Genomic DNA, 113,503 nt, shown 5'->3' with positions numbered 1-113,503 from the left:
TTGCGCGTCTGCGCCGCCGAGCAGCCGCCGCTCTCGATGAAGGACGGCTCCGGCCTGGAGAACAAGATCGCCACCGCGGTGGCCGAGGCGATGGACCGCAAGGCCCAGTTCGTCTGGATCGGCAAGCCCGCGATCTACCTCGTGCGCGACGGCCTGGAGAAGAACATCTGCGACGTGGTGGTCGGGCTCGACGCCGACGACGAGCGCGTGCTGACCACCAAGCCGTATTACCGCTCCGGCTACGTCTTCATCACCCGCGCCGACCGCGACCTCGACATCAAGTCCTGGAGCGATCCGCGGCTGAAGGAGATCGACCACATGGTGGTCGGCTTCGGCACCCCCGGCGAGGCGATGCTCAAGGACATCGGCCGCTACGAGGAGGACATGGCCTACCTCTACTCGCTGGTGAATTTTCGCGCGCCGCGCAACCAATATACCCAGATCGATCCGGGCCGGATGGTCAGCGAAGTCGCGACCGGCAAGGCCGATGTCGCGGTGGCCTTCGGGCCCGACGTCGCCCGCTACGTGCGCGATTCCTCGACCAAGCTGCGCGTGACCCCGGTGCCGGACGACACCACCCGCAGCGACGGCCAGAAGATGCCGCAGAGCTTCGACCAGGCCATGGGCGTGCGCCGCGCCGACACCGCGCTGAAGGCCGAGCTCGACGCGGCCATCGCCAAGGCCAAGCCCCGCATCGAGGCGATCCTGAAGGAGGAGGGCGTGCCCGTCCTCCCGGTCTCGAACTGATCGCCGGAGCGCAGTCCGACGAAGCGGACACCGGTTCGTCGAAAGAATGCGCGGCAAAACAAAAATCGGAGGTGCCGGCCCCCACGGTCCGGCACCTCGGCCCAAGAAAAACTCCCAAAAAAATCTCAGGAAGCGACGAACAGCCCGATGACGCGAACCACAACGATCGGAACCGCCCTCGCGACGCTCGTCGTCCTCGGCGCGGCGAGCCTTCCCGCGCTCGCCCAGCCGCAATCGGCCCCGCAATCGGGCGTCGTGTTCCGCAACACGGTGACGGGCGAGAACCTCGACGTCAGCCAGGGCAAGGAAGGCGGCCGCGACACGGCGGCCGTCAAGAAATTCCTCGAGACCGGCGAGAACATCTACATCGACGACAAGTCGTGCCTGCGCAACGGCGAGAGCCTGTTCGCGACCTCGTGCTCGGGCTGCCACGGCCATTTGGCGGAAGGCAAGCTCGGCCCCGGCCTCAACGACAATTACTGGACCTATCCGTCGAACACGACCGATGTCGGCCTGTTCGCGACGATCTTCGGCGGCGCCAACGGCATGATGGGCCCGCACAACGAGAACCTGACGCCCGACGAGATGCTGCAGACCATCGCCTGGATCCGGCACCTCTACACGGGGCCGAAGCAGGACGCGCTCTGGCTCAACGACGAGCAGAAGAAAGCCTACACGCCCTACAAGCAGGGCGAAGTCATCCCGAAGGACGCCAAGGGCCAGTGCAAGCCGCTGGAGGAGTGATCCGTTCGGGGTTCGGGGCCGGGTGCTAACCGGCGCGATCGAGGGGGCGGCTCGCCGCTCGCGACAAACGCATCAAAAAACGGAGGAAACCATGAAGACCGTGCTCATCGCCGCCGTGTCGGTCATCGCCGCGGCCGGCTTCGCCGCGCCGGCCGCCGCCTATGACGGCACCAAGTGCAAGGCTCCGGGCAATTGCTGGGAGCCGAAGCCCGGCTTCCCGGAGAAGATCGCCGGCTCGAAGTACGATCCGAAGCACGACCCCAAGGAGCTGAACAAGCAAGCCGATTCCATCAAGCAGATGGAAGAGCGCAACAAGAAGCGCGTCGAGGCCTTCAAGAAGACCGGCAAGTGGGAATACGACGTCAGCAAGATTTCGTCGAACTGAGCTGCACGCTCACGCGCGTGAACCCTCCCCCCTCTGCGGGGGAGGGTGCCTCGCGGATGCGAGGCGGGAGAGGGGAGCGACACTTCCGGATCGTGCGGAGCCGGCCCCTCACCCGACCCCCTTCGGGGGCCACCCTCTCCCGCAGAGGGGAGAGGGATGCGCGCGGCGCTCGTAAAAACGAAAAAGGCCCATCCGGCGAATGAACACCCTGCGCCCCGGCGACGCGATGCTCACGGACTGGCGAGACGCCGCCACGCGCTTCGAGCGCGAGATCGCCAAGGCGGTGGTCGGCCAGGAGCGGGCGATCCGCCTCGTCACGATCGCGATCTTCGCCCGCGGCCACGTCATGCTCGAAGGCGATGTCGGCGTCGGCAAGACCACGCTGCTGCGCGCCGTCGCCCGCGGCTTGGGCGGCGCCTACGAGCGCGTCGAGGGGACGGTCGACATGATGCCGACCGACCTGATCTACCACACCTATCTCGGCGAGGACGGGCGCCCGCGGGTCGAGCCCGGCCCGGTGCTGCGGCAGGCCGAGGACCTGTCGGTGTTCTTCTTCAACGAGATCAACCGCGCCCGGCCCCAGGTCCACGCGCTGCTCCTGCGCATCATGGCCGAGCGCAGCGTCGCGGCCTTCAACCGCGAGTACCGCTTCCCCAACCTCCAGGTCTTCGCCGACCGCAACCGGGTCGAGCGCGAGGAGACCTTCGAGCTGCCGGCCGCCGCCCGCGACCGCTTCCTCATGGAGATCGGCATGGAGGCGCCGCGCGATGCGGAGGCCCGCCGGTCCCTGGTGTTCGATCCGCGCTTCCACGACACCGACCGCCTGATGGAGGCCGTCGGCGCGGGCGTGCTCGACCACGAGCGCATCGGCGCCATCGCCAGCGCGATCCAGCATTCGGTCCGCGCGGAAGGCCCGATCGAGGCCTACGTCGTCGGCCTGTGGGAGGCGCTGGTGCGCCCGGCCTCTGTCGGCATCCGCCTCTCCGGCATCGACATGGAGCGGCTGGTGCAGGGCGGCGCCTCGCCCCGCGGCGTCGCCTTTCTGGTCCGCGCCGCCCGCGTCCGGGCGTGGCTGGAAGGCCGCGACTGGCTGGTGCCGGAGGACATCCGCGCGGTCTTCCCCGAGGTGATGGCCCACCGCGTCTTCCTCGAACCGGTCTACGAGATGCGGCGCGCCGAGATCGTGCCGGAGCTGATCCGCGCCGTGTTCGACACGGTGCCGGCCCCGTGAGCGCCCCGGACGACGGGGCCGACATCGTCTACTGGCCGCGCTGGCGGCCCGGCGGCCACCGGGTCGGCGCCCATCGCGGTCGGCAGGCCGGGGGGCTCGGCACGTTCCGCGACACGGTGAGCTTCCTGCGCCTGCCGGACGCCCGGCGCATCGACATCCGGGCGTCGCTCCGCGATCCGTTCGAGGGCGTGGCGGTGCGCCGGTTCGAGGCGCGCAGCCCCGTCGAGACCTACGCACTGATCGACCTCTCGGCCTCCATGCGGTTTCGGGGTCGGGCCGACCGGCTCGGGCTCGCCGCCTCGTTCTGCACCGCGCTCGCCCGCTCGGCGACCCGCATCGGCGACGGCTTCGGCCTGATGGCCGCCGACGACGCCTTCCGCGACGACCTGTACCTGCCCGCCACCCGCCACCGCGCCGCGGCGACGCTCGCCGCCGCCCGGATCGGCGACGCGCACTGTGCGGGTGCCAGCGCCGAGGGGCTGATGGAAGCCGCGCGCCGGCTCGCGGGCCGGCCGAAACTCGTCTTCCTCGTTTCGGATTTCCGCTGGCCCGAGGCGACGGTCACCCGCATCCTCTCCGCGCTCGCGCTCCACGACGTGACGCCGGTGCTGCTCGCCGACACGGCGGAGGACGACGGCCTGCCGGCCTTCGGCCTCGTCGAACTCGACGATCTGGAGGGCGCCGGCCGCCGCCTCGTCTTCCTGCGCCCATCGCTCCGCCGCCGCTGGCGCCAGCGCGAGGCCGCCCGGATCGAGACCCTGCGCAGCCTCTGCGCCCCCTTCGCCCGCCCCCCCTTCCGGCTCGCCGACCGCTTCGACGCGGAAGCGCTGACCCGTCACCTGCTGACGACGTGACGATGCAGCTCTCTCCGACCACCAACCGACCCGAGGTTCGCGCTGACGCTGCCGCGTTCTTCCCCTCCCCACGGAACTCGGGCTTGCCCGAGTTCCGCACCTTGTTTGCCCAGATCGGGCAAGCCCGATCTGGGTGGGGAGGGGTAGGGGTGGGGGTCGCCCAGGATGAGACGGGACCGGTGCCTCCTGCACCACCCCCACCTCCCACCTCCTCCCCGCAAGGGGGAGGAGCGCGCGCGTGGAGAGCGCCGCGCTCGCTCGGCAGCCTCGTGCTGTTCGTCGCGCTGCTGCTCGCGACGCCGGCTCTCGCCCAGGTCCGCGGCGTCGAGCTGCGCGTGCCGCGCGCCTTCGGCTACTTCCTCGGCGACCTCGTGCAGGTGCAGGCCGACATCCGGGTCGATCCCGGCTTCACCGTGCAGCGCCCGTCGCTGCCCAAGCCCGGCCCGGTCACCTATTGGCTCGACCTGCGCGCGGTCACGGTCGAGGAGCGGCGCGAGGGCGACGCCCCCCTGATCCGCCTGCGCCTGACCTATCAGGACTTCTACGCGGCGCTGGATTCACGCACCCTCGACGTGCCGGGCTTTGCCGTGACGATCCAGAGCGACGGCAAGGAGGGGCTCACCACCGCCATCGCGCAGGTGCCGGCCTGGAAGATCGGCGTCTCGCCGTTGCGCGAGGTGCAACCCGAGCGCCGCGACGACCCCGCCGAATACCTGCTCCCGGACGGGCGCGCCCCGCGCCTCGATCCGCAGCCCGCCACCGCCACGGCGCTCACCCTGCTGGCGCTCACGGCGCTGGCCCTGGTGCCGCTCGCCCGCGACCGCGCCTGGGGCCCGTTCGCGCCGCGACGCGGGCGCCCCTTCGCCCTCGGGCTGAAGGCCCTGCGCCGGGCGAAGCGCAAGGCGCGAGGCGACGACCTCACCCGCGAGGCGTTTCTGGTCCTGCACCGCGCCCTCGACGCCACCGCCGGCCGCCGCGTGCTGGCCGACGACCTGCCCCTGTTCCTGGCAGACCACCCCACCTTCCGCGGGCAGGAAGAGGGTCTTAAAAAATTCTTCGCGGCGTCGCGCCGGGCGTTCTTCGGCCGGGAGACGGAGGCCGCCGCCCGCGACTGTCCGTTGCGCGACGTCGAGGCCCTGCTCGGGCGCCTCGCCGCCGCCGAACGGAGCGCCTGAATGGGCGCGCTGTTCGGTTCCTTCGGCGTCGCGACGCCCTGGCTGCTGTGGCTGTTGCCGCTGGCGCTGCTGCCGCTCCTGCGCTCGGCCTCCCGACGCTCCGCGATCTCCGCCGTCTCGGCCGCGCCTGCCGACCCGCTCTCGGCGGCCATCGGCGCTGTGCTGACGGCCGCCGGCATCCTGGCGCTCGCCGGGCTGATCGTGGCGCTCGCCGGCCCCTACCGGGCGGGCGAGAGCGTGACCCGCACCGGCATCGGCGCGCAGGTGTCGATGCTGATCGACCGGTCGGGGAGCATGAACGAGACCTTCGCCGGCCGTCAGCCCTCGGGCGAGGAGGAATCGAAGGCGGCGGCCTCGCGGCGCATCCTCGGCGCCTTCGTCGGCGAGCGGGCGCACGACCAGTTCGCCGTCACCGCCTTCTCGACCGCGCCGATGCTGGTGGTGCCGATGACCGACCGCCGCGACGCCGTGCGCGCGGCGATTGCGGCGATCGACCGGCCGGGCCTCGACTACACCAACGTCGCCCGCGGTTTGGGCATGGCGCTGTCGCAGTTCGGCCCGGCGGCGCCCGGCGTGTCGCGGGCGCTGCTGCTGGTCTCGGACGGGGCGGCGGTGATCGATCCGCGCATCCAGGCCCAGCTCCGGGCCGAGTTCGCCAAGGTGCGTCCCAACCTCTACTGGCTGTTTCTGCGCACCAAGGGTTCGCCCTCGATCCACGACAAGCCGGCCGGCGAGGACACGCCCCAGGCCGCGCCCGAGCGCCATCTCGACCTGTTCTTCAAGAGCCTCGGCGTGCCCTACCGCGCCTTCGAGGCGGAAGGTGCGGAAGCCGTGGCGGGCGCCGTGCGCCAGATCGAGGCGCTGGAGCGCGACCCCATCCCCTACACCGAGATCCGCCCGCGCCGGGACCTGACCGGCTACGCCTACGCCGTGGCCGCCTTCGGGCTGCTGGTGCTGGTTCTGGCCAAGCTGGCGGAAGCGGATTTTTTGAGGGAAGGGCCGCGCGCTTCAGGTGAACGCGCCGCGCCGGCTGTACAGGAACGGCCAGAGCGGAGGAAAGCGGCATGAGCCGGCTTCCAACCAGCCTCGCCGGCTGCCCGCGCATTCCCTCTCCCCGCACGCGGGGAGAGGGCTTCGGCGACCTCGTCGTCGCCGAAGCGAGGCGGCAGCCGAAGGTGAGGGGGCCTCGATGGAAGAGACTCCTCCGGCTTGGCCCCCTCACCGCCGCTCCGGCTTCGCCTCCGCTTCCCGCAGACACGACAAGGTGTCTGCGGGCCTCTCCCCGCGTGCGGGGAGAGGGGGGAACCGCACCCGGCCGCATCGATCAGCCGGAGGCCGCATGACCCCGCTCGTCCTCTCGCAACCCGCCTCGTCCTGGCGCACCCGTCTCGCGGCGGGTGCCGGCACCGCGTGGCGCGCGACCCGGCCGCATCTGCTCGTCCTGCTGCCGATCCTGCTGCTGGCCGGTGCCGTCGCGGCGGGCGTCTCGGCCTGGAACGCCTCGCGGACCAACGGATCAATCGCCGCGCTGGAGGCCGGACGCGACGTCGCGGTGGCGCCGGACGCCCCCGCCGCGCTGCTCGTCGCGCGCACGAAATTCCTCGCGGCGCGTGACCGGCTGGAGGAGGCCGAGCCGCTCTTGGAAAGCCTCGACCGGAGCGGCGCGGCGGACGGGGCGGCCCGCGCCCGCTACGTGCTCGCCAACGCCCGCGTGCGAAAAGCCTTCGACCTCATCGGCCGGGGCGAGCTCGACAAGGCCGGGCCGCAGGTGACGCTGGCGCGCCAGGATTATCGCCGGGCGCTCCAGGCCCGGCCCGAGTTCTGGGACGCGAAGTTCAACTTCGACGTCGCCTCGCGCCTGATCCGCGATTTTCCCGAGTTCGACCGCAAGTTCGGCGACGAGCTGAAGGCCGAGCCCAAGCAGATCTGGACCGACATCCCCGGCCAGCCCCGAGGCGGCCCATGAGCGCCCTTCGGCAACTCCCCCTCCAGAGGAACCTGCGCGACCGCCGCTTCCAGGCGCTCGCCGCAGCCTTCGTGCTGGCGCTCGGGGCCGTGTTCGCCGGGCCGCTGCCGCTGACCCGCTCCGGCGTCGCGGTGCTGGCGGCGGTGGACATCACCGGCAGCATGAACGTGCGCGACTACACCCTCGACGGAAAGCCTGCGAGCCGGCTCGACGTCGCCAAGGCGGCGCTCCGGCGGATGGTGGCGGAGCTGCCCTGCGGCTCGCGGCTGGCGCTGGCGCTGTTCACCGAGCGGCGCCCGTTCCTGCTGTTCGCGCCCATCGAGGTCTGCGCCGACTTCGCGCCGCTGGACGGCGCGCTCGCGGGGCTCGACTGGCGCATGGCCTGGGAGGGCGACAGCCGCATCACGGCGGGGCTGCACCGGGCGGTTCAGATGGCCAGTGAGCTCGACACCGATCTCCTGTTCCTCACCGACGGGCAGGAGACGCCGCCGCTCCCCTCGACCGGCCTGCCGCCCTTCGACGGCAAGCCCGGCGCGGTGCGCGGCCTGATCGTCGGGGCGGGCAGCCACGCGCTGTCGCCGATCCCGAAATACAACGACCGCGGCCGTGAGGCCGGGTTCTACGGCGAGACCGACGTCCAGCAGGAGAACCGTTTCGGCCCGCCGCCGGAGGATGCGGAGTCGCGCGAGGGCTACAACCCGCGCAACGCCCCCTTCGGCGCCTCGGCCGCCAAGGGCACCGAGCACCTCTCCTCGGTGCGCGAACCGCACCTCAAGGCGCTCGCGGCCCAGACCGGGCTTGCTTACGCCCATCTCGACGGGCCGGACGGGCTCGCCGGCATGCTGATCGCCGCCGCCACGCCGCGCCCGCTGCCCGGACGGATCGATCCGCGGCCGTTTCTCGGCGGCCTCGCGCTGGCGCTGGCGCTCGCCGCCTTCCTCGCGGGCCTGCTCCCGGCCCGCCTCCTTCCCCTCAGCAGGACATGATCCATGCGTCTCTCCCTCCTCGCCTTGCCCCTGGCGCTCGCCGCGACCGTGGCGCTCGCCCACGGCCCGACGCCGCAGAAGGTGAGCCAGTCGATCACCGTGAAGACGGCGCCGGACGCGGTCTGGAAGGTGGCCGGGGACTTCGCCGGCATCGGCAAGTGGCATCCCGCCATCGCCAAGGCCGAGGGCAGCGCCGGCGGCAAGGACGGCGGCACCCGCACCCTCACCCTCAAGAGCGGCGGCACGCTCACCGAGAGCCTCGACGAGTGGAAGCCCGAGGCGCGCTCCTACTCCTATCGCATGTCGGGCGAGCCGGATCTGAAGGCGCTGCCGGTCTCGTCCTACTCCGCCACGCTGACGATTTCCCCCGAGGGCGACGGCTCCAAGGTCGAGTGGATGGGCCGGTTCTACCGCGGCGACACCGGCAACGAGCCGCCGGACAACCTCAGCGACGACGCCGGCCGCGAGGCGATGAACCGCTTCTTCTCCGAAGGGCTCAAGGGCCTCAAGGCCGCCGCCGAGGGGGGCAAGGCGACGCAATGAGCCGGCCGGCGCCTCTCCTCGCCGCCCTTCTCCTCGCCCTGTCCGGCGCGCCCGCGCTCGCCGGCACGGTCTGGGTCGCGAGCCAGCAGGGCGCGCGGCTGTCGCGGATCGAGGCGAGCGCCGTCGCCGACGCCACGGCGGTGCCGGCGGCCCCCGCCACGGTGGCGGCGGGTGGCGGATGGCTGTTCCTCAGCCATCCCGACGGGCACGCGATCACCGTGGCCGAGGCGGCGACGGGCAAGGTGCTGCGGCGCCTGCCCTATGCCGGGCAGGTCTTCGGCCTCGCGGCCTCGGCGGACGGCCGCACCGTTTTCGCCACCGACTGGTCGGGCCACCGGGTCGATCGCATTTCGGCGCAGGACGGGCGCGTCGAGGGCTCGGCGGCCACGGGGCGCGATCCGGCCCATCTCGTCCTCGACCGGGCGGGGCGCCTCTTCGTCGCCGACCGGGAGAGCCGGCAGGTCAGCGTGATCGATGCCGCCGGGATGGAGCGGATCGCGACCATTCCGGTCGGCGAAGCGCCCTTCGCGCTCGCGCTCGACCCGGCGGAAACGCGCCTCTACGTCGGCAACGTGCGCAGCAACGACCTCACCGTGATCGACACCGCGAGCCTCAAGCCCGTCGCCACCGTGCCGGCGGGCGCGATGCCCTACGGCGTCGCGGTCAGCCCCGACGGGGCGCGGGTGCTGGTGACCAACCAGGGCGCCGGCACCGTCACGGTGCTCGACACGCAAACCCTCAAGATCACGGCGATGATCGGCGTCGGCCGCTACCCCGAGGGGATCGCGGTCGTGGGCGAGGGCGGGGCGGCCCGCGCCTACGTCGCCAACTGGTTCTCGGACGACGTCAGCGTGATCGATCTGCAAAACCTCGAGGTTGTGGCGCGCCTGCCGGTCGCCGAGGGGCCACGCAGCCTCGCGGTGGCGAGGGAGGGCGGCCGATGAGGCGCGCGCTCCTGCTCCTGCCGCTCCTGACGCTCGCCGCCTGCGGCAGCGAGGAGCCCCGCCAGGAGAGCCAGGACGAAGGCCAATCGGTCGTCGCCCGCACCTCCGAGGGCGACTTGCCCGGCTGGCTCACCCCGACCGACGGGACCGACCCGGCCCGCTGGCTCGCCGGCCGCGAGGCGGGGCGCCCGCTGCCGGACGACGCCCCCGAGGTCGCGGCGATGCGGGCCTCGCTCAAGACCGCCCGCACCGGCTTCGTCGAGGACCCGCGGATGATGGCCAACCGCACGGTCCAGCTCGGCCAGATGCTCGCCGAGATCGGCAAGCCCGAACCCTATCGCAGCCTGATCGACGGGCTGGGCCGCATCGCCGCGCCGCGGGGCCGCCACAAGAGCCTCTACGGCGAGATGGTGCAGCACTATTACAACGCCCGCGCCCAGGGCGCCGACCACGACGACGCCCTCGCCCGGCTCGCATCCCGGGCGACGCCGTGATCCCCGCTCCCGCCGCTACGCCCGTCAGGTCTCCCGCACGATCGTCCGCCATGCCTCTTGCCATGTCTCCTGCCACACCTCTCGCCCCACCTCCTGCCATGTCCCTTGATGCGTCCCCCGTCGAGGCCGGCACGCGATCGGCCGCCCAGGCCGCCGCGAAGCCCGTCCCCCATTCCGGCGTCGAGCCCGCCGCCGGCCGCGCCGTCGCGGCGGCGCGCGGGGGCGATGCGTTGCTGATCGTCGACGACCATCCGATCGTGCTGAGCGGCGTGCGCCGCCTCGCGGAAGGCGCTGGCTTCGCGACGGTGTTCGAGGCGGGCGACGTCGTCTCGGCCTACCGGCTGTTCCATCGCCATCGGCCGGACCTCGTCGTGGCCGATCTCAGCTTCGAGGGCAGCGGACTGTCCGGCCTGTCGCTGATCCGGCGCATCAAGGCGCTGGAGCCGGAAGCGCGCATCCTCGCCTTCAGCATGCATGCCGATCCCGTCGTCGTCGCGCGGGCGCTGGAGGGCGGGGCCCTCGGCTTCGTGCTGAAGGACGCGGGCAGCGCGGTCTTCCTGGAGGCGCTGGCGGCGGTGCGGGCCGGCCGCACTTCCCTGCCGCACGCCCTGGCGACCGAGGTGGCCATGCTCGACCGCAGCGCCCGGCCCGCGCCGCTGGCGACCCTGAGCGCGCGCGAGCTGCAGATCCTGTCGCTGATGAGCCAGGGCAAGTCCTACGACGCCATCGCCCGGGCCCTGTCGGTGAGCTACCGCACCATCGTCAACGCCAGCGCGACCATGCGGGCCAAGCTCGGCGTCGGCTCGCGGGCCGGCCTGATCCAGATCGCCGTCGGCCAGCGGGCCGGCGGCGCCTTCTTCGACTGAGCGGCACCCTTACGCCCCCGGCGCGGCGGGCGGGGTCCAGACGAGCTCGGTGTGCAGCTCGGTGGCCTGCCCCGGCACGAAGCCGAGCCGCTCGTAGAGGCGCCGCGCCCCCGGATTGTCGGCGGCGACCGTGAGGTGGAGCGGCAGGCCGGCGGCTCGGGCCTCGTCCATCGTCTCGGCGATCAGGCGGGCGCCGAGCCCCCGGCCGCGCCGCTCCGGAAGAAGGGCGATGTCGATCAGGGTGAGGCCGCGCGCCCCGCGGTCGGTGACGATCCGGCCGATCGGCGCGCCGTCCGCTTCGAGGATCTCCCACCGGGCGTCCGGATAGCGCACCCGGTAGGTGAGCCGCTTGCCGTCGAAGGTCTGTCGCAGCAGCAGATCACGCAGCGGCGGCGGAAGCATCGAGAAGGTCGCGCCGTGATCGGCGGCGTGGAGCGCGAAGAGGAACGGCGCGTCCTCCTCGCCCTCGGGGCGGCGATGCATCGCGCGCGTCCTTCCCGCGGTTCGGCTCAAGGGAAGTCCGGATAGAGGCCCTCGGTCGCGATGATGAAGTTCAGCGCGAGGAAGGGCTGCCGGTTCTCGTGCGGGGCGCCGGCCCCCGCATTGCCGACCGTCGCGGGCGCGAGCTGGACCGGCGTGGTGGGATTTCCACTCGTGAAGCTGCTGAACGGCGTGTCAGCGTTGGGGTTCTCGACCTGCGCGAGGTTGTTGCCCTGCGGCACGGCCGTCGTGCCGGCCTTCGCATCGACTTGCAGGGAATGGTTGTGGACCGGCATCTGCGTCGCCAGCAGGGTGACGTTCTCCACCCCGCCGTTCTGGGCGAAGGTGTAGGCCGAGGTCGAGGGGGTCTGTGCCCCGAAATGGAGCGGCACCCGCCCCCTCAGGTCCGGCACGGCGAACGTGTTGACCCCGTCGCCGCCGAACTTGGTGCCCAGCAGGGAGAACAGCGCCTGATAGGTCCGGATCTGCAGGAGCGATCCGTCGCAGACAGCCCATCCGTTGGGCACGCGCTGGAAGGCGACGAGAATGATCTGGCCGACATAGGATTCCATTATACGTCAATCCTGCTTTTGAATCGGAGTCGAATATTCGCCCGCCGCCGCACCCGGCGGTCGGAACGGGCCGGCTCCGGCGATGCCGGGCATCGCCGGGGGCATGACGGCAAGACTTCCGTCGCCGTCACGAAACGCCTGATCACCGCGGCGCGCGCAAAGACCTTTTGGGAAGGGTTTCCCGATGAGACCCGGCGAGGCCGCGGGCGTTGCGTGAGGTACGCTCAGTTCCGCGGCGGGAAGATGCCCTGGAGCGCGATGATGAAGTTCACCGCCTGGTAGGGCGGGCGGTTCTCGTGCGGCTGGTTCTGGCCCTGCATCCCGACCGTGGCGTTGTTCAACTGGGCCGGCACGGACGGATTTCCCGTCGTGAAGCTGCTCAACGGCGTATCCGCTGCCTGGTTCTCGACCTGGGCGATGTTGTTGCCTTGCGGCGCGCCCGTCGTACCGATGGACGCATCGGCCGTTACAGTATGGTTGTGCATGGGCATCTGCGATGTCACCAGCGTGACCGTCTCGGCGCCGCCCGACTGGCCCATCGCGTAGGGCTGAAGGCCGTTCCCCTGGCCGAAGGAGATCGGCGCCCGACCCCGCAGGTCCGGCAGCCCGAAGGTGCTCACCCCGTTACCGCCGAACTGCGTGCCGAGCAGGGCGAACAAGGCGCTGTATTGTTGGATCGAAATCAGTTGCCCGTTGCAGAAGGCCCAGCCCTGCGGGGCGTAGTTGAAGCCGACCATCCTGATTTCGCCGAGATACGGATCCATGGTTTCCTCCACTTCTCGTTTGAGACCGGCCGCTCGTATCGGCGGCAGCTTACCCGATCATTCAATTCTCGCGATGCGGCAACGCAAATAAAATTTACGGCAACACCGAAACATTACTAAAACAACACCACGCTCGCTCGTCTCGCAGGACCGATTCGCTCCCCGAGAAGGCGGTAGGTACTATGATCCGAGCTGATATACTTGCAATAAGCTGGGCGACTCTTTGCCGATTATTTTCAGGCGGCGCGAAACCTAAGCCCTCGTGCGCCCCCTCGCGCCCGCAGCGCCTTCGACCCTCATCAAGGCACATGTCGGCGCCGCTGTCACGAGGGGTTGCACTCGACGAGGTTGTACGCAAGCCGGCCACGACGGCGAAGCGACGCCGAGGCCGATCGACATCGAATCGACAGGCGCCTCTCATAAACAGATCAAATGAGAGTATTCTAATCTGATAGACTCAGTTGGCGCACTGGATCCGTCAAGAGGTAAAGTCGAGGGCGCCTCCGGTCCGCCCGCGCGACGCACCAACCTCAGAGCGCACCATCTCGAGTCCTGATTGTGTCCCGCCGGCAACATCCCGCAAAAACCGCACGGGCCTGTGCAGGACACACTTTTCGGTTGATACGTCTGCGTTCTAGGATAACGGCATCTTACTCGCACAGGTCCAACGGTGCGATGGTTCGCCCGAGGACTCGCTTCGACTGATTTCGAGCCAACGCGGCCAATCCGTTTGGTACGAGAAACATCGCCGCAAGCGGCGAGGTTCGAACAACAGACTATATGGAGAGGGGCGCCCTGATGGCTACTTATACCTATACGGCAACAGGCCCTAATGCTTCGATTGAGATCACGACCGAAGATACCCTGCGCACTTATAATTTCGGCGGCGCCGATCGGACGGGCTACCGGATCATCGGCATCAGCGGGTCGATCAACGGGGATACGATCACGGGACTGCTGTCCCAAGCGCCGACAAGCGGCAATCCGACCCGTGGCGACACCAATGGAACGGGCGGCAACACCGTTGGAAATTACAACAACATTTTCTGGAGTGCAGCCAACCAGGGGCAATCAGGATATAGCTATTTCGGCCTGGATTTTCAGGGCCTAGGCTTCACGACCACCGGCAACGACTACAAACTCAGAAGCTTTCAGAATTCCAATCAGCTGAGCTTCAACAACGGCGGCACCGGCGGCAACTTCACAACGATCAGCACTAACGCCCCCTGCTACGTCACCGGCACACGCATCCTGACGGCGCGGGGCGAGGTCGCGGTCGAGGACCTCACGGTCGGCGATCTCGCCGTGACCGCCTCCGGCGAGGCGCGCGCGATCCGCTGGATCGGCCACCGCACGCTCAAGTGCCGGAGCCGCGCCGACTTGTTGCCCGTGCGCATCGCCGCGGACGCCTTCGGCGAGGGCCGTCCGGCCCGCGACCTCCTGGTCTCGCCCGGCCACGCCGTCTGCGTCGACGTGCTCGGCGAAGTGCTGATCCCGGCCATCCGCCTCGTCAACGGCACCACGGTGGCGCAGGTCGAGGTCGCCGAGGTCACCTATTGGCACGTCGAGCTGGAGAGCCACGACATCCTGCTCGCCGAGGGCCTGCCCGCCGAGAGCTATCTCGACATGGGCAACCGCGCCTTCTTCGAGGGCGCCGGCTTCGGTCTCGGCCCGGACACGGCCGCGGGTCGCACCACCGCCGACTTCTGCCGCCCGTTCCACGAGGACGGCGCGCTGGTCGAGGCCGTGCGCGCCCGCCTTCAGGCCCGCGCCGAGGCGCTCGGCTGGAGCCTCGTCGAGGCGCCGCTGGCCGACCTGCACCTCGTCGTCGACGGGCAGACGGTCCGCCCCGACACCGACGGCCTCGTCGCCCGCTTCATCCTGCCGGCCGATGCCCGCGACGTGCGCCTCGTCAGCGAAGTCAGCGTCCCGGCCCATGTCCGTCCGGGCACGAGCGACGACCGGCGCCTCGGCGTCTGCCTCGCCTCTCTGAGCCTCGACGACGGCCTGACCGGCCTGCGCCCGATCGCCCTCGACGACGCCCGCCTGGAGAGCGGCCTGCACCTGCTCGACACCGACGGCGCGGCGCACTGGCGCTGGACCGACGGCGCCGCCCCGCTGCCGGCCTCCCTGTGGGAGGGCTGCCGCGGCACGGTGTTCCTGCGGGTGACGCTGGCCGCACCGGCCCTGCCGCGCTGGGTCGGCCCCCGCGAGACCGCCGGCATCGTCGATCTCGCCGAGCGCCGCCGCCGCGCCTGATCGCCCGTCGACCGGACGATCCGGGGCCCGGCCGCCGCCTCCTTCGGGGGGAGGCGGCCGGGCCCCTGGCGTTGGGGCATCGGCCCGGAACATGGCTTCCGGCGTGTCGGAAGAAGCCGATGCGGCACGAGACCCGGAGGCTTTCCAAGAGCCCCGCGGCGGGAGGATCGTGCAACACGCCCGGTTATCCGCCTTTCCCGACCTTCGAAGAATTGACGCGCGCGCCCCGCTATGACTGAGAAGGGCGGATCATATCAGGAGTTGAGTCCGCCGATGAGCGAAGGAGACATGCTGGCGTCCACGCTGACGGACATCCGTCGTCGCCTGGCCGACCTTCAGGGCGAATACGACCGGATCTCGGAAGAACTGGCCAAGCTGCGGCTCGCCGAGCGCTCGCTCGCCGCCATCGTCGAGGGCACGCCGCTCGCCGAGACCGTGGCCGCGATGGAGGACGGCGCTCCCCGCGCGGGCGGTCGCGGGCGCGGCAGCCGCGGGCCGCGGGCGAACTCCGCCAAGGGCCGGCTGCGGGCGCTGCTGGAGAGTGCGGGGCCGACCGGCCTGTCCCAGGCCGAGATCGCCCGGCGCCTGCCCGACGTCGCGCCCAATACCCTGGCCTCGTATCTCAGCGTGATGGTGTCGAGCGGCGAGGCCCTGCGCAAGGGCGACTTCGTCACCGCCGCCACCGGCCCGCGCCCCGCCGCCCCGGAGGCGCCGCAGGACGAGGACGACGACGAGGTGCAGCCCGACGACCGGGACGCGTGAGCCTCGCCCCATCGGAGACGGATGCCGCCACGGCCGCTCGCCGGAAGGCGGCGCGGCGGCTGCTGCCGTTCCTGATGCTCTGCTACTTCTGCGCCTATCTCGACCGGGTCAACGTGAGCTTCGCCGCGCTCACGATGAACCGCGACCTCGGCCTGTCGGCCGCCGCCTACGGCTTCGGCGCCGGGCTGTTCTTCCTCGGCTACGTCGCCTTCGAGGTGCCGAGCAACTTGATCCTGGAGCGGGTCGGCGCGCGGCGCTGGATCGCGCGGATCATGGTGACGTGGTCGCTCGTCTCCGGCGCCACCGCCTTCGTCACCGGCGAGACCTCGTTCTACCTCGTGCGCCTCGCCCTCGGACTGGCGGAAGCCGGGTTCTTTCCCGGCATCATCCTCTACCTCACCTACTGGTTTCCCGCGCGGGAGCGGGCGCGGATCGTCGGCACCTTCATGGTGGCGGTGCCGCTCTCGGCGGCCTTCGGCGGCCCGGTCTCGGGGCTGATCCTCACCGCCGCCGACGGCGCGCTGGGCTTGGCCGGCTGGCAATGGCTCTACCTGATCGAGGCGGCCCCGAGCCTCGTGCTCGGGGTCCTGGCTTTGCGCGTCCTGACCGACCGCCCCGCGAAGGCCGATTGGCTGACGGCGGACGAGCGGGCCGGACTCGCCGCCCGGCTCGCGCAGGACGAACGACCGGCAGAGGCGGAGCGCCCCCTGTCGGCGGCCCTGCTGCAGCCGCGCCTGCTCGGGCTGGCGCTGGTCTATTTCGGGCTCAGCACCGGGCTCTACGCCGTCGGGATGTGGCTGCCGCAGATCGTCTCGGGCTTCGGCCTCGGGCCGCTCGCCACCGGCTTCGTCAGCGCCGCGCCCTACGGCGCGGCGGCCGCCGTCATGGTGCCCTGGACCCGCCGTTCGGACGCGACCGGCGAGCGGGCGTGGCACACCGGCGGCCCGGCGATCGCGGCGGGGCTGGCGCTCGGCGTGGCGAGCCAAGCCTCCGGACCTCTGGTCTCGATCCTGGCGCTCGGCGCGGCGGCCATGGGCGTGTTCGCCGCGCTCCCGACCTTCTGGACGCTGCCGACCGCGCTCCTGAGCGGCCGGGCGGCGGCGGGGGGCATCGCGCTCGTCAACGCGGTGGGCGGGCTCGGCGGTTTCGTCGGTCCGTCGCTGATGGGCTGGATCAAGGACGCCACCGGCCGGTTCGATCACGCGCTGGCCGCGGTGGGGCTGCTGCTGGTCGCCGTGGGCCTGCTCGCCGCAAGGCTCGGCCGCGACATCGCCCGGCGCGGGGCCGCGGCGTGAGGCGGCGCCCGCCTGCGGCTGCGTCGTCCTGCATCGCGAAGGATTGTGCGCGAGCCGCTTGTGACAACCGGGAAAGTGCGCGAAGGACGGATCCTGCGGCCGGCCGCGCGACCCGCGCCCCTTCATCTTCCGCGAGCGCATGACACAGATCCCCGCCGGACAGCCGGAACCGACGGTCGACCTGTCCTCCTGCGACCGGGAGCCGATCCACGTTCTCGGCGCGGTCCAGCCCTTCGGCTTCCTCGTCGCGGTCTCGGCCGATTGGATCGTGCTGCGCGCCAGCGCCAACGCGCCGGACTGGCTCGGGCGCCCGGTCGAGGCGCTGCTCGGCGCGCCCGCGCTGTCAGTCCTCGACGGCGAGGCGGTCCACCTGCTGCGCGGCCATCTCCAGACCCTGCGCGGCCCGGACGCGGTCGACCGGGTGTTCGGCGTGCGGCTGCTGGCCGAGGGCCCGCTGTTCGACGTGGCGCTCCACATGTCGGGCGCATCGATCGTCATCGAGGCCGAGCCGAGCGCGCCCGAGCATCTGAGCGCGGGCAACCTCGTGCGCAACATGGTCTCGCGCCTGCGCCAGACAGTGGATTTCGAGCCGCTCTGCCGCGAGGCGACCCGGCAGATGCGCGCGCTCACCGGCTTCGACCGGGTGATGCTGTACCGCTTCGCCCCCGACGGCTCGGGCGAGGTCATCGCCGAATCGGTCCGCTCCGGGCTCGACCGCTATCTCGGCCTGCACTACCCGGCCTCCGACATCCCCAAACAGGCCCGCGCCCTCTACGAGCGGAGTTGGCTGCGCATCATCGCCGACATCGAGGCGCCGGGCGTGGCGATCGTCCCGGCGCGCGATCCCGACGGCGCCCCCCTCGACCTGTCGCTCTCGACCCTGCGCACCGTCTCGCCGATTCACATCGAATACCTGCGCAACATGGGGGTCGCGGCCTCGCTGTCGGTCTCGATCCTGCGCAACGGAAAGCTGTGGGGTCTGTTCGCTTGCCACCACATGGAGCCGCGCCACATCTCGCTGGAGCGCCGCACCGGCTCCGAGCTTTTCGGCCAGATGTTCTCGTGGATCCTGGAGAGCCGCGAGCGCGAGGTCGAGGTCGCGCAGGAGGCGCGCTCGCGCGAGATCCACAATCGGCTGATGAGCGCGCTCGCCTCCGGCGGCACCAGTCTGGAGGGCCTCTCCGAGTTTCTCGACGAGCTCGCCGCCATCATCCCCTGCGACGGGATCGGCCTGTGGGTGAACGGCGAGATCACGCTCCAGGGCGGGACGCCGACGCGGGAGGAGTTCACCGGCCTCGTGCGCTTCCTCAACCGCACGGCGGCGAGCCGCGCCTACGCCACGGACGAGATCGGCCGCGTGCACGAGCCGGGGCGCGACTTCACCGAGCGGGCCGCGGGCATGCTCGCGGTGCCGGTCTCGCGCACGCCGCGGGACTTCCTCGTGTTCTTCCGCCGCGAGGTCGCCCGCACGGTGACCTGGGCCGGCAACCCGGAAAAACCGGCCAATCCCGGCCCCAACGGCGTGCGCCTGACGCCGCGCAAGAGTTTCGAGGCGTGGCGCGAGGTCGTGCACGGGCGGGCGCTTCCCTTCACCGAAGTCGAGCTACGCACGGCGGAAGCCCTGCGGATCACGCTGCTCGAAGTGATCCTGCGGCTCACCGATTCCGCCGAGAAGGAGCGAAAGGGCGCGCAGGAGCGCCAGGAGCTCCTGATCGCCGAGCTCAACCATCGGGTGCGCAACATCCTCAACCTGATCCGGGGCGTCGTCACCCAGAGCCGCACGGCCGGGGGCTCGGCGGAGGAATTCGCCGAGGTGGTCGGCGCGCGCATCCAGGCGCTCGCGCGCGCTCACGACCAGATCACCACGACGAATTGGGGGCCGGGCTCCCTGCGGGACCTGATCCTGCTGGAGGCGGGCGCCTATCTCGGCGCGCGGGCCGACCGGGTCGTGCTCACGGGCGACGACGTTCTCCTGGAACCGCAGGCCTTCTCGACGCTGGCGCTGGTCGTCCACGAGTTGATGACGAACTCGGCCAAGTATGGGGCGCTGAGCAACGCCCACGGCCGCATCGACGTGGGATGGGAGCGCGATTCCCTCGAACACCTCGTGATCCGCTGGCGCGAGAGCGGCGGCCCGCCGGTGCGCGCGCCCAGCCGACGCGGCTTCGGGACGACGCTGATCGAACGCTCGATCCCCTACGAGTTGAAGGGCGAGGCGGAGATCCGCTACGCCGTGTCCGGCGTCGAGGCCCGCTTCACCATTCCGCCCGACCTCGTGCGCGCCGCCCCGCCCGCGCCGAAGCGCAAGGCCGTCCAGGCCGCCGCCGCCGCGCCGATCCGGCTCGACGGCACCGTGCTCGTCGTCGAGGACAACATGATCATCGCGCTGGAGGCCGAGGAGGTGCTGACCGCGCTCGGCGCCACCGCCGTCGATCTCGCCGGCACCGTGCGGGAGGCCCTGCGCCTGATCGAGGCCGCGCCTCCCGACCGGGCCATCCTCGACGTCAACCTCGGCGCCGAGACCAGCGTGAGCGTGGCCCGGCGGCTCGCCGAGCGCGGCATCCCCTTCGCCTTCGCCACCGGCTACGGCGAGAGCTTCCGCATTCCGCCCGACCTCGGCACCGTGCCGGTGATCCGCAAGCCCTACGATGCGGAGGCGTTGCGGGCGGCGTTCGCGTGACGTCGAGCGGTTTCCGGTCGGCTGACAGAGACCCGCCGGGTTCCCCTCTCCCCGCACCGCGGGGCGAGGGGATGCCTCGGTGATACCCTGAGCGCCGCCTCAGCCGCCGATCCAGCCCAACATCCCCTCCACCGTGCGAAAATCCTCCAGCGCGTGGACGCGCGCGTCCGGCAGCGCCTCGCGGGCCATGGTGGCGAGGGCGTGGCCAGGGCCGAGTTCGAGCACGCGGGTCGCCCCGAACTCGCGGGCCGCGTCGAGGCAGGCGGCCCAGTCGATCGGCTCGGCGATCTGGCGCGCGAGCTTGTCCAGGCCCCGGCGCGCATCGAAGACCGGCGCGCCGTCGAGTCCGCTCAGCAGGCGCGGGGCGCCGGGGGGCGGGCGCTGCAGGCTCTCGCGGGCGAGCGCTGCGGCGAAGGCCCCGGCGGCAGGCGCGAGGCGCGGCGTGTGCGAGGGCGTGTGGACCGGCAGCACCACGGCGCGGCGGGCGCCCGCGGCCAGCGCCTCGGCGCAGAGCGCGTCGAGGGCCGCGCGGGGCCCTCCGACCACGCCGCTGTCGGGCGCGTTGCGGATGGCGAGATCGCAGCCGTGGCGCTCGGCTCTCGTCCCGAGCGCGTCGAGGGACAGGCCGCGGATGCCGGCGAGCCCGAAACCCTCGCCGGAGGCCGCATCCATCGCCTCGGCCCGCAGGCCTGCGAGCCGCAGCACCGCCTCGGGGCTGAGCCGCCCGGCCACGCCCCAGGCGGCGAGATCGCCGATGCTGTAGCCGGCCACCACCGCGCGGCCGGGCCTGCCCGCCGCGATCACGGCCCAGGCGGCAAGCGCCGCGGTGCAGCACAGGATCTGCCCGGTGCGGTTCTCGTGCAGGCGCCCGCCGCCCGACGCGGCGAGATCGCGCGGGTCCTCGCCGAGGAGGGGACGAGCCGCGGCGAACACGGCTTGCGCCTCCGCCCGCTCCGCCGTGAGGGCGAACATGCCTGGATGCTGGCCGCCCTGGCCGGAGAGCAGCAGGGCGAGCGTCACGGCGCCCGCTCCAGGCGGTCCACGAACACGGTCATCGCCAGCAGGTCGGCGGCCCCGCCGGGGCTGAGGCGGCAGGCGACGAAGGCGCGGTGCAGCGCCTCGGCGCGGGCGTGCCAGTCCTCCTGCGCGACCCCGCCGGCCGCGACGAACCCGGCGGCCTCGGCTCGGGCGAAGCGGGCGCCGGCCTCGCCGCCGCGATGGAGCAGGTTGGTGTCGTCGAGCGCCGCGATCAGGGCGAGGCAGGCCTCGACCCGCGCGGCCTCCTCGCCGGCCCGCGCGCGGCGCCCGCGATGCAGCGCCGGCAGGCCGACCCGGTAGAGCGTCGGGAAGCCGGCGGACGCCTCCGCCGGTGCCCCGCCGACGCCGTAACGCCGCCGCGCCTGGGCGCCGGGGGCGTGCAGCAGCACCGGCCCGCCGAGGATGGCGCGGGCATGGCGCGCCCGCACATGGAAGCCGAGCGCACCGGGGGCGAGGCGACACCCCGGCGCCGCGAGGGCGCCCGCCGCCGCGACCAGCAGGCCGAGCCCGAAGATCGCGCCGCGATGGGTGTTCACGCCCCCCGTCGCCGCCCGCATCGCGGCCTCGGCGTCGAGACCGATGCGGCGGAGCGCGTCCATGGGCAGGCCCTGCGCTCCGGCCTGCGCGAGTTCGGCGAAGTGGGGTTCGAGCGCCGCCGCGCTGGCCTCGAAGGTCGCGGCGTCCATGTCGTCGTGGCTGCCGCTGTCGATCCGGCTGACGAGGCCGGGCTTGGGGTAGGTGTCGAGTTCGAGCCGCAGGCATTCGACCGCGAGCCGGGCGAGGGCCGGGGCGTCGCAGGGTGCGGCGGTGGAGAGAACGGGGAGGGCGCTCATGGTGAGAGCTCCTCGCCACGCGGGCCTGCCGCTTCGAGTGCCTCGAACGAGGACAAGCCGGGCGCCTCTCCTCCCCCTTGCGGGGAGGAGGGAGGCGGTTGGGGTGGTTCAGGATCGAGCGGAGCGGTGCCTTCTGCGCGACCCCCACCCCTAACCCCTCCCCGCAAGGGGGAGGGGACCTGCGCTTGCTTCCGCCTCGTCGCAATCCGCGAACCAAGGAGCGGCACGGACCGCATCTCCAGCCGCTCGCGGTGCTTCACCAGCACCTCCCCGTCCCCGGCCTCGTGCCACTCGCGCCACTGCACCCCGCCGCCATCCGGCAGGACGATTTCGCCGTCGAGGCGCATCGGCGCCGCCGCGGCGATGGCCGCGAGATCGTCGAGGAAGGTTTTGGGGAGCGGCCCGGCCAGCGGCCAGAGCAGGTCGAGGTCGGACGTGGCCGTGAGGTAGGGCAGGCCGGTCAGCGCCTGCCAGAGCAGGCCGCCGAACGGGCGCGGGACGAGGCCGTGGCGGGCACCGAGGGCGATCAGCGCGTCGAGGGTCGGATGCCACGCGGGCGGCGCGGCGGCGCGGGCCTCGGCCAGGGTCGGCGCCGGGCCGGGCGTGAGGACGGCGGGGGGCAAGCCGAAGCCGATGCGCCGCTTGCCGAGCGCGGGCGGCAGCGGCAGGCCGAGCGGCACCCGCGCCCGATCCTCACCCGGCGCGAGACGGCGCACGATCAGCGGCCAGCCGGACGCGGCCCAGCCGGGGAGGGGCGGCACGCCCGCGAGGTCCGGCCGGTCGGCGAGGAGGGCGGCCCAGGCGGTGGGATCGACCCGGACGAGGTCGTGACGACGGAGACGCGGATTCCCCTCCCCCTTGCGGGGAGGGGTAGGGGTGGGGGTCGCGCAGGATAAGGCGCCGGTGGTTCCTTCTGCGCGACCCCCACCTCCCACCTCCTCCCCGCAAGGGGGAGGAGAGGCCCGCGCTTCATCCGGCTGCCGGGCGGGGGGCCGTGCGGCGAAAAAATCAGCCACCGCGCGCCTGCGACACCACCCGCTCGGCGATCGCCTGCGCCATCGGGCGCCCGCCGCGTTCGCGGCCGAGGCGGTCGCGGGTGTCACCCGCGGGCAGGTCGGCGAGGAGGGCGGAGAGTTGCGCGTCGAGCGGCTGCTCCGGGTCCAGCACCGCGTGGACGGCGCCGGTGGCCACCATGTTGTCGAGGCCCGGTGCGAAGACCGGGGTCGAGGCCGCCATGGCCTCCAGCTTGTCCAGCGGCAGCTTGGTGACGCGGGCGACCGAGGGCAGATCCATCACGCTCGGGGAAGCCCCCGGCAGGGCGGCGAGCACGCGGGTCGCGAGCGCGGTGGCGATGAAGGCGCCCGCGGCCGAGTGGCCGTAGATCAGCCCCACCGTCGGATGGCCGAGGCGGTCGGCGAGCAGCAGCGACTTGGCCAGATGCGCGAGGCATTCGTAGAGCCCGAGCAGCTCGTCGCGGCGGCTCATGCGCTGGCTGTCGGAATCGACCGCCACGAGGATCGGCGCCTTGTCGCCCGTCTTCACCGCGTCGAGCACCGCGCGGGACAGCGCCAGCGCGCCCTCGACGCCGAGCGCGGTGTCGCCGTCGATGCCGACGACGACGAGGCGGGTGCCGTCGAGCGGGCCCTCGCCGGTGATCAGGCCGTCGGTCACCCTCACCGAATGGCCCGCGGGGAACAGCGAGGCGAGGATACGGTCCAAAGGCATCTTAGCGGGCATCGTGGCTGGCCTCCGGCACGCCGGCCGCTGTTTCGAGAAAGGCAGAGTCGGTCATGGCCGGCACCGCTTGCGCGTCGTTGACGCCGAGCCGCGCCCAGATCTCGGCGCCGTCGCGACAATCGCCGAAGCGACCGAGCCGCGCCTCCAGCCGGACCTGCTCGGCCTCCAGGGTCGCGAGGTCGAAGGCCGGGGCGCGGCCGATCAGGTCGAGGGCGGCCTCGCGAAAATCCGCGACGGTGTCGGGCACAAAGGCGTCGGCGCCGCCGGTGAGGCGGCGGTGCTTGCCGCCCATGGTGCGCCAGACCAGCGCCCGGTCGCGGGAATCGAACTCCTCGGCGCCCTTGTTGGTCTCGATCACCTCCGGCCCCGAGACCGAGATGCGCCCGCTCTCCGAGACGGCGAGCCGGGCGCAGGTGCCGGCGATGAGGCCGCCGCCGCCATAGGCCCCGGCCCGGCCGCCGATCAGGCCGACCACCGGGATGCCGGCGGCCCGCGCCTCACTGATGGCCCGCATCGCCTCGGCGATGGCGGTCTCGCCGGCATTGGCCTCCTGCAGCCGCACGCCGCCGGTATCGAACAGGATCAGCACGGCCGCCGGCTTCGCCGCCAACGCCGCGCGCAGCAGGCCGACGAGCTTGGCGCCGTGCACCTCGCCGAAGGCCCCGCCCATGAAGCGGCCCTCCTGAGCGGCCACCAGCACCGGCTTGCCGTCGAGGCGCCCGCGCCCGACGACGATGCCGTCGTCGAAGGCGCGCGGCAGTTCGAACAGCGGCAGGTGCGGGCTCATCGCCCGCTCGGAGGGGCCGAGGAATTCTTCGAAGCTGTCGGCGTCGAGGAAGGCGGCCAAGCGCTGGCGGGCGGAAGCTTCGTACCAGCTTAGAGCGCGGGGGTCGGCGGCTGCCATCTCAGGCCTCCATCAGGCGCACGCCCTGGAGCAGGCGCAGGGACACGGTGTCGGGGCGGGCGCCGCCGTCGTTGATGCTGATGCGCAGGCCCCCCGGCTGGGCGCGGGCGACGAAATCCGCCACCACCGCCTCCCAGACGTCGCCGTAGCCATTGATCGCGGTCTCGACCGCGACCTCGCAGGCATCGGGCGCCAGCACCCGCTCCAGCAGCACTTCGAGGTTGCCCGAGGCCACGACCCCGGTGATCGCCTCGCGCCGCGTGCCGGGGAGGGGGTTTTGGGTCGTGTGGCGGAAGGTCAGGGATTCCATCGGGGCCTCCGAGAGAAGGTCGCTCTATCGAAACAGATCACCTCATCCTGAGGTGCTGAGCGCAGCTCAGCCTCGAAGGAGGGCTCCAGAAGTCTCGCGATCCCTGGAGCCCTCCTTCGAGGCCGCTTCGCGGCACCTCAGGATGAGGGGGAGGGTGGGGGCAAGGGCGGCATGGGGGCTCACCAGTTCCGGAACTTCGCGGGCGGCTCGTAGAGACCGCCCGACCAGTGGACCAGGTCCTTGATCGAGCGCGCGGCGAGAAGGGAGCGGTCGGCGTCCAGCGCCGAGATGCCGAGGTCTTCCGGCCGGCGGATCACGCCGCGGGCCCGCAAGTCCTCGACCTTGGCGCGGTCGCGGCCCCGGCCGACCGGGGTGTAGCCGGCCACCCCGCGGATCGCCTGCTCGCGCTCGTCGGCGTCGCGGCAGAGCAGCAGGTTGGCGATGCCCTCTTCCGTGACGATGTGGGTCACGTCGTCGGCGTAGATCATGACGGGGGCCAGTTCGAGCCCGGTTTTTCTGGCGAGTTCCATCGCGTCGAGCCGCTCGACGAAGGTCGGCACCAGCCCGTCCCCGAAGGTCTCGACGAGTTGCACCACGAGTTTTCGCCCGCGCATCAGGGCGGGATCGCCCGACGTTTGCGCCTCGCGCCCGGCCTTCATCCACGTGTCGGAGGGGTGGCGGCGGCCGTGCGGGTCCGAGCCCATGTTCGGCGCGCCGCCGAACCCCGCCACCCGCGACTGCGTGACGGTGGAGGAATGGCCCATCAGGTCGATCTGCAGGGTCGCGCCGATGAACATGTCGCAGGCGTAGAGCCCGGCCGTCTGGCAGAAGGCGCGGTTCGAGCGGAGGCTCCCGTCGCTCCCTGTGAAAAAGACGTCCGGCCGCTCGCGGATGTAGCGGTCCATGCCGACTTCCGAGCCGAAGCAGTGGACCTGTTTCACCCAGCCCGACTCGATCGCCGGGATCAGGGTCGGATGCGGGTTGAGCGCCCAGTGGGTCGCAATCGTGCCCTTCAGGCCCAGCCGCTCGCCGTAGGTCGGCAGCAGCAGCTCGATCGCCGCGGTGCCGAAGCCGATGCCGTGGTTGAGGCGCTTCACGCCGTACTCGGCGTAGATTCCCTTGATCGCCATCATGGCGATGAGGATCTGCGTCTCGGTCATCGCCGCCGGATCGCGGGTGAACAGCGGCTCGACGTAGAACGGCCGGTCGGCCTCCACCACGAAGTCGATGCGGTCGCCGGGGATGTCGACGCGGGGCACGCGGTCGACGATCTCGTTGACCTGGGCGATGACGAGCCCGTTCTTGAAGTGGGTCGCCTCGACGACCGTCGGCGTGTCCTCGGTGTTGGGCCCCGTGTACAGGTTGCCGCCGCGGTCGGCCGAGACGCCCGCGATCAGCGCGACGTTCGGCGTCAGGTCGACGAAGTAGCGCGCGAACAATTCGAGATAGGTGTGCACCGCGCCGAGCGCGATCTTGCCGCCGTAGAGCATCTTGGCGATGCGCGCCCCCTGCGGGCCTGAATACGAGTAGTCGAGGCGCTTGGCCACGCCGGTCTCGAACACGTCGAGATGCTCGGGCAGCACGATGCCCGACTGGACCATGTGCAGGTCGTGAATCCGTGACGGATCGCAGGCCGCCAGCCCGCGGGCGAGGCAATCGGCCTGCTTCTGGTTGTCGCCCTCCAGGCAGACCCGGTCGCCGGGGCGCAGAACCGCCTCCAGCAGATCGGTGACGGCGTGCGCCGCCACCACCTTGCCCTCGGCGAAGGCCCGGCCCGCCTCGACGCGCGCATCCCGCGCCGCCCGCTCGCTCCGCCAATCCGTCATCCGCGCCACCTGCGTATACGGAGACGGCGAAAAATCCGCGCTCTTGGATTTACAATCCGCTCCTGGCGGCCAAAATGTATCTCTTGTCGCCGTCTGTCAACGATCTTGCATACTGAATGCGAGGATTCGGCGGGCTCGGCCGCACGGAACGTCAGGGAGGAAGGCATGGAGCTGGGAGAGGGGGCCGAGGCGCGCGGACTGATCTCGGACCGGATCCGCACGGCGCTCGCCGACGCCATCGCGGGCGGCAGCCTCACGGCGGGCACCGCGCTCGACGAGCAGGAGCTGGCCGACCGCTTCGGCGCCTCGCGCACCCCCGTGCGGGAGGCGTTGCGGCAACTCGCCTTCGCCGGGCTCGTGGAGCTGCGCCCGCGGCGCGGCGGGGTGGTGGCCCGCACCACGCCGGAGCGCATCGCCGAGATGTTCGAGACCACCGCCGAGATCGAGGCGATGTGCGCGCGGCTGGCCACCTACCGGATCACGCCGCTGGAGCGCAGCCGCCTGATCGACCTGCACGAGGGCTCCGCCGCGATGGTCGCGGCGGGGGACGTGGACGCCTATGACGGCTTCAACCGCGCCTTCCACGAGACGCTCTACGCCGCCACCCACAACGGCTTCCTGGCCGAGCAGGCGCTCGCCATCCGCGAGCGGCTCGCCGCCTTCCGCCGCACGCAGCTGCGCCAGCCCCGCCGCATCGACGCCTCGCGGGCCGAGCACGGCGCCATCCTCGCCGCCATGGCCGAGGGCGACGGCGAGGCCGCCGCGCGGCGCATGCGGGCGCACATGCTCAACGCGTCGAGCGCCCTCGGGCGCTACATCGGGGGGCAGGGGGAGCGGGAGGAGTAGGACGCCGTCCGGCAGAGCACGACGAAGGCCGCGGGCTCCCCCTCATCCCCGCACGCGGGGAGAGGGGATGCGCGCCTCACAGAAGCGACCCACCGGATACGCGCCAGCCCTCGGCCTCATCCCCGAAATCACCCTCACGCCGCAGGAAGCAACAACCGCCGGCAAAAAAGTCACACGCCGGCTCGGACGCCTGTGGACCGCAAGATCAAGCTTGTCTTTGTTGATCCGCCCCGCCACGCTTCGGCTATTGGACGGTATTCAAGTCCTGCATCCGCATCGAACACCTTGCCCGATCGATGGGCAGAGCGCGCCTCAGGACCGCCGCGCGAGACGGCGGGTGGGGCCGCGATGCGACGCGGACGTGTTCGAGGCGACGAGCGGGACGGGCTGAGGGCGGGCATGGGCCAACTCACAAAAAAACTTCTCTCGGGCACGGCCCTTCTCGTGGTCGCCGCCCCCGCCGCGCGTGCCGCCGACCTGCCGGTGAAGACGGCCGTGCCGATCGAGTATGTCCGGGTCTGCTCCGCCTACGGCGCGGGCTTCTTCTACATCCCCGGCACCGACACCTGCCTGCGCGTCTCGGGCCGTGCCCGGTTCGAGGCCGGCTACATCCCGGTGCAGAACCGCAGCAACTCGTCCGGCGACCTGTCGCAGTATCGCGGGCTGATGCGCATGAACTTCGATGCGCGCACCCAGACCGGCTACGGGACGCTCCGCGCCTTCCTGCGCCTGGAAGCCGCGAGCCGCACCGGCGTGTTCATGACCTCGGGCACCCAGCAGCGCATCGCCAACGCCTTCCCGGCCACCGGCCAGGACCAGTTCGGGCGCGTGCAGAACTTCCTCGTCACCGAGAAGGCCTTCGTGCAGTTCGCCGGGCTGACGGCGGGCCGCGCCTCCTCGTTCTTCGACTTCTACGCCCACGACTACGAGCTGATCGGCTCGACGGCGGGCTCCGACGTGCCCTCCACCAACCTGCTGGCCTACACCCATAAGTTCGGCGAGAACTGGTCCGCGACCCTGTCGATGGAAGACCCGAACTTCCGCAAGAACCCGTTCTACGCCTCCTCGATCGGCCTCACCGGCACCGTGCCGGGCCAGAGCGGCCTGAACAACGTCTTCATCACCGCGCCGACTCCGGTGATCCTCGGCACCAATGCCGACGGCACCGCCAACACGGTCGCCTTCGTCGATGCGGTGCAACGCTCGCGCATGCCCGACTTCGTCGGGGCGCTGCGCTACGACGCCCCCTGGGGCTCGGTGCAGCTCTCCGCGGCGGTCAAGGACGTGAACATCGGCGGCTTTATCGCCAATTCCGCCGTCTCCACCCTGACTCCGGCGCCGGGCGCCGCTGCCGGACCGGTCAGTGCCGGCACCGCCGCGGCCCTGCTCGCCGCCCGCGGCGTCGCCTCCGGCGCGCAGACCGAGTACGGCTGGGCGGTGCAGGGCGGCCTCAAGCTCAACATGCCCTGGATCGCCCCCGGCGACGGGCTGTACCTGCAGGGCGCCTACGGCGAGGGCGCGCTGATCTATACCGGCTTCTCCTACTTCACCGGCACCTATGCCAGCCAGCTCGGCCCCGTCCAGGGCGCGCCGTTCGTGCACGCGCTCGCCGACGCGGTGGTCAACCCGCTCTCGGGCCGGATCGACCTGTCGCGGAGCTTCACCGCCACCGCCTCCTTCCTGCATTACTGGGCGCCCGAATGGCGCTCGGCCTTCTTCGGCAGCTACGGCGAGGTCAGCTTCTCGCGCGGCACCCGCGAGGCGTTCAGCCTCGTCAGCGGCCTCGTCGGCGCCTCCGCCCCGCCGATCGGCGCGGCCTTCGCCGTGAGCCCGATCCTGCGGGACAACTACCAGATCATCGCCGGCACGAGCCTGATCTGGTCGCCGGTCAAGGACCTCGATATCGGCATTGAGGGCACCTACATCGGCACCGGCCCGCTCAGCGGACGCGTCACCGATTCGACCCGCCCCGTCACCGTGGGCGGGCTGCCGGCCTTCACCGAGAAGCGCTACGACACGACGCAGATCCGCATGCGGGTGCAGCGCGACTTCTGATTTTTTCGCGGAGGGTCGCTGCCGGATCGGCCATGTCGGCGAACGCGACGCGAGCAGAGCGGGGCCTTTTACTCCGCCTTGTGGATAGGGGACCCGCGCCGGAATCGGCCTCCGGGCTGCGCGCGAACCGCAGCGATCCAGCGGACGTGTCGCCACGGGATGACACGGCACAGGCCTTGCCAAGGGACCAAGGCAGTCGGTGGATGACAAGTGCAGCGCCCGGCTTCACTATGGCCTGATCCGGCCATCACCGGCCGCCCGCGAAAGAAGAAGGTCCGCCGCATGCGCCTGAGAGACGCCGTCCTCATCGCCGCCGTCGCAGCCCTGGCCTCGGGCGCGCCTGCGCAGGGGCAGGAGCTGTCCGGGACGCTCAAGAAGGTGAAGGATTCGGGCGCCATCACCATCGGCTACCGCGATTCGTCGGTGCCGTTCTCCTATCTCGACGGCGACCAGAAGCCGGTCGGCTACGCCTTCGAAATCTGCCAGAAGATCGCCGAGGCGGTCAAAACGCACCTGAAGCTCGACAAGATTGAGGTCAAGCTCAATCCGGTCACCTCGGCGACGCGCATCCCGCTGATCGCCAACGGCACGATCGACCTCGAATGCGGTTCAACCACCAACAACGTCGATCGCCAGAAGCAGGCCGGCTTCACCAACACCCACTTCCTCACCGCGACGCGGTTCGTCGCCAAGAAGGACAAGGGGCTCGACAAGACCGACGACCTCAAGGGCCGCACCGTGGTCTCGACCTCGGGCACGAAGAACATCCGCGAGATCAACGAGATCAACACCGCCCGTTCGCTGGGCATGAAGATCCTGCCGGCCAAGGACCATGCGGAGGCCTTCCTGATGGTCGAGACGGGACGCGCCGACGCTTTCGTGATGGACGACGTGCTGCTGGCCTCGCTGGTCGCCGGCTCGAAGACGCCCGACGCCTACGCGATCTCCTCGGAGGCCCAGTCGAAGCCGGAGCCCTACGGCATCATGCTGCGCAAGGACGACGCGCCCTTCAAGGCGGTGGCCGACGCCGCGACCGCCGCGCTCTACAAGAGCCCGGAGGGCAAGACGCTCTACGACAAGTGGTTCACGCAAGCCATCCCGCCGCGGGGCATCAACCTCAAGCTCCCGATGAGCGAGGCGATGCAGAAGGCCTTCGCCAACCCGAGCGACAGCGCGGACCCGGCCGCCTACTGACCGCGGAACCGCGGGGGGCGGCGGCGATGAACTACAACTGGAACTGGGGCATCTTCCTCGAGCCCTCGCCCGAGGGCGTCGGCACCTATGCCGACATGCTGCTCTCGGGGCTGTCGTGGACCATCGCCACCGCGCTCTGTTCCTGGGTGATCGCCTTCGGCCTCGGCTCGGTGATCGGGGTTTTCCGCACGCTCCCGTCGAGAACGGCCAACGCCGTCGGCACGGCCTATGTCGAGCTGTTCCGCAACGTGCCGCTGCTCGTGCAGATGTTCCTCTGGTACTTCGTGCTGCCGGAACTGCTGCCGGCGGATCTCGGATCGGCGGTCAAGCAATTGCCCGACGCGCCGTTCTACACGGCGGTTCTGTGTCTGGGCTTCTTCACCGCCTCGCGGGTGGCCGAGCAGGTGCGGGCGGGCATCCAGTCGCTGCCGCGGGGCCAGCGCATGGCCGGCACGGCGCTCGGCCTCACCACGGCGCAGACCTACCGCCACGTGCTCCTGCCCAACGCCTACCGGATCATCCTGCCGCCGCTCACCTCCGAGTTCCTGAACAACCTCAAGAACACCTCGGTGGCGCTGACCATCGGCCTGCTGGAGCTGACGGCGCGGGCCCGCTCGATGCAGGAATTCTCGTTCCAGGTGTTCGAGGCCTTCACCGCGGCGACCCTCCTCTACGTCCTGATCAACCTCGTGGTGATCGCCTGCGCCACCCTCTTGGAGCGGTACGTGGCCGTGCCGGGGGGGCGCTAGATGTTTTCGAACTTCGACTTCTCGGTCATCGCCTCCTCGCTGCCCTACCTGTTCGGGCAGGGCATGGTGTTCACGGTGACGCTGACGGCGCTGGCGGCCAGCGGCGGCATCGTCTTCGGCACCGCGCTCGCGATGATGCGGCTCTCGGGCATCCCCGGCGTGACGCACGCGGCCAAGCTCTACGTCGAGACCATGCGCGCGCTGCCGCTCGTGCTGGTGATCTTCTGGTTCTACTTCCTCGTCCCCTATATCGGCGCCTGGGCGACCGGCTCGGCGACCCCGATCCAGGTCGGCGCCTTCGCCTCGGCGCTCATCACCTTCACCCTGTTCGAGGCGGCCTATTTCGCCGAGATCATGCGGGCGGGCATCCAGTCGATCGCCAAGGGCCAGACCGCGGCGGCCTCGGCGCTCGGCATGAACTACTGGCAGACGATGCGGCTCGTGGTGCTGCCGCAGGCCCTGCGCAACATGCTGCCGCTGCTTCTGACCCAGACCATCGTGCTGTTCCAGGACACCTCGCTGGTCTACGTCCTGTCGCTGACCGACTTCATGGGCGCGGCCTCGAAAGTCGCCCAGCGCGACGGGCGCCTCGTCGAGATGTACCTGTTCGCCGCGCTCGTCTACTTCGCGGTCTGCTTCACCGCCTCGTGGCTGGTGCGTCGGCTGCAGACCCGCGTCGCCATCATCCGCTGAGGTTTCTTTAAACCATGACCTCGACCCCGATGCCGGCCCCCGCTGCCGCAACCCCGACCGCCGCCGCGCGCGAAGCCCCCGCCGACGAGGGCCTGCGCGCCGGCCCGCTCGTCACGCCCCCGCCCGCCGCCGCGACCGGCGGCTCGATGATCGGGATCGAGAAGGTCTCGAAGTGGTACGGCGAGTTCAAGGTGCTGACCGACTGCACCACCAGCGTGGCGCGGGGCGAGGTGGTCGTCGTGTGCGGTCCCTCGGGCTCGGGCAAGTCGACGCTGATCAAGTGCGTCAACGCGCTGGAGCCGTTCCAGGAGGGCCAGATCACCGTCGACGGCACGCGGGTGAAGGACCGCGGCACCAACCTGCCGAAGCTCCGCGCCCGCGTCGGCATGGTGTTCCAGCATTTCGAGCTGTTTCCGCACCTGTCGATCACCGATAACCTCACCATCGCCCAGCGCAAGGTGCTCGGCCGCTCGGGCGAGGATGCGAAGAAGCGCGGCCTCGACCTGCTGGAGCGCGTCGGTCTCTCCGCTCACGCGAAGAAGTTTCCGGGCCAGCTCTCGGGCGGGCAGCAGCAGCGGGTGGCGATCGCCCGCGCGCTCGCCATGAACCCGGTGGTGATGCTGTTCGACGAGCCGACCTCGGCGCTCGACCCCGAGATGGTCGGCGAGGTGCTCGACGTGATGGTGGAACTCGCCCGCGACGGCATGACCATGATGGTCGTGACCCACGAGATGGGCTTCGCCCGCAAGGTCGCCGACCGGGTGATCTTCATGGACCGCGGCGAGATCGTCGAGGACGCCGCCAAGGAGGATTTCTTCGGCCAGCCCCGCAGCGAGCGGGCTCAGCAATTTTTGTCGAAGATCCTCGCTCACTGATACGTGATTTCTGGGCGCCCCCCTCGCCAGGGCGCCCTAGACTGGATACGTCATTCAAGACGCAGCGTTCGAAACCGTACTAACTGTCGGGCGTTGTTATTGCGTTGCACCACTCGACGGCGGTCGTCGGCGCTTCGCCGAGATCGGGTTTTGTCAAGAAGTCATTCCCACCGATGCCGCGCTATTTCTTCGACATCCACGATGGTGTCGCCCTGAGCGATGAGGTCGGCCGCGAGATCGGCGACCCTCTCGCGCTGCGGCGCGAGGCCCTGCGGGTGATGACCAGCTTGATGGCGGCCGAGGCCGAGGACAGCCAGGACTGCACGCTGGTGCTCGCCGTCCGCAACGAGACGGGCGACGACGTCATGACGATCCGCCTCGTCTGCCAGATCGACGACCGATAGATTCAGAACCCGCAGCGATGCGAGATACTGTCAAGAACTACAATGTCCCGAGAGGAAAAATCTCGGTCGGGATGACGCGCGTTTAATCAGCCTAGAATTCATAACAGTATAGACAAGAAACCTCAAGGCGATTTTTGCGGCAGGTCCGTTTGCTTGGCAGTTTGCCTGTCGCAGGCCGGCCCTGTCCCGGCCTGCGCGCCAAAACCCTCGCGCGCGAGATCGACGAGGATCATGTCGAGCAGGACCCGCAGGCGGTGGAAGCCCGTCTCGGGAAGACCGGCGCGGGCCTCGCTGCAGAGCCGGGCCAGTTCGGCCAGGGCTTCGGCATCTTGTAAGGGCATCGTCATATCTCGCCATAGACGGTCGGTTCCGCGAAGCCTCCGCGGCATGACGACCGTTCCGTCCGGTCTCTCCCTGAACATCGTGCTTGATCCGATCCCGCGACCGTTCGACGGGGTCCTACGCCCGAGTTCCTGGAACGGTTACAAACTCTCCCGCATCCCCGGCAACCTCACCGTCACGGCCGCGCACCCGTTCCGAGGGCGCCCGCGGCCCGCTCCAGCGCGCCGAACAGCGCCTCGGCCTGCGCACCGCCGATGTCGTGGAAGCCCAGCGTCCGGCCCATGACGAGGCCGAGGATGGCGAAGAACAGCATCGCCCCCGCGCCGGGCGGCTCGGCGCTCGCCAGCCGCTCCAGCCGCTCGGCGACGAAGGCGCGGTAGCCCGCGAGCGCCTCCGGGTTCTCGGCCGCCGCGATCAGCAGCGCGCGCGAAAAGTCGTCGTCCTCGCAATAGGCCTCGCGCAGATGCGCCACCATGGCGAGGCCCAGCCCGGCCGGCCCCGGCTGGGGGCCCGCCTCGGCTTCGCAGGCACTGATGCCGGCGCGCAGCTCCTCCAGCTTGCGGGCGACGAGGGCCAGGATCAGCGCGTCCTTCGAGGCGTAGTGGTGCAGCACGCCGCCCTTGCTGAGGCCCGCCTGCGCCGCCACCGCGTCGATGGTGAGCGCCCGCCCGCCGCCCCGGCGCAGCACCGCGCCGGCGGCGTCGAGGATCGTCTGCGCCCGATCGTCGCGCCGGCTGCGGGTCCTCTCCGTCATCGCCCCCTCGTTCGCATTTGCAAAATACCGTCTGGACGGTCGGTACGATAGACGATACGTCTGCGTCGCGATAGCGCCTCCGCCCGTCCGTCCTCCGTGATGGGGTCGGGACGGCGCCCGGAAAGCTCGGCCGATGTCCCCAAAGGCTTCTCCTCGGACCCGCGTCCTGCGCGCCCTCTCCGTGCTGGCCCTCGCCCTCGCGCCGCTGCCCGCCCCTGCGGCAGAGGAGACGGCGGCGCCGGTCGTCGACGATCCGACCGTGGTGCTGGTCCGGGTCGTCCAGGCCGCGATGAGCCCGGTCTCGGCGGACGTCGTGCTGACCGGCGACATCCAGGCCCAGGCCCAGACCAACGTCGCCTTCCGCACCAACGGCAAGGTGGCCGAGCGCCGGGTCGAGGTCGGCGACCACGTCTCCGCCGATCAGGTGCTCGCCGTGCTGGAGCCGCTGGTGCAGCGGGCCAACCTCGACAACGCCCGCGCCGCGCTGGTCTCGGCGGAGGCGCAGCTGACGCAGGCCAAGGTCACCTTCGAGCGCCAGAAGCAGCTCCTGGCCGGCGGCTACACCACGCGCCCGACCTACGACAACGCCGAGCAGCAACTGCGCACGAGCCAGGCCGCGGTCGATTCGGCGAAGGCCGCGCTCGGCACGTCGGAGGAGCAGCTGAGCTACACCGAGCTGCGGGCGGGCGTGCCCGGCATCGTGCTGAGCCGCACCTTCGAGGTCGGTCAGGTGGTGCAGGCGGGCCAATCCGTGATGGTGCTGGCCCAGGACGGCCCGCGCGACGCGGTGTTCAACGTCTACGAGGCGCTCACCGCCAACCCGCCCGAAGACAAGGCGATCCAGATCATCCTCCAGTCGGACCCGTCGGTGACGGCTTTGGGCCGCGTGCGCGAAATCTCGCCGACCGTCGATCCGCAGAGCGGCACGGTGCGGGTCAAGATGGGCCTGGATTCAACGCCCCCGGCGATGACGCTCGGCGCCGTGGTGATCGGGCGCGGGCGCTTCGGCGGGCGCGAGGCCGTGGTTCTGCCCTGGTCGGCCCTTTACCGCTTCGACGACCGGCCCGCCGTGTGGATCTACGATCCGGGGACGAGCACGGTCTCGGTGCGCGGCGTCGAGATCGACCGCTACGGCGGCACCGACATCGTGCTGAAGGGGGGCGTCCAGCCGGGGGAATCGGTGGTGGTCGCCGGCATCCAGTTCCTGCGTCCGGGGCAGCGCGTCGCGGTGGCGCCGAGCGTGGCGGAGGGCGGACGATGACGTTCTTTGTCCGCACCATCTCCGCGGCCACCCTCCCCCCTCTGCGGGGGAGGGTGGCCCCCGAAGGGGGTCGGGAGAGGGGAGCGACGGTGCCGCTTAGCCGCCTTCGACGCGAACTCTCCGGAAGCGTGGTTCCCCTCTCCCGCCCCGCATCCGCGGGGCACCCTCCCCCGCAGAGGGGGGAGGGTTCTGCGCTGCGCCTCGCACTGGCGGCCACGCTCACCCTGACGCTGGCCGCCTGCCAACCCTCCCAAGAGGAGCCCGGCCCGCCCCCCGTCCGCCCGGTCCTGTCCACGCTGGCCGAGCCCACCGAGAACGTGATCTTCGGCCCCTTCGCCGGCACGGTGGAGCCGCGCTACCAGTCGCAGCTCGGCTTCCAGATCGGCGGCCGCGTGGTGGCGCGCGACGTCACCGTCGGCGACGTGGTGAAGAAGGGTCAGCGGCTCGCCGCCCTCGACCCCATCGTCTCGCGCTTCGACCTGACCCGCGCCGAAGCCGAACTCGCCGACGCCAAGGCGCAGGCCGAGAACGCCGCCGCCACCGAGGCCCGCACGCGGCGGCTGATGGAGGGCGGCAACGTCACCCAGGCGCAGCTCGACGCGGCCGTGGCCCGGCGCGACACCGCACAGGCGCGCCTCGCCCAGGCCGGCGCCAGCCTGCAGAAGGCGCGCGACCAGATCGGCTACACCGAGCTGCACGCCGATTTCGACGGCGTCGTCACCCAGCGCCTCGCCGAGATCGGGCAGGTGGTGAGCCCGGGGCAGGGGATCGTCACGCTGGCGCGCCCCGAGACCCGCGAGGCGGTGGTCGACATCCCCGAGACCCTGGTCGGGGCGATGCCGAAGGACGGGGTGTTCACGGTCTCGCTCCAGAGCGCGCCGGAGATCACCGCGCGGGGCCGGGTGCGCGAGGTCGCGCCGTTCGCCGACACCGGCACCCGCACGCGCCGCATCCGCATGACGCTGGAGAATCCGGGCCCCGCCTTCCGGCTGGGGGCGACCATCACGGTCTCGCTGGTGCGCCCGACCCCGCGCCGCTTCTTCCTGCCCGCGACCGCGCTGCTGAGCACGGACGGGCGTCGCTCGGTCTGGATCGTGTCGGACGAGACCGGGGGCAAGCGGCAGGTGACGCGCCGCGACGTGACGCTCGCGGCCGAGCCGGACGGCGGCCCGCGCATCGCGGTCGGCGGCGGGTTGCAGCCCGGCGAGCGGGTCGTGGTGGCCGGCGTCCATTCCCTGAGCGACGGGCAGCCGGTGCGCCTGCCCGACGAACCGCACTGACCGAGGCGAGAAGGCTTTTCCCGTGAAGGACTTCAACCTCTCCGACTGGGCGCTCGGCCACCGCTCGCTCGTCTGGTTCCTGATGCTGGTCTGCCTCGCGGCCGGCGCGATGGCCTATTCGCGGCTCGGCCGCGAGGAGGACCCGCCATTCGCCATCAAGACCATGGTGGTCCAGGCGTCCTGGCCCGGCGCCACCATCAAGGACACCCTCGATCAGGTCACCGACCGGATCGAGAAGGAATTGCAGCAGATCAACGCGCTGGACTACGTCCGCAGCTACACCACGCCCGGTCAGTCGACCGTCTTCGTCCAGTTCCGCGACACGACGCGGAAGGAGGAGATCCAGCCGGCCTTCTATCAGGTCAGGAAGCGTCTCGGCGACATCCAGCACACCTTTCCGCAAGGGGTGCAGGGCCCGAGCTTCAACGACGAGTTCGGCGACGTCTACGGCAACGTCTACGCCTTCACCGCCGACGGCCTGACCCACCGGCAGTTGCGCGACTACGTCGAGGGCGTCCGCACCGAGATCCTGAAGGTGCCCAACATCGGCAAGACCCTGCTGATGGGCGTGCAGGGCGAGACGATCGACCTCGACTTCTCCACCCGCAAGCTCGCGGGCTACGGCATCGACATCCAGGCGCTGATCAAGGCGCTGCAATCGCAGAACGCGGTCGCGGCCTCCGGCGTGGTCCAGGCCGGGCCCGAGCGCGTCTCGTTGCGGGTCAGCGGGCAGTTCACCTCGGAAGACTCGTTGCGCAACGTCAACCTGCGCTTCAACGACCGCTTCTTCCGGCTCGCCGATGTCGCCGACATCTCCCGCGGCTACGAGGACCCGCCTGCCGCCATGTTCCGGGTCGACGGCAAGCCGGCCATCGGGCTGGCCATCGCCATGCGGCCCAACGCCAACCTCCTGAAGTTCGGCGAGGACCTGAAGGCGCGCATGCACGTGGTCGAGGGCAAGTTGCCGATCGGGGTGGGCATCCACCTCGTCTCGGACCAGCCCAGGATCGTGGAGGAGGCCGTCGGCGGCTTCACCAAGGCGCTGGTCGAGGCCGTCGTCATCGTGCTCCTCGTCAGCTTCGTCAGCCTCGGGCTCCGCGCCGGCCTCGTCGTCGCGATCTCGATCCCGCTCGTGCTCGCCATCGTCTTCGTGGTGATGCAGGTGATGGGCGTGACGCTCCAGCGCATCTCGCTCGGCGCGCTCATCATCGCGCTTGGCCTGCTCGTGGACGACGCGATGATCACCGTCGAGATGATGGTGGCGCGCCTTGAACTCGGCGACAACCTCAAGAAAGCCGCGACCTTCGCCTACACCTCCACCGCCTTCCCGATGCTGACCGGCACCCTGGTGACGGTGGCGGGCTTCCTGCCGATCGGCTTCAACGGCTCGTCGGCGGGCGAGTACACCTACTCGCTCTTCGTCGTGATCGCGGCCTCGCTCCTGGTCTCCTGGGTGGTGGCGGTGCTGTTCGCGCCGCTGCTCGGCGTCACGATTCTTCCGAAGAAGATGAAGCACCATGCCGAGAAGCAGGGCCTGTTCACCCGCGTCTTCATGGCGACCTTACGCGTCGCGATGCGGCTGCGCTGGATCACCGTCATCATCTGTGTCGGGCTGATGGGCCTCGCCATCGTCGGCATGGGCCACGTGCAGCAGCAGTTCTTCCCGTCCTCGGACCGCGCCGAACTCCTCGTCGACCTGACGCTGCCGCAGAACGCCACCATCCGCGAGACCAAGGCGCAGCTCGACCGGTTCGAGGCCGAGCTGAAGGGCGACCCCGACATCGAGCGCTGGTCCTCCTATGTCGGCCAGGGCGCGGTGCGCTTCTACCTGCCGCTGGACCAGCAGCTCGCCAACGCCTTCTTCGGCCAGATCGTCATCGTGACGAAATCGCTCGAGATCCGCGACAGGGTGATGGCGCGATTGCAGAAAATCGGGCGGCGCGACTTCGTCGGCACCGACGTGCTGGTCCAGCCCCTGAACCTCGGCCCGCCGGTCGGCCGCCCGATCCAGTACCGCCTGTCCGGGCCGGACATCCAGGAGGTCCGGCGCCTCGCCCTCAAGCTCGCCGACGTCGTCGCCACCGACAAGCGGCTGGCCGTGCCGACCTTCGACTGGAACGAGCCCGGCAAGGTGCTGCGGGTCGAGATCCTGCAGGACAAGGCGCGCCAGCTCGGCGTCACCAGCCAGGACATCGCCGGCATCCTCAACGCCGTCGTCGGCGGTCAGGCGATCACCCAGGTGCGCGATTCGATCTACCTCGTGAACGTGGTCGGCCGCGCGCGCGCCATCGAGCGCTCCTCGCTGGACACGCTCCAGAGCCTTCAGGTCACGCTCTCGAACGGCTCGGTGGTGCCGATCCTGGCGTTCGCCAAGATCGACTACGACCTCGAACAGCCGATCGTCTGGCGCCGCGACCGGGTGCCGACGCTGACCGTGCGCGCCACGATCAACGACGCGACCCAGCCGCCGACCATCGTGGCTGCGCTCCAGCCCGCCATCGACGCCTACGTCGCGGCGTTGCCCGAGGGCTACACGCTGGCCATCGGCGGCGCGGTCGAGGAGGCCGGCAAGGGCCAGGGGCCGATCGCCGCCGTGGTGCCTGTGATGCTGCTCGCCATGGCGCTGTTCCTGATGATCCAGCTCCAGAGCTTCCAGAAGCTTTTTTTGGTGTTTTCCGTCGCGCCTCTCGGGTTGATCGGGGTTGTTCCTGCCCTTCTGCTCTTCGACAAGCCGATGGGCTTCGTCGCCATCCTCGGCATCCTGGCGCTCATCGGCATCATCGTGCGCAACGCCGTGATCCTGGTCAGCCAGATCGAGGAATGCGAGGCGGAGGGCATGGCGCCCTGGGACGCCGTGGTCGAGGCCACGCGCCACCGCATGCGCCCGATCCTGCTGACGGCCGCCGCCGCCAGCCTCGGCCTGATCCCGATCGCCCGCGAGGTGTTCTGGGGGCCGATGGCCTACGCAATGATCGGCGGCATCCTGGCCGCGACGGGGCTGACGCTGCTGTTCCTGCCGGCCCTCTATGTCGGCTGGTACCGGATCAAGCCGCCGCCGCGGGGAGTGAAGGGCTGAGCCAGGCCGGTCGGCACGCATGCGACCAGGGCGGAAGCCCCGCACGACGAACGCGCGAGGGCGCTCTTCGCGATCCGCGAGCGCGGGGATGCGAGCGCGTGGATGATCGTCATCGAGACGGTTCGTCACGCTCGGGCGCGACCCGCGCAAGCCGGTCGATGACGACAGCCTGCCGCATCGAGCATGGCGCCCCACTCTCGCCACGTGAACCGCGTTCAGGTACAACCACGGCAACGTTCGAAGTGGTGCGTGGCCTTGCGGACATAGCGCGGCAATTGAGCAAATCGGGCTAAATCGGGGTCGTTTCGTGGCTAGCTCTCCTTTCACCTACTCATTCGCGCATCAGGCACTGCCGATCTTCACTTCGTTTTCAGAAATGTCGAAATTCGTCAAACAGGAGGCCGTGTCGCCTGATGGCCAACTGTCTCTTAAATATGATAGATATAATTATGTTCTAATAGAAAATGCCACTGGCAAATCAACGGCAATATACAATTCCAGTTTAAATCTTATTACATTTTCTGCAAATTCCGATTTTTTGTATTTTACGGGTCAATTTGAAATTTCGGATGGCGGCATTATCCAGACTGGTACAGGAATATTGAAATATGAAATTGGAAAGGGGTACATCTCGGATCCTCAACTTGCCAATCAATTTAGCGCGCCTGTAGGGGTCTCTGAAGACAAATCCTTTCTGGTTCTTCGAACAGGAAATGATTACTCAAGCAAAGCTAGGGAATATCTCTACATAAAAACCGACACAGGAGCTGTATTTAATTTAAATACGACAAATTCGGCTTCGAAAGGAAATGGTGCTGTTTCCGAGGCCCGTTTGCTGGGCGACGGAAATTCCGTCGTTTTCATCAGCACGTCGAGCAACCTCGTCGCGAACGACACCAACGGCGTGGCCGACGTGTTTCTGAAGAACCTCGAGACCGGCGCCGTCACGCTGCTGTCGAAATCGGGTTCGGGCGTGCAGGCGAACGGCGCGGCCAGCGACCTCGACGTTTCCGCGGATGGAACCAAGATCCTCTTCAGCAGCACCGCGACCAATCTCGTCTCGACCGAGACGATCGGCTTCAAGAACGTCTTCGTGAAGGAGATCGCGACCGGCAAGGTCACCCTCGTGTCCGTGCCCGCGTCCGGGATGACCGGCAACGGCAATTCCGACCGAGGCGCTTTCTCGCCGGACGGAAGGTCGGTCGCCTTCATCAGTACCGCCGCCAATCTCGTCGCCAACGACCTCAACGGGCGTCAGGACGTCTTCCTGAAGAACCTCGGCAACGGCGCGATCACGCCGCTCTCGCTCAACACCGAGGGCACCGACCCGTTCAGCGTACCGGTCACCGCCAGGCCCACCTTCGGCAGCGACGGCGGCACCGTCAATTTCGGAGATTACTCCTATGCCATCGACAATGCCGGCTTCTTCATCCTCGATGTGAACGCCGACGTCGTCTGGTACAACGACGACAGCCTGTCCGTCTCCAAGGGCGACGGGTCGGCCCCCACCGTTTACGATTGGCTGCCCCGCATCAGAACGGTCCAGATCGGGATCGACTACGACCGGGACGGCGATTTCCAGGCGACGCTCACCAGCCTGAAGTACGGGGAGGCGGTCTCCAGCCAGAGCTTCACCGTCAAGGTGCGGGCCCATGCCGGCAGTCAGAACTTCACCGGCAGTGCCGGCGGCGAAGTGGTTCTGCTGTCTTCATCGGCCGACAAGGCCGACGGCGCGGGCGGGGACGACGTGCTGTACGGCTACAGCGGTGCCGACGACCTGAGCGGCGGGGCCGGCAACGACATCCTCAAAGGCGGCTTCGGCAACGACATCCTGCGGGGCGGGATCGGCGACGACCGCTACGAAGTCGACAACGCGGGCGACACGGTGGTCGAGGCGGCGGGGGCCGGGCGCGACACCGTCTTCGCGCTCTACTCGGCGACGCTCGGCGCGAATGTCGAGGATCTGGTGCTCGTCGGCCTGAACGCCGTGACCGGCACCGGCAACGCGCTCGCCAACGTCATCACCGGCAACAAAGAGAACAACACGCTCCTCGGACTCGGCGGCGACGACAGGCTCGAAGGCGGGGCCGGCAACGACACCCTCGAAGGCGGCGACGGCAACGACCTCCTCGTCGGCGGAACCGAGAAGGATCGCCTGATCGGCGGCAACGGCGACGACACCTACTTCGTCAAAACGTACGACAATATCGTGGAAGAGCAGGCGGGCGGCGGAACGGACACGATCATCAGCAGTACAAGTCATGCGCTCGGTGCCAACTTTGAGAATCTGGTTTTGTCCCGAGACCCTGATGAGTACGGTTCTGCGCAATCGGGAATTGGAAACGCCAGCGACAACGTCATCACCGGCAATCAACGGGAAAATAGACTTACCGGTGGCGATGGGAACGATACGCTAATCGGCGGCGAACGTTCCGACCAGCTCTTCGGAGGCAATGGCGCAGATACGCTCGATGGCGGAGAGGGAATCGACGTTCTGGACGGGGGCGCCGGTGCCGACATCATGGCCGGCGGGGCGGGCAGCGACCGTTACATTGTTTCAGAATCCGGCGACCAAGTCATCGAACAAGCCGATGGTGGAGGCGATTCTGTCTCCGTTGCCGCCGACTGGACGTTGACTGCCGGATCGTATGTAGAAGTTGTTACCGTAAGCCCGTCCACGAGTCAGCGAAATTTCAAGCTTACGGGTAACGAGCTGAGCAATTATATTCGGAGCAGCGGAGGAGACGACATCCTCGACGGAGGGGCGGGCGCCGATGAACTGCTGGGCCTCGCCGGAAACGATACTTATTACGTCGATAACGTGGGCGATAGGGTTTACGAATACGCAAACTCCGGGACTGACACCGTCATCACGTCCTTCGGCTTCGCCCTGACGGCGGCTTCCGCGGTCGAGACCCTCAAATTTGCCGACAACCGCGCCGCCGGGGTCCTCGAACTCATCGGCAACGAGATCGGCCAGACGCTGGTCGGCAACGGCGGCGCCAGCCGCCTGTCCGGCCTCGGCGGTGACGACACCTACATCGTCGACGGCAACGACGATCGCGTGTTCGAGGCCGTCGATTTCGGCAACGACACCGTCGTCACCAGCGGCAGCTACACGCTCGAAGTCGGCCAGGAGATCGAGACCCTGCGGCTCGCCGACCCCGCCGGCACCGCCGCCCGCAGCCTGACCGGCAACGGCTTTTCCAATGCCCTGATCGGCAATGCCGGCGCCAACACCCTCGACGGGGCGGGCGGCGCCGACAGCCTCACCGGCGGGGCCGGCAACGACACCTATCGCGTCGACAATGTCGGCGACCGCGTGTTCGAGCGGGCCGGCGAGGGCAGCGACACCGTCCGCGCCTCGGTCAGCTACGTCCTGGCCGCCGGCCAATCGATCGAGACGCTGGAACTCGCCGTCGGCACCGCCAGCCTCGACCTCACCGGCAACGAACTCGCCAACACCCTGCGCGACAATGCCGGAAACAACCGCCTCGACGGCGGGGCCGGCCGGGACACCCTGATCAGCCTGGGCGGGCGCGACGTGCTGCTCGGCGGCCAGGACAGCGACAGCGCGATCATCGACCGCTCCGGCGCCACCGCGGCTTTGCGCTTCGTCATGCGGAGCGTCGGCGGCACCACCACGCTGGTCGGCGACGGCACCACCACCACCAGCATCGGCAACATCACGCTGACCGGCGGCTCCGGCGCCGACACCTTCACCACGCTCGACGGCATCGACACGCTCAACGGCGGGGCGGGCGCCGACACCCTCAACGGCGGCGCGGGCGCCGACCGGCTGACGGGCGGGACCGGCAACGACGCCTTCGTCGTCGACAATGCCGGGGACCTCGTGTTCGAGGCCTCGGGCGGGGGCGTCGACCGGGTATTCGCCTCGACGAGCTACGCGCTCCAGGCGGGACAGGAGATCGAGGGGCTGCAACTGCTCGCCGCGACCGGCTCGGCCAACCTGAACCTGACCGGAAACGCGATCAGCCAGTCGCTGGTGGGCAACAACGGCGCCAACGTCATCAACGGCGGCGTCGGCCGCGATGCGATGACGGGGCGCGGCGGCGACGACACCTACATCGTCGACAACCTCGGCGACCGGGTCACCGAGGCGGCGGGCGGCGGGCGCGATACGGTGCTGGCGACGGCGAGCTACGCGCTCGCGGCCGGCCAGGAGATCGAGGCGCTGCAGCTGCTGGCCTCGACCGGCTCGGCACGGTTCAACCTGTCCGGCAACGCGTTCGGGCAGTCGCTGGTGGGCAACAACGGCGCCAACGTGCTCGACGGCCGGGGCGGCGGCGACGTGCTGACCGGCCGGGGCGGAGCGGACAGCTTCGCCTTCTCGACGTCGCTCGGCGCGGGCAACGTCGACCGGATCGTCGACTTCGCGGCCGAGGACACGGTGCGGCTGTCGAAAGACGTCTTTTCCGCGCTGGCGCCGGGGCAGCTCGCCGAGAGCGCGTTCAAGAACATCAGCACGGGCAATGCGGATGCGGGCGACCGCATCCTGTACAAGCAGACGACGGGCGAGCTGTTCTACGACGCGGACGGCTCGGGGAGCGGCACGGCGGTGAAGTTCGCCGTGCTCGACAACAAGGCGGCGCTCACCCACGCCGACTTCCTCGTCGTGTAGGACGGACAGGGCCGTCGGACAGCCCGTCCGGCGGCCTCGTTGCCTCGACATCCCGATCCGTCGCCGCCTCGACCATGCCGTCGAGCGGCTTCGATCGTTCGAGACCCGCCGCAGCCACAGGCCGGGTCAAGCGATCGGGCGCGTCCGGCCATGAATTGATCTCGCCGCCGGCGCACGCGAACGTCAAAGCCCCGCTTCTGTTGCATAGCCGTTCCGTGTGTCATCCCGCGACGCCGAAAGCACTTTGCGCGAGGCAGCCCATCCGCTAGGCACATCCCGAACGCCGCGTGAACGCCGAACTCGATCGCGGGCGAAGCATCCACAGGCGAGCCGGCTGCCCGCGATGACCACGAATCCCGCATCGGCCAATTCGAGCGCCCTCGAGCGCGACGCGCAGGTGGCGATGAGCCACCAGCATGTCAGCCCCAACGACATCGCGCTCGGCGTGGTGATCGGACGCGCGTCGGAATATTTCGACTTCTTCGTGTTCGGCATCGCCTCGGTGCTGGTGTTCCCGAAGGTGTTCTTCCCCTTCGCCGACCCGCTCACCGGCACGCTGTACTCGTTCGCGATCTTCGCGCTGGCCTTCGTCGCCCGGCCGATCGGCTCGATCCTGTTCATGAAGATCCACGACCGCTACGGCCGCGGCGTGAAGCTCACCACCGCCCTGTTCCTGCTCGGCGGCTCGACCGCGGCGATCAGCTTCCTGCCGAGCTACAATTCGATCGGACAGGTCTCGATCGAGCTGCTCGCCGGCCTTCGCATCCTCCAGGGCCTCGCGCTCGGCGGCGCCTGGGACGGGCTCGCCTCGCTTCTCGCCCTCAACGCCCCGCGGGAGCGCCGCGGCTGGTACGCCATGATCCCGCAGCTCGGCGCGCCGATCGGCTTCATGGTGTCGAGCGCGCTGTTCTCGTTCTTCGCCGTCAACCTGTCGTCGGAGGACTTCCTCGACTGGGGCTGGCGCTTCCCGTTCTTCTGCGCCTTCACCATCAACGTCGTCGCCCTGTTCGCGCGGCTGCGCCTGATCGCGACGCCGGAATTCACCCGCCTCCTCGACAAGGGCCATCTCCAGCCCGTCGGCGTCATCGACCTCGCCCGCCACCACGCCCTCGACGTGTGGATCGGCGCCTTCGTGCCGCTGGCGAGCTTCGCCCTGTTCCACCTCGTCACGATTTTCCCGATCGCGTGGAACACCCTGCACAGCGACCGCTCGGCGGGCGACTTCCTGATGGTGCAGTTCTCCGGCGCCATCATCTGCGCCGGCGCGGTCGCGGCCTCGGGGCTGATCGCCGACCAGATCGGGCGGCGCAACATCCTCATCATCACCGCCGGCCTGATCGCCGCCTTCGCCTTCGGCTCGATCCTGGCGCCGCTGATCTTCGGCGAGAACGCCATCGGCCAGACCATCTATGTCAATGTCGGCTTCATGCTGCTCGGCCTGTCCTACGGCCAGACCGCGGGCGCCGTCACCTCGCGGCTCGGCAGCCGCTACCGCTACACCGGCGCGGCGCTGACCTCGGACCTCGCATGGCTGTTCGGCGCGGGCTTCGCGCCCCTGGTCGTCCTGTATCTCGCCGACGCGTACGGGCTGGCCGTCGTCGGCGTGTACCTGCTGTCGGGCGCGCTCGCGACGCTGCTGGCGCTGTTCCTCGACCGCTCCGAGATGCGGCAGATGTGATTGCTTCCGCCCGGGCGGCACCCCTGCCTCCGGGAGCGGACACGAACCGGCGGTCGCCCCCGCGGCGACCCATGAGATGGAACGAAGACCCGTGGCAGGACCATCGGTGACACCCTCGGCCATGTACCCGGCACTGCAGGCCTTCCGCGCCGTCGGGCGCCGCGCCCTCGGACGCTGCGCCTCTTCGCGCGCCTTCCTGCGCGGCCTTCTCCTGCTGCCGCTCCTGCCGCTGCTGGCCGGCTGCAACCTCACGGTCATGTTCCCGGCCGGCGACGTGGCGGTGCAGCAGCGCAACCTCGTGCTCGCCTCCACCGGCCTGATGCTGCTCATCATCCTGCCGGTGATCGCGCTGACGCTGCTGTTCGCGTGGCGCTACCGCGCCTCGAACACGCAAGCCCGCCACGATCCCGACTGGGACCACTCGACCGGGCTGGAGGTCGTGATCTGGACCGCGCCGCTGATGATCATCATCGCGTTGGGCGCGCTCACCTGGATCAGCACCCACACCCTCGACCCGTTCCGGCCGCTCTCGCGCCTGGAGCCGGGCAAGCCGGTTCCCGCCCAGACCAAGCCGCTCGAGGTGCAGGTCGTGGCGCTCGACTGGAAGTGGCTGTTCTTCCTGCCCGAATACGGCGTGGCGAGCGTCAACGAACTGGCCGCGCCGGTGAACCGGCCGATCGCCTTCAAGCTCACCTCGGCCTCGGTGATGAACTCGTTCTACATCCCGGCGCTCGCCGGGATGATCTACGCCATGCCCGGCATGGAGACGAAGCTGCACGCCGTCATCAACAAGCCCGGCGCGTATCAGGGCCTGGCCTCGCATTACAGCGGCAGCGGCTTCTCGCGGATGACGTTCAAGTTCCACGGCCTCGACGGCGACGGCTTCGACCAGTGGGTGGCCAAGCTGAAGAGCGAGGGCAAGGAATTGTCGCGCGAGGCCTATCTCGAACTGGAGCGCCCGAGCGAGAACGTCCCGGTGATCCACTACGCGTCCTACGCGGACGGCCTGTTCGGCTCGATCCTCGGCATGTGCGCCGTCCCCGGCAAGATGTGCATGCACGAGATGATGGCGATCGACGCCAAGGGCGGCGCCGGCAAGGACAGCCGCGAGAACGCGGCGCGGCTGCAATACGACAACCGCCACACCGAGCGGGGCGACGAGGCGCCGGGCGCCACGGGGCCCGCCTCGCACCACGCGCCCCGCAGCGACAAGCCTGCGGACTCCCAAGATCATGGGCCGCACGGGAAGGGGCAGAATTCGCCCGCTCCCAACCAGCTCAACAACTGATCCGTCTCCGACGAGCCTTCACGCAACGAGACATCCATGTTCTCTGACACGGACCTCCAGAAGCTCCTGTTCGGGCGCCTGACGCTCGCGGACATCCCCTATCACGAGCCGATCCTGCTCGTGACCTTCGCGGGCGTCGCGGTGACCGGCATCGCCGTGCTCGCGACGATCACCTACTTCAGGTTCTGGGGCCCGCTCTGGCGCGACTGGTTCACCTCGGTGGACCACAAGAAGATCGGCATCATGTACGTGGTGCTGGCGATGGTGATGCTGCTGCGCGGCTTTGCCGACGCGCTGCTGATGCGCTCGCAGCAGGCCATCGCCTTCGGGGCGAACGAGGGCTACCTGCCGCCGCACCACTACGACCAGATCTTCACGGCGCACGGCGTGATCATGATCTTCTTCGTGGCGATGCCGTTCGTCACGGGGCTGATGAACTACGTCGTGCCGCTGCAGATCGGCGCCCGCGACGTCGCCTTCCCGTTCCTCAACAACTTCTCCTTCTGGATGACGGTCTCGGGCGCCGTCACCATCATGATCTCGCTGTTCGTCGGCGAGTTCTCCCGCGCCACCTGGCTCGCCTACCCGCCGCTCTCGGGGGCCGACATGAGCCCAGGGGTCGGCGTCGATTACTGGATCTGGGGCCTCCAGATCGCCGGCATCGGCACGACGCTGTCCGGCATCAACCTGATCGCGACCATCGTGAAGATGCGCGCGCCCGGCATGTCGATGATGAAGATGCCGATCTTCTGCTGGTCGTCGCTGTGCACCAACGTGCTCATCGTCGCCGCCTTCCCGATCCTCGCCGCGGTCCTCGCGCTGCTGACCCTCGACCGCTACGTCGGCACGCACTTCTTCACCAACGACCTCGGCGGCAACCCGATGATGTACTTCAACCTCATCTGGATCTGGGGTCATCCGGAAGTCTACATCCTCATTCTGCCGGCCTTCGGCGTGTTCTCGGAGATCATCTCGACGTTCTCCGGCAAGCGCCTGTTCGGCTACACCTCGATGGTCTACGCCCTCGTGGTGATCACGATCCTGTCCTACCTCGTGTGGCTGCACCACTTCTTCACGATGGGCTCGGGCGCGAACGTGAACTCGTTCTTCGGGATCACGACGATGATCATCTCGATCCCGACGGGCGCCAAGCTGTTCAACTGGCTGTTCACGATGTATCGCGGCCGGATCCGGTTCGAGGTGCCGATGCTGTGGACCGTGAGCTTCATGGTCACCTTCACCATCGGCGGCATGACCGGCGTGCTGCTCGCCGTGCCCCCGGCCGACTTCGTGCTCCACAACTCGCTGTTCCTGATCGCGCACTTCCACAACGTGATCATCGGCGGCGTGCTGTTCGGCATGTTCGCGGGCGTGAACTACTGGTGGCCCAAGGCCTTCGGGTTCAAGCTCGACGACTTCTGGGGCAAGGTCTCGTTCTGGTTCTGGACGGTCGGCTTCTACGTCGCCTTCATGCCGCTCTACGTGCTGGGGCTGATGGGCGTCACCCGCCGCGCCCAGCACTTCGCCGACACCTCGCTCCAGCCCTGGTTCGTCGTGGCGGCGCTCGGCGCCGTCCTGATCGCCGTCGGCATCGGCGCGATGATCGTGCAGATCGCCGTCTCGATCAAAAACCGCGAGGCTCTGCGCGACACCACCGGCGACCCGTGGGGCGGCCGGACGCTCGAATGGTCGACCTCCTCGCCGCCGCCGGACTACAATTTCGCCTTCACGCCGAGGATCCACCAGCTCGATGCGTGGTGGCAGATGAAGAGCCGCAACTTCCAGCGGCCGGTCACCGGCTTCCAGTCGATCCACATGCCGAAGAACACCGCCACCGGCGTGATCCTCGGCGTGATCAGCATCGCCTTCTCGTTCGCGATGATCTGGTACATCTGGTGGCTCGCGGCGCTCGCCTTCGTGGCGACGCTGGCGATCTCGATCGCCCACACCTTCAACTACAACCGTGACTTCTACATCCCGGCCGAGACGGTCGTCCGCACCGAAGGGCAGCGGACCGACGCTCTCGCCGTGGCGGGACGGACCTGATCGCGATGGCGACCCACGCAACCGACGCGCTGCACCGGGATCCGGTGGCGGAGGCCGACGCGCTGTCGTTCCAGGACATGGAGCACGCGCATCACCCGGAAGGGAGCACGATGCTCGGCTTCTGGATGTACCTGATGAGCGATTGCCTCATCTTCACGGTGCTGTTCGCCACTTACGCCGTGCTCGGCCGCAACTACGCGGCCGGGCCCTCGCCCAAGGACCTGTTCGACCTCTCCCTCGTCGCGGTGAACACCGCGATGCTCCTGTTCTCCTCCATCACCTACGGCTTCGCCATGCTGGCGATGGAGCGGGAGGACATCCAGAAGACCCAATTGTGGCTGGCGATCACCGGCCTGTTCGGCGCGGCCTTCATCGGCATCGAGCTCTACGAGTTCGCCCACCTGATCCACGAGGGCGCCACGCCCCAGCGCAGCGCCTTCCTGTCCTCGTTTTTCACGCTGGTCGGCACCCACGGCCTGCACGTCACCTTCGGCCTGATCTGGCTCGGGGTGCTGATGGTGCAGTTGCGCCAGCGCGGCCTGATCGTCGAGAACAAGCGCCGGCTGATGTGCCTGTCGATGTTCTGGCACTTCCTCGACGTCATCTGGATCGGCGTCTTCACCTTCGTCTACCTGATGGGAGTCCTGCAATGAGCGGCGCCAGCGGACACGCCGACCATGGCCATGGCACCCACGATCACGGCGCCCACGGCGAGGTCCACGGTCACGGCTCGTTCAAGGATTACGTGACCGGCTTCGTCCTGTCGGTGATCCTGACCGCAATCCCGTTCTGGCTGGTGATGGCCGACGTGATCGGCGACAAGCTGATCACCGGCGTGGTCATCCTCGCCTTCGCCGTGGTGCAGATCGTGGTCCACATGATCTACTTCCTGCACATGAACACGAAATCGGAAGGCGGCTGGACCTTCCTGGCGCTGATCTTCACCGTCACGATCGTCGCCATCACCCTGTGCGGCTCGATCTGGGTGATGCACCACCTCAACACCAACATGATGCCGATGACCGCCGACGACGCGCGCCACGCACCGTAAGACGCGTTCCATGGGAAGGCTCGATCTCCGGCGCGCGCTGCTGGCGCTCGCCGGGCTCGGCCTCGTCGGCCTGTTTCTCGCGCTCGGCACCTGGCAGGTCCAGCGCCGGGCGTGGAAGCTCGACCTGATCGCGCGGGTCGAGGCCGGACTCCAGGCCGAGCCCTTCGCGCCGCCCCCGAAGGCCGAATGGGAGCATCTCGACCGCCGAGCGATCGAGTATCGTCGGGTGCGCGTCTCCGGCCGTTTCGAGCACGATCGGGCGGCCCTGGTGCAGGCGCTCACCGAGCGCGGCGGCGGATTCTGGGTCCTTACCCCGCTGGTCCGGGCCGACGGCACCACGGTCCTGATCAACCGCGGCTTCGTCCCCGGCGACCGCAAGGCCCGCACCGACCGTGCCTCCGGAGAGCCCGCGGGCGAGGTCACCGTCACCGGCCTGCTGCGTCTCCCCGAGCCCGGCGGCGGCTTCCTGCGCCACAACGATCCGGCCGCCGACCGCTGGTATTCCCGCGACGTGGCGGCCATCGCCATTGCGCGCAATCTGGATGAGATCGCCCCCTACTTCGTCGATGCCGATGCCGCTCCCAATCCCGGCGGCCTCCCCGTCGGCGGCCTCACGGTCGTCGCCTTCCGCAACGACCATCTCGTCTATGCCCTGACCTGGTACGCGCTCGCCCTGATGAGCGCGGGCGCGCTGATCTACGCATGGAGACGGCCGCGACCCGAGGCGTGGACCTGAGCCGGTTTGCTCAAATACGTCTCATTTTCTTCACCTTTCGCAACGATGTTTTCCATGCGCTCCGGAAATGAGCGGCTTTCCGGATCGCGGCAGGCTGCTACTCCTGAGTTCGCGTTGCCGGCCCGAAGCGCAGCGTTCCGCCGCACGCCCACAAAGAAATCCCCATGAATTTTTCGCTGCGCCGCCGCGCGGCGGGAAACTGTCGAGGGATCGGGAGTTTAGACCAGCATCCTCATCCAGCGGAGCCGACATGCAGGTGCCGTCTGCCCGAGACATTCCGGCCTCGCCGCCGCCGAACGCGTCCGCGCATTCGTGCGCTCCGACGGCGCCCGTGCCCGAGCCGTTGGCGGGACTGATCTCCGGCATGGACCGGACGCTGGCGCGGCTCGCCGACCAGGGCGGCGGTCGCGACGACCTCCATGCGCTCCGCAATCACCTCTCCGACATCTGCGTGCTGACCGAGGAGACGCCGCGTATCCTGCGGGCGGTGGACCGCCTCGTCGCCGCGGGCGACCGCCTTGGCGAGGCCGTGCTGGCCACTCGCGGCCGCGACTGGCGCGCGCCGCGCCTCGTGAAGGCCAGGGCGGCGCTCGCCGCCCTGGAGCGGACGCTCGCGGGCGCCCGCCCCAGCCGGATCGCGATTCGGCTTCAGCGGGACTGGTGAGAGGGCCGGTCGCACGGCGGCCAGAACGCTGCTAGAGCCGGAAGCGTCAGACTTCCGTGCCCCGAGCCGCCCCCACATGGACAATGCCCGAAGCTGGGTCCGCACCGGCCTCCTGACCGGCGCCGCCTTGGCCCTGTGCGTCGGCGCCTGGATGCTGCTGCCCGTCGAGGACTGGCTGCGCACCTTCTCGGCCTGGGCCAACGGCTTCGGCCGCTACGGCCTGTTCGTCTTCGGCCTGCTGTTCTTCCTCGCGACCCTCTTGGTCGTGCCCGGCACGCCGCTCACGATCGCCGGGGCCGTGGCCTATGGCTGGGCGGTGATGCCGGTGGTGCTGGTCTCGGCCACGCTGGGCTCCTGGCTCGCCTTCTTCGCCGCCCGCCACCTGTTCCGCGAGCGGGTGCGGGCGCTCATCGCCCGCAAGCCGAAATGGCGCGCCACCATGGAGGCGGTCGGCGACGGCGGCTGGCGCCTGCTGACCCTGATGCGCTTGAGCCCGTTCGTGCCGTTCAACGCGCAGAACTACGTCCTCGGGGTGACGGAGGTCCGCACCGGCGCCTATCTGGTGTCGACGGTGATCGGCATGCTGCCGGGCACGGTGGTCTGCGTCTATCTCGGCGCCATCGGCCGCCGGGCGGGAAGCGACGAGCCGACCCATTGGATCACCCTCGGCCTCGGGCTCGTCGCCACGGTCGTCGCGGTCGAGATCACCCGGCGGCGGGTGAAGGCCAAGCTGGAGCAGGCGGAAGGCGGAATGGGCAAGGCGGACGGGGCCGGCGCGGGCGCATGAGACGGGACATCGAAGTCGGCGGAGCCCCCGCACCGGAGGGCTGGCTGCGGCCGGGGCTCACCTGCTGGCGGCGGGAACGGGCGCACCGCGCCGCCGTGCTGCACGACGGCGCCGCCTACTTCGCCGCCGCCCGCGCCGCCCTGGTGAAGGCGCAACGGACCATCACCCTGATCGGCTGGAGCTTCGATCCGCGGGTGCGCCTGCTCCCGTCCGCGGGCGATCCCGATGCCGACCAGACGCTGGCCGACCTGCTGCGCGCCCTCAAGGCGGCGCGGCCGAACCTGACCATCCGCATCCTGATCTGGGACATGCCCTGGCCGATCTCGGCGGGCAACGACCACACGCCCGACAGCGTGCGCGCGAGCCTCGGCACCGGCATCGATTTCCGCATCGACGACACGCTGCCCTACGGCGCCTGCCAGCACCAGAAGATCCTGGTGATCGACGATCGGATCGCCTTCTGCGGCGGCAGCGACTTCGAGGTGAACCGCTGGGACACGCCGGCCCACCGCGACCGCGACCCGCGCCGCCGCCTGCCCTCGGGCGAGGACTACCCGCCGCGCCACGACGTGATGATGCTGGTCGACGGCCCCGCGGCGCGCGCGCTGGCCGACCTCGCCCGCGAGCGCTGGCGCCGCGCCACCGGCGAAACCCTCTCGCCCACCCTCGAGACGCCGGTCGATCCCTGGCCCGAGACGGTGGTGCCGCTCCTGACCGAGGTCGAGGTCGGGCTCTCGCGCACCGAGCCAGCGCTCGAGCCTCGTCCCGAAAGGTGGTTTCCGGCTTTCGGAAAGAAGACGATGCGGCACGAGAGCCGCGCGGCGGTGTCGGAGAACGCCGCGCTCTACCTCGCGACGATCCGGGCCGCGAAAGAGGTCATCTATCTGGAGAACCAGTACCTCGCCTCGCCGGTGGTGGCCGACGCCCTGCGGGCGCGGCTCGGCGAACCGGACGGGCCGGAGATCGTCATCGTGCTGTCCGAGCGCAGCCCCAACGGCTTCGACCAGCTGACGATGGACAGCGCCCGCCGCGGCCTGATCAAGGGCCTGCGCCGGGCCGACCGGCACGGTCGCCTGCGGATCGTCGCCCCGCACACGCCCAAGGGCCAGCCGATCCTGATCCATTCCAAGGTCGCGATCATCGACCACCGCTTCCTGCGGATCGGCTCGACCAACCTCAACAACCGCTCCTTCGGCTACGACACCGAGTGCGATCTCTCGATCGAACTCCGCCCCGACGACGCGGCGGGCCGCGCGGCGCTCGATCGGGTGTTGCACGCCCTGCTCGGCCACCACGGCGGCTGTCCGTCGGACACGTTCGCGCAGGCCTATGCCGAGCGGGGAAGCCTGCGTGCCGTCATCGACGATCCCGCGCTGATGCCCTCGCCGCGGCTCTGCACGCTCGTCCCCTCCCATCGGGGCCCCATCGCCCGCTTGGTCGAGGCCTTCCACCTCGGCGACCCGGCCGGTTCCGACGACGCGTGGCGCCCGTGGCGGCGGCGCAGGGTGCTGCGCCGGGCGCATGAGGTGATGCCGGCGGAGGTCGCGGGGACCGGCGCGGCGGTCGAGGCGTGAGGCCGCTCTACGGTCGAATGCCAAAGCTCCCCGTCATTGCGAGGCGAAGCCGAAGCAATCCAGAGCGCGACCTTTCCGGGCAAAGCGAGACCGAGCCGACGAAGCGGTCCCGCACGCGCCTTCTCCGGACAGTGCGGAGCACTGGATTGCTTCGGCTTCACCTCGCAATGACGGGATGGGACGGACAGCGCGGCGCCCAACCGGAGATTGAGTTTCCCGCTATTCCTCCGGCAGCTGCGCCGAGATCACCCGGTCCGTCACGGCCTCCGCCGCAACCCCGATCGCCGCGCCCACCACCACGTCGACGGGGAAATGCGCGCCGCGCACGAGCTGCACCGCGATGACGCCGGCGGCGGTGGCGTAGGCCGCGCCCGCCAGTTCCGGCCGGGCGCGGGCCACGGCGCGGGCGACCGCCGTGCTGAGCGCGGCGTGGCCCGAAGGGAAGGATTGCCACGGGCCGTCGTTCGGCCCCATCGGCCCGCGCACGTAGCGGCCGGTGTCCATCAGGACGTTGGGCCGGGTGCGGTGGAGGGTGCGCTTCAGGCTGGTCTTGACGAGGCTCGCCAGCATGCCGGCGGCGAGCATCCGGCCGCCGGTCTCGGCCAAGCCCCGGTCGCGGGTGACGAGCCCCCAGGCCAGCGTGCCGGCGGACATCGCCAGCAGCGCCTCCCAGCTTCCGACCTCGCCCGCGGCGATCACCGCGGGCATCACCGGATGGTCCTTTCCGCCCGCGAGCGCGACCCCGGCGCGGATATCCGCGGCCTCGATCGGACCGACGGAACCCGCCGCCCGTTCGGTCGCATCCCTGATGTCGTTCGGCGCAAGCATGGCCATTAACGCGCGAACGGCCCGGAACGATGCGTGGCCGCTACCGGTCGAACAACGCCTGCAACGCCGCACGGTCCTTCGTTGTCGGCAGCGCGATCAGCGTCAGGATGCGGGCCTTGTCCGGCGTCAGGTCGCCCGCGAACACGGCGCCGGCCTTGCGCAGGGTGCTGCCGCCGCCCTTGAAGCCGTAGACCGGGAGCGCGCGCCCGTCATAGACCTTGGTCGCGACGATCACCGGCACGCCCTTGGCGATGGCCTCACTGATCGCGTCGTGCATCTCGGCGTTGACGTTGCCCCAGCCATAGGCCTCGACCACGATCGCCTCGGCGCCGGTCTGCGCGGCGTGGCGCACCTGCGAGCCGTCGGCGCCGGCATACATCGAGACGAGATCGACCCGCGGCATCCGTTCGGGCAGCGGCAGGGTCTGGCGCCGCAGGGACTTGCGGCTGAACACGACGCGGTCCTCATCGACGTAGCCGAGGATGCCGGCATCGCCCGAATCGAAGGTCTCGACGTTGCTCGTGTGGGTCTTGCGCACCTCGCGGGCGGCGTTGATGCGGTGGTTGAGCGTCACCGTCACGCCCATCTCGGCCGCGCCCTCCGCAAGAATCTGGCGGGCGGCGTTGAGGAGGTTGCGCGGGCCGTCGGCGTCCGGGTCGGAGGCGTTGCGCTGCGCGCCCACCAGCACGACGGGTTTCGGGCTCGTGAGCGTCAGGTCGAGGAAATAGGCGGTCTGGTCGAGGGTGTCGGTTCCGTGCAGCACGATGGCGCCGCGGATCTCGGGATCGGCCAGGATCGCGTCGATGCGACGGGCGAGCGCCGGCCAGCGGTCGGGGCCCATGTAGTCGCTCGGCACGTTGCTGAACTCGGTCACCTGGATCGTGGCGATGTCCTTGAGCTTGGGCACCGCCGAGACGAGGTCCTCGCCCGAGAGCGCGGGCACCGGCGCGTGGGTCTGCGGATCGAGCTTCATCGCGATGGTGCCGCCGGTGGCGACGACGGCGATCTTCGGAGGCTCGGCGGCGGCGGGCCCGGCGCCGAGGGTGGCGGCGGCCATCAGGCCGAACGCGGTCAGGTTGCCGATGGTCTTCGTCATCGTCGGATCGCCGTCTTCGATGGTGGTCGCGTCCGTTATAGCGCACCGACCAAAATCCGGGTTTCGAAAGGACTAAGTCCTTTCGTGGGTCCAGGGCAAAGCCCTGGCCTTGGTGGGAAACCGGGGCTCTGCCCCGGTGCCCTGCCAAAGGGATGATCCCTTTGGAATCCCTCGGACTCAGCCCTCCGACAACCGGATGTCGGCGAGCACGGGGAGGTGGTCGGAGGTGCGGCGGGGCAGGGGGCCGTCCACCACGGCGAGGCGCTCGACCGTGACGCCCGCGCCGACGAAGACGCGGTCGAGGCGCAGCAGGGGCAAGCGGGTCGGGAAGCTCGCGCGGCCCTCGATCCGGGCGGCGACGCGGCGCGCGTCGGTGAGGCCGCGGGCGAGGCGGCGATAGGCGCGGGTCCAGCCGGTGGCGTTGAAGTCGCCGAGCAGCACGGTCGGCGCGCGGCAGGCGGGATCGGCGAGCCATCCGGCGCCGAGAAGCGCCTCGGCCTGGGCGATGCGCTCGGCCCCGCGCAGGCCGAGATGGGTGTTGACGACCTGAAGCCGGGCCGTGCCGATCTCGACCTCGACCCAGAGCGCGCCGCGGGGCTCCAGGCCGGGGCGCCGGGCGAGGCCGGGCAGGGGGCCGGCGCGCATCAGCCGCGAGGGCAGGCGGGTGAGGATGGCGTCGCCGTAGCGCTCCTCCTCGATGTGGAGCGCCGGGTGGAAATGCGGCGTCATGCCGAGCAGCCGGGCGATCTCGTCGGACTGATCGAGGCCGCCGGTACGGGCGCGGCCGACATCGACCTCCTGCAGCGCGACGATGTCGGCGCCCGTCGCGGCGATCACCGCGGCCACCCGCTCCGGCGCGACCCGGCCGTCGGTCCCGCGGCAATGGCGGATGTTGTAGGTCAGGAGGGTGACCCGGCCGGCGGCCACGCCCTCCGGCTCCGGCACGATCGCGCCGGCTCCCCCTGCGACGGCCCCCTGGTCCACGCGCTCTCCCCACCGATCCCGCGAACCGAACGCCGCGCGCGGCGAACCGATCCCTCCCGAAAGACCCTCGCGCCGGTGCCCGGACGCGCCATATCGGGGCGGGGCGCAGCCATGCGGGATCGCGGTGCGTGCCAGCGACTTGTCAGGACGGGACGGCGAGGATGACGCAGGAATGAGGACCGAGGACGCCAGCGCCCGCTATGCCGACCTCGACGCCTGGGGCCCCGGCGACATCCTGCAGGCCCTGTGGGAGGGCCAACTCGCCGCCGTAGCAGCGGTGGGGCCGGCGCTGCCGGCGATCCAGGCGGCGGTGCGGGCCGCGGAGGCGGGCCTGCGGGCCGGCGGGCGGCTCGCCTATGTCGGGGCGGGCACCTCCGCCCGCATCGGCGTGCAGGACGGGGCCGAGCTGCCGCCGACCTTCGACTGGCCGGGCGAGCGGCTGGCCTTCGCCATCGCGGGCGGGGAGGGCGCGCTCTTGCAAGCCGTCGAGGATGCCGAGGATTCGGGCGCGGACGGCGCCGCCTGGGTCACCGGCAACGCGATCGGCCCCGGCGACGTCGTGGTGGGCTTGGCGGCCAGCGGCACCACGCCGTTCACGCTGGCGGTACTCAGGGAATCCCGCGCCCGCGGCGCGGTGACGGTCGGCATCGCCAACAATCCCGGCACGCCGATCTTGGAGACGGCCGAGCACGGCATCCTGGCCGCCACCGGGGCGGAGGTGCTGGCGGGCTCGACTCGGCTGAAGGCCGGCACGGCGCAGAAGGTGATCCTCAACCTGTTCTCGACGCTGCTGATGATCCGCCTCGGCCGGGTCTATCGCGGGCGCATGGTGGCGATGCGCCCGACCAACCGGAAGCTGCGCGCCCGCGGCATCGCCATGGTGGCCGAACTCGCCGGCTGCGACGCGGGCACCGCCGAGCGGGCGGCGGCGGAGGCGGGCGGCGACGTGAAGCTCGGCGTCCTGATCGCCAACGGGGCGAGCCGCGAGCGGGCGCAAGCGTTGCTCGCCCGCCACGACGGCAACCTGCGCCGGGCGCTGGCCGAGAGGGACGACCGATGAGCGCGACCTTCATGTCACGGGAGATCGCCGAGATCCCGCAGGCCGCCGCGCGGCTGCTCGCGGCGGGCGAGGCGACGCGGATCGCGCAGGCCCTGAGTCCCGAAACGATTCCGTTCGTGGTTTTGTGCGGGCGGGGTAGCTCGGGCCATGCCGGGGTGGCGCTCCGCTACCTCATCGAGACCCGGCTCGGCCTGCCGGTCTCGGCCTCGGCGCCGTCCGTTGTGACCGGCTATGCCCGACCGCCCCGGGTGAAGGGCGCGCTGTTCGTCGTGGTCTCGCAATCGGGCCGCTCGCCCGACCTCGTGGCGGCGACGCAGGCCGCCCGCGCGGGCGGCGCGCTGACGCTGGCGCTGGTCAACGACCCCGACTCGCCCGCGGCACGAGCGAGCGACCTCGTCCTGCCGATCCTCGCCGGCCCCGAGCGGGCGGTGGCCGCGACCAAGACGGTGACCAACTCGATGATCGCGGGCGCCGCCCTCGTCGCCGCCTGGGCCGGCGACCGGGACCTCGTGGACGGCCTCGCGGTCCTGCCGGAACGGCTGGATCGAGCGCTGGCCCTCGACTGGTCGGCCTGGGGTGCCGACCTCGAATCTGCACCCGCCGCCTTCGTCACGGGGCGCGGGCACGGGCTCGGCACCGTGCGGGAGATCGCCCTGAAGCTCGCCGAGACCCTGCGGCTCCCGGCGCTCGGCTATTCCGCGGCCGAGCTGCGCCACGGGCCGCGGGCCTCGGTCTCGGCGGGGACACCGGTTCTGGCCCTGCGGCAGGCCGATGCGGTGGCCGACGGCATCGACGACCTCGTGCGCGACCTGCGCCGCGACGGCCTGCGGGTCCAGGCCTGCGGCGGTCCCGCCGGCACGCTGCCCTGGCTCGGCGACGGGCATCCGGCCTGCGATCCCATCGCCATGCTGGTGCCGGCCTACCGCGCCATCGAGGCGGAGGCCCGCCGCCGCGGCCTCGACCCGGACGCGCCCGCCGGGCTGACCAAGGTCACGGAGACCCTGTGACGGGCACCGCCGACCACGCCATCGCCGCCGAGCGCATCTTCGACGGCGAAACCTTCCGGTCCGACCGCGCAGTGCTGCTGCGCGGCGAAAGGATCATCGACGTCACCACCACCCCGCCGCCGGGCGTGCCCGTGACGCGCCTGCCGCCCGGCGCGATCCTGGCGCCGGGCTTCATTGACGCTCAGGTCAACGGCGGCGGCGGGGTGCTGCTCAACGACGATTGCAGCGTGGACGGCATCGCGCGCATCGCCGCCGCGCACCGGGCCGGCGGCACCACCGCCCTGCTGCCGACGCTCATCACCGACACGCGCCCCGCGATTCGCCGCGCCATCGCGGGCGTGGCGGAGGCGATTCGCCTGGGCGTGCCCGGAATCCTGGGCATCCATCTCGAAGGGCCGTTCCTGAGCCCCCGCCGCATCGGCATCCACGATCCCGCCCGGCTCGCGCGCTTCGGCGAGGGCGACGCGGCGCTCCTCACGGGGCTCGGGGACCGCGGCATCACCCTGGTGACGCTCGCGCCCGAAGAGGTGCCGCCCGGCGCGGTGGCCGACCTCGTCGCCCGCGGCGCCCGCGTCAGCGCCGGCCACACCGCCGACGACGGCCCGGCGATCCGGCGGGCTCTGGGGGAGGGGCTCACCGGCTTCACCCACCTGTTCAACGCCATGTCGCAGATGGGCCCGCGCGCGCCCGGCGCGGTCGGCGTGGCGCTCTCCGATGAGCGCGCCTTCGCCGGCATCATCGCCGACGGGCACCATGTCGGCGATCTCCAGCTCCGGCTATCGCTGCGCCTGATCGGCCGCGACCGACTGATGCTCGTCACCGATGCGATGGCGCCCGTGGGCGATCCGTCCGGCGCGCCCTTCACCCTGTTCGGCCGCCGCATCCGCCGTGATGGCGACCGGCTCACGGGCGAGGACGGCACGCTCGCGGGCGCGGCGATCACCATGATCGAGGCGGTGCGCCACATGAGCGGACGCGGCGGCGCGACCCTGGCGGAGGCCCTGACCATGGCCTCGCTCACCCCGGCCCGCTTCCTCGGCCTCGACGGCCGGCTCGGCCGGATCGCACCGGGATACGCCGCCGACCTCGTGGCGCTCGGGGCCGATCTCGCCGTGATCGGCACCTGGATCGGCGGCCGGGCCGCGAGGACGGCCTGACGCGGGAACACGAGCGCTCGCGCGCGGTTCGCCCCTCCGATCCACTCACAGACCCGTGATCAGGAGGTCCCCATGCTCGATCCGAGACGCGTCCTGCCGCTCACCCTTCCCCTCGCCCTCGCCGCTGGGCTGCTTCTCGGCGGCGGTGCACTCGCGCAGGAGGGCAACGCCAATGCCGGCAGCGGACTGTCGCCGGGGGCGAGCGCCACCGGCAACGACCGCTCGGCCGGGGTCAACAGCGGCAATTACCGGCGGCCCGGCAGCTACGGCACGCGCCGCGGGCGCCGCGTCTCGTCGGGGCGCCGCCGCTGACAGGCCGAGCCCTCCGCGCGATGTCGCAGGCGGCAACCCCGCCCGTCCCGAGGCGTTTTCGCGCCGCACAACCGGGACGAGGCCGTGACGGACAGACCCATCGCCGACTACGCCGTGATCGGCGATACCCGCACCACCGCCCTCATCGCTCGCGACGGCTCCCTCGACTGGCTGTGCTGGCCCCGCCACGACGGCCCGGCGCTGTTCCTGGCCCTGCTCGACCGCGACCGGGGCGGCGCCTGCCGCCTCGTCCTTGACGGGCTCCTCGGCACCGAGCGCCGCTACCGGGCCGGCACCAACATCCTGGAGACGGTCTTCGTCACGCAGACCGGCCGGGCCGTGCTCACCGATTTCATGCCGCTCGCCCGCCGCGAGCCGGTGCCGGAGGAGGGCCCCGACGGCCGCGCCGAGGCCCGCGTGGTGCGCCGCCTCGCCTGCGAGTCCGGCACGGTCTCGGGAGCCTGGACCGTTCGGCCGACCTTCGACTACGCCCGCGCGGCCAGCACGGCCGAAGCCCGGGAGGACGGCACGGTGCGGTTCACCGGCGGCGGCGACGCGATGCGGGCCGCGGCGAGCGTGTCCCTGACGGTCGGGGAGGGGGCGGCGGAGGCCGCGTTCCGGTTGGGTGCGGGCGAGCGGGCCGACCTCGTCCTCGCCCATGGCGGGGAGGGGCCGGTCGGCCTGGAACGGGTCGAGGCGTGGCTCTCGGCTACGGACGACTATTGGCGGGAATGGTCGGGGCGCTGCACCTATCGCGGGCCCTACCGCGAGACGGTCCTGCGCAGCGCGCTCACCCTCAAGCTCCTCACCCACGCGCCGTCGGGGGGCATCGTCGCCGCCGCGACCATGGGCCTGCCCGAGGCGGTGCCGGGCAACCGCAACTACGACTACCGCTACGTCTGGATGCGGGACGCGAGCTTCACCGTCACCGCCTTCGTCAATCTCGGCTACGACCGCGAGGCCGCCGAGTTCCTGCGCTTCCTGCGCGACGCGGACCCGAGCCGGGGCCGCCATCTCCGGCTGATGTACGCCCTCGACGGGCCGATGCCGGCGGAGGAGAGTCTCGATCACCTGCGCGGCTGGCGCGGCACGGGTCCGGTGCGGCTCGGCAACGCCGCGAGCGACCAGCGCCAGTTCGACATCTACGGCGAGTTCCTCGTGGCGCTCCACCACTACCTGGAAGCGGTCGCGTTCGACCCGCCGGTCAAGGTCAACGACCACCTGCCCGAGGCGCTCGCGCATCTGACCGGCCACATCGTCGGCCGGCGCCGCGAGCCCGACCACGGCATCTGGGAACTGCGCGGGCCGATGCGCCAGATCCTGCACACCAAGGCGATGCTCTGGGTCGGGCTCGATTGCGCGGCGCAGATCGCCCGCTCCGATCCCAAGCACCGGCTCGCCGCACCCGAACGGATCGCCGAATGGGAGCGGGTCGCGGAAGAGATCCGGGCCGAGTACCACGCGGAGGGCTGGAACGAGGCGGCCGGCGCCTACACGATGGATTACGGCTCGACCGATCTCGACGCCGCCGTCCTGCGCGCGGTGCTGTTCCGCGCCTTCGACGCGCGCGCCCCGCGGGTGGCCGCGACCCTGGAGCGGGTCGAGGCGGCCTTGGGCACCGGCGATCTGCTCTACCGCTACCGCGTGAACGACGGCCTGGAGGGCGAGGAAGCGACCTTCACGGCCTGCGCCTTCTGGCGCGTCGGCTGCCTCGCGCTGGCCGGGCGCGGGGACGAGGCGACCGCCCTGTTCGAGCGCCTGCTGACCCGCGGCAACGATCTCGGCCTGTTCGCCGAGGAGATCGACGCCGGGACCGGCGAGCAGCGCGGCAACGTCCCCCAGGGTTTTACGCACATGGCGATCATCAACCACGCGGTGCGGCTGGCCGAGACGGAAGGCACGTCGCGCTCGCCCGCGGATGCGTGACGCGGGCGGCGGCCGGCCTCCGGGCGACCGACGACGGTCCGCGGCGCAGGAGGCCGCCTACCACGCCATCCGCGGCTTGAGGTCGGATTCCAGCGTCTCCTCCTCTTCCGGAGCGGGCGGATAGACGACGGCGGGCTCGTCCCCGTCGGTCTCTCCGCCGTCGAGCATACCCACCAGCTCCCGCGTCGGGACCATCCCCTCGGGCAGCTTGGCCCGCACCACCGGCCGCAGCAGGTGGACGAGCAGCCACGGCTCCATGCCCGGCACCGCCTGGAGGTCGTAGAACGGTACGGGGCAATGGTCGGCCGGGATGCCGCGCGCGGGCGGCTTCCACCATGCCAGCCAGACCTGCTGCTTCGGCGACATCGCGGCTCCTGTCGATGGCGATGACCTATCATGCGACGTGCCGAACCGCACGGCATCGGGAGGGGCGCTTCGCGGGGTCGCGGGCGGGGCCGGCTCCCGTCGGGGGCACGGCTCTGCTACCCTGCGGCCGTCCGGCCGAGGCGCCGGGGCTATCGCGACACATCCATGCTGCGCCTCCTCCTCCTGGTCCTGCTCCTCGCCGCCCCCGGCCTCGCCGCGGCGCAGGCCGGCAAGGCGCCGAAGGATCTGGTGCGGGCGCGCCTCGTCTCCGAGGCCGCGACGCTCGCGCCCGGACAGACGGTGACGCTCGGCCTCGAACTCGCGATGAAGCCGGGCTGGCACGTCTACTGGCGCAATCCGGGCGATTCCGGCCTGCCGCCGGAGATGGCGTGGCGCCTGCCCGAGGGGTTTTCGGTCGGGGCGACGCAATGGCCGGCGCCGGAGCGCATCCCGGTCCAGACCCTGATGAATTACGGCTACGAGGGCAAAGTCACCCTCCTGGTGCCGCTGCAGGCACCGCAGAATCTTTCGACGGGCGGCACGGTGCCCCTGGCGGGCACCTTGTCCTACCTCGTCTGCGAGGAGATCTGCATCCCGGGCTCGGCCGAGCTCGCTCTCGACCTGCCGGTCGGCGCGACGACCGAGCCCGATCCGGCGCAAGCCCGATTCTTCGCGAGGGCGCGGGCGGCTCTGCCCGAGCCGGCCCCGTTCCCGGTCCGCGCGACCCGCGAGGGCGAGACCCTGGCGCTGCATCTCGACCGGCCGGCCGGCGCGCCCGCACTCACGAACGCCGCCTTCTTCCCCTATGCGGAAAGCGCCCTCGACAACGCCGCCGAGCAGACGCTCGAAGGCGAAGGCGGCGCCCTGCGCCTCGTGCTGAAGCCCGGCGACGCCAAGGTGGCGCCGGACGCGCTCGGCGGCGTGCTCACGGTCGACGAGGGCGGCATCCGCAAGGCCTACGCGATCGGCCCCGAGCCGGCCGCCGTCCCGGCCCCGACCAGCGCCGAGCCTCGGCCCGCCCCCGCGGCGGCGCCCGCCGACTCCGAAGACCTGACCCTGTGGAGCGCGGCCGGCCTCGCGCTGCTGGGCGGGCTGATCCTCAACCTGATGCCCTGCGTCTTCCCCGTCCTGTCGATCAAGGTGCTCAGCCTCGTGAAGCAGGCCGGCGAAACGCGGGCACGGGTGCGCCTGCACGGGCTCGCCTACACCGCGGGCGTGCTGGCGAGCTTTTTGGCGCTGGCCGGCCTGCTGATCGCGCTCAAGGCGGGCGGTGCCGGGATCGGCTGGGGGTTCCAGCTTCAGTCGCCCGTCGTGGTGGCGCTCCTCGCCTACGGGCTGTTCGCCGTGGGCCTGAGCCTGTCGGGGGTGGTGCATGTCGGCGGGCGGCTCGCCGGGCTCGGCGACGGGCTGACCCGGCGCGCCGGTTATCAGGGCTCGTTCTTCACCGGCGTGCTCGCGACCTTGGTCGCCACGCCCTGCACGGCGCCGTTCATGGGCGCGGCGGTGGGGTTCGCCCTCACCCAAGGAGCCGGCGTCGGCCTGCTGATCTTCGCCTGCCTCGGGCTCGGGCTTGCGCTGCCGTTCCTGGCGCTCACCGCGTTTCCCGGCGCCCTGAGCCTTCTGCCGCGGCCCGGCGCCTGGATGGAGACGGTGAAGGGCGCGCTCTCCTTCCCGGTCTACGCCACCGCGGCGTGGCTGATCTGGGTGCTGGCCCAGCAGGTCGGGCCGGACGGGCTGCTCGGCGCGCTCGGTGGGCTCGTGCTGGTCGGCTTTGCCGCCTGGGCCTGGGAGCGGGCGCGCGAAGCGGGCCGGCTCGGCACCGGGTTCGGGCGGACGACGGCGGTGCTGGCGCTCGCCGGGGCGCTCGGGCTCGCCGCCGCCCTCGACGGCCAGCGGGCAGGCGCGCCGGGAGTGCGGCTCGCCGGCATCGAGGAGCCGTTCACGCAAGGCCGTCTCGATGCGCTGCGGGCGGAGGGGCGCACGGTGTTCGTCGACATGACGGCCGCGTGGTGCATCACCTGCCAGGTCAACGAGCGCACCGTCCTCGCGCGTGAGGCCGTGCAGGCGGCGTTCCGGGCCGGCTCGGTCGCCTATCTCAAGGGCGACTGGACCAACCAGAACCCGGAGATCACCCGGCTTCTGGAGAGCCACGGCCGCTCCGGCGTGCCGCTCTACCTCGTCTACAAGGGCAGGGGCGAGGCGCGGGTGCTGCCGCAGATCCTGACCGAGGCGGTCGTCCTCGACGGGATCAAGGCCGAAAAGCTCGCCGCGCGCTGATCGCCTCGCGGCGCCGCCGGGATCGGCAGCGATCCCCTGAAGAGCGTCGCGCTCCCGGCCGGGAAACTTTGCGGGTCCGGCGGTCTTTCCCTGCCGCGGCAAAGGACGCCGCGGGTCTTCGGGAGACGCCCTTCGTGCCGACGCGCTTCACTCGCCCCGACGGAGACGCATGCTGAGATGTGCGACCACGGCGGGCATCCCCAGAAGATCGAGCCGCGCTCCGGCGTGGCCTTCACGCTGAACCGCGGCCAGCGCCTCACCGTGATCGACCCGGAGGGCGAGCAGGTCGCCGACCTCGTCGCCTTCGTCCGCGGGGACATCGACGAGGTGATCTCGTCGGGCCGCACGATCGACTACGCCTCGCGCCTGTTCCTCACGAAGGGCGACCCGATCTACTCGAACCGCTCGAACGTGCTGCTCGACATCGTCGAGGACAGCGTGGGGCGTCACGACTTCCTGCTCACGCCCTGCTCGGCCGACACCTTCCGCATCATCTACGGCGACGAGCACCCGCATCGCGGCTGCTTCGGCAACCTCGCGGCGGCGCTCGAACCCTACGGCATCGGGCCGGACCGCATCCCGGTCGCCTTCAACGTGTTCATGCACGTGGCGATCGACGGCACGACCGGCGAGATCGCGGTGAAGCCCCCCTTGAGCCGGGCGGGCGACCGCGTGGTGTTCGAGGCGAAGGCCGATCTGATCATTGGGCTCACGGCCTGCTCGGCCCTGCAATCGAACAATTTCGCGTTCAAGCCGATCCACTACGAGATCGCCGACCCGGCGTGAGGAGGCCGCGTTTCTCCTCTGTTCTCCAAGCCCCGGCTTGGCTAAACGGCGCGCCATGCTGCGCCTCCGCGAGTATCAGCGCGCCGCCCTCGACGCGCTCCACCGGCACTGGGATTCGGGCGGCGAGACCGGCCTCGTCGTGCTGCCGACCGGCGCCGGCAAGGCGCTCGTCATCGCCGCCCTGGTGCGCGAATGGCTGGAGCGGAACGCGGATGCCCGCATCTGCGTCCTCGCCCATGTCCGCGAACTCGTGGCGCAGAATTACGGTGAGTTGCTGGCCTATTGGCCCGAGGCCCCGGCCGGCATCTTCTCCGCCGGGCTCGGGCGGCGCGAGAGCGGGGCGCCGGTCACCTTCGCCTCGATCCAGTCGGTACGCGACCGCGCCGAACAATTCGGGCCGATCGATCTCGTCGTCATCGACGAGGCGCATCTGGTGCCGCGCTCGACCGAGACCGGCTACGGCCGCTTCCTCGCGGGCTTGCGCGCGCAAAACCCCGATCTCAAGGTCGCGGGCTTCACGGCCACGCCCTACCGCCTCGATTCCGGCCGCCTCGACGAGGGCGGGGCCCGCGTGTTCGAACGCATCGTCCACGATTCCGCCGTCGGCGACCTGATCGGCCAGGGCTATCTCGCGCCGCTGATCTGCAAGGCCACCGCGCTCACCCTCGACGTGTCGGGCGTGGGCCAGCGCGGCGGCGACTACATCCCCTCGGCGCTGGAGGCCGCGGTCAACCGCGACTGGATCACCCGCGCCGCGGTGGAGGAGATGGCGGCCTACGGGCGGGATCGCCGGGCCTGGCTCGCCTTCTGCGCCGGGATCGATCACGCGGGCGCCGTGCGCGACGCGGTGCGGGCGGAAGGTTTCTCCTGCGAGACCGTGACGGCCGAGATGGGCAAGCGCGCGCGCGACCGGGTCGTGCGCGACTTCCGGGCAGGACAGATCCGCTGCCTGACCTCGGTCGGGGTGCTGTCGACCGGCTTCAACGTGCCGGAGGTCGACCTGATCGCGCTCCTGCGCCCGACGCAATCGGCGGGGCTCTACGTGCAGCAGGTCGGTCGCGCCTTGCGGCGGGCGCCGGGCAAGTCCGACGGGCTCGTGCTCGACTATGCCGGCTTGGTGCGGATGCACGGCCCGGTCGATGCCGTGACCGCCCGCAGCGTCGCGCTGGGGCCGGCCCTCGGCGGCGCGGGGCGCGCAAAGCCCTGCCCCGGCTGCGGCGCGCTGATCGCGCTGAACGCCAGCACCTGCGAGGCCTGCTGGGTCGAGCCGGAGGAAGAGGATTCGGAGGCGCCCCACGCGGCGAGCGCCGAGGACGCGCGGCCCATTCTTTCGGAGACGGTCGCCGGCTGGCGTGCCTTGACGGCCTGGAGCCTCGCCCCCAGCCCCGGCGGGCACGGCCCCGAGCGGCTGGAGGCGGTGCTGCGCTGGCCCGGCGGCGGCTGCCGCATCGAGATTTGCCTGGAGCATGCGGGCCACGCCCGCGAGCGGGCGGTGGCGTGGTGGCGCGCCTGCGGCGGGGCCGAGCCGGTGCCGCTCACCGTCGCCGAAGCCCTGGAGCGGGCGGACGAACTGGAGCGCCCGGATTCCGTGCGGATCGAGGCCGCGGGCCGGCTGTCGGAGAGCGTGGAGCTGCGTTTTTCGGATGGGCGGCGCTTCCGCGACCTGCGCCGGTGGGGCGGGCTGGCGGCGTAGCGGCGCGAGGGCCGCTCCTCCTTGGCAGGATGGAGCGTTCTTTTTCCCCTTGCGGGGAGGGGACAGCAGCGGCCCATTTGTATTAATTTCGCCACACTGTCGTGGCCCTGCATCGGCGATGCCGCTCCTGTCGCGACGCAACCGAGAGACGCCGTCCGACGCCCCGTCCGTGGAAGACGGCGCGGCCGCAGCAGCACAACCCTTCACAGCACCGCCCCGGGGCCCCGGCTGGATCGGCGCGGCGGTCGTCATCGTTGCCCTGGTCTCGGCGAGCGTGACGTTCCTGATCCTGGCGGGCCTGATCAAGGTCACGCCGACGCAGAGCACCGGCATCACGCTGCTGGCGATCAACGTCGCCCTCGTGCTCTGCCTCGTGGTCGTGATCGCCTGGGAATCGCGCGTCTTCCTCCATGCGCGGCGGGCGCACGCCACGGTGGCGCGGCTGCACACCCGCATCGTCGGCCTGTTCAGCCTGATCGCGATCCTCCCGACCATCCTGCTCGCCATCGTCGCGACGGTGACGCTCGACCGCGGCCTGTCGCTCGGCTTCACCGACCGGGTGCGCGACGTGGTGCTGAAATCCGTGCAGGTCGCCGACGCGCATCTGGAGAACCAGTGCCAGTCGCTGGCCCGCGAGATCCGCATCCTCACCGACGACCTGACCCGCGCGCGCCCGCAATTCGACGTGAACCGCGAGTGGTTCGAAGGCTTCATGACCACCCGCGCCCAAGCGCTCGGCCTGCCGATCGCCAAGATCATGCGCGGGCCCAACGACATCGTCGCGCGCGCCAACATCGACGTGCTGAAGCAGACGAGGCTGCCCTCGGCCGCCGCCTTCGAGGACGCGGCCAAATCCAGCGACCCGATCTGCCTCCTGCCGAACGAGGGGCGGGTCTTCGCCGCCCTCCTGCGGATGCCGGCCTACGACAACGCCGTGCTGCTGGTGCAGCGCGAGGTCAGCCAGCTCGCCATTGACTTCCCCGGCGTCTCCCGCGCGGCGGCGGCCGAGTACCTCGCCTTCGACGACCTGCGCTACTCGATCCAGGTCACCTTCGCCTCGGTCTTCGTGCTGATCGCGCTGATCACGCTGCTCTCGGCGGTGTGGTTCGGGCTCAACTTCGCCAACCGGTTCGTGGCGCCGATCCGCCGCCTCATCAACGCCGCCGACGAGGTCGCCGCCGGCAATTTTTACGCCCGCGTGCCGGCGCGCAAATCGGACGGCGACCTCGCGCATCTCGGCGAGAGCTTCAACACGATGACGCAGGAGCTGCGCCGCCAGCACGACGGCCTGCGCGCGGCCAGCGACCTGATCGACCGCCGCCGCCGCTTCACCGAGGCCGTGCTCTCGGGCGTGTCGCCGGGCGTGCTCGGCGTCGATGCGGGCGGGCTCATCACCATCGCCAATCCGAGCGCGGAGAAGACGCTGGGGCTGACCGCCGCGGAACTCGTCGGCCGCCCGCTGACCGAGGCGGTGCCGGAGATCGCCGCCCTGTTCCCCGAAGCGGAGGGGCGCCAGCGCGCGCTGCAGCAGCAGATCCAGCTCGTGCGCGCGGGCCGCGAGCGCACCATCGCGGTGCGGGTCACGAGCGAGCAGGCGCAAGGGGAAGCCCGCGGCTACGTCGTGACGCTCGACGACATCACCGACCTCGTCACCGCGCAGCGCACCTCGGCCTGGGCCGACGTGGCGCGGCGTATCGCCCACGAGATCAAGAACCCGCTCACCCCGATCCAGCTCTCGGCCGAGCGCATCCGGCGCAAGTACGGCAAGGTCATCGTCGCCGACAAGGAGGTGTTCGAGCAGTGCACCGCCACGATCGTGCGCCAGGTCGACGAGATCAAGCGCATGGTGGACGAGTTCTCCTCCTTCGCCCGGATGCCCAAGCCGGCCATCACCCAGCAGGACCTCGCCGAGATCGGCCGGCAGAACCTGTTCATGCTGCGTATGGCGCATCCCGACATCGACTTCCCGTTCGCCACAGAGGGCGAGGACGAGCGGGGCCGCGTGGTCGCAGCCTTCGACGTGCGGCTCTTTTCCCAGGCGCTGACCAACATCCTCAAGAACGCCGTCGAGGCGGTGCAGGCCGTGCCCGAGGACGTGCTGACCGCGAACGGGGGCAAGGGCCGCGTGAGCCTGAAACTCACGGTGGAAGGCGCCTTCGTCGTGATCGACGTCACCGACAACGGAAAAGGCTTTCCGGCGGAGGGGCGCCAGCGCCTGCTCGAACCCTATATGACGACCCGCGAGGGCGGGACCGGCCTCGGGCTGGCGATCGTGTCGAAGGTGCTCGAAGAGCATGGCGGCGGGATCGAGCTCAACGACAACCCGGCGGGGCGCGGCGGACAGGTCCGCATGCGGCTGCCCCGGGAGGTCGGCGAGGGCGCCGGACCGGAACGGGACCGCCCGGCGGGCGCGCCGCGAGACGGGACGAGCATGGACAAGAACAAGGAGGGCGCCATGGAAGCGCGACGCATCGCGGAGATGCAGCCATGAGCGCCGACATCCTGATCGTCGACGACGAGGCCGATATCCGCGACCTCGTGGCCGGCATCCTCGACGACGAGGGCCACCGCACCCGCACCGCCGCCGGCTCCGACGAGGCGCTGGCCGCGATCGAGTCGCGCCGGCCCCACCTCGTCTTCCTGGACATCTGGCTCCAGGGCTCGCGCCTCGACGGGCTGCAGGTGCTCGACCTGATCAAGACCGGCCATCCCGACCTGCCGGTGGTGATGATCTCGGGCCACGGCAACATCGAGACCGCGGTCGCGGCGATCAAATCCGGCGCCTACGACTTCATCGAGAAGCCGTTCAAGGCCGACCGCCTGATCCTGGTCGCCGAGCGCGCCCTGGAGGCCTCGCGCCTCAAGCGCGAGGTGCGCGACCTCAAGGTGCGCTCGGGGCAAGCGAGCCGCATCGTCGGCGCCTCGGTCGCGGTCAACCAGCTGCGCCAGACCATCGAGCGCGTGGCCCCGACCAACGCCCGCGTGATGATCTCCGGCGCGCCCGGCGCCGGCAAGGAACTCTCGGCGCGCACGCTCCACGCGGCCTCGGCGCGGGCGAGCGGCCCCTTCGTCGTCATCAACGCGGCGACGATCACGCCGGAGACGATGGAAGCCGAGCTGTTCGGCGTCGAGGCCGGCGAGGGCCGGGTGCGGCGCGTCGGCGCGCTGGAGGAGGCCCATGGCGGCTCCCTCTACATCGACGAAGTCGCCGACATGCCGAAGGAGACGCAGAGCCGCATCCTGCGCGTCCTCGTCGATCAGAACTTTCAGAGGGTCGGCGGCACGGCCCGCGTCCACGTCGATGTCCGCATCATCTCGTCCTCGTCGCGCGATCTGCCGGAGGAAATCGCGGGCGGGCGCTTCCGCGAGGACCTTTTTCACCGGCTCTCGGTGGTGCCGATCCGCATTCCCTCGCTCGCCGAGCGGCGCGAGGACGTGCCGGAGCTGATCTCGTTCTTCATGGAGCAGATCTCGGCCGCCACCGGTCTGCCGCGGCGGCGCATCGCCGAAGACGCGATGGCGGTGCTCCAGTCGCACGACTGGCCCGGCAACATCCGCCAGCTGCGCAACAACGTCGAGCGGCTGATGATCCTGACCCAGTCGGACCCGGAGCAGGAGGTCACCTCGGAGATGCTGCCGACCGAGATCGGCGCGCTGGTGCCGACGACGCCGACGGGGGCGGGCGGTGAGAAGCTGATGAGCCTGGCGCTCCGCGAGGCGCGGGAGATCTTCGAGCGCGAGTATCTCGTGGCGCAGATCGCCCGGTTCTCGGGCAACATCTCGCGCACCGCCGAGTTCATCGGCATGGAGCGCTCGGCGCTCCACCGGAAGCTGAAGTCGCTGGGCATCGGCCCGTAGCCCGGATCGACCGCCTACAGGATGGGTACGGCGTCACGCGAGCGCGAGGAAACGCTTGCGTCCGGAGAAGCTTCGCCCTGTAATACGCGCGGCTTGGGGAAGCGGTCTTCGGCGACGCGGGCGGCTGAGCGCCGCGAAGACCGAATTGTGCTCCCGCGATGCCGGTGGCGAAACAAGGATAAGAAAAATGGCGGGCGAGCGCGCTCAGAACCTCCAGGACACGTTCCTCAATCATGTCCGCAAGAACAAGATTCCGCTGACGATCTTCCTCGTCAACGGCGTCAAGCTCCAGGGCGTGGTGACGTGGTTCGACAACTTCTGTGTGCTGCTGCGCCGGGACGGGCACTCGCAGCTCGTCTACAAGCACGCGATCTCGACGATCATGCCGGGCCACCCCGTGCAGCTGTTCGAGCCGGACGAGACCGCGCCCGAGAAGGCGTGAGGGCCGCGGTTCGCGGATGATTCGAGGTTGATGGTTTGGGCCTGACGACGATGATTTGATCGCTTGAGTTGGAGCCGACCGCGGGAGCGCGCGTCGTTCCCCGAGCATGGAGCGAGACGCTTTCGCCCTGCTCCGGAACGCCGCGTGCCGAAGGGCGTGCTCGCCGGGCCGGGAGCGGGGTCGATCCGCGACGTTTCCCGGCACTGCATCTCATTGCGTCCCATCGACTACGGAGCCGGCTTCGCTGTGGCGAGTTGACCGGCGAGAGGCCCGAATGACCGAACTTCAGACGCCCGGCGAAGCGCGACTCCAGCGGCAGGCCGCCCCCGAGGGCGAGATCGCCGCCTCGACCCGCACGCTCGTGGTCGGGCCCTACCTCACCCGCGCGGCCCAGCGCCTCGCGCCGGGCCAGCCGGACAACATCCGCTCCGACGACGCGCGCCTCGACGAGGCCATCGGGCTGGCGGCCGCGATCGAGCTCGACGTGGCGCAGGCGATCGGCGTGCACGTGCAGCGCCCGCGGCCCTCGACCTATCTCGGCAAGGGCCGGGTCGAGGAGATGGCGGGCCTCGTCAAGGCGGACGAGATCGGCCTCGTGGTGATGGATTGCGCCCTGTCGCCGGTGCAGCAGCGCAACCTCGAGAAGGCCTGGGGCACCAAGGTCATCGACCGCACCGGCCTGATCCTCGAGATCTTCGGACGACGCGCCTCGACGCGCGAGGGCACGCTTCAAGTGGAGCATGCCCACCTGGCCTACCAGAAGTCCCGGCTGGTGCGGTCGTGGACCCACCTGGAGCGGCAGCGCGGCGGCTTCGGCTTCCTCGGCGGCCCCGGCGAGACGCAGATCGAGGCCGACCGCCGGATGATCCAGGAGCGGATGACCAAGATCGAGCGCGACCTCGACGCAGTGACCCGCACCCGCGGGCTGCACCGCAAGAGCCGGGCGCGGGTGCCGTACCCGATCGTCGCGCTGGTCGGCTACACGAACGCGGGCAAGTCGACGCTGTTCAACGCTCTGACCAAGGCGGAGGTCAAGGCGCAGGACATGCTGTTCGCGACGCTCGATCCGACGGCGCGGGCCACCAAGCTGCCGCACGGCGAGACCGTGATCCTGTCGGACACGGTGGGCTTCATCTCGGACCTGCCGACCTCGCTGATCGCCGCGTTCCGGGCGACGCTGGAGGACGTGATCGAGGCCGACATCCTGCTGCACGTGCGCGACGTCTCGCACGGCGACACCCAGGCCCAGGCCGAGGACGTGGAGCAGGTCTTGCGCGAACTCGGGATCGAGCCGGACGCCGAGCGGATCGTCGAGGTGTGGAACAAGGCCGATTTGCTGGACGAGGGCGAGCGCACCCGCCTCCTCAATCTCGCGGCCGCCCATCGCGGCGCGGGACCGGCGCCGATCCTCGTCTCGGCACTCACGGGCGAGGGGCTGCCGGCCTTGGCCGAGCGGATCGAGGGGCAGGTGGCCCGCGCCCGCTCGACCTTCGCGCTGACGCTGCCGCCGGAGGACGGGGCGGCGCTGAACTGGCTCTACGAGAACGCCGAGGTGCTGGACCGGCAGGCGGAGGACAGCGGCGACATCGCGCTGACGATCCGGATCGCTCCCGAAAAGGAACCGAGGTTCCTCAACCGCTTCGAAGCAGCTCGGAAGGTTAGCTCCCCGCAGTAATGGGTTCCCGAAGGGCAAGCCCTTCGGCGGGTCGTCAGGGCAGCGCCCTGACACGAAGAAGCCCGGTGCCGCTTGAGCGGCACCGGGCTTCTTCATTTCCGGCTCAGTCCTTCGGCGCGGCATGCGCCGCCATGGCCAGACTGTTCCTCAACCCGCCGCCGCCGCCGACCACCTCGACGCGGGCGCCGGCCTTGGCGCGGCGGGTCGCCCATTCCTGGATCATCTCCAGGCAGGTGTGATCGACGTGGTGGAGGTCCTGGGCGGCGAGCCGCACGGGGGTGCCTTCGGGGGTGCGCTCCAGGGCCTCGTTGAGGTGGGGCAGCTGGAGGAAGGTGGCCGAGCCCGAGAGGCGCAGCTCCGGCACCGCTTGCAGCGTTCCGCCCTGCACCGTCTGCGCGGCGCCGCCCTCGATCCTGAGCCGTCCCTTGAGCAGGTGCGGCACCACCTGCACGAGGCTGAGGGCCAGCCCGATCAGCACGCCGGTGAGCAAGTCGGTGGCGACCACCATCACCAGGGTGACGAGCCAGATCGCGGCGGTGGCCAGCCCGTAGCGCTGGAGCAGGTGCCGGGCATGGGCCGGGCTGACGAGGCGCCAGCCGGTGACCACGAGGATGCCGGCGAGTGCCGCGGTCGGCACCAGCTTGAGCACCATCGGCAGCACGAGTAGGAAGGCGAGGATCCAGCTGCCGTGCAGGATGGTCGAGGCGCGGGTGGCGGCTCCCGCCTGGACGTTGGCCGAGGAGCGGACGATGACGCCGGTCATCGGCAGGCCGCCGGCCAGACCGCAGAGCACGTTGCCGACGCCCTGCGCGCCGAGTTCGCGGTTGTACTGCGTGCGGGGGCCGTCGTGCATGCGGTCCACGGCGGCGGCAGAGAGCAGGCTCTCGGCGCTGGCGACGACGGCCAGCGTGATCGCCATCACGATCATGGCCGGCTCGGTCAGGCGGCTCCAATCGCCCGCGCCCGGCAGGGTCACGGCCGAGAGGATGTTTTCCGGCACCTCGACGCGCTTGACCGCGAGGTCGCCGATGACGGCCACCAGCGTGCCCGAGACGACGCCGACGAGGGCGCCGGGCAGGAGCTTGAGGCGAGCCGGGCGCATCTTCTCCCAGCCGATCATCGCCGCGATGGTGACGAGGCCGACGACGATGGCGCCGAAGCGGTTGCCCTCGCCGGAGACGAAGTTGAAGAAGGCGGCCGGAATGGCGACGAGGTTGTCGAGGCCGCTGGCCTTGGGCAGCGCGTCGGTCAGCACGTGGATCTGCGCCAGCACGATCAGCACGCCGATGCCCGCGAGCATGCCGTGGACCACGGCCGGCGAGATCGCCCGGAACCAGCCGCCGACGCGCAGGGCGCCTGCGACGAGCTGGATCGCGCCCGCCGCGACGAGGACCGGCCCGAGCGCGTCGATGCCGTGGGTGCGCACGAACTCGAACACGATGACGGCGAGCCCCGCGGCCGGGCCGCTGACCTGAAGCGGGGCGCCGGCGAGGAAGCCGACGACGATGCCGCCGATCACGCCGGTGATGAGGCCGCGCTCGGCCGGCACGCCGGAGGCGATGGCGATGCCCATGCAGAGCGGCATCGCCACGAGGAAGACCACGAAGGAGGCGGGCAGGTCCCGCGCAAGCGTCGGCGGCATCAGCCGCGAGAGGGAGGCGCGCATGGCGTTATCCCTCACTCGGCCGCGACGGCGACACGCGCCATCTCGGGCGCGGCGATGCGCTGGGCGGGGGTGTGGGCGACCGGCATGTCCTCGGATTCATCGATCGGCACGAACCGGCCGGCCTCGCCGCAATAGGCCAGCACCTGCCCGCTCTCGATCTCGAAGAACCAGCCGTGCAGGCGCAATTCGCCCTTGGCGAGGCCCGCCGCGACGCTCGGATGGGTGCGCAGGTTGCTGAGCTGGACGACGACGTTCTCCAGCGCCAGCGCCCGGTGATGGTCCTTCGGGTCCATCCCTGCGGGATAGGCCTCGCAGACGATCCGGCTCGCCGCGTGGCTGTGGCGCAGCCAGGCCGCGACGTTCGGCATGGAGGCGAGCGCCTCGGGCGTCATCAGCCCCTTCATGGCGCCGCAATCGGAATGGCCGCAGACGACGATGTCGCGCACGCCCAAGGCCACCACCGCATACTCGATGGCCGAGGAGACGCCGCCGTTCTGCTGGCTGAAGGGCGGGACGATGTTGCCGGCGTTGCGGCAGACGAAGAGGTCGCCGGGGCCGGCCTGGGTGATGTGCTCGGGCGAGACGCGGGAATCGGCACAGGCGATGATCAGCGCCTGCGGATGCTGCCCGTCGCGGACCAGCTGCCGATACATCTGCCGCTGCCCCGGAAAGATATTGCCACGAAAATTCGAGATACCTTGAATGATATCGTCCACGCCGATCCTCGTTCTTCAGGGTCGTCGGCACGTACAGTGCACTGCAACGACTGAGATATTTGGTGCGGCGGGTCGGTTTTTGTCCCGCCGCAGGCGGTTTCGACTTAGCGAGCGCAGGCTAAACTCATTCGAACCCGATGGAACAGGGCGCGAAGAGCCTCGAATCGTTCACGAGGCCGTGTGCCTGGGCCACGCTCTTCTGCACTGCAGTAATCCGGGCAGGCGGCATCGCGCCGCCGGGACGGCCCGGGACGGTCGGGCCCGCGAGGGCCGGCGCGGCGAGACGGGGAGGCGGCGCAGCCTTGGAGCCGCGCCGCCGGGTTTCAGGTCAGCGCTGGAGGCGACGCTTCTTCGTCACGCTGCCGGTCGTCGCCCAGTTCGGATCGACCTCGCCGCGGCGGATCGCCGAGCGGACGGGGCCGCCCTTGGCGCCGGCATTCTCGCTCAGCATGGGCGCGCCGAGGATCTGGCCGGTGCCCGCCCGCTGCGAGTGGAGCGAGCGGGGGTCGTGGTAGGGGTCGTCCTGGTAGCTGCTCATGAAGCCGCCCCCGGCCGGCTGACGGCTGCCGCCGCCGGAATCCGCCAGCGCCGCCGCCGGCAACCCCACCACCATCGCCAGAACACTGACAGCAACGATGCGCTTCATGACCATAACCTTTCTCGTTAATCCCTGAGACTTGAGCTTTTTTGGTTGTTTTTCTCCGACAAAACGAAGGTATTACTTCGAATTGTATTTTGAAAGTGCGAATTGTCACGCAAATATATTTGAGATTTAATCCGCCGCCGCGGCCCTGCCGGGTGCGCCGCGTCACGGCACGGGGCGCAGGGCGGACGTGTCGCGGGATGTATTCAGAAGGCGGAGAGGGGAAGTGCGGGAAGTCGCGGCGTCCGGATTGCCACGGCCACGCCCGCGGCCCTAAGCCGGCGACGCGCCCACCCAGGACAATTCCGAGACCGATGACCGCCCCGTCCGCCCGCCGCATCCTGATCGCGAGCTTCGTCGGCACCGCGATCGAGTTCTACGACTTCTACATCTACGCCACCGCCGCGGCGCTGGTGATCGGGCCGATCTTCTTCCCCGCGGGCGAGCCCGGCGTGCAGACGCTCCAGGCGTTTGCCACCTTCGCCATCGCCTTCGTGGCCCGGCCGGTGGGCGCGGCGGCGTTCGGGCATTTCGGCGACCGGGTCGGGCGCAAGGCCACGCTGGTGGCCTCGCTGATGATCATGGGCGTCTCGACCGTGCTGATCGGCTGCCTGCCGGGCTACGCCGCGATCGGCTGGTGGGCGCCGGCGCTGCTCTGCCTGCTGCGCTTCGGCCAGGGGCTCGGCTTCGGCGGGGAATGGGGCGGGGCGGCGCTCCTCGCCGTCGAGAACGCGCCGCCGGGCCGGCGCGCGCTCTACGGCATCTTCCCGCAGCTCGGCGCGCCGGTGGGCTTCATCGCGGCCAACCTCCTCTTCCTCGGCCTGAGCGTGGGGCTCAGCCAGGAGGCGTTCGAAGCCTGGGGCTGGCGCCTGCCGTTCCTGGCCTCGGCGGCGCTCGTTGGGGTCGGGCTCTACGTGCGGCTGAAGCTCACCGAGACGCCGGCCTTCCGCGCCGCGCTCGCCGAGGCGCCGCCGGAGCGGGTGCCGCTTGCCACGATCTTTTCCGCGCATCGGCGGGCGACCGTGCTCGGCACCTTGGCGATGGTGGCGGCCTACGCCGTGTTCTACCTCTCGACCGTGTTCGCGCTCAGCTACGGCACCGCGAGCCTCGGCTACCCGCGAAAGACCTTCCTGCTGTTCGAGTGCGTGGCGATCCTGTTCATGGCGCTGGCGATCCCGCTCTCCGGGCTCGCCGCGGACCGGTTCGGGCGCAAGCCCGTGATGCTGTCGGGGCTCGCCGTCACCGCCGCGCTCGGCGGGCTGATCGGGCCGATGCTCGGCGGCGGCGCGGCGGCCCTGGTGCTCGGCTTCCTCTGCCTCGCCCTCTTCGCCATGGGCTGGATCTTCGGGCCGATGGGGGCGCTCCTGCCCGAACTCTTCCCGACCCGCGTGCGCTACACCGGCGCCTCCGTCACCTACAATCTCGCCGGCATCGTCGGCGCGGCGGGCGCGCCCTTCGCGGCGCAGTGGCTCGTCGGCCAGGGCGGCATCGGCCTCGTCGGGCTCTACCTCGCGGCGGCCGCCGGGATCAGCTTCCTCGCCGTCCTCGCCATGCCGGAGACCGGGGGAGGGGGCTGACGACGGGAGCCCATGCGCCTTGTGCATGGGGCGCAATATCTAGATTGCGCACAATCCGGTTGTCGCCTATCTCCGCGCTCAAGCCGAACCGAACGGCCCCACTTGAGCCACAGGAGAAGACCATGCCCGTCGACGTGAAGTACCGCACCACCGCCTCCGCCACCGGCGGCCGCGACGGCTCCGCCCGCACCGAGGACGGCAGCTTCGAGGTGAAGCTCTCGACCCCGAAGGAGCTCGGCGGCGCGGGCGGCTCCGGCGCCAACCCCGAGCAGCTCTTCGCCGCGGGCTACTCCGCCTGCTTCCTCGGCGCCCTCAAGGTCGCGGGCGGCCAGCTCAAGCTGAAGGTCCCGGCCGAGACCCAGGTGACCGCCACCGTCGGCATCGGCCCGCGCTCGGAAGGCGGCTTCGGCATCACCGCCGACCTCACGGTCGACCTCCCCGGCCTCGACCGCGCCGACGCCCAGCGCCTCGTGGATGCGGCGCATCAGATCTGCCCGTATTCCAACGCCACGCGGGGCAATGTGGATGTCGGGTTGACAGTGGCTTAAACTCAAAGAGCTACCTCCAGGCATAAGCCTGAAGGTAGCCTGATATGCAATCATACTGACTATATTGACAATTTCTTCTTGATACTTTCTATAATCGGTTTGATTTTATCCTCATTGTTTTGAACGTATATTGAACAAAGCCCCCTTCTCACAACGAGTTCGGACACAAATCCAAGCTTTTCACCAAGCTTAGAAAAATATAGGTGATGATCCGTCGTATCGATCATTACATTATTTATGCACTTAACTATTTTATCTTGAGATATCGATGGGCACTGACACCGTTGCTGAACAAGCGCAGCAACTTCCGCCGCATTATCTTTTATGTAACCAAAAATGATTGATTCGGGCGCTCCTTCAGGCAACTCAAAAACATATTCATTGGCCTTGGTTAAAGGGGGATTATCTCCGTCAATCAACGCGACCGCCTTATGCTTGATAGTTGGATTATTATTATGATGATTTAAGACCTCGACGACGTACGGGTATCCTCCAGCTTTATGGACTTGTATCCTATCGAATGCGTCAATCCCATATTGTCGCATCATTTCCTCGCAAAGATCCTTAGCAAATTCGTCCTCGACAAATATAGCGTGCTCTTTAGCAACAGATCCGGTCAGCGCCCTCAAGCTTTCAATAGTCAGCTTACCCTGATATGCTGAACCATCTATGCACGCCCAGATCGCCTTTGCCGGCAAGACGTCTAGCGCATACTCAGAATGAGTTGTAAATAAAATTTGTGCCTTCTTTCTTTTTGCAACATCAAAAAGGTACTCGACCATCTTTCTCGTAGCTAGCGGATGAAGGCCGTTTTCAATTTCCTCTATTAAAATGAGGGAATTATCGTCAGCTTCTTCAATTTTGGACACCATTTCGATGATCGATGCTTCTCCAGCTCCAAAGTGAAACTGGGAATAATCATTGGCGTCCTTCATCCCAACAAGAATGCTTTTGTTTTTATCAGATTTGAGAGAAACACGCATATAGTTACTCGCATCTTTTCCTAAAATTCTACTAACATGCTCCGCAATTTTCGGATTGATTGGTGTCTTTTTTACGCCAGTTTTTTGTATTATACCAATAAACTGCCGAAATTTTGCAAGTTCATTTGCCGGCACAGTCCTCTGGATTGGTATAGTCACAACATCACGCTCTGCAACATTCTCCCTACGCCATTTGGCAGAGACGAACCTTGCATTCCTTGAAAATGTTCCTGACTTTGCGACCGTTCTATCAATTATCTCATAGTCTATACGCCAGTCCGCCATACTATTATCACCAATATTTGATTTTGGGAAAAAATTGCCTGGTTTCGTTTCTTTATAAGCAAGTGCGATAGCGCCAAGAATTGTCGATTTTCCTCCGCCATTGGTGCCGATAATTGCAGCGATTGGAAAGTCAAAAGTTACAAGCTGATTCTTAAAGCTTCTTACATTATGCATTCTTAAATTTAGCATGTACTTACTGTAGGATTGTTTTCTTACTCTTTCTTCTAGGCTATCAATATCGGACTGTCTAACATCCATCGAAACCACCTAAAAGCATCTGATCACCACCTAGCCTCTCTCATAAATTGTATTTGACGCCAATGCAATGAGAGTCTGATCGTAGTTGTAGCTACTGTCTAAGGCGCGTCGATCGTCCGCTTCTGCACCCCGCCCTTGGCCATCACCGGCTTCCTGGCGGAAATAATCCGCGAATTCACCCCGGTCCAGCCGATCTCGCCCGAGAGCCGCCCGTACTCGATCTTGGGGCAGCGGTTCATGATGACGGCGACGCCCGCGGCTTCCGCCCGCTCGGCCGCCGCGTCGTCGCGCACGCCGAGTTGCATCCAGATCACCTTCGGCAGGGTCGGCAGCGCCAGGGCCTCGTCGACCAGCGGGCCGGCGGCGGCGGAATTGCGAAAGATCTCGACCATGTCGACCGGGCCGGGCAGGTCGGCGAGGCGGCCCACCACCGGCCGGCCGAGCAGGCTCTGGCCGGCGAGGCCCGGATTGACCGGGATCACCGTGTAGCCGCGCTCCGACAGGTACTTGAACACGATGTAGCTCGGGCGCGCCGGGTTGGCCGAGGCGCCCACCAGCGCGATCGAGCGGGTTGCCTTGAGGATCTCGCGAATCCGCGCGTCCGCGTAGCGATCGTGCCGCGTGGAGAGGCCGTCCGGGGCGCCGTCGAGGGTCGGGATCATGACGGCCCTTGTCGGCCAAGCCGGGCCGTGCTGCAAGGCAGGGCATGAGCACCACCGCGATGACGCTCGAGGAGACGATCGCCTTCCTCGACCGCGACTTCCCGCAGATGAACGCGGGCGGGCGCCCCTACCGTCTGGAGGCGGTGGGGCCGCTCTCGGCGCGGATGCGGCTGGAGGGCGGCGCGCAGCATCTGCGCCCCGGCGGCACCGTCTCCGGCCCCGCGATGATGGCGCTGGCCGATTACGCGCTCTACGCCGCGATCCTGGCCAATATCGGCCCCGTGGGGCTCGCGGTGACGACGAACCTGTCGTTCAACTTCCTGCGCCGGCCCGGCCCCGGCGCGCTTCTCGCCGAGTGCCGCCTGCTCAAGCTCGGGCGGCGCCTCGCGGTCGGCGAGGTGGCGATCCGGAGCCCCGGCTCCGACGACATCGTCTGCCACGCCACCGGCACCTACTCGATCCCGCCGGAGCGCTGAGACCGGCATCGATGCGCGGGACGCATCGATCCGCCGGCGATCGCGTCCGCTCCGAGCATCGGTCGGGATGAGCGCCGGTTGGAGGAGGACCTACTCCGCCGGCACCGCGGCGGCGGGGGCGGTCGGGCCGCCGGTCGCGCCCTGCTTCGGCTCGTAGCCGTAGGTCTCGGGCATGAACAGCAAGTAGACCACGAAACCCGCCGCCGCGATGGACGCCAGCACGAGGAAGGCGGCGGAATACCCCGCGCCGACGATGATGACGCCAGCCAGCGTCGCGCTGAAGGAGGCGCCGAGCCCCTGGGCGGTCGCGACCGCCCCCTGCGCGACGTTGAAGCGCCCGGTGCCGCGGGTCAGGTCCGCCACCACGATCGGGAACAGCGCGCCGAAGATGCCCGCGCCGATGCCGTCGAGGCACTGCACCGCAACCAGCCAGAACGGGCTGTCCGAGACGGTATAGAGCACGCCGCGCAGCGCCAAAAAGCCGAAGGCGGCCAGGAAGATGGGCTTGCGGCCGAACTGGTCGGCCTTGCGCCCGACCATCACGGCGATCGGCACCATGACGAGCTGGGCCGCGACGATGCAGATCGCGATGAGCGAGGTCGCGTAGTCCTTGCCGACCACCTTGGTCAGGAGCTGGCCGACGGAAGGCAGCATCGCCGCGTTGGCGAGGTGGAAGGCGGCGCAGAGCCCTGCGAACAGCATCAGGTGCCGATTGCGCAGGAGCAGGCTGAGGCCGGAGGGCTGCTCGGCGCCCTGGTCCTCGGCGTGGTCGAGGCCGCGGGCGAGGTCGTCGTCGATGTCCTTGGCCGGGACCAAGAGCATGGCGCCGATGGAGAGGGCGGCGAGGATGCCCATCAGCCAGAACACGACGATGGGCCCGAACAGGTAGGCCAGCCCCCCCGCCAGCATCGCCGAGACGGCGTTGCCCGCATGGTTGAAGCCCTCGTTGCGGCCGATCTGCTTGGCGAAGTATCGGGGGCCGACGATGCCCAGCGTGATGCCGGCGAGCGCGGGCGGGAAGATCGCCCCGGCGATGGCGGAGACGGATTGCGTCGCCGCGACCAGCGCGAAGTTCGAGATCCAGGGCAGGACGAGGCAGCTCAGGGTGACGGCGAGCGCGGCGGCAATCACGATGGCGCGCTTGTTGCGGCTGCGGTCGATCAGGGCGCCCGCCGGGGTCTGGGCGACGAGACCGGCGATGCCCGCAATGGTCATGACGAGACCGATGGTCGCCTCGTTCCAGCCCTGATCGGGCCCGCGCACCGCCAGCAGATAGATCGCCAGATAGGGCCCGAGCCCGTCGCGCACGTCCGCGAGGGTGAAGTTGAGCGCGTCGAGGCCGCGCAGGGCCGCGCGCGAGGGCTGGCGCTCCGGGGCGGAAGCGGGGGCTGACTCGGGCACCATCGGCGGCCTCGGGGCTGGAGAAGAGCGGCGGACGGACGGGTGCTTGCGGGGCCCGATCCGGCTGCGCCGCGCTAAGCCTTTCCCGGCCCGACGGTTCCGGTCGGGCGGCCGCCAATCCCCTCCGCCCTGTCACGTTCCCGTGTGGCCGCCGAGACACGCAAGGCGAGACACGTAAGGCGGGACACGTAAGGCGGGACACGCAAGGGATGTCCGGCGAGGAGCCCCGCCCCCTCACGAAAAGATGTTCTTAAGTCCCCTCCGGCCAGATGCCCGAAACGATGCAACCGGAACGCGCCCGATGACACCGCCGCTCCGCCTCGCGCGGGGGCTCCGTTCCGCCCGAACCCGGATCGCCCTGGGCATCCTGGCGCCGCTCGGCATGCTGGCCCTCTCCGGCCTGATGCTGCTCGATCTGCGGCGCGACGCCTGGGACCGGGCGGAACGGACCTCCCGGAACCTCCTGCAGGTGCTGGAGGGCGACATCGCCCGCAACTTCGAGGTCATCGACCTGTCGCTGCGCGCCGTGATCGACAACCTGAAGGCGAGCGGCGTGAACGAGGTCAGCCCGCTGCTGCGCCAGCTCATCCTGTTCGACCGCGCCGTGACCGCGCGGGACATGGGCGTGATCCTCGTCCTCGACGAGAACGGCGACAGCATCATCGACGCGAGCGCGCTGCCCGCCCGCCGGGTCAACAACGCCGATCGGGACTACTTCAAGGCGCACCGGGAGCGGGCCGATCTCGGCCTCCACGTCAGCCGCCCGGTGATCTCGAAGCTGATGGGCGTGCCCGTGATCGTGGTGAGCCGGCGGATCGACAAGCCGGACGGCTCCTTCGGCGGCGTGGTGCTCGGCAGCCTCCGGCTGTCGTACTTCGAGGGGATCTTCGCGCGCGTCGGACTGGGGCCCGAGGGGGCGATCAACCTCTACTTGCGCGACGGCACGCGGCTCATGCGCCATCCACTGAGAGAGGGCGATATCGGCGCCAACATCGCCGGGGCCTCGACCTTCCGGCAATTCGCCGCCGCCCGGAGCGGCCTCTTCACCGATCGCTCCGTGCGCGACGGGGTCGAGCGCTCCTACGCCTTCACCCAGGTCGGCGACCTGCCGCTCATCCTCAACGTCGCGCTCTCGGTGGAGGCGATCGAGGCCGAGTGGCGGGGGAAGGCGCTCGTCATCGGGCTCGCGGTGCTGGTCCTGTGCGGGATCGCCGTCGCGCTCTCGCTGCTGTTCGGGCGCGAACTGGCCCGCAGCGCGGCGATGCAGGCCGAACTCGCGCGGCTGTCGCACACCGACGGGCTCACGGGGCTGGCCAACCGACGCCGCTTCGACGAGGCTCTGGCGCTGCGCTGGGCCGAGGCACGGCGCTCGGGCGAGCCGCTGGCCCTGCTCGTCGTCGATGCCGACCATTTCAAGCGCACCAACGACCGCTACGGTCACAGCGTCGGCGACGCGGTGCTGCGGGGACTCGGCGCGCGGCTGGCCGGCGGCGCCCGCCGCCCGGGCGACCTCGCCTGCCGGATCGGCGGCGAGGAATTCGCGATCCTGCTGCCGGGGACCGACCGGGGCGGGGCCCTTCGCCTCGCCGCCGGGCTGCACGCGGCGGTCGCCGGCCTCGCGATTCCCGCCGCCGGCATCGATCCCGGAACGGTGACGGTGAGCATCGGCCTCGCCGTCGGCCCCGAAGGCCCGGACGACACGGGACACGATCTCTACCGCCGGGCGGACGCGGCGCTCTACGCGGCCAAGGAAGGCGGGCGCAACCAGACCCGCAGCGCCCCCCGGCCGGAGCCGGAGGCGATGCGGCTCGTCGAGGCGTGATGGGTCGACGATCCCGCAGCCGCATCCGGCTCCCGTCCGAACCCGGACGGCCGGTGCTCAATCGCGCCGGGCGCTGACCAGCAAGCCGAGCCCGAAGCCGACGAGGCCGGCGACCAGCAGCGAGACGTGAGGCCACTCGGCCGAGCGGTCGTGGCCCTCGCGCACGGCGTGGCGCCCGCGCTCGTAGGCGTCCTCGGCGTAGTCCTGAGCCTCGTCCACGTAGTCGTGCGCCCTGTCGGCGGCGTGACGGACGGCGTCCTTGGCCTGCCCGTAAAGATTCTCGGCCGTGCCCCCCGCCTCCCGCAGGCGGCCCTCCGCCGAATCGCGGCGCGAGCCGGTCAGGTCGCCGACCGCGCCCTGAATCCGGCCGCCGAGATCGCGCGCGGCGCCGGTGATCCTGTCGGTGTCGACCATGTCGTTCTCCTGTCGTGAGGCCGGGCGTGGTCTCGTCGACTGATGTCGAGAAGCGGCACCCGGCGGCGGTGCCTGAACGGCCCGCATCCGGCCCGGTTCCGGTCGGCCCATAATTCGGCTCACGACGAAGCCCGTGCTTCCCCGTTCAAAAACGGTTCAAACGGCCGGCCCTAACCGTCACATCGCCGACGCGGCGCCGAAGGACTCTCCGCCCGCGAATCCGGCAGACATCCTCCGGCCCTATCGGGCCGGATGTCGGGAGATCGACATGCGCGCGTCCCGTATCGCCATCCTCGCCGCTACCTTCGCCCTGCTCGCCGCCCCGGCGCTCGCGCAGAGCCCGAGCCCCGCAGCCCCCACGGCGCCCAAGCCCCCGACCGCGGCGCCCGCGAGCCCGCCGACGGCGCCGGCCAAGCCCGATGCTGCCAAGCCCGAGGCACCCGCCGACAAGACGGCTCTCATCGACATCAACTCCGCCTCGGCCCAGGAACTCAGCGGGCTCAAGGGCATCGGCGAGGCGCGCTCGGCCGCCATCGTCAAGGGCCGCCCCTACCGCGGCAAGGACGAGCTCGTGCACAAGAAGATCATCCCGGAGGCCGTCTACGCCGACATCAAGGACCGGATCATCGCCCGGCAAAAGTGAGCCGATGCGGCCGAGCGGGCCTTTCGAGGGGGCTGCGGCGGTGCTAGGCGCCGTCGCAGCCTCTTCTCGCACCAAGCCCACGATGTCCGCCCACAGCCAAAAAATCCGACTACATCGGGGCGACCTCCCGGCCGATTTCGCGCCGGGCCCGGCGATTGCCATCGACACCGAGACGCTCGGGCTCAACCCGCACCGCGACCGGCTCTGCGTGGTGCAGATCTCCCGCGGCGACGGCACCGCCGACGTGGTGCAGATCCGCCCCGGCGATGGGGCCGAGCGGCTGAAGCAGGTTCTCGGCGACGCGGCCGTGCTGAAAATCTTCCACTTCGCCCGGTTCGACCTCGCGGTGCTGTACCGAACCTTCGAGGTGATGCCGGGGCCGGTCTACTGCACCAAGATCGCCTCCAAGCTCGCCCGCACCTATACCGACCGGCACGGCCTGAAGGACGTCGTGCGCGAATGCGTCGGCGTCGATCTCTCGAAGCAGCAGCAATCCTCCGATTGGGGCGCCGAGACCCTGAGTCAGGCGCAGATCGACTACGCGGCCTCCGACGTGCTCCATCTCCACGCGGCCCGCGAGCGGCTCGACGCCATGCTGGCCCGCGAGGGCCGCACCGATCTGGCGCAGGCCTGCTTCGACTTCCTGCCGACGCGGGCCCGACTCGACCTCGCCGGCTGGCCCGAGACCGACATTTTTGCGCATTCCTGACCCCATGCCTGCTCCCCTGCCTGCCCCGCAGACGTGATGCGGCGGTGCAACGGCCGGGGGCGGACTGCGCGGAAGCCGGGACTTCGAAGCGTTTCGCGGGCGCGTCGGTGCGGGGGCGCACGCGGGCGGCGTTGATCATTTCCTGAAGTCCAGGCCATAACTTCGCCATTGCGGCGGCCCATCCGGCCGGCCCTGGCGCGACCGCACGCGCCGACCCTCTCGGGAACGCGATGCAGGTGGCCGACACCCTCCGGACGGACACGGGCGCCGACGCGCTGGCCGCGAACGAGAACGCGCGCCGCCGCCGGGCCCATCGCCGGGCGCACCGCCACAGCGCCCAGGTGCGCACGCTGCGCCGCGTCATCCCCGCGGCGGCGGGCCTCGCCGTGCTCGGGCTCGCGGGCTTCGTGCTGTGGGGGCCGCTCGCCGGGGCGCTGCCCGCGGTCGAGTTCGGGCCGATCTCGGTCTCCGGCACCAAGGTCACGATGGAGAGCCCGCGGCTCTCCGGCTTCCGCAAGGGCGAGCGCGGCTACGAGGTCACCGCGACCGCCGCGCAGCAGGACGTGCGCAAGCCGAGCATCATCGAGCTGCAGGCGATGAAGGGCCACGTCGCCACCGACGACAAGGGCGGGCGCGCCTACCTGCAGGCGCAGGGCGGGGTGTTCGACTCGTCCAAGGAATCGCTCAACCTCGAGAACGACATCCGCCTCTGGACCGACAAGGGCGAGGAGATCCGCCTCTCGGTCGCCACCGTCGACTTCAAGGCCGGCAGTGTCCACTCGGCCAAGCCCGTCACCGTCACGGTGCCGGCGGGCTCGATCACGGCCGACAGCCTCGACGTGATCGAGAACGGCCGCGTCGTCTCCTTCGTCGGCCGGGTCCAGGCGGTCTTCCACGGCGAGGACGCGGGCAACAAGGCGCCCGATCGCATCCGCACCTCGGCCGCCGAGGCGCCGGAGGCCGGCCGATGAGCCGCCCCGTCGCCCGCGCCCTGCTCGCCGCCCTCGCGCTCGCGCTCACCGCCCCGGAGGCGGACGCCGTCGCACAGGCGCCGGCGGCGAAAGAGGCCGCGAAGGATGCCAAGCCCGCCCCGCTCGGCACCGTCGGCGGCGGCAAGGGACCGATCAAGATCGACGCCGACCGGCTCGACGTGTTCGACAAGGAGAACAAGGCGGTCTTCGCCGGCAACGTCGTCGCCGTGCAGAGCGACAGCACGATCCGCTGCTCGTCGCTCACCGTCCACTACAAGCGCGACCGGGACAAGGATCCCGGCAAGGCGGCCGACGCCGAGGCCGACAAGCCGAAGGACGCGAACGCGCTGGCCGGCAACGGCATCCGCAGGGTCGAGTGCGCCGGGCCGGTGACGGTCTCGCAGAAGGATCAGGTCGCCACCGGCGACAACGCTGTGTTCGACCAGGAGGCCAAGCGCATCGTCCTCACCGGCAACGTCGTGCTCAGCCAGTGCCAGAACGTCACCCGCGGCTCGCGCCTCGTCTACGACATGGCGACCGGCCGGGCGAACATGGACCCGGTGGCGGGCGGGCGCGTCTCGGCGATGTTCGTGCCGGGGCAGGGGGGCGATGCGAAAGCGGCCGGTCCCAAGGGCTGCGCCCAGCCGGCGGTGGCGGGCAAGCCCGCGCCCAAGGGAGCGGACAAGGCTTCCGCGGACAAGCCCGCCCCTAAGACGCGGGCGCAGGCGAACTGACCGTGACGGGCGCCGCGATGCCGGTGGCGGCCCCGCTGCGCGCGGGCGCAGCCGCGAAGCCGACCGGGCGCAGCCGCACCGGCTCCGTGTTCGGGCGCCTGTTCGGCCGCGGCCGGTCCGCGCCCCGCTCCGACGCCCACGTCCAGGCGGGCGAGGGCGGGCAGGGTGTCCTCTACGTCCGGGGCCTGCGCAAGAGCTACGGCGCCCGCACCGTCGTCCACGAGGCCGGGCTCACCGTCCACAACGGCGAGGCGGTGGGGCTGCTCGGCCCCAACGGCGCGGGCAAGACCACGATCTTCTACATGATCACCGGCCTCGTCCCGGCCGACCGCGGCTTCATCAGCCTCGACGGGATGGAGATCACCCATCTGCCGATGTACCAGCGCGCGCGGCTCGGCATCGGCTACCTGCCCCAGGAGGCCTCGATCTTCCGCGGCCTCACCGTCGAGGACAACATCCGCGCGGTGCTCGAAGTCGCCGAGTCCGACCGCAAGGCGCGCGAGCGCAAGCTCGAATCGCTGCTGGAAGAGTTCGACATCGCGCGGCTTCGCAAGTCGCCCTCGATCGCGCTGTCGGGCGGCGAGCGCCGCCGCTGCGAGATCGCCCGGGCGCTCGCCTCCTCGCCGACCTTCATGCTGCTCGACGAGCCCTTCGCCGGCATCGACCCGATCGCGGTCGGCGACATCCAGGACTTGGTGAAGCACCTCAAGCAGCGCGGCATCGGCGTGCTCATCACCGACCACAACGTCCGCGAGACGCTGGGCCTGATCGACCGCGCCTACATCGCCCATTCCGGCCGCATCCTCACCGAGGGCACGCCCGAGCAGATCGTGGCGAACGAGGACGCGCGGCGGCTGTACCTGGGTGAGGATTTCCGGCTGTAGGGGCGTGGAATTCGCCTTCTGGCGAAACGGCTCAGATGACCCACGCCGTCATTGCGAGGCGGAGCCGAAGCAATCCAGAGCGCGACGCGGCCGGACAAAGCGAGCGAGCGCAATGAGGATGCGACAACCGGCCGTTTACATCATGGCCAGCGGCCGGAACGGAACGCTCTATACCGGCGTCACGGCAAATCTCGCCCGGAGGGTCCACGAGCACCGTGAGGGTCTACTTCCAGGCTTCACGACGCGCTACGGCTGCAAGCTTCTCGTCTGGTACGAGATGCACGCGACGATGCTCCACGCCATCACCCGCGAGAAGCAGATCAAAGCCGGCTCCCGTGACGCGAAGAGGGCGATGATCGAGGCGTTTAATCCGAATTGGCGCGATCTCTACGGGGATCTTGCGTGACGCATTGGGTCTCTCGCGCCCTTTTCGGCACCGTGGCGCTCTGGATTGCTTCGGCTCCGCCTCGCAATGACGGCGCGGGATTTCTGAGGCGATATCGAAGCGTCAGAGGCCGCTAACCCTCTCTCAACCAGTCCCCGCACTCGACCGCTGACGCGCAACACTTTGTTGGCGCCGGCCGAGCTTGATGGCGTCGGGTGTCCGCGACGCCGCCCCCTGTGGCGTCTCTGCCGCTTCAGTGGGTTTTCCCGGATAAGCCGGCAATCACGCTTTGACGGGCGGACGGGGAGGGGCTAGACCTAGCAAACGAAGGAGCAAGAATTGTGCCGAAACCGGCGCGATCCCGCCAAGGATCGTGATTCCTCAACGCTCGCCGAGGGTTAAGCGTCGCCATGAGTCTGCTGCAACGGCTGGAAATGCGCCAGGGCCAAGCCCTGGTGATGACCCCGCAGCTCCTGCAGGCGATCAAGCTGCTGCAGCTCTCGCAGCTCGATCTCGCAGCCTATGTCGATGCCGAGCTGGAGCGCAATCCGCTGCTGGAGCGCACCGAGGGCGAGGCGGCCCCCGAGCGCGAGGCGCCGGAGCCCGCACCCGAGTCCGGCGGCGATTACGAGGGCGGCGAGGCGCCCGAGCCCGAGTCGTGGCTCGACCACGACATGACGTCGAGCCGCAGCGAGATGGAGAGCGCGCTCGACACCCGCCTCGACAACGTCTTCGCCGACGAGAACCCGGTCCCGCGCGAGCAGGGAAGCGGCGACATGCTCTCGCTGACGCCCGCGCCCTACGGCAACACCGGCGGCAGCTTCGACGGCGAGGCCCCCGACTTCGAGGCGAGCCTCACCGCCGAGACCAGCTTGCGCGAGCATCTGGCCGCGCAGCTCGATCTCGCCACGGCGTCCCCCTTCGACCGGCTGATCGGCAGCTTCCTGATCGATGCCGTGGACGAGGCAGGCTACCTGCGCGAATCGATCGACGCCGTGTCCGAGCGGCTCGGCGCCCGGCTCGACGACGTGGCCCGCGTGCTCAAGCTCGTCCAGACCTTCGACCCGCCGGGCGTGGCGGCGCGCGATCTCGCCGAGTGCCTCGCGATCCAGCTGCGCGAGCAGAACCGGTTCGATCCGGCGATGGAGGCCCTGGTCTCGCGCCTCGACCTCGTGGCCAAGCGCGATTTTTCCGCCCTGCGGAAGCTCTGCGGCGTCGACGACGAGGATCTCGTCGAGATGCTGGCGGAGATCCGTCGGCTCGACCCGAAGCCCGGCCGCGCCTTCGGCGCGCAAGCCGTCGAGGTGCTGATCCCCGACGTGTTCGTGCGCGCCGCCCCCGACGGCTCGTGGCTGGTGGAGCTGAACGGCGAGGCGCTGCCCCGCGTGCTGGTCAACCAGAGCTACTACGCCCGCGTCTCGAAGGGCGCGGTGGCCGACGGCGACAAGGCGTTCCTGTCCGAGTGCCTGCAGACGGCGAACTGGCTCACCCGCAGCCTGGAGCAGCGGGCGCGCACCATCCTCAAGGTCGCCACCGAGATCGTGCGCCAGCAGGACGCCTTCTTCCTGCACGGCGTCGCGCATCTGCGCCCGCTCAACCTCAAAACGGTCGCCGAGGCGATCGGCATGCACGAATCGACCGTCTCGCGGGTCACCTCCAACAAGTCGATCGGCACCAGCCGCGGCACGCTGGAGATGAAGTACTTCTTCACCGCCGCGATTCCCGGCGCTGCGGGCGCCGCCGCCCACTCGTCGGAGGCCGTGCGCCACCGCATCAAGCAGCTCGTCGATGCGGAGGCCGCCGACGTGCTCTCCGACGACGCCCTGGTCCAGCGCCTGCGCGACGAGGGCGTCGACATCGCCCGCCGCACCGTGGCGAAGTATCGGGAATCGCTGCGGATTCCGTCCTCGATCGAGCGCCGGCGGGCGCGCATGGCACATGCGGGGCGCTGACGGGGGCGCGCATCGGTGCGGTGGAGCCACTCCGCCGTCATTCCGGGGCCGCGCAGCGGAACCCGGAAACCACCCGTGATGCAACGCGAAAACAGAGCGTCGAGTCCAATCGTGGATTCCGGGTTCGCCTTCGGCGCCCCGGAATGACGATCGCGGGTCTCAAGCAGGGCCTCGCCCCCGTCGCCCCGAACCCGGCGCCGTTCGCGACTTTGCGTTTTCGTTGACTTGGGGAGTCCCTCTTTCTAACTCTCGAAGGCTCGGGGGGAGATCGGAGACATCGATGGCAGGTTTGCGGGTGACGGGGCATGGCCTCGATCTCGGAACGGCTCTGCGCGGCCGGGTCGAGGACCGGATGGCGGCGACGCTCGCGAAATACCTCGATCCGCACATGAGCAGCACTTGCACCGGCCACGTCACGCTCCGGCGCGACGGCACGGCCTACCGCACCGATTGCGTGCTCCATCTCACCACCGGCCTGACGCTGGAGGCCTCGGGCAACGCCCACGACGTCCATGCGAGCTTCGACCAGACCGCGGACCGGCTGGAAAAGCGCCTGCGCCGCTACAAGCACAAGCTCAAGGACCACGGCGCCGCGAGCCAGAACGGCGCCCAGATCGAAGCGGCCTACGCGGTCTTCGCGGCGCCCGAGGAGGATGTCGAGGACGAGCCCGAGACCGAGGAGGGCGCGCATCCGCCGGTCGTCGCCGAGAGCACCCGGACGCTGCGCCGCCAGTCGGTCAGCGAGGCGGTGACCGCGCTCGACCTCACCGGCGCCCCCGTCGTCGTCTTCGTTCACGCTGGCACGGGGCGCATCAACGTCGTATACCGGCGCAGCGATGGCGCGATCGGGTGGGTCGATCCTCCGGACGAGCGCGCCTGAGGCACCTCCCCGTCAGGGGGGTTGCTTTCCCGAGGGCCGGGCCGTCACCGGTCCGGGCGCCTCGCACACGAGTGCGGGACCGATGGATGGATTCCGCCGACGGGGCGTTTTGTTTTCATGCCGATCCTGGATTTTCTGAGTCAGGACGCCGTCGTCCCGTCCCTGCGCGCGCGCGACAAGAAGCACGCGCTCCAGGAACTCGCCGCCCATTCGGCCCGGCATCTGCCGGACCTCGCCGAGCGCGACATCTTCGAGACGCTGGTCCAGCGCGAGCGCCTCGGCTCGACCGGCATCGGCGACGGCGTGGCGATCCCCCACGGCAAGCTGGCGCGGCTCGGCAAGCTGTTCGGCCTCGTCGCCCGGCTGGAGAAGCCGGTGGATTTCGATGCGCTGGACGGCCAGCCGATCGACGTCGCCTTCCTGCTGCTCGCCCCCGAGGGCGCGGGCGCCGACCACCTCAAGGCGCTGGCCCAGGTCGCCCGCGTGCTGCGCGAGCCCGGCATGCTGGAGCGCATCCGCACCGCCCGCGACGCCACCGCGCTCTACGCGCTGCTCGCCCACGGTCCGACGACCCAGGCCGCCTGAGATGACGTTCCCGCGATGACTTCGACGATCCGCCTCGGCCTTCTCGCCGGCCTCCTCGCGGCGAGCCTGACGCCCGCCCTCGCGCAGGGAGACGCGACGTGCCCCCGCGACGTGCTCGTGGCCAACTCCATGCAGCGCCAAGCCATCGACCAGTTGGAGAGCGCGGGCGACGACGACGCGAGCCGCTGCCGCGTCTGGCGCCGCCACGTCGACACCATGCGCCGGATCGCGGGCGTCTACGGCCGCTGCCTGTCGGGGCCCGAGCGCACCGAGCGGCTCAGCCAGGTCCAGGGCTCGGAGAAGGAGTTCGGCGGTTTGCTGCGCACCCGGTGCAAGGGCTTGTGAGCGGAAGGGCGGATCGCGCGCCGACGCTCAAGCTCGGCTGGCCCCGCCTGCGGAATCGTGCATGATCGCCTGCCCCGCCGACCGTCCGTGACACCGGACCCCCCATCGGCGCCAGCCACGGAAACCCCCGCCCGGTGCCTGCCTTCCCCTTCACCGCCATCGTCGCCCAGGAGGAGATGAAGCGGGCCCTGCTGATCGCGGCGGTCGATCCCACCATCGGGGGCGTGCTCGTCTTCGGCGACCGCGGCACCGGCAAGTCCACGGCGATCCGGGCGCTCGCCGCCCTGCTGCCGAAGATCCGCGCCGTGGCCGGCTGCCCCTATTCCTGCTCGCCCGACGCCCCGGCCGCCGATTGCCCGCACTGTTCGCAAGGAAGGGGCAAGACGCACATGATCCCGGTGCCTGTGGTGGACCTGCCGCTCGGCGCCACCGAGGACCGGGTGGTCGGGGCGCTCGATCTGGAGCGGGCGCTGACGCGGGGCGAGAAGGCGTTCGAGCCGGGCCTGCTGGCGCGGGCCAATCGCGGCTTCCTCTACATCGACGAGGTGAACCTCCTGGAGGACCACCTCGTGGACCTGCTGCTCGACGTGGCGGCATCCGGCGTCAACACGGTGGAGCGGGAGGGCCTGTCGCTGCGCCACCCGGCCCGGTTCGTGCTCGTCGGCAGCGGCAACCCGGAGGAGGGCGAGCTGCGCCCGCAGCTCCTCGACCGGTTCGGCCTCGCCTGCGAGGTCGGCACGCCGACCGAGATCGCGACCCGGATCGAGGTGGTGCGCCGCCGCGACGCCTACGAGCGCGATCCCGAAGGTTTCTGCGCCGCGCACGCGAAATCCGAGAAGGCGCTGCAGAAGCGCATCGTCGCCGCCCGCGATCGGCTCGGCACAGTCAGCGTGCCGGATGCGGTGCTGGAAGCGGCGGCCCGGCTCTGCCTCGCGCTCGGCACCGACGGCCTGCGCGGCGAACTCACCCTGATGCGCACCGCCCGGTCGCTCGCGGCGTTGGACGGCGCGGAGACGGTCGGGATCGCGCATCTGCGGCAGGTGGCGCCGAGCGCGCTGCGCCACCGCCTGCGCCGCAACCCGCTGGACGAATCCGGCTCGACCGCCAGGGTGGCGCGCGCGATCACCGAGGTACTTCCCCAGTAAGGGGTTCCCAAAGGGCGAGCCCTTTGGCGGGGTGTGGGGCGGAGCCCCATGAATGGCTTCGCCGACCGGGCTCCGCCCTGGACCCGCGAAGGGCTTGCCCTTCGAACCCCTGACTTCAGTCGGCGGCGTCGATGTCCTTGTCGAGGATCAGCTTGGACTCGACCGTGGTGTCGGCCTTGAGGTGGTAGACCAGCGGGATGCCGGTGGCGATCTCCAGGCTGGCGATGGTCTTCGTCGTCATGCCGTCGAGCACCATCACGAGTGCGCGCAGGGAGTTGCCGTGGGCGGCCACCAGCACCCGCTCGCCGCCCATGACGCGCGGCAGGATGTGCTGGATGTAGTAGGGCAACACGCGGGCGGCGGTGTCCTTCAGGCTCTCGCCGCCGGGGGGCGGCACGTCGTAGGAGCGGCGCCACTCGTGGACCTGGGCATCGCCCCAGCGCTCGCGGGCATCATCCTTGTTGAGGCCGGCGAGATCGCCGTAGTCACGCTCGTTCAGGGCCTCGGAGCGGATCGTCTCCAGCCCGGACTGGCCCATCTCTTCCAGAATCAGCGCGCAGGTGTTCTGGGCGCGCTTCAGGTTCGAGGTGAAGGCCACGTCGAACTGCGAGCCCTGCGCCTTGAGCCAGCGCCCGGCATTGCGGGCCTCCTCGACGCCGAGTGGCGTCAGATCCGGGTCGCGCCAGCCGGTGAAGAGCTTCTTGAGGTTCCATTCGCTCTGGCCGTGGCGAGCGAGGACGAGCATGCGCTCCATGGGAGATCCATCATCTTGGAGGACCGGGCAGGCCCGTTGCGGCGCTGCTTAGCAGAGCCGTTGCCGCCGCCCAAGCTCGCGCCGCTTACCCAAAAAGGCCGACAGGCTACGGATGTCCAGAGCTGTCAGGCGCTTGGACCGCCTCGCTCACAATCCCAGCACGTCGTCCATGCCGTAGAGGCCCGGCGGCTTGTCGAAGGCCCATTGGGCGGCCTTCAGCGCGCCGCGGGCGAAGATCGCCCGGTCCTCGGCGTGGTGCGAAAGGGTGATCCGCTCGGAGGGGCCGGCGAAGATCACGCTGTGGTCGCCGACGACCGAGCCGCCGCGCAACGTCGCGAAGCCGATGTCGCCGGGCCGGCGCGCGCCGGTATGGCCGTCGCGGGTCGAGACGCGAGTGTCGGCGAGGGCCACGCGGCGCCCCTCCGCCGCCGCCTCGCCGAGCAGCAGGGCGGTGCCGGAGGGCGCATCGACCTTCATGCGGTGGTGCATCTCCAGCACCTCGATGTCGAACTCCTGGCCCAAAGCCGCCGCGACCTTGCGCACGAGGCCAGCCAGCAGGTTGACGCCGAGCGACATGTTGCCCGAGCGCACGAGCCGGGCGTGGAAGCTCGCCGCCTTCAGGCGTTCCAGGTCGTCCTCGGAGAAGCCGGTGGTGCCGATGACGTGGACGATGCGGGCCTGCGCCGCGAGTTCGGCGAACGCCACCGTGGCGGCGGGCGCGGTGAAGTCGAGCACCCCGTCGGCGGCCACGAACAGCGGCAGCGGATCGTCGCAGACGGGCACGCCGAGTTCGCCGATGCCCGCGAGCAAGCCGGCATCGCGCCCGATCGCGGGCGCGCCCGCCCGCTCGACCGCCCCGTGCAGGGTGCAGCCCTCGGCCTCGGCCACCGCGCGGATCAGCATCCGCCCCATGCGCCCCTCGGCGCCCACGACCACGAGCTTCATGTTGTTTGCGCCTATCCGTTCCGAGCGCGGGGCGCCGGCCCTGTGCGAGTGCTTCTAGAGCCGTGCCGGACGACGTGGCAATCGGATTGCCCCCCTCGACCGTCATTCCGGGGCCGCGGAGCGGAACCCGGAATGACGGCGGTGGATCAACCGCGATGCGCTGCAGCGATCAGCGGCCCGAGCACGTCCGAGATGCCGTTCACGGTGATCTGGGTGCCGACGCAGAGCAGCAGGAAGGCCGAGAGGCGCCCGAGCACGCGGGCCCGCACCGGGCCGATCAGGGTGACGACCCGGTCGGCGGAGCCGTAGGCGAGGCGCACCATCCCGGCGATGGCGAGCGCGGCAAGCGAGGCGCCGACGTAGAAGCCGATCCGGTCCGGCCCCTCCGCCGGGCGGTTGGCGCCGAGCGCGATCGCCACCGCGATGGTGCCGGGGCCGGTGGTGAAGGGCAGGGTGAGGGGGAAGAAGGCGACCTCGGCCAAGCCATCGCCGCGGACGGTCTCCCCCGGCTCCGGCCCGGCCTCGGCCTGCTTGCGGGCCTCGCGCGCCTCGGGCGCCGAGAGCAGCGTCCAGGCGGAGGCCGCGACGACGAGCCCGCCGGCGATGCGGAGCGCGGCGAGCGAGACGCCGAAGAAGTTGAGAATCGGCGCCCCGGCCCAGAGCGCGGCGAGCATGATGAGGGCGGCGTAGAAGCCGATGCGGCGCGACAGCTCCATGCGGTCGGCATGCGAGCGCTCGGCGGTGACCTGCGCGAAGATCAGCGCCGAGCCAACCGGGTTCACGATCGAGAACAGGCCCGACAGCGCGAGCAGGAAGCTGGTGAGGGCGGCCTCGAAGCCCGTGAACGGGATCATGCGCGGGCCTTAACCCGGCTGCCCCGCCGGCACCAGAACCCTGGCCGGAACGCGGGTCTCGAGCCGGCGCACCTGCCGCACGGTGACCGGCCGGTAGAGCTGCTTCGTCGCATCGACCACGTGCAGTCCGGCGAAGGGGAGGGCCAGCCCGGTGCCGAGGCGCTCCCAGGCTCCCGCGGTCCCGAGCCAGAACCGGCTGCGGATCGGCGGCATGTAGAGGGTCTCGGCCCAGCCTTCCGGCGAGAACAGGGTCTGGCGCATCAGCCGGCCGAGCTGCGAGCGGCTGTAGGGCTGGCCGTGGCCGAAGGGGGTCGCGTCGCGCCGCGCCCAGACGCCGGTGCGGTTCGGGACCACGAGGATCAGCCGCCCGCCCGGCGTCAGCACCCGCCACACCTCGGCGAGCAGTTCGCTCGGGCTCTCGACCGCCTCCAGCGCGTGGACGAGGATCACCCGGTCCACGGCAGCCTCGGGGAGCGGCAGCATGGTCGGGTCGGCCAGCGCCGTCACCGAGCGCCCGCTGGAGGGCCAATTCACCACCCCCTGCGTCGCCGGCATGAAGGCGAGCGTGCGCTCGGCGATGACGTGGACCGGCCCGAGATAGGGCGTGACGTAGCCGATCCCGAGCACGCGCAGGCCCGAGACCGAGCCGAGGAAGCCGTGGATCGTGCGGGCCACGGTGCGGTGCGTGACGATGCCGAGCGGGCTGGCGTAGAAGGCGCGCAGATCCGTGACGTCGAGGCGCATCGGGTGGGGTGCCGGCACGGCCGATCCTTCGCGGGGCTCGAGAGGCGGACGCGCGAGCGACGCCTTTTCGTCCGGCATCAATGGGGATCGCGGCCGCGTCCGGCAAGCGCGGCGCGGCCAGGGATGTGGACGGCACGCGGCGACGCCCCGCGGAACGGCGAAGGGAACCGGCAGGGCCCCGCGCCGGTTCCCCGGCCACGTCCGGCCGAGCTTGCCCCCGGACCACACGACCCGACGGGAGTTCTCCGATGCCGAACGCCGCCCCCGAGATCCGGGCCTTCCTGTGCCGGAGCGACAATATCGGCGTGCTGATCCGCGATCCCGAGACCGGCGCCTGCGCCGCCATCGACGTGCCGGAGGCCGCTCCCGTGCTGGCGGCGCTCGACGCCGAGGGCTGGCGCCTCACCGACATCCTCGTCACCCACCGCCACGCCGACCACGTCGAGGGCATCACGGAAGTCGTGGAGCGCACCGGCGCCCGCGTCACCGCGCCCGCGAAGGCGGGCGCCGCCGTGCCGAACGTCGCCCGCACCGTGAGCGAGGGCGACCGCGTCACCGTCGGCGGCCTGGAGGCCGAGGTGTGGGAGACGCCGGGCCACTGCGCCGACCACGTCACCTACCACTTCGCCGACGCCCGCGTGGTCTTCTCCGGCGACACCCTGTTCACGCTGGGCTGCGGCCGGGTGATGGAGGCCGACCCCGTCACCCTGTGGCGCTCGCTGGAGCGCTTCCTGCCGCTCCCCGACGACACCGCCGTCTATAGCGGTCACGACTACGTGCTCTCGAACGCCCGCTTCGCGCTGGCTGCCGACCCGGACAACGCCGCCCTGAAGGCCCGCGCCGCGGAGGCCGAGCGGCTGGCCGGCGAGAGCCGCTTCCTGATCCCCTCCACCATCGGCGACGAGAAGGCGACGAACCCGTTCCTGCGCGCCGCCGAGCCGGCGCTCGCCCGCTCGGTCGATCTGCCCGAGGGCACCGACCCGGCCGCGGTGTTCACCGCATTGCGGGCCTGGAAGAACCGGTTCTGAACGGCGGCCTACCCCGCGAATTTGACCCGCCCTGTGTTCTGCCGGTCCTTGCCTTCGCCGCCGCCCCGTGGGAATCGGGGCCGGCGGTCCCGCATTGCAACACGGCCGCTCGTCCGCGTAGCCTTGCCGAAAGGCCGGTTCCCTTGCCCACCCTGTTCCGCTTCCTCGCCACGATCGCGATTCTCGCGGGGCTGGTCTTCGCCGGGATGTTCGCGCTCGCGACCTTCGTCCAGCCGACGCAGCGGGAGATGAGCGTGACCATCCCGAACTCGAAGCTGCAGCCGGGCAACCGATGAGCGCGGCCCCGTCGCCCGAGACGGCGCGGGAGGATTTTTCACGGGACTACTTGGACATGCTCGCCGCCGAGCGCGGCGCGGCAGCCAACACGCTCGCGGCTTACCGGCGCGATCTCGACGACTATCTCGGCTACCTGAGCGGGCAGGGGCTCGATCCGGTCGCGGTCGAGGCCGAGATCGTCCGCGCCTATATCGCCGAACTGGAGCCGCGCGGGCTGAAGGCCTCGTCGGCGGCGCGGCGCCTCTCCTGCATCCGCGGCTTCCACCGCTTCCTCTACGCCGAAGGCTTCGCCGAGGGCGACCCGACCGCGCCGGTCGCCTCGCCGCGCCGGGCCAAGGGCCTGCCCAAGGTGCTGTCGGTCACGGAAGTCGACCGCCTGCTGGCGACCGCCCGCGAGCGGGCCGAGGCGGGAACCGAGAACCGCGCCGAGGCGCGCGCGGCGATCCGGATGCTGTGCCTGCTCGAACTCCTCTACGCCACGGGCCTGCGCGTCTCCGAGCTGATCGCCCTGCCGCGCAGCGCGGCAGCGGCCCGCGAGCGCTACCTCGTGGTCAAGGGCAAGGGCGGGCGCGAGCGGCTGGTGCCGCTGACGGAGCTGGCCCGTGCCGCGATGGCGGCGCACGCCGCGCATCTTCCCCCGGACGGCCCCTGGCTGTTTCCCGCCGACAGCGAGAGCGGCCACCTCACGCGCCAAGCCTTCGCCCGCGACCTGAAGACGGCCGCCGCCGCCGCCGGCCTGCGGGCCGACCGGGTCAGCCCGCACGTGCTGCGCCACGCCTTCGCCAGCCACCTGCTCCAGAACGGCGCCGACCTGCGCATCGTGCAGGAGCTGCTCGGCCACGCCGACATCGCCACCACGCAGATCTACACCCACGTCCTCGACGAGCGGCTGAAGGGCATGGTGCGCGACCTCCATCCGCTCAACGACGCGCCGGAGGACAAGGACACGGCCTCGCCGGGCAGTGCATGTTAAAAATCGCGATCATGTGTGCTGGATAAGGAACGTTCGGAACTGGTAGGCTAACCAGGTGTCGAAGCGGCCCGCGCCGCCTTCGCAGCACCGATCAAGGGCAACGATGCGCCTCGATGTGCCGACCCTCTTCCTGACGACGGTCGCCGTCACCTTCATGGTGGGGGTGCTGTATCTGTTGTCGTGGAGCCAGACCCGGCGCGAGCGGGCGCTGGCGATCTGGGGCATCGCCCACTTGGTCGGCAGCGGCGCCTCCTGCCTGCTGGGCCTGCGCGGCGCGATCCCCGATCCCGTCTCGATCGGCCTCGGCAACGCCGTGATGATCGGCGCCTACGGCCTGATCTGGAGCGGCGTGCGCGCGTTCGAGGGCCGCCGCACCCATCTCGGCTGGGCGGTCGCGGGCGGTCTCGTCTGGAGCGCGGCCTGCCTCGTCCCGGCCTTCTACACGTCCGTGGCGGCCCGCATCGTCCTCGCCTCCGCGACCGCCGGCCTCTACTGCGCGCTGGGCGCGTGGACGATCTGGCGGGGCCGCGGCGAACCGCTCATCTCGCGCTATCCGGCCATCGTGCTGCTCGGGAGCTACGCCGCGGTCTACTGGGTCCGCATCCCGCTCGCGATGGTATTTCCGCCGCCGGTCCTCGCACCGCTCTCCGATTCGCCCTGGCTCGCCATCCTGTGCTTCGTCGGCACGCTCTATTCGGTCGCCATCGCCTTCGTGCTGATGGCGCTCACCAAGGAGCGGGCCGAGCGCGAGCAACGGCTGGCCGCCGAGACCGACGCGCTCACCGGCATCGCCAACCGCCGGGCCTTCGTCGCGCGGGCGGAGGCCTGCCTCGCCGTGCGGCCCGCCGCCCTGCTGCTGCTCGACCTCGATCACTTCAAGACGATCAACGACCGGTTCGGCCACAGCGTCGGCGACGCGGTGCTCACCGCCTTCTGCCACGCCGCCGCGCCGATGCTGCCGCGCAACGCCGTGTTCGGGCGCCTCGGCGGCGAGGAATTCGCCTGCCTGCTGCCGGAGACCGGCGCGGGCCTCGCCGCCCGCTTCGCCGAGAGCGTGCGCGGCTCCGTCGGCCGCATCGCCCATCCGGACTATCCGGACCTGCGCGTCGGCGTCAGCGTCGGCATCGCCGCGGGCGCGGCCGGCTGCGACCTCGACGACCTGCTCCGCCGCGCCGACGGCGCCCTCTACGGGGCCAAGCGCAATGGGCGCGATCAGGTGAGGGTCGAGGCGCCGCCCAATCCGTCGGTCGTCCGCGCCGCCTGAAGCGATCCGACCCGACCCGCGGACCTCACTTTTTCCTGATGACGACGCCGCCCGGCCGCATGGCCGAGCTGTGCCGCCGCGCTTATGATCGGCGTCGACAAGGACGGGCCGGGGGAAACGGGGATGCGGGGGATGATGGCGAGGTGGGCCGGCCGCGCGGCGGCGGCCTGGCTCTGTCTCGGCGCGGCCCAGGCCCAGACTCAGGCCCAGACCACCTCGATCGAGGCGCCTTCGGTCGAGGCCCGCGTCGAGGCGCTGCTCGCCCGGATGACGCTGGAGGAGAAGGCCGGCCAGCTCAACCTGATCTCGAACGAGCCGCTGAACGATCCCGGCGCGATCCGCCGCGGCGAGGTCGGGGCGGTGATCAACTTCAGCAACGCGTGGCTGGCGGCCGAAGCCGACGGCCTCGCCCGCGCCTCGCGGCTCGGCATCCCGCTGCTGGTCGGGCTCGACGTCGTCCACGGCTACCGCACGGTGTTCCCGCTGCCGCTGGCGCTGGCGGCGAGCTTCGATCCGGGCCTCGTGCGCCGCGCCGCCGCCGCCATGGCGCGGGAATCGGCGTCGGTCGGCCTCAACTGGACCTTCGCCCCGATGGCCGACGTGGCGCGCGACCTGCGCTGGGGCCGGGTGGTCGAGGGGCTCGGCGAGGACCCCTGGCTGACCGGGCGGCTCACCGCCGCCCAGGTCGAGGGGTTCCGCGACGGCGGGCTCGCCAGCACCCTCAAGCACTGCGCAGGCTACGGCGCCGTGCTCGGCGGGCGCGACTACGACGCGACCTTCGTGGCGCCGACCGAACTCCACGACCTCCACCTGCCGCCGTTCCGCGCCGGCATCCGGGCCGGAGCGGACGCCGTGATGACGGCGCTCACCGCCCTCAACGGCGTGCCGACGACCGCCGATGGCGGGCTGATGACCGGCATCCTGCGCCGCCAGATGGGATTTTCCGGCCTCGTCGTCGCCGACTGGCAGGCGGTCGCGAGCCTCGTCAAGCACGGCGTCGCCCGCGACGGGGCCGAGGCCACCCGCAAGGCGTTCGCCGCGGGCGTCGACATGGACATGACGAGCGGGCTCTATCTGCGCCACCTGCCCGACGAGGTGCGGGCCGGCCGCATCACCGAGGCCGCCGTCGATGCGGCGGTGCGGCGGGTGCTGCGGCTCAAGTTCGGGCTCGGCCTGTTCGACCGGCCGCTCGTCGAGGCCTCAAACGCGGAAGGCCGCCTGCTCCTGCCCGAGACGCGGCGGATCGCCCGCGAGGCCGCCCGCGCCAGCCTCGTCCTGCTGCAGAACCGCGAGGACGTGCTGCCGATCGACCCAAGCCGCGTGCGCCGCATCGCGCTGGTCGGCCCCTTCGCCGACGCGGCCTGGGATCAGGTCGGCCCGCACGAGGGCAACGGCCAGCCGCACGACACGGTGACGATCCTCAGCGGCCTGCGCGAGCGGGCGGCGGCCTCGGGCGTCGAGGTGGTCTTTGCCGAGGGCTGCCCGCGGGTCTGCACCGATCGGACGGGCTTTGCCGCGGCGGTCGAGGCGGCGCGCGGGGCCGACCTCGTCGTGGCGGTGATGGGCGAGCCGCGCGACCGCTCGGGGGAGGGGTCGTCGACCGCGTACCTCGACTGGCCGGGGCTGCAGCACGACCTGCTCGCCGCGGTCGCTGACGCCGGCAAGCCGGTGGCGCTCGTGGTGTTCGGCGGGCGCCCGACCGAGTTAGGTCGTGCGCCGGAGCGGGCCCACGCGATGCTGATGGCCTGGATCCCCGGCACCGAGGGCGGCCCCGCCATCGCCGACGTGCTGTTCGGCGACGTCGGCCCCTCGGGCAAGCTGCCGGTGTCGTGGCCGCGCACGGTCGGGCAGATGCCGCTGACCTACGACACCCTGCCGGGCGGGCGCCCGCACATCCCCAACAGCCGCTGGACCATGGGCTACGCCGACGCGTCGCCGCTGCCGCTGTTTCCGTTCGGTCACGGCCTGTCCTACACAAGCTTCGCCTACGGCGAGCCGGAGGTTCTGACCCCGAAAGTCGGTGTCGGCGATCGCTACGAGGCCGTGCTGGAGGTGCGCACCCCCGTCACCAATATCGGCCCGCGACCGGGGCGCGCCGTGGCGCAGCTCTATCTCGGCCAGCCGGTGGCGGCGCGCAGCCGCCCCAAGCGCCTGCTGAAGGGCGCCGTGCTCCTCGACCTCGCCTCGGGCGAGACGGCGTATGCCAACTTCCGCATCCCGGCGCGCGATCTCGGCTACCACGAGCCGGACGGGACGCTGGTGGTCGAGCCGGGCGAGTACCGCGTCACCGTCGGCGGCGATTCCGCCGCGACCCAGACGGCGCGGTTCACCGTCGAGACCGGCTGGCGCGGCCCGCCGGGCGGGGATCAGGCGCAGCGGTAGGGCCGACTTTCGAGAGTAGGACGCGGGTTCCCTCCCCCTTGTGGGGAGGGATCAAGGGTGGGGGTGGTTCAGGATAGGGCGTTGCGGTGCCTTCCGCGCGACCCCCACCTCCTCCCTCCTCCCCGCAAGGGGGAGGAGAGACGTCATAGTCTGCCAAGCACCTGGAAAAACTAGCCGAACGTCTTCCTCGGATCGAACGCGTCGCGCACCGCCTCGCCGGCAAACACCAGCAGACTCAGCATCGCCGCCACCACGAAGAAGCCGGTCAGGCCCAGCCAGGGCGCGTTGATGTTGTCCTTGCCCTGGGCCAGCAGTTCGCCGAGCGACGGCGAGCCGGGGGGCAGGCCGAAGCCGAGGAAATCGAGCGAAGTCAGCGTCGTGATCGAGCCGTTGAGGATGAACGGCAGGAAGGTCAGCGTCGCCACCATGGCGTTGGGCAGGAGGTGGCGCGTCATGATGCGGATGTTGGACAGCCCCAGCGCGCGGGCCGCCCGGACGTATTCGAAGTTTCTCGCGCGCAGGAACTCGGCACGCACGACGCCGACCAGCGCGGTCCAGGCGAACAAGGTGAGGATCGCGAGCAGCGTGAAGAAGCTCGGCACCAGAAACGCCGACATGATGATGATGAGGTAGAGCGTCGGGATGGCAGACCAGATCTCGATGACGCGCTGGAAGATCAGGTCGGTCCAGCCGCCGAAATAGCCCTGCACCGCGCCGGCGATCACGCCGATCACCGAGGACAGGCCGGCGAGCACGAGGCCGAACAGGACCGAGATGCGGAAGCCGTAGATGACGCGGGCGAGCACGTCGCGGGAGGCGTTGTCGGTGCCGAGCCAGTGCCGTTCGATGTCGCGGCAGCCGAGTTCGCGCCCCTCGGCCTTGACGCCGGCCCGCTCGGCCACGGGGCGGCACTGCGCGTCCGACAGCATCCAGGTCGGCGGGGAGGGCGACGGCGTCGGCAGGTCGCTCATGAAGGTGTTGTAGGAGTACGGGATCGGCGGCCACAGCACCCAGCCGTTCGACTCGATCTCCCGGCGCGTCTCGGGCGCGCGGTAGTCGGTCTGGGCCAGGAAGCCGCCGAACTTCTCGTCCGGATAGTCGACGAGGACGGGAAACAGCCACTCGCCCTTGTACTGCATGACGATCGGGCGGTCGTTGGCGATGAATTCCGCGAACAGGCTCGTCACGAACAGCAGCGCGAACAGAACCGCCGACCAAGTGCCGCGGCGGTTGGCGCGGAAATTGGCGAGGCGGCGCCGGTTGACCGGCGACAGGCCGCGGCGGGACCCACTCGGAAGGGGCTGCATCTGCGGCGCGTTGCCCGGCGCGGTGACGGGCACCGCATCGGGCTCGGGTCGCAGGACTTCGTTCATCGGCCCACCCTTCTTGGAAGGGCAACCGATGCCCGGCTCAGTCGAGCCGGGTCGCGGTGCCCTCGATCTCGCTCGGGCGCAAGCCCCCCTTGCGCTCCAGATGGCGGCGCAACAGGGCGACGTTGCGGCGGTTCGCCTTGAAGGCGGCGTCGAGCAGGTCGCCAGCCAGCGGCACCGCACCGACGGCGCCGTCCAGGGCGACGTTCGCCATCATGCGCCAGACGAGCCAGCGCGGCGCGCCGAGCCGTCTCGCCTCGTAGACGATGTAGGACGCGATCGCCATGCCGGCGATGTCGCCGACGATGGGGACGAGGCCGATCACCGCGTCGAGGCCGACGCGGCGGTTGAGGCCCGGCACGACGAAGGCCGAGTCCATCAGGTGCGCCAGTTGCTCCAGGCGCAGGAGGCTGGCCTCCGGGCTCGTGTCGGTGAGGCGGCGCATCTGCGCCGTGCCGGCGGGCTCGCGGAGGGCCATGTGCGGGGTGTCGACTCGCGTGGTCATGACGCAGGATGTGGCCCCGGCCCCTGCCTTCGACAAGAACCGGCCGACGCGAGTCGATGCGATCGCTCGAAACGAGCGATCGGGCCGGATGGCGGGGCGCGAAGAGCACCCAGCGCAGCGGCCTCGGCTGAGCTGAGGTGTTGAGCAAAGCGAGAAGTCTACGGTCGAAACCGAATCAGCTTGGCGATGTGAGGAGCCGCTTCCGACCCGTAGCCGACTCGTGAGTAAAACATCGTTTAAATACTTTTAGCGACGAGCCATGCGGTTTGAATAGGTCTATTTCTTATTTATATTGACTGCATTCAGTGTCCAACATTGCCCTTCTATTGCCCCTCCGCATGCAACTTCACATTCTATGTCAAAACTGTCATTGCTTGGCGTCTCGAAATACATAACCATCCATACCCGCCTTTTGGGAGAAGTCTCTTTCGTTTCCCAAACTCCCCAGCCATTCCCTGATTTCCCCGCCTTTGCAACGACAGGATTGCTGTAGTTTTCAAGGCTTTCAAAATGGTCTTTATGTCCTCTGGAAAGCCAATCGATGTTATTTTTAATAACATTTATGGCTTGATTCTCAGAAGTGATGTTTTGTTTAGGGTCTAAGCACTTGTTTTCGTGCATCATGTAGGCCATCGCCAGGCAAGCCGCCGATCCTCCTACTGCACATAAGAAAGTCGCCTTCCACACATCGACCTCTGCCGTATGATACCGCCCCATAAGCTAAAGGGCAGTTGCCAAGCTTGAAAGTGCCACTCGAAGAACAAGACGCTCGCTCATGCTCCTGCGCTCACTAAGAGGCCGCTTTCCACCCCGAGCCGCCCTTTCCATGGTCAAGCTGATCGGGTTTTGGCTTCAGGCCGCGGACGCCGGCGCTTGAGGACGACGATCGACTTCAGGCCATCCGCGGCATCCCCGCGAGTCGTTCCAGCGCGGCATCGAGCGTCACGTCGGACTTGGCGAAGCACAGGCGCACGAGGTTGCGCACGGCGCCCTCGGCGTAGAAGGCGCTGATCGGGATCGCGGCGACGCCGTGCCGGCGCACCATCCGCTCGCAGAAGGCCCGGTCGCCCTCCGGACCGTCGCCGATGTCGATGGAGAGGAAGTAGGTGCCCGCGCTCGGCAGCACGGTGAAGCCGAGCCGCGTCAGCCCCGCGGCCAGCCGGTCGCGGGAGCGACTGAACCCGGCGCGCATCTCTTCGAAATAGGCGTCGTCCTTGGCCAGCCCGTAGGCCACCCCTTCCTGGAGGTTGGGCGGCGTCGTGAAGGTGAGGAACTGGTGCGCCCGCGACAGGCCGCGCATCAGCGGCTCGCAGGCCATCACGAAGCCGATCTTCCAGCCGGTGAGCGAGAAGATCTTGCCCGCCGAGCCGATCTTCACCGTGCGCTCGCGCATGCCCGGCAGGCGCATCAGCGGCACGTGGCGGCGCCCGTCGAAGACGAGATGCTCCCACACCTCGTCGCAGACCGCGACCGCGTCGAAGCGGCAGCAGAATTTGGCCAGCAGCGCGAGGTCGGATTCCGAAAAGACCGTCGCGCTCGGGTTGAGCGGGTTGTTGAGGACGACGACGCGGGTGCGCTCGGTGAACGCCTCCGCCAGCGCCGCCTCGTCCAGGCCGAAATGCGGGGGCTTGAGGGTGACGAAGCGCGGCACGCCGCCGGCTTGGCGCACCAGCGGCAGGTAGGCGTCGTACATCGGCTCGAACAGCACGACCTCGTCGCCCGGCCGCACCAGGGCGAGCAGGGCCCCGGCCAGCGCCTCGGTGGCGCCCGAGGTCACCATCACCTCGCGCTCGGGGTCGAGGTCGAGCCCCTGGTGGTGCCGGTAATGCGCCGCGATCGCGGTGCGCAGCGAGGGCAGGCCCATCATCGACGGGTACTGGTTGCTGACCGTATCGAGCGCTCTCGCCGCCGCCGCGCGCACGTCGTCCGGCCCCTGGCCGTCGGGAAAGCCCTGGCCGAGATTGATCGCCCCGAGCCTTCGAGCGAGCCCCGACATGGTCTCGAAGACGGTCTCGGGCAGGTCGGCGAAGACGGGATTGAAGCGGGGCGTCATCCTCGCCTCATGGCAGAACCCGAGGGCGGCTCCAAGGGCGGCTCCAAGAGCGGCTCCAAGGGCGCCCGGAGCACCGCAAGGGCGGCTCCCCGTCGGGGCGTTCACAACCTCGAAGCAACAGTTCGACACACTCGACTTGCGTCAGTGGAACGACTTGTTTCGAAGACAAGGGGCGGCCCGGTAAAATCTTGAGTGAAGCGATCGATCGGCATTTGGCCGCGTGCGTTCACGCACACGACCAAGTCGAACGGTCGCGAAAACCGCCCGCAACGGCCGATTCGCGAGCTGACGAATGTTGACGATCGTCAGCCGTGAAGTCATGTTCGGTCCACGGTCGGACCGGCCGCCGCACCTGAGGAACTTCGCCCCCTCGTTTCTCCGGTGTGGCCGGCCGGTCCGGTCGCTTGAAGAGGCCGCCGCTCGACACGGCGGCCTTTTTCATGTCCGCTCCCGTCCGACTGGCGCCGATCCCGGCGCCGCTTCGCCTTCGGGGACGGATCCATGCGCCGCGTCACCTGTCTCCTGCTCGCGCTCGGTTCCGGCCTCGCCGGCCTGTCGCTGCGGGCCTTCGTGCCGGTGACGCCGGTCGACGCCTCGTTCCGCGACGTCATCCGTCTGTATTCGCCGCAGGGGGCGGCGCCGTCCAGCAACATGCCGGAAACGTCGGCGCCCTAGAGACACCGCATTGCCCGCCGAGGGTCGGCGGCCATCCGGTATCTTTCCGGGGATGCGGCAACCCGCTGCCGCGGCGGCGGGCCGGATCATCGCTATGTTCGGCTGCCGGGACGGCCGTTCGCTCGACATCGGATCGGCTTGGCCCCGCCGCCCCATGGCTCTCCCGAGGGCCTTCGACGAGTCTTGAGGGATGAACGAGAGTTCGCCGATCCGCACGGAGACGGCCCGCCAGTACCGGGAGAGCCCGGAGCGGGACGCGCCGACGCAAGCCCCCGCCCCGGTGCGGCGGCGGCGCCGTTTCGGCCGCTGGATGCTCGTGCTCCTGGCGCTCGGCGGCGCGGGCGCCGTCGCGCACCGCAGCTACGAGGCCCGCAAGCAGCCCGCGGAGCAGGCGGCGACCGCCCCCGCCGGCCCCGGCCGCCCCGGGCGCCCGGCCGACATGAAGCAGGCGGTCGGCGTGGCGCCGATCGTCACCGGCGACATGCCGGTGGTGCTCCAGGGGCTCGGCACGGTGACGCCGCTCGCGACCGTGACGGTGCGTTCGCAGATCAGCGGCTACCTCACCCAGATCGGCTATCGCGAGGGCCAAACGGTGAAGCAGGGCGATTTCCTCGCCCAGATCGACCCGCGCCCCTACGAGGCCCTGCTCGCCCAGTACCAGGGCCAGCTCGCCCGCGATCAGGCGCTGCTGCAGAACTCGAAGCTCGACCTCCAGCGCTACCAGACGCTGAACCGGCAGGATTCGATCTCGAAGCAGAACGTCGACACCCAGGCCGCGCTGGTGAAGCAGAACGAGGGCACGGTCGCGGCCGATCAGGCGCTGGTCGATCAGCAGCGCCTCAACCTCACCTATGCCCGCCTCGTCTCGCCGGTGGAGGGGCGGGTCGGCCTGCGGCAGGTCGATCTCGGCAACTACATCACCGCCGGCTCGACCAACATCGTCGTCGTCACGCAGCTCCACCCGATCTCGGTGGTGTTCACCCTGCCCGAGGACGACGTGAACCGGGTGATGCGTCGCCTGCGCCAGGGCGCCAAGCTGACGGTGCGGGCCTACGACCGCGGCGACCAGCACGAGATCGCGACGGGGAAGCTCGACACGGTGGACAACCAGATCGACGTGACCACCGGCACGGTGAAGCTGCGCGCCCTGTTCGACAATTCCGACGACGAGCTGTTTCCCAACCAGTTCGTCAACGCCCGGCTGACGGTGGAAACGATTCGTGACGCGCCGCTGGTGCCCAACGCCGCGATCCTGCGGGGCACGCCGGGCACCTACGTCTACCTGATGGACGGCGACGAGAAGGTCACGGTCCGCCCGATCAAGACCGGCGAGACCGACGGCACCCGCACCGTCGTGACCTCCGGGCTCCAGCCCGGCGACCGGGTCGTCACCGACGGCACCGACCGCCTGCGCGAAGGCGCGCCGGTGCGGGTGGTCGGGCACGCGGCCGGGCCGGGCCCCGCACCGGCCTCGGGCGCGCCGGGCGGCACCGCGGGATCGGCGGCGCCGGGGGCACCGGCGACGCCCGCCGCGGACACCGCACCGAGCGCGACCGGCGCGAAGGACGGCGCCGGCGAGCACCGGGGCCGCAGGCGGCCGCAGTGATGGGCACGGCTTCGAAGAGCCTTCCCCCTCTCCCCGCACGCGGGGAGAGGGTCGCGACGACCTCGTCGTCGGCGCGACAAGGCGGCAGCCGAGGTGTGAGGGGGCGTATCCGGAAGAGTCTCGCCCTGAACCGCCCCCTCACCATCGGCTGCCGCCTCGCTCTGCCGACGACGAGGTCGGCAGAGCCCTCTCCCCGCGTGCGGGGAGAGGGGATGCGCGCGAAGGTTCGCGCTCTGAAAGGAAGCCTTGGCCGCCGGCCTGAAAGGCGGGTCCATCCATGAACCCCTCCCGCCTCTTCATCCTGCGCCCGGTCGCCACGACCCTGATGATGCTGGCGATCCTGATCGTCGGCGCGGTGTCGTACCTGAACCTGCCGGTCTCGGCCCTGCCCGCCGTCGATTACCCGACGATCCAGGTGCAGACGTTCTATCCCGGTGCGAGCCCCGAGGTGATGACCTCGGCGGTCACCGCGCCGCTGGAGCGGCAGTTCGGCCAGATGGCCAACCTCAACCAGATGTCCTCGCAGAGTTCGGCGGGGGCCAGCGTCATCACGCTCCAGTTCAACCTCGACATCCCCCTCGACATCGCCGAGCAGTCGGTCCAGGCGGCGATCAACGCGGCGGGCAACCTGCTGCCCTCCGACCTGCCGGCGCCGCCGATCTACGCCAAGGTCAACCCCGCCGACGCGCCGGTGCTGACGCTGGCGCTCACCTCCGCAACGATCCCGCTGACGCAAGTCCGGGATCTGGCGGAAACGCGGCTCGCCCAAAAAATCAGCCAAGTGGCGGGCGTCGGCCTCGTCAGCATGGGCGGCGGGCAGCGGCCGGCGGTGCGGGTGCGGTTCAACGCGCGGGCGCTCGCCGCCTACGGCCTCAACATCGACGACCTGCGCACGACGATCGCCAACCTCAACGTCAACACGCCCAAGGGCAACATCGACGGGCCGACCCAGTCCTACGCCATCAACGCCAACGATCAGGTCCGCGACCCGTCGGTCTACGCCAACTCGATCATCGCCTACCGCAACGGCGCCCCGGTCCACCTCACCGACGTCGCCGACGTGGTCGATGCGCCCGAAAACACCCGGCTCGGCGCCTGGGCCGACCGCACGCCCGCGGTGATCCTCAACATCCAGCGCCAGCCCGGCGCCAACGTCATCGACACGGTCGACCGCATCAAGAAGCTGCTGCCGCAGCTCCAGGCGACGATGCCGGCCGCCGTCTCGGTCGCGGTCCTGACCGACCGCACGGTGACGATCCGGGCCTCGGTCCACGACGTGCAGTTCGAGCTGATGCTCGCCATCGCGCTGGTCGTGATGGTGATCTTCCTGTTCCTGCGCAGCTTCTCCGCGACCCTGATCCCGAGCCTGTCGGTGCCGCTGTCGCTGATCGGCGCGCTCGCCGCGATGGACGCCTGGGGCTTCTCCCTCGACAACCTCTCGCTGATGGCGCTGACCATCGCCACCGGCTTCGTCGTGGACGACGCCATCGTGGTCATCGAGAACATCGCCCGCCACGTCGAGGAGGGCGACGACCCGTTCGAGGCGGCGCTGAAGGGCTCCCGCGAGATCGGCTTCACCATCATCTCGCTCACCGTCTCGCTGATCGCAGTGCTGATCCCGCTGCTGTTCATGGCCGACGTGGTGGGGCGCCTCTTCCGCGAGTTCGCCATCACGCTCTCGGCCACCATCGTGATCTCGGCGGTGGTCTCGCTGACGCTCGTCCCCATGATGTGCGCCCGCCTGCTCAAGCCCGTCGCCCACGGCGCCGACAGCCCCGTGGCGCGCCGCGAGGGCTTCCTGGCCCGCTTCGGCCGGCGGCTGAACGACGGCGTCATCGCCGCCTACGGCCGGGCGCTTCGCGTCGTGCTGGCGCATCAGGGCCTGACGCTCATCGTCACGCTCGGCACCGTGGCGCTCACCGCCTACCTGTTCGTCGTCATCCCCAAGGGCTTCTTCCCGGTGCAGGACACGGGGGTGATCCAGGGCATCTCTCAAGGAGACCAGAGCGTCTCCTACGAGGCCATGGCCGAGCGTCAGCAGGCTTTGGCCGACGTGGTGCTGAAGGACCCGGACGTGGCGAGCCTGTCCTCGTTCATCGGCGTCGACGGCCAGAACGTGACGCTCAATTCCGGCCGCTTCCTCATCAACCTGAAGCCGAAGGAGCAGCGTTCGGCCGACGCCAGCGCGATCATCCGCCGCCTCACCGCGGCGACGGCCAACGTGCCGGGCGTGCGGCTCTACATGCAACCGGTGCAGGACCTGACGATCGACACCGCGGTCTCGGCCACGCAGTATCAGGTCATCCTCGAGAGCCCGAACCTGTCGGACTTCGAGACCTGGGTGCCGCGCTACGTCGAGGCGCTGCGGCGCTCACCGCTGCTGGCCGACGTCACCAGCGACTACCAGGGCAACGGGTTGGCGGCCTACGTCACCATCGACCGGCCGACGGCCGGCCGCTACGGCATCACGCCCGCGACCATCGACAACGTGCTCTACGACGCCTTCGGCCAGCGCATCGTCTCGACGATCTTTACCCAGTCGAACCAATACCGGGTGATCCTCGAGGCCGATCCGGCCCTGCACACCTCGCTCGAATCGCTCAACACCCTCTACCTGCCGTCCTCCACCGCGCCCTCGGGGCAGGTGCCGCTCTCGGCGGTGGCGAAGGTGGAGGAGCGGCGCGCCCCGCTCCTGATCGGCCATCTCGGCCAGTTCCCGGCCACCACCGTCTCGTTCAACTTGGCACCCGGCGTGGCCCTGGGGCAGGCGGTGGAAGCCCTGGAGAAGGCGAAACAAGACATCAAGCTGCCGGCGAGCTTCAACGTGGTGCCGCAGGGCTCGGTCTTCGCCTTCGAGACCGCGCTGTCGAACGAGCTGTTCCTCGTCTGCGCCGCGATCATCACCGTCTACATCGTGCTCGGCGTGCTCTACGAGAGCTTCATCCACCCGATCACCATCCTCTCGACCCTGCCGTCGGCGGGCATCGGCGCCCTGCTCGGGCTGATGTGGTTCGGGCTGTCGCTGGACATCATCGCGATCATCGGCATCGTGCTCCTCATCGGCATCGTGAAGAAGAACGCGATCATGATGATCGACTTCGCGCTCCAGGCCGAGCGCGAGGAGGGCAAGGCGCCCCGCGAGGCGATCTACGAGGCCTGCCTGCTCCGCTTCCGCCCGATCCTGATGACGACGCTCGCCGCGCTCTTCGCGGCGGTGCCGATGATCATCGGCTCCGGCGTCGGCTCGGAGCTGCGCCAGCCGCTCGGCATCGTCATCGCGGGCGGGCTGATCGTCAGCCAGGTGCTGACGCTGTTCACGACGCCGGTGATCTATCTGGCCTTCGACCGGCTGGAGCGGCGGATTACGGGGCGGAAGGAAGGCGGCGGCCGGCTGGCGCCGGGCGAGGCGACGCCGTGATGCGCGTGGCGCACGGGCTGACGCACATCCCCTCTCCCCGCACGCGGGGAGAGGGCCGCGACGACCTCGTCGTCGTCGCGGCGAGGCGGCAGCC

103 protein-coding genes (1 of these 103 only partly in view) are annotated in these 113,503 nt (G+C 70.2%); 72 read left to right on the top strand and 31 right to left on the bottom strand.

Features of this window, described 5'->3' with window-relative positions:
• From moxJ to HNR00_RS05620, 13 genes are all read left to right on the top strand, one after another.
• A protein-coding gene (gene moxJ, locus HNR00_RS05680) for a methanol oxidation system protein MoxJ (RefSeq protein WP_183566206.1) crosses the window boundary here: on the top strand, positions 1-747 show its 3' portion. The gene continues 132 nt to the left of window position 1, outside the view; 747 of the gene's 879 nt are visible here — the last part of the coding sequence; its start codon lies beyond the left edge, outside the window; the stop codon is at positions 745-747.
• Positions 748-894: 147 nt separating this feature from the next.
• Positions 895-1,491 carry a cytochrome c(L), periplasmic gene (moxG, locus tag HNR00_RS05675; RefSeq protein WP_183566203.1) on the top strand — a complete coding sequence of 199 codons (597 nt, stop codon included), beginning with the start codon at positions 895-897 and terminating at the stop codon, positions 1,489-1,491.
• A 91-nt stretch (positions 1,492-1,582) separates the two neighbouring features.
• Positions 1,583-1,876, top strand: a complete 294-nt coding sequence (locus HNR00_RS05670) for a methanol dehydrogenase [cytochrome c] subunit (RefSeq protein ID WP_183566200.1) — start codon at positions 1,583-1,585, stop codon at positions 1,874-1,876.
• A gap of 199 nt (positions 1,877-2,075) precedes the next feature.
• Positions 2,076-3,107, top strand: coding sequence for an AAA family ATPase (locus HNR00_RS05665; RefSeq protein WP_183566197.1), 1,032 nt, complete (start codon positions 2,076-2,078; stop codon positions 3,105-3,107).
• Entirely contained in the window at positions 3,104-3,961 is an 858-nt protein-coding gene (locus HNR00_RS05660) for a DUF58 domain-containing protein (protein WP_183566194.1), read from the top strand. Before HNR00_RS05665 ends, HNR00_RS05660 begins: the two co-directional genes overlap by 4 nt.
• Positions 3,962-4,230: 269 nt before the next feature.
• A complete protein-coding gene (locus HNR00_RS05655; protein ID WP_183566191.1) occupies positions 4,231-5,136 on the top strand; it encodes a nonribosomal peptide synthetase MxaA in 906 nt (301 codons plus the stop codon).
• The gene (locus HNR00_RS05650) at positions 5,137-6,204 is read left to right on the top strand and encodes a vWA domain-containing protein (protein WP_183566188.1); all 1,068 of its coding nucleotides are present in this window, start codon (positions 5,137-5,139) and stop codon (positions 6,202-6,204) included. It abuts the gene before it with no gap.
• A gap of 271 nt (positions 6,205-6,475) precedes the next feature.
• On the top strand, positions 6,476-7,102 hold the full coding sequence (locus tag HNR00_RS05645; protein ID WP_183566185.1) for an MxaK protein: 627 nt from the start codon (positions 6,476-6,478) through the stop codon (positions 7,100-7,102).
• Positions 7,099-8,088, top strand: a complete 990-nt coding sequence (locus HNR00_RS05640) for a vWA domain-containing protein (RefSeq protein WP_183566182.1) — start codon at positions 7,099-7,101, stop codon at positions 8,086-8,088. The genes HNR00_RS05645 and HNR00_RS05640 overlap by 4 nt, the downstream gene beginning before the upstream one ends.
• Before the next feature lie 3 nt (positions 8,089-8,091).
• Complete coding sequence (locus tag HNR00_RS05635; protein WP_183566180.1) at positions 8,092-8,631, top strand: SRPBCC family protein; 540 nt, start codon at positions 8,092-8,094, stop codon at positions 8,629-8,631.
• Positions 8,628-9,575 carry a YncE family protein gene (locus HNR00_RS05630; RefSeq protein WP_183566177.1) on the top strand — a complete coding sequence of 316 codons (948 nt, stop codon included), beginning with the start codon at positions 8,628-8,630 and terminating at the stop codon, positions 9,573-9,575. Before HNR00_RS05635 ends, HNR00_RS05630 begins: the two co-directional genes overlap by 4 nt.
• Entirely contained in the window at positions 9,572-10,069 is a 498-nt protein-coding gene (locus HNR00_RS05625) for an MxaH protein (RefSeq protein ID WP_183566174.1), read from the top strand. The genes HNR00_RS05630 and HNR00_RS05625 overlap by 4 nt, the downstream gene beginning before the upstream one ends.
• Positions 10,070-10,167: 98 nt before the next feature.
• Entirely contained in the window at positions 10,168-10,935 is a 768-nt protein-coding gene (locus HNR00_RS05620; RefSeq protein ID WP_183566171.1) for a response regulator transcription factor, read from the top strand.
• A gap of 9 nt (positions 10,936-10,944) precedes the next feature.
• Here HNR00_RS05620 and HNR00_RS05615 read toward each other — a convergent pair whose 3' ends face one another.
• The 3 genes from HNR00_RS05615 to HNR00_RS05605 form a co-directional block, all read right to left on the bottom strand.
• On the bottom strand, positions 10,945-11,418 hold the full coding sequence (locus HNR00_RS05615) for a GNAT family N-acetyltransferase (RefSeq protein WP_183566168.1): 474 nt from the start codon (positions 11,416-11,418) through the stop codon (positions 10,945-10,947).
• 26 nt (positions 11,419-11,444) lie between these two features.
• Positions 11,445-11,987, bottom strand: a complete 543-nt coding sequence (locus HNR00_RS05610) for a phage tail protein (RefSeq protein WP_210306315.1) — start codon at positions 11,985-11,987, stop codon at positions 11,445-11,447.
• A gap of 224 nt (positions 11,988-12,211) precedes the next feature.
• Complete coding sequence (locus tag HNR00_RS05605) at positions 12,212-12,751, bottom strand: phage tail protein (RefSeq protein ID WP_183566165.1); 540 nt, start codon at positions 12,749-12,751, stop codon at positions 12,212-12,214.
• A gap of 798 nt (positions 12,752-13,549) precedes the next feature.
• On the opposite strand from HNR00_RS05605, the gene HNR00_RS05600 reads away from it, so the two are divergent.
• From HNR00_RS05600 to HNR00_RS05585, 4 genes are all read left to right on the top strand, one after another.
• Positions 13,550-15,010 (top strand): Hint domain-containing protein, encoded by a 1,461-nt coding sequence (locus HNR00_RS05600; protein WP_210306314.1) that lies wholly within the window; start codon positions 13,550-13,552, stop codon positions 15,008-15,010.
• 273 nt (positions 15,011-15,283) lie between these two features.
• A complete protein-coding gene (locus HNR00_RS05595; protein ID WP_183566159.1) occupies positions 15,284-15,772 on the top strand; it encodes a hypothetical protein in 489 nt (162 codons plus the stop codon).
• 74 nt (positions 15,773-15,846) lie between these two features.
• Entirely contained in the window at positions 15,847-17,067 is a 1,221-nt protein-coding gene (locus HNR00_RS05590; protein WP_183566476.1) for an MFS transporter, read from the top strand.
• A 139-nt stretch (positions 17,068-17,206) separates the two neighbouring features.
• Positions 17,207-19,747: an HWE histidine kinase domain-containing protein gene (locus HNR00_RS05585; protein ID WP_183566156.1), complete on the top strand. Its 2,541-nt coding sequence runs from the start codon at positions 17,207-17,209 to the stop codon at positions 19,745-19,747.
• 99 nt (positions 19,748-19,846) lie between these two features.
• On the opposite strand, the gene HNR00_RS05580 is transcribed toward HNR00_RS05585, so the two are convergent.
• The 7 genes from HNR00_RS05580 to mdcA all read right to left on the bottom strand — a co-directional run bounded on the left by HNR00_RS05580 (position 19,847) and on the right by mdcA (position 26,395).
• Positions 19,847-20,767, bottom strand: a complete 921-nt coding sequence (locus tag HNR00_RS05580) for an acyltransferase domain-containing protein (protein WP_183566142.1) — start codon at positions 20,765-20,767, stop codon at positions 19,847-19,849.
• Positions 20,764-21,618, bottom strand: a complete 855-nt coding sequence (mdcB, locus tag HNR00_RS05575) for a triphosphoribosyl-dephospho-CoA synthase MdcB (protein ID WP_183566140.1) — start codon at positions 21,616-21,618, stop codon at positions 20,764-20,766. The genes HNR00_RS05580 and mdcB overlap by 4 nt, the downstream gene beginning before the upstream one ends.
• On the bottom strand, positions 21,615-22,553 hold the full coding sequence (gene mdcG / locus HNR00_RS26005; RefSeq protein WP_183566138.1) for a malonate decarboxylase holo-[acyl-carrier-protein] synthase: 939 nt from the start codon (positions 22,551-22,553) through the stop codon (positions 21,615-21,617). The genes mdcB and mdcG overlap by 4 nt, the downstream gene beginning before the upstream one ends.
• Before the next feature lie 73 nt (positions 22,554-22,626).
• Positions 22,627-23,343 carry a biotin-independent malonate decarboxylase subunit gamma gene (gene mdcE / locus HNR00_RS05565; RefSeq protein ID WP_183566135.1) on the bottom strand — a complete coding sequence of 239 codons (717 nt, stop codon included), beginning with the start codon at positions 23,341-23,343 and terminating at the stop codon, positions 22,627-22,629.
• A 1-nt stretch (position 23,344) separates the two neighbouring features.
• On the bottom strand, positions 23,345-24,259 hold the full coding sequence (locus HNR00_RS05560; RefSeq protein WP_183566133.1) for a biotin-independent malonate decarboxylase subunit beta: 915 nt from the start codon (positions 24,257-24,259) through the stop codon (positions 23,345-23,347).
• A 1-nt stretch (position 24,260) separates the two neighbouring features.
• Entirely contained in the window at positions 24,261-24,569 is a 309-nt protein-coding gene (mdcC, locus tag HNR00_RS05555) for a malonate decarboxylase acyl carrier protein (RefSeq protein WP_183566130.1), read from the bottom strand.
• Positions 24,570-24,748: 179 nt separating this feature from the next.
• A complete protein-coding gene (gene mdcA, locus HNR00_RS05550) occupies positions 24,749-26,395 on the bottom strand; it encodes a malonate decarboxylase subunit alpha (RefSeq protein ID WP_183566127.1) in 1,647 nt (548 codons plus the stop codon).
• 165 nt (positions 26,396-26,560) lie between these two features.
• Here mdcA and HNR00_RS05545 point away from each other — a divergent pair, with 165 nt between their 5' ends.
• The 7 genes from HNR00_RS05545 to HNR00_RS05515 all read left to right on the top strand — a co-directional run bounded on the left by HNR00_RS05545 (position 26,561) and on the right by HNR00_RS05515 (position 33,211).
• Positions 26,561-27,241, top strand: coding sequence for a GntR family transcriptional regulator (locus tag HNR00_RS05545; RefSeq protein ID WP_183566124.1), 681 nt, complete (start codon positions 26,561-26,563; stop codon positions 27,239-27,241).
• A gap of 399 nt (positions 27,242-27,640) precedes the next feature.
• Positions 27,641-29,296 (top strand): porin, encoded by a 1,656-nt coding sequence (locus HNR00_RS05540; protein ID WP_183566121.1) that lies wholly within the window; start codon positions 27,641-27,643, stop codon positions 29,294-29,296.
• A 282-nt stretch (positions 29,297-29,578) separates the two neighbouring features.
• Entirely contained in the window at positions 29,579-30,490 is a 912-nt protein-coding gene (locus HNR00_RS05535) for an amino acid ABC transporter substrate-binding protein (RefSeq protein WP_183566118.1), read from the top strand.
• Positions 30,491-30,516: 26 nt separating this feature from the next.
• Positions 30,517-31,239 (top strand): amino acid ABC transporter permease, encoded by a 723-nt coding sequence (locus tag HNR00_RS05530; protein ID WP_183566116.1) that lies wholly within the window; start codon positions 30,517-30,519, stop codon positions 31,237-31,239.
• The gene (locus tag HNR00_RS05525) at positions 31,240-31,932 is read left to right on the top strand and encodes an amino acid ABC transporter permease (protein WP_183566113.1); all 693 of its coding nucleotides are present in this window, start codon (positions 31,240-31,242) and stop codon (positions 31,930-31,932) included.
• A 146-nt stretch (positions 31,933-32,078) separates the two neighbouring features.
• Positions 32,079-32,807 (top strand): amino acid ABC transporter ATP-binding protein, encoded by a 729-nt coding sequence (locus HNR00_RS05520; RefSeq protein WP_183566473.1) that lies wholly within the window; start codon positions 32,079-32,081, stop codon positions 32,805-32,807.
• Between the two features lie 173 nt (positions 32,808-32,980).
• Positions 32,981-33,211: a DUF6894 family protein gene (locus HNR00_RS05515; RefSeq protein ID WP_183566110.1), complete on the top strand. Its 231-nt coding sequence runs from the start codon at positions 32,981-32,983 to the stop codon at positions 33,209-33,211.
• A gap of 122 nt (positions 33,212-33,333) precedes the next feature.
• Here the strand turns inward: HNR00_RS05515 and HNR00_RS05510 are convergent, their stop codons facing one another.
• Together HNR00_RS05510 and HNR00_RS05505 are read right to left on the bottom strand one after the other, a co-directional pair.
• Entirely contained in the window at positions 33,334-33,558 is a 225-nt protein-coding gene (locus tag HNR00_RS05510) for a hypothetical protein (protein WP_183566107.1), read from the bottom strand.
• 170 nt (positions 33,559-33,728) lie between these two features.
• Positions 33,729-34,307: a TetR/AcrR family transcriptional regulator gene (locus HNR00_RS05505; RefSeq protein WP_183566104.1), complete on the bottom strand. Its 579-nt coding sequence runs from the start codon at positions 34,305-34,307 to the stop codon at positions 33,729-33,731.
• A 133-nt stretch (positions 34,308-34,440) separates the two neighbouring features.
• Here HNR00_RS05505 and HNR00_RS05500 point away from each other — a divergent pair, with 133 nt between their 5' ends.
• The 13 genes from HNR00_RS05500 to HNR00_RS05440 all read left to right on the top strand — a co-directional run bounded on the left by HNR00_RS05500 (position 34,441) and on the right by HNR00_RS05440 (position 54,390).
• On the top strand, positions 34,441-35,568 hold the full coding sequence (locus tag HNR00_RS05500) for an efflux RND transporter periplasmic adaptor subunit (RefSeq protein WP_183566101.1): 1,128 nt from the start codon (positions 34,441-34,443) through the stop codon (positions 35,566-35,568).
• Positions 35,569-35,762: 194 nt separating this feature from the next.
• Positions 35,763-36,848, top strand: coding sequence for an efflux RND transporter periplasmic adaptor subunit (locus tag HNR00_RS05495; RefSeq protein ID WP_183566470.1), 1,086 nt, complete (start codon positions 35,763-35,765; stop codon positions 36,846-36,848).
• Between the two features lie 22 nt (positions 36,849-36,870).
• The gene (locus HNR00_RS05490; RefSeq protein ID WP_183566098.1) at positions 36,871-39,924 is read left to right on the top strand and encodes an efflux RND transporter permease subunit; all 3,054 of its coding nucleotides are present in this window, start codon (positions 36,871-36,873) and stop codon (positions 39,922-39,924) included.
• A 307-nt stretch (positions 39,925-40,231) separates the two neighbouring features.
• Positions 40,232-44,566, top strand: a complete 4,335-nt coding sequence (locus HNR00_RS25435) for a beta strand repeat-containing protein (RefSeq protein ID WP_183566081.1) — start codon at positions 40,232-40,234, stop codon at positions 44,564-44,566.
• A gap of 343 nt (positions 44,567-44,909) precedes the next feature.
• Positions 44,910-46,244, top strand: coding sequence for an MFS transporter (locus HNR00_RS05480; RefSeq protein WP_183566077.1), 1,335 nt, complete (start codon positions 44,910-44,912; stop codon positions 46,242-46,244).
• A 121-nt stretch (positions 46,245-46,365) separates the two neighbouring features.
• Positions 46,366-47,532 (top strand): ubiquinol oxidase subunit II, encoded by a 1,167-nt coding sequence (gene cyoA / locus HNR00_RS05475; protein ID WP_183566466.1) that lies wholly within the window; start codon positions 46,366-46,368, stop codon positions 47,530-47,532.
• Between the two features lie 36 nt (positions 47,533-47,568).
• Positions 47,569-49,578, top strand: coding sequence for a cytochrome o ubiquinol oxidase subunit I (cyoB, locus tag HNR00_RS05470; RefSeq protein WP_183566074.1), 2,010 nt, complete (start codon positions 47,569-47,571; stop codon positions 49,576-49,578).
• A 5-nt stretch (positions 49,579-49,583) separates the two neighbouring features.
• On the top strand, positions 49,584-50,231 hold the full coding sequence (gene cyoC, locus HNR00_RS05465) for a cytochrome o ubiquinol oxidase subunit III (RefSeq protein WP_183566071.1): 648 nt from the start codon (positions 49,584-49,586) through the stop codon (positions 50,229-50,231).
• The gene (gene cyoD, locus HNR00_RS05460) at positions 50,228-50,629 is read left to right on the top strand and encodes a cytochrome o ubiquinol oxidase subunit IV (RefSeq protein WP_183566068.1); all 402 of its coding nucleotides are present in this window, start codon (positions 50,228-50,230) and stop codon (positions 50,627-50,629) included. The genes cyoC and cyoD overlap by 4 nt, the downstream gene beginning before the upstream one ends.
• Positions 50,630-50,639: 10 nt before the next feature.
• The gene (locus HNR00_RS05455) at positions 50,640-51,365 is read left to right on the top strand and encodes an SURF1 family protein (protein ID WP_183566065.1); all 726 of its coding nucleotides are present in this window, start codon (positions 50,640-50,642) and stop codon (positions 51,363-51,365) included.
• Between the two features lie 331 nt (positions 51,366-51,696).
• On the top strand, positions 51,697-52,029 hold the full coding sequence (locus HNR00_RS05450) for a hypothetical protein (RefSeq protein ID WP_312886002.1): 333 nt from the start codon (positions 51,697-51,699) through the stop codon (positions 52,027-52,029).
• A 76-nt stretch (positions 52,030-52,105) separates the two neighbouring features.
• Positions 52,106-52,816, top strand: coding sequence for a TVP38/TMEM64 family protein (locus tag HNR00_RS05445; protein WP_183566062.1), 711 nt, complete (start codon positions 52,106-52,108; stop codon positions 52,814-52,816).
• Complete coding sequence (locus HNR00_RS05440; RefSeq protein WP_183566059.1) at positions 52,813-54,390, top strand: phospholipase D-like domain-containing protein; 1,578 nt, start codon at positions 52,813-52,815, stop codon at positions 54,388-54,390. Before HNR00_RS05445 ends, HNR00_RS05440 begins: the two co-directional genes overlap by 4 nt.
• Positions 54,391-54,609: 219 nt before the next feature.
• Here HNR00_RS05440 and HNR00_RS05435 read toward each other — a convergent pair whose 3' ends face one another.
• From HNR00_RS05435 to HNR00_RS05425, 3 genes are all read right to left on the bottom strand, one after another.
• On the bottom strand, positions 54,610-55,218 hold the full coding sequence (locus HNR00_RS05435; RefSeq protein ID WP_246390306.1) for a phosphatase PAP2 family protein: 609 nt from the start codon (positions 55,216-55,218) through the stop codon (positions 54,610-54,612).
• A 40-nt stretch (positions 55,219-55,258) separates the two neighbouring features.
• Complete coding sequence (locus HNR00_RS05430) at positions 55,259-56,314, bottom strand: asparaginase (RefSeq protein WP_183566056.1); 1,056 nt, start codon at positions 56,312-56,314, stop codon at positions 55,259-55,261.
• Between the two features lie 177 nt (positions 56,315-56,491).
• On the bottom strand, positions 56,492-57,298 hold the full coding sequence (locus HNR00_RS05425) for an endonuclease/exonuclease/phosphatase family protein (protein WP_183566054.1): 807 nt from the start codon (positions 57,296-57,298) through the stop codon (positions 56,492-56,494).
• Positions 57,299-57,470: 172 nt separating this feature from the next.
• Between HNR00_RS05425 and HNR00_RS05420 the strand changes: the two genes are divergently transcribed.
• From HNR00_RS05420 to HNR00_RS05400, 5 genes are all read left to right on the top strand, one after another.
• Positions 57,471-58,358: an N-acetylmuramic acid 6-phosphate etherase gene (locus HNR00_RS05420; RefSeq protein WP_183566052.1), complete on the top strand. Its 888-nt coding sequence runs from the start codon at positions 57,471-57,473 to the stop codon at positions 58,356-58,358.
• Positions 58,355-59,365: an SIS domain-containing protein gene (locus HNR00_RS05415; RefSeq protein WP_183566049.1), complete on the top strand. Its 1,011-nt coding sequence runs from the start codon at positions 58,355-58,357 to the stop codon at positions 59,363-59,365. Before HNR00_RS05420 ends, HNR00_RS05415 begins: the two co-directional genes overlap by 4 nt.
• Positions 59,362-60,522, top strand: coding sequence for an N-acetylglucosamine-6-phosphate deacetylase (gene nagA, locus HNR00_RS05410; protein ID WP_183566047.1), 1,161 nt, complete (start codon positions 59,362-59,364; stop codon positions 60,520-60,522). The genes HNR00_RS05415 and nagA overlap by 4 nt, the downstream gene beginning before the upstream one ends.
• A 72-nt stretch (positions 60,523-60,594) precedes the next feature.
• Positions 60,595-60,834 (top strand): hypothetical protein, encoded by a 240-nt coding sequence (locus HNR00_RS05405; RefSeq protein WP_183566046.1) that lies wholly within the window; start codon positions 60,595-60,597, stop codon positions 60,832-60,834.
• Between the two features lie 84 nt (positions 60,835-60,918).
• Positions 60,919-62,760 carry a glycoside hydrolase family 15 protein gene (locus tag HNR00_RS05400; protein ID WP_183566044.1) on the top strand — a complete coding sequence of 614 codons (1,842 nt, stop codon included), beginning with the start codon at positions 60,919-60,921 and terminating at the stop codon, positions 62,758-62,760.
• 57 nt (positions 62,761-62,817) lie between these two features.
• Here HNR00_RS05400 and HNR00_RS05395 read toward each other — a convergent pair whose 3' ends face one another.
• Positions 62,818-63,126 carry a hypothetical protein gene (locus tag HNR00_RS05395; RefSeq protein WP_183566043.1) on the bottom strand — a complete coding sequence of 103 codons (309 nt, stop codon included), beginning with the start codon at positions 63,124-63,126 and terminating at the stop codon, positions 62,818-62,820.
• Between the two features lie 165 nt (positions 63,127-63,291).
• Here HNR00_RS05395 and HNR00_RS05390 point away from each other — a divergent pair, with 165 nt between their 5' ends.
• From HNR00_RS05390 to hflX, 7 genes are all read left to right on the top strand, one after another.
• Positions 63,292-65,403 (top strand): protein-disulfide reductase DsbD family protein, encoded by a 2,112-nt coding sequence (locus tag HNR00_RS05390; protein ID WP_183566041.1) that lies wholly within the window; start codon positions 63,292-63,294, stop codon positions 65,401-65,403.
• Positions 65,404-65,580: 177 nt separating this feature from the next.
• The gene (locus HNR00_RS05385; protein WP_183566039.1) at positions 65,581-66,189 is read left to right on the top strand and encodes a DUF1989 domain-containing protein; all 609 of its coding nucleotides are present in this window, start codon (positions 65,581-65,583) and stop codon (positions 66,187-66,189) included.
• 55 nt (positions 66,190-66,244) lie between these two features.
• The gene (locus HNR00_RS05380) at positions 66,245-67,882 is read left to right on the top strand and encodes a DEAD/DEAH box helicase (protein ID WP_183566037.1); all 1,638 of its coding nucleotides are present in this window, start codon (positions 66,245-66,247) and stop codon (positions 67,880-67,882) included.
• Positions 67,883-68,000: 118 nt separating this feature from the next.
• Positions 68,001-70,373, top strand: a complete 2,373-nt coding sequence (locus HNR00_RS05375) for a sensor histidine kinase NtrY-like (RefSeq protein WP_183566035.1) — start codon at positions 68,001-68,003, stop codon at positions 70,371-70,373.
• The gene (ntrX, locus tag HNR00_RS05370; protein WP_183566034.1) at positions 70,370-71,740 is read left to right on the top strand and encodes a nitrogen assimilation response regulator NtrX; all 1,371 of its coding nucleotides are present in this window, start codon (positions 70,370-70,372) and stop codon (positions 71,738-71,740) included. The genes HNR00_RS05375 and ntrX overlap by 4 nt, the downstream gene beginning before the upstream one ends.
• A 187-nt stretch (positions 71,741-71,927) precedes the next feature.
• The gene (hfq, locus tag HNR00_RS05365) at positions 71,928-72,182 is read left to right on the top strand and encodes an RNA chaperone Hfq (protein ID WP_003600267.1); all 255 of its coding nucleotides are present in this window, start codon (positions 71,928-71,930) and stop codon (positions 72,180-72,182) included.
• A 274-nt stretch (positions 72,183-72,456) separates the two neighbouring features.
• A complete protein-coding gene (hflX, locus tag HNR00_RS05360; protein WP_183566031.1) occupies positions 72,457-73,857 on the top strand; it encodes a GTPase HflX in 1,401 nt (466 codons plus the stop codon).
• A gap of 103 nt (positions 73,858-73,960) precedes the next feature.
• On the opposite strand, the gene HNR00_RS05355 is transcribed toward hflX, so the two are convergent.
• From HNR00_RS05355 to HNR00_RS05345, 3 genes are all read right to left on the bottom strand, one after another.
• A complete protein-coding gene (locus tag HNR00_RS05355) occupies positions 73,961-75,523 on the bottom strand; it encodes a SulP family inorganic anion transporter (protein WP_183566028.1) in 1,563 nt (520 codons plus the stop codon).
• Between the two features lie 11 nt (positions 75,524-75,534).
• Positions 75,535-76,239 (bottom strand): carbonic anhydrase, encoded by a 705-nt coding sequence (locus HNR00_RS05350; RefSeq protein WP_183566025.1) that lies wholly within the window; start codon positions 76,237-76,239, stop codon positions 75,535-75,537.
• Positions 76,240-76,567: 328 nt separating this feature from the next.
• Positions 76,568-76,885 carry a hypothetical protein gene (locus HNR00_RS05345; RefSeq protein ID WP_183566022.1) on the bottom strand — a complete coding sequence of 106 codons (318 nt, stop codon included), beginning with the start codon at positions 76,883-76,885 and terminating at the stop codon, positions 76,568-76,570.
• A 311-nt stretch (positions 76,886-77,196) separates the two neighbouring features.
• Between HNR00_RS05345 and HNR00_RS05340 the strand changes: the two genes are divergently transcribed.
• Positions 77,197-78,459 (top strand): MFS transporter, encoded by a 1,263-nt coding sequence (locus HNR00_RS05340; RefSeq protein ID WP_183566020.1) that lies wholly within the window; start codon positions 77,197-77,199, stop codon positions 78,457-78,459.
• Between the two features lie 122 nt (positions 78,460-78,581).
• Positions 78,582-79,007, top strand: a complete 426-nt coding sequence (locus HNR00_RS05335) for an organic hydroperoxide resistance protein (protein ID WP_183566017.1) — start codon at positions 78,582-78,584, stop codon at positions 79,005-79,007.
• A gap of 59 nt (positions 79,008-79,066) precedes the next feature.
• On the opposite strand, the gene HNR00_RS05330 is transcribed toward HNR00_RS05335, so the two are convergent.
• Positions 79,067-80,533 carry an ATP-dependent nuclease gene (locus HNR00_RS05330; RefSeq protein WP_183566014.1) on the bottom strand — a complete coding sequence of 489 codons (1,467 nt, stop codon included), beginning with the start codon at positions 80,531-80,533 and terminating at the stop codon, positions 79,067-79,069.
• Between the two features lie 98 nt (positions 80,534-80,631).
• The gene (locus tag HNR00_RS05325; RefSeq protein WP_183566011.1) at positions 80,632-81,195 is read right to left on the bottom strand and encodes a CoA-binding protein; all 564 of its coding nucleotides are present in this window, start codon (positions 81,193-81,195) and stop codon (positions 80,632-80,634) included.
• A gap of 44 nt (positions 81,196-81,239) precedes the next feature.
• On the opposite strand from HNR00_RS05325, the gene HNR00_RS05320 reads away from it, so the two are divergent.
• Positions 81,240-81,671 carry a PaaI family thioesterase gene (locus HNR00_RS05320; RefSeq protein WP_183566009.1) on the top strand — a complete coding sequence of 144 codons (432 nt, stop codon included), beginning with the start codon at positions 81,240-81,242 and terminating at the stop codon, positions 81,669-81,671.
• A gap of 90 nt (positions 81,672-81,761) precedes the next feature.
• Here HNR00_RS05320 and HNR00_RS05315 read toward each other — a convergent pair whose 3' ends face one another.
• A complete protein-coding gene (locus tag HNR00_RS05315; protein ID WP_183566006.1) occupies positions 81,762-83,075 on the bottom strand; it encodes an MFS transporter in 1,314 nt (437 codons plus the stop codon).
• A 298-nt stretch (positions 83,076-83,373) separates the two neighbouring features.
• Between HNR00_RS05315 and HNR00_RS05310 the strand changes: the two genes are divergently transcribed.
• Positions 83,374-84,894: a sensor domain-containing diguanylate cyclase gene (locus HNR00_RS05310; RefSeq protein WP_183566003.1), complete on the top strand. Its 1,521-nt coding sequence runs from the start codon at positions 83,374-83,376 to the stop codon at positions 84,892-84,894.
• A gap of 57 nt (positions 84,895-84,951) precedes the next feature.
• Here HNR00_RS05310 and HNR00_RS05305 read toward each other — a convergent pair whose 3' ends face one another.
• Positions 84,952-85,308, bottom strand: coding sequence for a CsbD family protein (locus HNR00_RS05305; protein WP_183566000.1), 357 nt, complete (start codon positions 85,306-85,308; stop codon positions 84,952-84,954).
• A 268-nt stretch (positions 85,309-85,576) separates the two neighbouring features.
• Here HNR00_RS05305 and HNR00_RS05300 point away from each other — a divergent pair, with 268 nt between their 5' ends.
• The 11 genes from HNR00_RS05300 to bchI all read left to right on the top strand — a co-directional run bounded on the left by HNR00_RS05300 (position 85,577) and on the right by bchI (position 94,541).
• The gene (locus tag HNR00_RS05300; protein WP_183565997.1) at positions 85,577-85,951 is read left to right on the top strand and encodes a ComEA family DNA-binding protein; all 375 of its coding nucleotides are present in this window, start codon (positions 85,577-85,579) and stop codon (positions 85,949-85,951) included.
• Between the two features lie 82 nt (positions 85,952-86,033).
• Positions 86,034-86,660, top strand: coding sequence for a ribonuclease D (locus HNR00_RS05295; RefSeq protein WP_183565994.1), 627 nt, complete (start codon positions 86,034-86,036; stop codon positions 86,658-86,660).
• A gap of 230 nt (positions 86,661-86,890) precedes the next feature.
• Positions 86,891-87,631, top strand: a complete 741-nt coding sequence (locus HNR00_RS05290; RefSeq protein WP_183565992.1) for an LPS export ABC transporter periplasmic protein LptC — start codon at positions 86,891-86,893, stop codon at positions 87,629-87,631.
• Complete coding sequence (locus HNR00_RS05285) at positions 87,628-88,365, top strand: LptA/OstA family protein (RefSeq protein ID WP_183565990.1); 738 nt, start codon at positions 87,628-87,630, stop codon at positions 88,363-88,365. Before HNR00_RS05290 ends, HNR00_RS05285 begins: the two co-directional genes overlap by 4 nt.
• Before the next feature lie 17 nt (positions 88,366-88,382).
• A complete protein-coding gene (gene lptB / locus HNR00_RS05280) occupies positions 88,383-89,249 on the top strand; it encodes an LPS export ABC transporter ATP-binding protein (RefSeq protein WP_183566460.1) in 867 nt (288 codons plus the stop codon).
• A gap of 118 nt (positions 89,250-89,367) precedes the next feature.
• Positions 89,368-89,655 carry a GIY-YIG nuclease family protein gene (locus HNR00_RS05275; protein WP_183565988.1) on the top strand — a complete coding sequence of 96 codons (288 nt, stop codon included), beginning with the start codon at positions 89,368-89,370 and terminating at the stop codon, positions 89,653-89,655.
• 389 nt (positions 89,656-90,044) lie between these two features.
• Positions 90,045-91,586 (top strand): RNA polymerase factor sigma-54, encoded by a 1,542-nt coding sequence (rpoN, locus tag HNR00_RS05270; RefSeq protein WP_183565986.1) that lies wholly within the window; start codon positions 90,045-90,047, stop codon positions 91,584-91,586.
• Positions 91,587-91,866: 280 nt separating this feature from the next.
• A complete protein-coding gene (gene hpf / locus HNR00_RS05265; protein ID WP_183565984.1) occupies positions 91,867-92,466 on the top strand; it encodes a ribosome hibernation-promoting factor, HPF/YfiA family in 600 nt (199 codons plus the stop codon).
• A 117-nt stretch (positions 92,467-92,583) separates the two neighbouring features.
• The gene (gene ptsN / locus HNR00_RS05260) at positions 92,584-93,051 is read left to right on the top strand and encodes a PTS IIA-like nitrogen regulatory protein PtsN (RefSeq protein ID WP_183565982.1); all 468 of its coding nucleotides are present in this window, start codon (positions 92,584-92,586) and stop codon (positions 93,049-93,051) included.
• 15 nt (positions 93,052-93,066) lie between these two features.
• Positions 93,067-93,396: a hypothetical protein gene (locus HNR00_RS05255; protein ID WP_183565979.1), complete on the top strand. Its 330-nt coding sequence runs from the start codon at positions 93,067-93,069 to the stop codon at positions 93,394-93,396.
• Between the two features lie 134 nt (positions 93,397-93,530).
• A complete protein-coding gene (bchI, locus tag HNR00_RS05250) occupies positions 93,531-94,541 on the top strand; it encodes a magnesium chelatase ATPase subunit I (protein ID WP_183565975.1) in 1,011 nt (336 codons plus the stop codon).
• Between the two features lie 115 nt (positions 94,542-94,656).
• On the opposite strand, the gene HNR00_RS05245 is transcribed toward bchI, so the two are convergent.
• The 4 genes from HNR00_RS05245 to HNR00_RS05230 form a co-directional block, all read right to left on the bottom strand.
• Positions 94,657-95,295 (bottom strand): 2,3-bisphosphoglycerate-dependent phosphoglycerate mutase, encoded by a 639-nt coding sequence (locus HNR00_RS05245; protein WP_183565972.1) that lies wholly within the window; start codon positions 95,293-95,295, stop codon positions 94,657-94,659.
• 147 nt (positions 95,296-95,442) lie between these two features.
• Positions 95,443-96,240 (bottom strand): 4-hydroxy-tetrahydrodipicolinate reductase, encoded by a 798-nt coding sequence (gene dapB, locus HNR00_RS05240; RefSeq protein WP_183565969.1) that lies wholly within the window; start codon positions 96,238-96,240, stop codon positions 95,443-95,445.
• Positions 96,241-96,386: 146 nt separating this feature from the next.
• Complete coding sequence (locus HNR00_RS05235; RefSeq protein WP_183565966.1) at positions 96,387-97,094, bottom strand: MarC family protein; 708 nt, start codon at positions 97,092-97,094, stop codon at positions 96,387-96,389.
• A 9-nt stretch (positions 97,095-97,103) separates the two neighbouring features.
• Complete coding sequence (locus tag HNR00_RS05230; RefSeq protein ID WP_183566457.1) at positions 97,104-97,838, bottom strand: class I SAM-dependent methyltransferase; 735 nt, start codon at positions 97,836-97,838, stop codon at positions 97,104-97,106.
• A 248-nt stretch (positions 97,839-98,086) separates the two neighbouring features.
• Between HNR00_RS05230 and gloB the strand changes: the two genes are divergently transcribed.
• The 5 genes from gloB to HNR00_RS05205 all read left to right on the top strand — a co-directional run bounded on the left by gloB (position 98,087) and on the right by HNR00_RS05205 (position 103,782).
• On the top strand, positions 98,087-98,866 hold the full coding sequence (gene gloB / locus HNR00_RS05225; protein ID WP_183565963.1) for a hydroxyacylglutathione hydrolase: 780 nt from the start codon (positions 98,087-98,089) through the stop codon (positions 98,864-98,866).
• A gap of 143 nt (positions 98,867-99,009) precedes the next feature.
• Complete coding sequence (locus HNR00_RS05220) at positions 99,010-99,162, top strand: histidine kinase (RefSeq protein WP_183565960.1); 153 nt, start codon at positions 99,010-99,012, stop codon at positions 99,160-99,162.
• Positions 99,159-100,136, top strand: coding sequence for a tyrosine recombinase (locus HNR00_RS05215; RefSeq protein ID WP_183565957.1), 978 nt, complete (start codon positions 99,159-99,161; stop codon positions 100,134-100,136). The genes HNR00_RS05220 and HNR00_RS05215 overlap by 4 nt, the downstream gene beginning before the upstream one ends.
• A gap of 103 nt (positions 100,137-100,239) precedes the next feature.
• On the top strand, positions 100,240-101,400 hold the full coding sequence (locus tag HNR00_RS05210; RefSeq protein WP_183565954.1) for a GGDEF domain-containing protein: 1,161 nt from the start codon (positions 100,240-100,242) through the stop codon (positions 101,398-101,400).
• Positions 101,401-101,532: 132 nt separating this feature from the next.
• Entirely contained in the window at positions 101,533-103,782 is a 2,250-nt protein-coding gene (locus HNR00_RS05205) for a glycoside hydrolase family 3 N-terminal domain-containing protein (RefSeq protein ID WP_246390302.1), read from the top strand.
• A 170-nt stretch (positions 103,783-103,952) separates the two neighbouring features.
• On the opposite strand, the gene HNR00_RS05200 is transcribed toward HNR00_RS05205, so the two are convergent.
• From HNR00_RS05200 to HNR00_RS05185, 4 genes are all read right to left on the bottom strand, one after another.
• On the bottom strand, positions 103,953-105,155 hold the full coding sequence (locus tag HNR00_RS05200) for an ABC transporter permease (RefSeq protein ID WP_183565951.1): 1,203 nt from the start codon (positions 105,153-105,155) through the stop codon (positions 103,953-103,955).
• Between the two features lie 37 nt (positions 105,156-105,192).
• Positions 105,193-105,630: a DUF4112 domain-containing protein gene (locus HNR00_RS05195; RefSeq protein WP_376770357.1), complete on the bottom strand. Its 438-nt coding sequence runs from the start codon at positions 105,628-105,630 to the stop codon at positions 105,193-105,195.
• A 303-nt stretch (positions 105,631-105,933) separates the two neighbouring features.
• The gene (locus HNR00_RS05190; RefSeq protein WP_183565945.1) at positions 105,934-106,290 is read right to left on the bottom strand and encodes a hypothetical protein; all 357 of its coding nucleotides are present in this window, start codon (positions 106,288-106,290) and stop codon (positions 105,934-105,936) included.
• A 259-nt stretch (positions 106,291-106,549) separates the two neighbouring features.
• A complete protein-coding gene (locus HNR00_RS05185) occupies positions 106,550-107,710 on the bottom strand; it encodes an aminotransferase (RefSeq protein WP_183565942.1) in 1,161 nt (386 codons plus the stop codon).
• A gap of 501 nt (positions 107,711-108,211) precedes the next feature.
• Between HNR00_RS05185 and HNR00_RS05180 the strand changes: the two genes are divergently transcribed.
• The 3 genes from HNR00_RS05180 to HNR00_RS05170 all read left to right on the top strand — a co-directional run bounded on the left by HNR00_RS05180 (position 108,212) and on the right by HNR00_RS05170 (position 113,409).
• Entirely contained in the window at positions 108,212-108,385 is a 174-nt protein-coding gene (locus HNR00_RS05180; RefSeq protein WP_183565939.1) for a hypothetical protein, read from the top strand.
• 190 nt (positions 108,386-108,575) lie between these two features.
• Entirely contained in the window at positions 108,576-109,991 is a 1,416-nt protein-coding gene (locus HNR00_RS05175; RefSeq protein WP_183565937.1) for an MdtA/MuxA family multidrug efflux RND transporter periplasmic adaptor subunit, read from the top strand.
• 277 nt (positions 109,992-110,268) lie between these two features.
• Positions 110,269-113,409 carry an MdtB/MuxB family multidrug efflux RND transporter permease subunit gene (locus HNR00_RS05170; RefSeq protein ID WP_183565934.1) on the top strand — a complete coding sequence of 1,047 codons (3,141 nt, stop codon included), beginning with the start codon at positions 110,269-110,271 and terminating at the stop codon, positions 113,407-113,409.
• The last annotated feature ends 94 nt before the right edge of the window (positions 113,410-113,503 follow it).

The organism is Methylorubrum rhodinum, assembly GCF_014199935.1.
Lineage (GTDB): Bacteria > Pseudomonadota > Alphaproteobacteria > Rhizobiales > Beijerinckiaceae > Methylobacterium > Methylobacterium rhodinum.
Note: the sequence above shows the minus strand (reverse complement) of the source record. Positions and strands in the feature narration are given on the sequence as shown.

Excerpts from the sequence above, each read along its gene's own strand:
- HNR00_RS05480 (WP_183566077.1), top strand. The coding sequence starts at position 44,910 with ATGACCACGAATCCCGCATCGGCCAATTCGAGCGCCCTCGAGCGCGAC.
- cyoC (WP_183566071.1), top strand. The coding sequence starts at position 49,584 with ATGGCGACCCACGCAACCGACGCGCTGCACCGGGATCCGGTGGCGGAG.
- HNR00_RS05380 (WP_183566037.1), top strand. The coding sequence starts at position 66,245 with ATGCTGCGCCTCCGCGAGTATCAGCGCGCCGCCCTCGACGCGCTCCAC.
- HNR00_RS05520 (WP_183566473.1), top strand. The coding sequence starts at position 32,079 with ATGATCGGGATCGAGAAGGTCTCGAAGTGGTACGGCGAGTTCAAGGTG.
- HNR00_RS05560 (WP_183566133.1), bottom strand. The coding sequence starts at position 24,259 with ATGGCAGCCGCCGACCCCCGCGCTCTAAGCTGGTACGAAGCTTCCGCC.
- dapB (WP_183565969.1), bottom strand. The coding sequence starts at position 96,240 with ATGAAGCTCGTGGTCGTGGGCGCCGAGGGGCGCATGGGGCGGATGCTG.
- HNR00_RS05335 (WP_183566017.1), top strand. The coding sequence starts at position 78,582 with ATGCCCGTCGACGTGAAGTACCGCACCACCGCCTCCGCCACCGGCGGC.
- HNR00_RS05215 (WP_183565957.1), top strand. The coding sequence starts at position 99,159 with ATGAGCGCGGCCCCGTCGCCCGAGACGGCGCGGGAGGATTTTTCACGG.
- HNR00_RS05295 (WP_183565994.1), top strand. The coding sequence starts at position 86,034 with ATGTCCGCCCACAGCCAAAAAATCCGACTACATCGGGGCGACCTCCCG.
- HNR00_RS05395 (WP_183566043.1), bottom strand. The coding sequence starts at position 63,126 with ATGTCGCCGAAGCAGCAGGTCTGGCTGGCATGGTGGAAGCCGCCCGCG.
- HNR00_RS05355 (WP_183566028.1), bottom strand. The coding sequence starts at position 75,523 with ATGCGCGCCTCCCTCTCGCGGCTGATGCCGCCGACGCTTGCGCGGGAC.
- HNR00_RS05640 (WP_183566182.1), top strand. The coding sequence starts at position 7,099 with ATGAGCGCCCTTCGGCAACTCCCCCTCCAGAGGAACCTGCGCGACCGC.
- HNR00_RS05645 (WP_183566185.1), top strand. The coding sequence starts at position 6,476 with ATGACCCCGCTCGTCCTCTCGCAACCCGCCTCGTCCTGGCGCACCCGT.
- HNR00_RS05545 (WP_183566124.1), top strand. The coding sequence starts at position 26,561 with ATGGAGCTGGGAGAGGGGGCCGAGGCGCGCGGACTGATCTCGGACCGG.
- HNR00_RS05195 (WP_376770357.1), bottom strand. The coding sequence starts at position 105,630 with ATGGCCCTCCGCGAGCCCGCCGGCACGGCGCAGATGCGCCGCCTCACC.
- HNR00_RS05620 (WP_183566171.1), top strand. The coding sequence starts at position 10,168 with ATGTCCCTTGATGCGTCCCCCGTCGAGGCCGGCACGCGATCGGCCGCC.
- HNR00_RS05170 (WP_183565934.1), top strand. The coding sequence starts at position 110,269 with ATGAACCCCTCCCGCCTCTTCATCCTGCGCCCGGTCGCCACGACCCTG.
- mdcB (WP_183566140.1), bottom strand. The coding sequence starts at position 21,618 with ATGAGCGCCCTCCCCGTTCTCTCCACCGCCGCACCCTGCGACGCCCCG.
- HNR00_RS05505 (WP_183566104.1), bottom strand. The coding sequence starts at position 34,307 with ATGACGGAGAGGACCCGCAGCCGGCGCGACGATCGGGCGCAGACGATC.
- cyoB (WP_183566074.1), top strand. The coding sequence starts at position 47,569 with ATGTTCTCTGACACGGACCTCCAGAAGCTCCTGTTCGGGCGCCTGACG.
- HNR00_RS05630 (WP_183566177.1), top strand. The coding sequence starts at position 8,628 with ATGAGCCGGCCGGCGCCTCTCCTCGCCGCCCTTCTCCTCGCCCTGTCC.
- HNR00_RS05320 (WP_183566009.1), top strand. The coding sequence starts at position 81,240 with ATGAGCACCACCGCGATGACGCTCGAGGAGACGATCGCCTTCCTCGAC.
- HNR00_RS05200 (WP_183565951.1), bottom strand. The coding sequence starts at position 105,155 with ATGAACGAAGTCCTGCGACCCGAGCCCGATGCGGTGCCCGTCACCGCG.
- HNR00_RS05385 (WP_183566039.1), top strand. The coding sequence starts at position 65,581 with ATGTGCGACCACGGCGGGCATCCCCAGAAGATCGAGCCGCGCTCCGGC.
- HNR00_RS05305 (WP_183566000.1), bottom strand. The coding sequence starts at position 85,308 with ATGGTCGACACCGACAGGATCACCGGCGCCGCGCGCGATCTCGGCGGC.
- HNR00_RS05185 (WP_183565942.1), bottom strand. The coding sequence starts at position 107,710 with ATGACGCCCCGCTTCAATCCCGTCTTCGCCGACCTGCCCGAGACCGTC.
- HNR00_RS05605 (WP_183566165.1), bottom strand. The coding sequence starts at position 12,751 with ATGGATCCGTATCTCGGCGAAATCAGGATGGTCGGCTTCAACTACGCC.
- cyoD (WP_183566068.1), top strand. The coding sequence starts at position 50,228 with ATGAGCGGCGCCAGCGGACACGCCGACCATGGCCATGGCACCCACGAT.
- lptB (WP_183566460.1), top strand. The coding sequence starts at position 88,383 with ATGCCGGTGGCGGCCCCGCTGCGCGCGGGCGCAGCCGCGAAGCCGACC.
- HNR00_RS05375 (WP_183566035.1), top strand. The coding sequence starts at position 68,001 with ATGCCGCTCCTGTCGCGACGCAACCGAGAGACGCCGTCCGACGCCCCG.
- HNR00_RS05205 (WP_246390302.1), top strand. The coding sequence starts at position 101,533 with ATGATGGCGAGGTGGGCCGGCCGCGCGGCGGCGGCCTGGCTCTGTCTC.
- HNR00_RS05190 (WP_183565945.1), bottom strand. The coding sequence starts at position 106,290 with ATGGCCTACATGATGCACGAAAACAAGTGCTTAGACCCTAAACAAAAC.
- HNR00_RS05525 (WP_183566113.1), top strand. The coding sequence starts at position 31,240 with ATGTTTTCGAACTTCGACTTCTCGGTCATCGCCTCCTCGCTGCCCTAC.
- HNR00_RS05445 (WP_183566062.1), top strand. The coding sequence starts at position 52,106 with ATGGACAATGCCCGAAGCTGGGTCCGCACCGGCCTCCTGACCGGCGCC.
- HNR00_RS05290 (WP_183565992.1), top strand. The coding sequence starts at position 86,891 with ATGCAGGTGGCCGACACCCTCCGGACGGACACGGGCGCCGACGCGCTG.
- mdcC (WP_183566130.1), bottom strand. The coding sequence starts at position 24,569 with ATGGAATCCCTGACCTTCCGCCACACGACCCAAAACCCCCTCCCCGGC.
- mdcA (WP_183566127.1), bottom strand. The coding sequence starts at position 26,395 with ATGACGGATTGGCGGAGCGAGCGGGCGGCGCGGGATGCGCGCGTCGAG.
- HNR00_RS05285 (WP_183565990.1), top strand. The coding sequence starts at position 87,628 with ATGAGCCGCCCCGTCGCCCGCGCCCTGCTCGCCGCCCTCGCGCTCGCG.
- HNR00_RS05635 (WP_183566180.1), top strand. The coding sequence starts at position 8,092 with ATGCGTCTCTCCCTCCTCGCCTTGCCCCTGGCGCTCGCCGCGACCGTG.
- HNR00_RS05530 (WP_183566116.1), top strand. The coding sequence starts at position 30,517 with ATGAACTACAACTGGAACTGGGGCATCTTCCTCGAGCCCTCGCCCGAG.
- HNR00_RS05670 (WP_183566200.1), top strand. The coding sequence starts at position 1,583 with ATGAAGACCGTGCTCATCGCCGCCGTGTCGGTCATCGCCGCGGCCGGC.
- HNR00_RS05435 (WP_246390306.1), bottom strand. The coding sequence starts at position 55,218 with ATGCTTGCGCCGAACGACATCAGGGATGCGACCGAACGGGCGGCGGGT.
- HNR00_RS05390 (WP_183566041.1), top strand. The coding sequence starts at position 63,292 with ATGCTGCGCCTCCTCCTCCTGGTCCTGCTCCTCGCCGCCCCCGGCCTC.
- HNR00_RS05230 (WP_183566457.1), bottom strand. The coding sequence starts at position 97,838 with ATGCGCCTCGACGTCACGGATCTGCGCGCCTTCTACGCCAGCCCGCTC.
- ptsN (WP_183565982.1), top strand. The coding sequence starts at position 92,584 with ATGCCGATCCTGGATTTTCTGAGTCAGGACGCCGTCGTCCCGTCCCTG.
- HNR00_RS05540 (WP_183566121.1), top strand. The coding sequence starts at position 27,641 with ATGGGCCAACTCACAAAAAAACTTCTCTCGGGCACGGCCCTTCTCGTG.
- cyoA (WP_183566466.1), top strand. The coding sequence starts at position 46,366 with ATGTACCCGGCACTGCAGGCCTTCCGCGCCGTCGGGCGCCGCGCCCTC.
- HNR00_RS05415 (WP_183566049.1), top strand. The coding sequence starts at position 58,355 with ATGAGCGCGACCTTCATGTCACGGGAGATCGCCGAGATCCCGCAGGCC.
- HNR00_RS05345 (WP_183566022.1), bottom strand. The coding sequence starts at position 76,885 with ATGAAGCGCATCGTTGCTGTCAGTGTTCTGGCGATGGTGGTGGGGTTG.
- HNR00_RS05510 (WP_183566107.1), bottom strand. The coding sequence starts at position 33,558 with ATGACGATGCCCTTACAAGATGCCGAAGCCCTGGCCGAACTGGCCCGG.
- HNR00_RS05310 (WP_183566003.1), top strand. The coding sequence starts at position 83,374 with ATGACACCGCCGCTCCGCCTCGCGCGGGGGCTCCGTTCCGCCCGAACC.
- HNR00_RS05330 (WP_183566014.1), bottom strand. The coding sequence starts at position 80,533 with ATGGATGTTAGACAGTCCGATATTGATAGCCTAGAAGAAAGAGTAAGA.
- HNR00_RS05300 (WP_183565997.1), top strand. The coding sequence starts at position 85,577 with ATGCGCGCGTCCCGTATCGCCATCCTCGCCGCTACCTTCGCCCTGCTC.
- HNR00_RS05515 (WP_183566110.1), top strand. The coding sequence starts at position 32,981 with ATGCCGCGCTATTTCTTCGACATCCACGATGGTGTCGCCCTGAGCGAT.
- HNR00_RS05440 (WP_183566059.1), top strand. The coding sequence starts at position 52,813 with ATGAGACGGGACATCGAAGTCGGCGGAGCCCCCGCACCGGAGGGCTGG.
- HNR00_RS05235 (WP_183565966.1), bottom strand. The coding sequence starts at position 97,094 with ATGATCCCGTTCACGGGCTTCGAGGCCGCCCTCACCAGCTTCCTGCTC.
- HNR00_RS05175 (WP_183565937.1), top strand. The coding sequence starts at position 108,576 with ATGAACGAGAGTTCGCCGATCCGCACGGAGACGGCCCGCCAGTACCGG.
- HNR00_RS05590 (WP_183566476.1), top strand. The coding sequence starts at position 15,847 with ATGCTCTGCTACTTCTGCGCCTATCTCGACCGGGTCAACGTGAGCTTC.
- mdcE (WP_183566135.1), bottom strand. The coding sequence starts at position 23,343 with ATGCCTTTGGACCGTATCCTCGCCTCGCTGTTCCCCGCGGGCCATTCG.
- HNR00_RS05315 (WP_183566006.1), bottom strand. The coding sequence starts at position 83,075 with ATGGTGCCCGAGTCAGCCCCCGCTTCCGCCCCGGAGCGCCAGCCCTCG.
- HNR00_RS05535 (WP_183566118.1), top strand. The coding sequence starts at position 29,579 with ATGCGCCTGAGAGACGCCGTCCTCATCGCCGCCGTCGCAGCCCTGGCC.
- moxG (WP_183566203.1), top strand. The coding sequence starts at position 895 with ATGACGCGAACCACAACGATCGGAACCGCCCTCGCGACGCTCGTCGTC.
- HNR00_RS05255 (WP_183565979.1), top strand. The coding sequence starts at position 93,067 with ATGACTTCGACGATCCGCCTCGGCCTTCTCGCCGGCCTCCTCGCGGCG.
- ntrX (WP_183566034.1), top strand. The coding sequence starts at position 70,370 with ATGAGCGCCGACATCCTGATCGTCGACGACGAGGCCGATATCCGCGAC.
- HNR00_RS05625 (WP_183566174.1), top strand. The coding sequence starts at position 9,572 with ATGAGGCGCGCGCTCCTGCTCCTGCCGCTCCTGACGCTCGCCGCCTGC.
- HNR00_RS05405 (WP_183566046.1), top strand. The coding sequence starts at position 60,595 with ATGCTCGATCCGAGACGCGTCCTGCCGCTCACCCTTCCCCTCGCCCTC.
- hflX (WP_183566031.1), top strand. The coding sequence starts at position 72,457 with ATGACCGAACTTCAGACGCCCGGCGAAGCGCGACTCCAGCGGCAGGCC.
- hpf (WP_183565984.1), top strand. The coding sequence starts at position 91,867 with ATGGCAGGTTTGCGGGTGACGGGGCATGGCCTCGATCTCGGAACGGCT.
- HNR00_RS05610 (WP_210306315.1), bottom strand. The coding sequence starts at position 11,987 with ATGGAATCCTATGTCGGCCAGATCATTCTCGTCGCCTTCCAGCGCGTG.
- HNR00_RS05455 (WP_183566065.1), top strand. The coding sequence starts at position 50,640 with ATGGGAAGGCTCGATCTCCGGCGCGCGCTGCTGGCGCTCGCCGGGCTC.
- HNR00_RS05275 (WP_183565988.1), top strand. The coding sequence starts at position 89,368 with ATGCGACAACCGGCCGTTTACATCATGGCCAGCGGCCGGAACGGAACG.
- HNR00_RS05585 (WP_183566156.1), top strand. The coding sequence starts at position 17,207 with ATGACACAGATCCCCGCCGGACAGCCGGAACCGACGGTCGACCTGTCC.
- hfq (WP_003600267.1), top strand. The coding sequence starts at position 71,928 with ATGGCGGGCGAGCGCGCTCAGAACCTCCAGGACACGTTCCTCAATCAT.
- HNR00_RS05600 (WP_210306314.1), top strand. The coding sequence starts at position 13,550 with ATGGCTACTTATACCTATACGGCAACAGGCCCTAATGCTTCGATTGAG.
- HNR00_RS05210 (WP_183565954.1), top strand. The coding sequence starts at position 100,240 with ATGCGCCTCGATGTGCCGACCCTCTTCCTGACGACGGTCGCCGTCACC.
- HNR00_RS05650 (WP_183566188.1), top strand. The coding sequence starts at position 5,137 with ATGGGCGCGCTGTTCGGTTCCTTCGGCGTCGCGACGCCCTGGCTGCTG.
- rpoN (WP_183565986.1), top strand. The coding sequence starts at position 90,045 with ATGAGTCTGCTGCAACGGCTGGAAATGCGCCAGGGCCAAGCCCTGGTG.
- HNR00_RS05180 (WP_183565939.1), top strand. The coding sequence starts at position 108,212 with ATGCGCCGCGTCACCTGTCTCCTGCTCGCGCTCGGTTCCGGCCTCGCC.
- HNR00_RS05325 (WP_183566011.1), bottom strand. The coding sequence starts at position 81,195 with ATGATCCCGACCCTCGACGGCGCCCCGGACGGCCTCTCCACGCGGCAC.
- HNR00_RS05665 (WP_183566197.1), top strand. The coding sequence starts at position 2,076 with ATGAACACCCTGCGCCCCGGCGACGCGATGCTCACGGACTGGCGAGAC.
- gloB (WP_183565963.1), top strand. The coding sequence starts at position 98,087 with ATGCCGAACGCCGCCCCCGAGATCCGGGCCTTCCTGTGCCGGAGCGAC.
- HNR00_RS05615 (WP_183566168.1), bottom strand. The coding sequence starts at position 11,418 with ATGCATCGCCGCCCCGAGGGCGAGGAGGACGCGCCGTTCCTCTTCGCG.
- HNR00_RS05245 (WP_183565972.1), bottom strand. The coding sequence starts at position 95,295 with ATGGAGCGCATGCTCGTCCTCGCTCGCCACGGCCAGAGCGAATGGAAC.
- HNR00_RS05500 (WP_183566101.1), top strand. The coding sequence starts at position 34,441 with ATGTCCCCAAAGGCTTCTCCTCGGACCCGCGTCCTGCGCGCCCTCTCC.
- HNR00_RS05420 (WP_183566052.1), top strand. The coding sequence starts at position 57,471 with ATGAGGACCGAGGACGCCAGCGCCCGCTATGCCGACCTCGACGCCTGG.
- HNR00_RS05430 (WP_183566056.1), bottom strand. The coding sequence starts at position 56,314 with ATGACGAAGACCATCGGCAACCTGACCGCGTTCGGCCTGATGGCCGCC.
- HNR00_RS05595 (WP_183566159.1), top strand. The coding sequence starts at position 15,284 with ATGAGCGAAGGAGACATGCTGGCGTCCACGCTGACGGACATCCGTCGT.
- HNR00_RS05340 (WP_183566020.1), top strand. The coding sequence starts at position 77,197 with ATGACCGCCCCGTCCGCCCGCCGCATCCTGATCGCGAGCTTCGTCGGC.